Here is a 115,343-nt window from a genome sequence, read left to right as displayed (position 1 = left end):
GAAAAAAGTCAATTGTTTATTTTTTAATACCATTAATACCCGATTTCAACTCATCTTATAAAGATATCCATACAAATAGAAGATTCGATATTTTCTGTTTATATATTGACGCTTATATCTATTTTTAGTTATTATAACTTAATAACGTCTATTTTGCGACAATTCTAAAAATACAAACATACATAATGAGGAGGCAGTTTATGAAAAGAGAAATACCTTTTGGCATAGCAATAATCCCTATTATCATTACAGTTGCAGTTATGATGGTTACAATTGTTGTATTAGAACAAAGCCCTCACGTCCCACTTATTATTGGTACAACCGTTGCTTCGATCGTCGCTTGGCGATACGGTTACAAATGGAATGACATTGAAGAATCGATGTATAAAGGAATTCGCCTTGCATTACCCGCTATCGTTATCATTATTCTTGTAGGTTTAACGATCGGTGCTTGGATTGGCGGCGGAATCGTCGCTACTATGATTTATTACGGCTTAAAACTTTTAACTCCATCACTATTTTTAGTTTCAATTACAATTATTTGTTCTATCGTTGCATTAGCAATCGGTAGCTCTTGGTCTACAATGGGAACAATCGGTGTTGCTGGAATGGGAATTGGCCTAAGTATGGGAATCCCAGCTCCAATGGTTGCCGGTGCTATAATTTCCGGTTCTTATTTTGGCGATAAAATGTCACCGCTTTCAGACACGACAAACTTAGCCGCAGGATTAACAAATACAGATTTATTCACACATATTCGTCACATGTTATTTACTACAATTCCAGGTTTAATTATTACTCTTATCGTTTATGCGTTCTTAGGAAGAAGCTTTGGCGATAACAATATTGATTCAAAAAGCATCGATCAAACGTTACAAGTATTGCAACAAAACTTTGTTATCTCACCTTTTCTATTAATTATACCAGTAGTTGTTATGGTATTGGTCGCTAAAAAAGTCCCTGCTATACCAGCTATTCTCGTAGGTGTTATTTTAGGATTTTTATCACAAGTCTTTATTCAAGGTGGCTCTGTCTCATCAGCTGTCGGTGCACTCCAAAGTGGATTTGTCATAGACACTGGAAACAAGTTAGTAGATGAACTATTTAACCGTGGTGGCTTAAGCTCTATGATGAATACAGTTTCTATGACAATTGTCGCTATGACTTTCGGCGGAGTACTAGAACATACTGGCATTCTTCGCTCAATTGTAAATCAAATTTTAAAATTAGCGACATCATCAAAAGGACTTATCGCTTCTACCATCGCATCTTGCTTTGCAACGAATCTTACTTGCTCTGAACAATATATTTCGATTGTTGTTCCTTCAAGAATGTATGCAAATGCGTACACAGAAAAAGGACTACATTCTAAAAATTTATCCAGAGCATTAGAAGATGGCGGAACATTAACTTCTGTTTTCGTACCTTGGAATACATGTGGTGTATTTATACTCGCAACACTTGGAGTCGGTGCATTCGAATATGCTCCTTATGCTATATTGAATTTCATCGTACCTATTATCTCAATCATTTATGGTATAACTGGCTTCACAATTACGAAGCTATCTGATATTGAAAAAGCAGACCTACTGAAAAAGCAAAAAGCACAACTAGAAGCTTAAAATTTTTGAAACGAATACAACGGTAAATTTAGCTCATATATTGCACGAGGGCGCCCTTGTTGATAGGGCATTTCCTCGCCGCAAATATTGGCATATCTGTAATCAACTAATTTCTTTAACAGCCTTTCCGTCGATCGCCGAGTCACTTGTAAGTACTCAGAAAGATCCGCCGCTGTAAATTTCAATGATGGATGCGATTGACTAAACTGAATAATTTTTGACAAGTTTGCAGGACTAAGCTTCGTTTCCTTCGCTATTTTCATTAATTCAGGATTATCGTTTTTTAAACTTTGTACTCTCTGTTCTTTCGGGAACGGACCAAATAATTCTTTATCACTTGTTAGTATATAAAAGCAGCTTTCTATCGGATTATTCTTTGCGAAACCTCGAGCGATTTTTGCATTTTGTTCCGCTTCATTTACTGTTTTTCCGTAACCAAATCCAATAGATACTGCGCCTTCTATATTCATAAATAAACGGTCTATCGTATTTGTTTTTATACTCAATTCAATATCACCACGAGTTGTATACAAAATAAAAGTCATTTCATCAACTTGTTTAAATGAACCACGTAATTCTTTTGAAATTACATTTAATTGTTCAAGCGAGCTTTCTTGTAACTCTATAAAGGATATAATACAAGCACCAACAGTAGCTGAATGGCTTTTTGCTAACTCAGCTTTTATTTTTGCATCTTTTAACCCATGTATAATTGATTGCGTTGGATCTATCATACGCTCTGAAGGAATCCCTATTTTTTGAAGTTCATCGTAGACAGCGTGAATACTAGTTAAAGCTAAATCAACCTCTCCAGATTGATATTTAGCTAAATGAAAATCAATGATTCTCTTAATTTCATCATTACTCCATAACATATTTTCATAATCCATCACTTGCGGCGTTTCTTGTAGACCGATGTCATGGAACACATTTGTAATAAACGAACGATCTACTAAATCAATTGAAATTTTATGAGGTTGAATACTTTGATGGTATATTATAGAAAGGAGTGAAGATGCGACAGTTGTCTCGTCTTGCTGCAAATATACACTTGGAATTGGTAATTGTTCTCTTATTTCTTTTGCCATATAATAAGGTAGGGCACCCGAGAAAAAGATAGCATCACAAGGTTTTAAACGCTTTAATAGTTCAGAAGATTCTGCCGGATGAAGGTAAATATATGGATCAATCTCTATTTCTTCTAGTTTATGAGCAATAGGTAAAAGATTCTCCATAAACTCTTTTGAACCGACAACTGCAATTTTTATCATCATTTTCTCTAACTCCTTATCATTAATTAACGACTATTTAACGTCAACTATATCAAATGTACAAAACCATTGTAAACAGGAAGGGGTCTTTATTCAATGAAAATTACAGCTATTCATCTTTACGCAATTCGTTTACCACTTCGCGATCCGTTTGTTATTAGTTATGGTTCTTATTCTGATATGCCTTCTATTATCGTCAAAATGGAAACAGATGAAGGCATTATCGGTTACGGTGAAGGCGTTGCTGATGATCACGTTACAGGTGAATCATGGGAAAGTACTTTCCATGTTTTAAAACATACACTAGCTCCTGCTCTAATTGGGAAAAATCCAATGAATATCGAAAAAATACACGATATGATGGACAATACAATTTATGGTATTCCTACTGCGAAAGCTGCGATTGATATCGCTTGTTTTGATATAATGGGCAAAAAATTAAATCAACCTGTATATCAATTAATTGGCGGACGCTATCATGAAGAGTTTCCTGTCACTCACGTCTTAAGTATCGCCGATCCAGAAAATATGGCTGAGGAAGCTGCCTCTATGATTAAGAAAGGTTACCAATCTTTCAAAATGAAAGTCGGCACGAATGTAAAAGAAGATGTAAAACGAATTGAAGCTGTACGTGAACGTGTAGGAAATGATATCGCGATTCGTGTTGATGTAAACCAAGGCTGGAAAAATAGCGCAAACACATTAACAGCACTTCGTTCATTAGGACATTTAAACATTGACTGGATTGAACAACCTGTTGTAGCGGATGATATTGATGCAATGGCTCATATTCGTTCGAAAACAGATCTTCCGCTTATGATTGATGAAGGACTAAAAGGCTCTCGTGAAATGCGCCAAATTATTAAATTAGACGCAGCTGATAAAGTGAATATAAAACTAATGAAATGCGGCGGCATATATCCAGCTGTAAAACTCGCTCATCAAGCTGAAATGGCAGGCATTGAATGCCAAGTTGGATCCATGGTCGAATCATCTGTTGCCTCTTCCGCAGGATTCCATGTCGCTTTCTCAAAAAAAATCATTACTAGCGTCGAGCTAACAGGACCATTAAAATTCACGAAAGACATCGGAAACTTACATTACGACGTACCATTTATTCGCTTAAACGAAAAGCCGGGACTCGGCATTGAAATAAACGAAAATACATTACAAGAATTAACCGTCTTTCAAGACGTTGTACGCTAAAGGAGGACTAACACATGACGATTCTTTACGAAGGAAAATTAAAACAAAACAACGATTCATTTCACGTTACATTACTATCTTTAGAACATATGGAACAAATTTTATCATTACAAAACGTTATAGTTGAAGCGCTAGAAGATAAAGGTCGTTTACAACCACTCTCGCTAGAAGAATTTCAATACATTCTAGAAGGAAACGGCATGATGATCGGGGCGTTTATACAAAACGAGCTCATCGCATTTCGTGCCCTACTAGTCCCTCCTATCGACGATGAACATTTAGGGCTTGATATTGGTCTACCAGAAAGTCAGCTACACCGCGTCATCTATCAAGAAATCTCAAACGTTCATCCAAACTGTCGAGGAAATGGCATGCAAAAAATATTAGCCACAGTCATCATGGATGAATTACAAAAAGAAGACAGCCAGTACGACTATGTTTGTTGCACCGTTGCACCTTTTAACATTCCAAGTTTAAAAGATAAATTTGCGCAAGGGATGGAAATTGCTGCACTGAAGGAGAAGTATGGCGGTAGTATGCGGTATGTTTTTGTGAAGGAATTGCGTAAGGACACAGAAAGAGATTGGACGAATGTTAAAAGTGTTCCGATGAGTGATGTTAGTGAAAAGCAAGCGTTACTTTCAGAGGGGTATCGTGGGTATGCGATGGAGAGAATAGACGATACTTTCACTGTGAAGTTTGGACGATAATCTATGTACAAAGAGAACCCTAATTCATTAGGGTTCTCTTTTATTTCATTCCACAATCTAAAGTAATAACTAAACCGTCATCTTCCAACTAGATAACGCTAACCAGTTTTCCATTTCCTTATAATCAGGCATTATCTTGCCAACAAGACGCCAAAAAGAGCGATCATGATTTAAATGAACCATATGACACATTTCATGAACAACTACATAATCAATTACCCTTTGAGGTGCCATTGCTAGCTTCCAATTAAACGTTAGCTGTAGATTTGAATCACAAGTTCCCCACGTACGACTACTATCTGTAATACGAATAGAACGCGGTTTTGTTTTAAAGTTACTTTGATGCGCTTTAATACTCTTCTCTACTAATGCCTTGCACTGCTTATAGTAAAATCGTTTTAAAGCCTGCTGGATTTTCTCATTCTTAAGCTCATTCACGTAAATGTGTAGCTTATCCCCTTCAAAAACTGCATTGTCTTGCGTAATACTTGCATCTTGAGAAATCTGTATCGGATACGTATTCCCTAAATACAGAAAGCCCTCGCCTTGATCATAATCCTTTTCCTGTGGTCCAAGCGCTCGCTCCTGCATGTCCTTACGTGTTTTCTGAATCCAATCCCATTTCTCCTCTAGCAGCTGGACTAAGTATTCAACAGGTGTTCCCTTTGGAGCCTGCACTTCCACATTTCCGTACGAATCTACAAAAAGACGCACCGACTTTTTCTTCTTATAAGTTATATGAAAATTAATTGTCTCATCTAAATATGTATGTACCATTTCATCACCTAGTGTATTATTTTACAAATAAAAAAGAATAGGACACAAACGCCCTACTCTATCTATTATATCATTTACTGTTTCACCGAACTTATTATCCTCTGTACTTTACACCTAATCCCTTAATGAAATTCCTTGCGTATCTATCGCCGCACTCTTTGTAATGCTTATGGCCTTTCTTTCTTAATAAAGCGCCTAACTCTCCTTTTGTTACGATGACGCCTACACTGTCTAATATATCAAGCACATCTTCACTCGTTAAAGATAGTGCTATTTTCATTTTCTTTAAAAGAAGGTTATTGGCACTCTCCTTGCTCTGTACAGGTGCCGGTTGCCCTGGTTTCGGATCTTGCTTCCCTCTTTTTAAAGTAATAAATCCATTTAAAAATGCCTCTAGCATCATCATGTCGCATGTTAATACGTACTCATCTTCGATTACATCATCATTTTCAGCTTCATGTTGTGGACTTCTCTTTACTTTTGTAAGCATATCAAGTACGTCCTCTTTCGTTACTTCCATCCCGCCAAGTTCAAAGATTTCTACCATATCTATATCTCTTATATCTAAAGCGTACCTTACTCTTTTTAATATATCGTTGTTGCTCATTGCCATTGTATTTCCTCCTGAAATGTTGATTATAGTAATGCTTTTAGCATGTATAAATTAATATCGTTAAGTTACTACTTTAACATTTTAGAGGTAGGTTTTGTAGTCTTAGGTGGATTAATGCTTTTGGGGATGATTTTAAAACAGCAAAAAAGGATGGGATAATCGCGCAAAATTACGGATGGGGATTTACTATTAATTAACACACTTAAAAATGGACTAACCTGATATAGGTTAGTCCATTTCTTTTTATGCAACTCTAATTTAGTGGGCAACTCAAACATGAATGTTACGCAAAATTCAGGTGAAATATATTGATTGTGTTTACTTAGGTTTTCCTTTTTATTTGTGGTACGGTTCACCGTAACTAATCTAAATGAGGTTATTGTTCATTATTTTCATAATTAAATTTAACAAAAAAGGTAGTGCCTTCCGAGCCTGTTTGAATTTCTATTTTCGCATTATGCCGGGTAGCAATAGCATAACATACGCCTAATCCCAATCCAGTTCCATTATCTTTGGTCGTGTAAAATGGAGTACCCAGTTTCTCTAATACTTCAGGCCTGATACCTTTTCCTTGATCCCGCACTGCAAGCACCACACAATTTTGACATTCCTTGTAGGTGCTAATGGTTAGAATTTTCCCTGTGCTCATCGCTTCTAAGCCATTACGGTATAGGTTTATTAATAATTGCCGTATCTCATTACGATTTAAAAGTAATTCTGGAATGTCATTTGTATCGACTTGAATATATTTATTTTGATTATACGTATCAATCTTTATTAAAGGAATAATATCGTGGATAATTGAATTTAAATCTAACATCTGCAAATCCGATTTCTTTGTATTACCCATTGAGAGAAATTCAGTAATAATAGAATTGGCACGGTCAAGTTCTTCAATCATTAATTTAAAGTACTTATTATGTTTCTCATAGGTGTGCTCTTCTTTTAATAACTGCAAAAACCCTCGTACTGTTGTCATTGGATTTCTGATCTCATGGCTGATACCTGCTGCCATTTGTCCTATTAAATCTATGTTGGATAACCTTTTCAATTCCTGCTCATATTGCTTTTTTTCCGTTATGTTTTTAAAAATACAACAAATACCATCATCATACGGGTATGCAATAACTTCGTGCCAATATTCATCAGAGATAGAAAAAAATTCGAAATGAACTGTAACTCGCTCTGACATTGCACGATGAAATTCCTTATACATAACTGCGTCGACGCTACTCGGGAAGACCTCCCATATATTCTTACCTAATACATCTTTTGCTGTTTTTCTTTGTGGAAAATATTGATGCTTATTTACGTACGTGAATTCCCATTTATTATTCAAAGTAAAGAATCCATCCGTAATAATTTCAATCACACTTGTAACTTTTTCATTAGCAGCAGCTAGTTCTCTCGTTCGCTCTTCCACCATGCTTTCAAGTTGATCCATATATAACAAGTTTGAAAACGTAGGAGCTGTGGCATCAACGATAGATTTTGCCAGTTGAATTTGGGAATTATCGTAATTGTGAGCTTTTCCCTCTTTGCCCACGACGATTACCCCTAATACTTCTCCCATTGAAACCAATGGAATCATCAGTAGACCCTTACTATCTATATTTTTTGTTTGAATAACCTCTTGGATCTTGGCTTCATAGCTTTTCTCCATCCAATCCGCTTCTGTCCAATCACAGTCCTTGCTTAACTTCGTTGTTTTAATCGTTGTTTTGTCTAGCGGGTCTAAAAGGTGGGCAGCCATGTTTTTACTCTCTAAAATCTGTCCTAAGTAAAAAAAACATTTATCAAAACTCTCCTGTATCGAGGAACACATTGATAAATCACGGGTAACATCTAGTAACAGCTGCTTCTCGGCAATAAGGTTTTCCTTTTGTGTTAAATTATTTGCGTTTTGAATTGCGACCGCAGCCATATTTACATAAGCTTCAACACTTTGAATCTCTGAATCTGTTAAGTTCATTGGAACTCCATAATCAAATAAAAAAACCAGACCAAATAACTCTTGCCCAAATGAGATAGGTAGGGCTAATAAGGACTTAATTTTGAACGCATCAACTGGTCTCGGATCCGGCCGATGATCCTTTGAGGTATCAGGGATAGAGATGGTTTTTTTGGTTTCAATAACTTCTTTTGCCAGTAAGTCTATTTCAGGATCAATTACCTGAGTATCGAGCGTTACGCCATTTATGGTCTCTGGTTTTCCTGCAAACCCTCTAAATGTTCCATCTTCCTGGGGTAAATAAATTCCAACAGCGTTGCACCTAACAATCTCCTCTGATATCGCCATTGTTACACGCTGCAATACTTCACGTAGTTCTAATTTTGTATTTATTATTTTTGTTATATTCGCGAGCCTAGAATATCTCGTCTGATCACTTAACATTCACATAGCCTCCAAGTTATAGGCATAATAAAATAAACATGATAATATCAGTGAAAATCAAGACCAACCTGCCATTTTCAATTTTCTCCTGTATTCTTTTCTTACCCTTGTTTTACATAGAATACCTCACTTACTTATGATACGGTTCACCTTAATTAAAATGGAACAAACACTCATAAAATCGCTACACCCTATCCCCTCTAACTTTCAAAAGTTACACTGTTTCACTATCTCCATCCTTATCAACACTCGCCTCAAACTTATCAAGCAACGCACGCACTTCATCAGTTGATTTCGTGTTCATCAATTGATTTCTTAGTTCAGCAGCTCCAGGGAATCCTTTTACATAAATTTTGAAGAAGCGATGAAGCCCTGTGATTGAACGTGGTAGTACTTCTGCATATTGATCTTGAAGGTCAAGCTGCAGTCTTAAAAGGTCAAGGTGTTCTTGACTGCTATGCTCTCTCGGTTCTTTTTCAAAGGCAAACGGATTTTTAAAGATTCCTCGTCCAATCATAACGCCATCAATACCGTATTTTTCAGCAAGTTCCATTCCAGCTTGACGATCAGGAATGTCTCCATTGATTGTTATTAGCGTATTTGGTGCGATACGGTCACGTAATTTTTTAATTTCCGGAATTAGTTCCCAGTGCGCATCTACTTGACTCATTTCTTCTCTTGTACGTAAGTGAATAGAAAGGTTCGCAATATCTTGTTTGAAAATGTGCGTTAGCCAATCCTCCCACTCACTTAACTCTTTAAAGCCAAGTCGTGTTTTTACGCTGACAGGTAGTCCGCCCGCTTTTGCTGCTTGAATAAGTTCTGCCGCAACGTCTGGACGTAGAATAAGGCCACTACCTTTTCCTCTTGATGCTACATTCGGTACAGGGCAGCCCATATTAATATCGATACCTTTAAATCCTAGCTCTGCCATACCAATACTCATTTGGCGGAAATATTCAGGAGTATCTCCCCAAATATGCGCGACTATCGGTTGCTCATCTTCTGTAAAAATTAAACGGCCACGTACACTTTTCATACCTTCTGGATGACAATAGCTATCCGAGTTTGTAAACTCTGTGAAAAATACATCTGGGCAACCAGCTTCACTTACTACGTGACGAAAAACAACATCTGTCACATCTTCCATTGGTGCAAGTACAAAAAACGGTCGTGGTAAATCATTCCAAAAATTATCTATCATTTCAAATTCAAATCCTCTCACTATGAATACATCTTCAAACTCTCAATTAAAAAATATAAATCCAAATAACACCAGTACATTTGGGCATTTATAATTTGTGAAAATCAGTAATATTTATTTTAACTAAAATCGTTGCTGAATGGTATTTTTATAAACCAAAAAGCAGATGGTATAGATTTTTTCTATATCAACTGCTTTTTTATTATACCAACTTAAGCCAAGCCACACACTCTACATGAGTCGTATGCGGGAACATATCAACAGGCTGTACTTCCTGCGTTTTATATCCGCCTTCTTCTAGTACTTTTAAGTCGCGTGCTAATGTTGCTGGGTTACACGATACGTATACGACGCGTTTTGGCTTCATGTCGATGATTGTGTTTAGTAATGCTTCGTCACAGCCTTTACGCGGTGGGTCTACGACCATTGTGTCGGCGATTACGCCTTCTTTGTACCATTTTGGAATAACTACTTCTGCTTCTCCTACGCCAAATTCAGCGTTTGTCATGTTGTTTAGTGCTGCGTTTCGGTTTGCGTCTTCGATTGCTTCTGGAACGATTTCAACACCGTACACTTTTTTCGCTTTTTGCGCTAGGAATAAAGAGATTGATCCGATTCCGCAATAGGCATCAATTACTGTTTCGTTACCATTTAATTTTGCGTATTCTAACGTTTTATCATATAGTACTTTCGTTTGTTCTGGGTTTACTTGATAGAATGAACGTGCTGAAATCGCAAATTTAATGTCACCGATAAAGTCATAAATATATTCTGATCCGTACAGTACTGTCGTTTTGTCTCCGAAAATAACGTTTGTACGTTTCGTGTTTACGTTTTGAACGATTGATTTTACTTCTGGGAATTTCGCTGCGATTTCTTCAATGATTGCTTCTTTATTTGGCAATTCAGCTGTACGTGTAATGAAGACAAGCATAATTTCCCCTGTTACTTGTCCGTAGCGAGCCATTACGTGGCGAAGTGTTCCTTTGTTACGCTCTTCATTGTAAGCCGAAATACCGTGCTTTTCACAAATACGTTTTACTTCTTGAATTAATGTATCGTTTTCTTCCGCCTGAATTAAGCATGATTCCATATTAATGATGTCATGCGTTCCTTGACGATAGAAACCAGCTACAAGTCCACCTTCACGTTCTCCAATTGGCACTTGTGCTTTATTGCGGTATACCCACGGGTTTTTCATTCCAAGTACAGGATGAACAGGAACATCACTTAATCCACCGATGCGCTGCATAACGTCACGTACTTGTTTTTCTTTCGCTTTTAATTGTCCTTCATATGTTAAGTGCTGAAGTTGACAACCTCCGCACTCGTTGTACACGGGGCATTCTGCATCTTTACGATATGGACTTTCTTGATGAAGCTTCATTAAACGACCAAACGCGAAGTTTTTCTTCACTTTAATAATTTTAATTTGCGCTTCCTCACCTGGTAATCCGTTTTTTACGAAAATAGGATATCCCTTCACTTTCGCAACACCGGCACCATCATGTGTTAAATCTTCAAACACTACATCTATAAACTCGTTTTTTTCAACTGGTGGTGTCATTTTTATACTCATTTTCCGACCTCTCTTTTTCATAACACTGCGTTACATTTTATCATACTTATATGGTCTATTTCTATTGGAAGAAAAAAAGCTATTGACGATAGTTCTCTAGTAATGTTACGCTACTACTAATTTAATACGGACGATGTTACCTCATATATAGTCGATAATATGGATCGAGAGTTTCTACCCGGCAACCTTAAATTGCTGGACTATGGGGAAAACTAATGAATATTAGCCTATGTATAAAAAAGACTCCTATTGATTAGCTTTCTCTCATAGATGAAAGTAAATCCATAGGGGTCTTTTTTTTATTTTTCAAAAAGGTCAGACATCTTACGTATGACATGAAACTTCCATTACTTTATTTTTAGTAATATAACGAGCGTTTTATGTAAAAACTTTATACGAACTTCTGAAAGGAGCAACTACATGCAATATGTAATGAGCATTATCGGTATTCTTGTCGTTTTAGGTTTATGCTTTGCTTTGTCAAACAACAAAAGTAAAATCAACTTCCGTGCAATTGCTATTATGATTGGTTTCCAAATTTTAATCGGTTGGTTTATGTTTGGCACAAAAATTGGTCAACAAATTATCATCTTCATTAGTAAAGTTTTCAACAAACTAATTAAACTTGGTACGACAGGTGTCGATTTTCTCTTTAATGGAATTCAAAGAGATTTTGTCTTTTTCTTAAATGTATTATTAATTATCGTATTTTTCTCAGCACTACTTTCTATCTTTAGTTATTTAGGTGTTTTACCATTCATCGTTCGCGTTGTCGGCGGTGCAATTTCAAAAATTACTGGTTTACCACGCGTTGAATCATTCCACGCAGTAAACTCTGTATTCTTCGGTTCAAGTGAAGCGTTAATCGTTATTAAAAACGATTTACAGCATTTTAATAAAAACCGTATGTTTATCATTTGTTGTTCTGCGATGAGCTCAGTTTCTGCTTCTGTTACAGCATCATACGTAATGATGTTAGATGCGAAATATGTACTAGCAGCTCTTCCACTAAACTTATTCTCAAGCTTAATCGTTTGTTCGTTATTAACACCAGTTGATACGAAAAAGGAAGATGAAGTGATTCAAAAATTTGATAGAACTCTATTCGGAGACAGCTTTATCGGCGCAATGATTAACGGTGCGCTTGATGGTTTAAAAGTAGCTGGTATCGTTGCCGCATTAATGATCGCCTTTATCGGTGTTATGGAAGTTGTAAACTACGTAATCAGCGCTGCTTCAGGTGCAATGGGATATGCTGTTACTTTACAACAAATCTTCGGTTATATACTTGCTCCATTCGCATTCTTAATGGGTATCCCAACTCATGATATTATCCCAGCTGGTGGTATTATGGGTACGAAGATTGTATTAAACGAGTTTGTAGCAATCCTTGATTTAAAAGGCGCTGCGGCAACATTAGATCCACGTACAGTTGGAATCGTTACTGTATTCTTAATTAGCTTTGCAAGTATTAGCCAAATTGGTGCAATCGTTGGTACAATCCGTGCCCTTTCTGAAAAGCAAGGAAGCATCGTATCAAAATTCGGTTGGAAAATGCTATTTGCATCGACACTTGCTTCTATTTTATCTGCAACAATCGCTGGATTGTTTATTTAATAAAAAATCACCTTACTTGTTTAAGTAAGGTGATTTTTTTGATTCCTTATGAAATAGAACGGAATTCAATTACTTCCTCTTTACTAATAAGTTTTCCTTCGTGTATACCTTTTACTGAAATATCAATAATGGATTTATCCTCTCCTTCAAGCTTACCCAAAGAAAATATATAAATTAAATTTTGTTCTTTTAGCATCCATTGCTTGCCATGCCAGGGCCCCGTTATCTTTTGTTCCAAAGATGTTTTTTCTTCTCCAACATACTGACATTCTCCAAACGAAGTTTTTACTATATTTTTCTCCGTATCAATTACTATATTTCGAAATAGCTCTAAGTTTTTGCTTGAAACAATTTCTATCTCATGGTTACTTTTTTGTTTAAATTGCAGTTTTCCATCACTTGTATTAGATAAACTACTATTCTCAACGGCGTTCCTAAAAAAGTTATATTCTTCTTCTGTAATACCAAAATTAGGATGATATGGCTTCACCTGTTTATCTATATGCCCCGATATGTAGTTTACATACCACTCTTTATCATTTTTCACATGATCACTCATTTTTTTAGTAATAACCTCTACTTTTTTTAAGGTATCACGATCCATTTCAATCGTCATAATATCCGCCGTAACTTCCGCATTCATAAGGCGTGATGGAATATACTCCTCCACACTATTCGCTTTACTCACTTCACTTTGACAACCGACTATGAATAGCGATATGAAAAGGATATATACTAGTTTTTTATATTTCATTTCTGTTCTCCACTCCGTACATCATTCTTACTTACATTTATAGCGGTTCTTATTATAGTCCAAGATCCTGATATTTTAATAGAAACTACTCTACATATGCAAAATTGCATATTAATAAACCTTTCTCTTACTTTAAAATTAACTTAAATCATTTACCAAAATATACAAATTACAAATAAACAATGTTATAATTTGTAAAAAATATATTGGAGGATATTATGAAAGCTCACGCCCTTTTCGACTTCTTACACTTACTAGTTTTAAGCATGAAAAGCTATTATGTATGGGGAATGCCAATCTATGTATTCATTATCCCTCTTATTTTTGTAGTAGGTTATATCATTATCAAATCAAATAAGAAACGCAAGAATACCTCTATTCAAAGTCACTAACCTACCATTCACCTAAAAATGATATGATGAACAAGGGTATATCCCCACCTCTCTTATAGCGGTGGGGATTTTAATGTAAGCATGCAACATAATACACAATAGAAGGTGATTTTATGAGAAAATACGCAGCGATTGCTTTATGTACATCTGCTATTCTAGTAGGCTGTAATACTAGCAATGTAAGCCAAGAACCTAAAAAAGAGAAAAAGGTACAAGAGGTCAAAAAACAAGAAGAGACGGTGCGGGAACAAGGTAAAATTTCTTATAATCCAATTACGCACGAATCTACAAACGCAAATATTCATATTACAGACATAAAAGATTCTTTAACCGAAGTACAATATAAAATTTGGCGCACTGCTGATGGAAAGGAAAGTGCTAAATCCTTTTCTTCTAAAGAGAAAAATCAACAATTTACACTTCCCTTTGATATAAAAGAATTTGAAGGAAAACGCGGTGAATATCAAATTGAAGCTACAGGAACAACAGAGGGCGGAAAAACTATTCCACTTACGAAATCTACTATTACTTTCGAGCAAAAAGTTCCTGTTCTTATGTACCACGCAATTGATGATTATCATGGACAAGGTATTAAAGATTTATTCGTATCACCTGCTAACTTTGAAGCACAAATGAAGTATTTAAAAGAAAATGGTTATACTTTGTTAACGTTTGAACGCTGGGGCGATATAAATAAAGTAAACAAGCCGATTTTCGTTACATTTGATGACGGTATGAAAAATAATATGAATGCATTTCATGTTTTACAAAAACTAAAAGACGATACATTTAAACCAGCGGCAACAGAATATATGATTGTTGATAACGTTGATGTAGAAGGAGCTCTTTCTACATCTGAAATAAAAGAAATGGTTGATTCAGGTATTTTTTCTGTACAATCTCACACAGCAACACACGCAGACTTGCCGAAAATTACAAACTATGATGAAGAGTTAAAAGGATCAAAAGAAAAGCTAGAGAAAATAACAGGTAAGCCTGTTATCGCAATTGCTTATCCATTCGGTCATGTAGATGATAAAGTTGTCGCAGAAACAAAGAAACACTATCAATTTGCAACAACAACGAAGCCTGGACAATTCATTACGAAAGGTGAACCTGATGAATTGTTAAAAATGAAGCGTGTTCGCATACACCATACAACGACTGTAGAACAATTTGCTTCTTCGATTAAATAACTATCAGAGCTCAATACATTTTGAGCTCTCTTTTTACGTTATATTTATATATATTTTTAGAATTTTCTTGTATTATATATAGTAAGAAATCTTTCAAACTAAAGGAGATTATACATATGTCATTTGAACAAACGTTAGAGAAATATGCTGCCCTTGCAGTCAATGTTGGTGTTAATATTCAACCCGGACAAACTTTATCAATCAGTGCACCTCTTGAGGCTGTACAGTTTGTACGCCTCGTTACAGAAAAAGCATATAAATCTGGTGCAAAACACGTATATGTTGATTGGAATGATGAGACGTTAACACGCTTAAAGTTCGATCTAGCTCCTGAAGAAGCTTTCTCTGAATTCCCTTCTTGGAAAGCACATGCTCGTGAAGAATTAGCAAAAGAAGGCGCTGCATTTATGTCCATCTATGCAGAGAATCCTGATTTATTAAAAGGTGTAGAACCAAAGAAAATTGCAACAGCTCATAAAGTAGCTGGAGAAGCGATGAAAGTATACCGTGATTATGTACAAGCAGATAAAGTAAGCTGGTGCGTAATTTCTGTTCCTACGAAAGAATGGGCTGCAAAAGTATTCCCTGACGTAGCGCCAGAAGAACAAGAAACAAAGCTATGGGATGCTATCTTCAAAGCTACTCGTGCTGATTTAGAAAATCCTGTGGAAGCATGGAAAGAACATGATGAAACACTACATACAAAAGTAGATTACTTAAACGAAAAACATTATAAAGCTCTTCACTATACAGGCCCTGGAACAGACTTAACAATCGAACTTCCAGAGAAGCATGTATGGGCTGGTGCTGGTAGCTTAAATGAAAAGAACGTAGCATTTATGGCTAACATTCCAACTGAAGAAGTATTTACAATGCCTCTTAAAACAGGTGTGAACGGCCAAGTATCTAGCACAAAACCGTTAGCATTTGCAGGTAACATTATTGATAACTTCACGTTAACATTTGAAAACGGACGTATCGTAGACTATAAAGCTGAATCTGGTGAAGAGGCTTTAAAACATTTAGTAGAAACAGATGAAGGTTCTCACTTCTTAGGCGAAGTAGCTTTAGTACCTCATGATTCACCAATTTCAAACACAAATATTTTATTCTACAATACGCTATTTGATGAAAATGCATCTTGCCACCTTGCAATCGGAAATGCTTATGCATTTAACTTAGTTGGCGGAAAAACAATGTCTAAAGAAGAACTTGCTGAAAATGGCGCAAACGCTAGTATTACACACGAAGACTTCATGATTGGATCAGCTGAGCTTGATATCGACGGCATTACAGCTGATGGAAGACATGAGCCGATCTTCCGTAAAGGTAACTGGGCGTTTTAATAAAAATAAAAGGCTATCTTCCACGCCGGAAGATAGCCTTTTATGATGCCGATGACACTTTCAGTCCAATTACTCCTAAAACAATAAAGAGAATACAAAATGCTTGGAATAAATTAATATGCTCTTTAAAAAAGTACACACTAATGATTGTAATAAGTAGCGTTCCCACACCAGACCAAATTGCATAAGCAATGCTTAAATTAATCTTTTTAACAACGATAGCAAACACGCTGAAACAAATTCCATAGAATACGAAAATAAGTACACTTGGAACAAGCTTTGTTAAACCGTTCGATAACTTCATCGCAATCGTTCCAGCTACTTCAAAAATAATTGTTACGAGTAATAATAGCCAATATACCATACTAGAATCTCCTTCTCTGTTACCTTATAGAGATTCTAGTATACTACTTATAGTCCTAACGAAATATATTTAATTTCTAAATATTCCTCGATACCGAAATGGCCTCCTTCACGGCCGATACCACTTTCTTTAAAGCCTCCAAATGGTGCTTGTGCAACTGATGGAAGGCCATCGTTTAAGCCGATAATTCCGTACTCTAACGCTTCACTAATTTGGAATGCTTGGCTAATATCTTTTGTGAAAATATAAGCAGCCAAGCCATATGGTGTATTATTTGCTCGTTCGATTACTTCTTCAACTGTTTTAAATTTCGCAACTGGTGCAACCGGTCCAAATGTTTCTTCATTCATACAAAGCATCTTGTCATTTGCCAATCCAATTACTGTTGGCTGAATGAAATAACCATCTAACTCTGCAAATTTATGGCCACCGTATAAAACTTCTCCGCCCTTTTGAATTGCATCTTCAATATGTTCTTGTACTTTCGAAACTGCATTCGCATCAATAAGTGGACCTACAGTTGTTCCTTCGCCGAATCCATCTCCGACTTTAAGCTGCTCTACAGCTGTTGTGAACTTCCCTGCAAATTCTTCATACACTTCTTCTTGAACAAAGATGCGGTTTGTACATATACACGTTTGTCCTGCGTTACGGAATTTCGAACCAATTACCGCTTCTACCGCCTTATCTAAATCAGCATCATTCATAACAATAAATGGAGCGTGACCACCTAATTCAAGCGAAACCTTTTTCATCGTTTGCGCAGCGCTAGCCATTAATTCTTTTCCAATTTCAGTTGATCCTGTAAAGGAAACTTTTCGAACGCGCTCATCTTCCATCCACGTATCAGCAATTGCTTTTGCACTACCTGTTACAATATTTATTACACCTTTTGGAATATCTGCTTCATGTGCTAATTCAACTAACTTCAATGCAGTTAATGGCGTTTGACTCGCTGGTTTCACAACTGCCGTACAGCCTGCTGCAAGTGCTGGAGCTACCTTTCTCGTAATCATAGCAGCCGGGAAATTCCAAGGCGTAATAGCTGCCATAACCCCAACTGGTTGCTTCATAACTAAAATACGCTTATTCGGATGAGAAGCAGGAATCATTTCACCGTATATTCGCTTTCCTTCTTCTGCGTACCATTCAACAAAACTATTTGCATAATTCACTTCACCAAGTGCTTCTGCAAACGGCTTCCCTTGCTCTCTCGTCATGATTGCTGCAATTTCTTCTTTATTTTCATCAATGAGCGTGAACCATTTTTTTAACTTTACTGCGCGATCCGCTGCCGTTAATTTTGACCATAATTTAAAAGCCTCATGTGCAGCATCAACTGCTTGCTTTGCCTCTGTAATCCCGCCCTTTGGTACAGTTGCAAATACTTCCTTTGTCGCTGGATTATTCACTTCGATTTGTTCTTGCAGTGTAATCCACTCACCATTTATATACATCGCTTTTTTATCTAAGTTTACGAACGTCGCTTTTTTATCCAATGTTTTCTTCCTCCTCTATAAACTTCTTAATTTTCCTAGTAGCAGCAGATTGACTTATTTGCAAAAACTCAGCCACTTTATAACTTGATCCATACGTTTTATACGCTTTAAGAATAATATTTCTCTCTACCTCTTCCAGCATTCTATAAAGACTTTGTCCAGATTGTTCAACTGTTGCCTCTTGCATAGATAGTGGCAAATCTTCTACCGTTACAAAATCATCAGCAGTGATAACAATTCGTTCAATTACATTTTCAATCTCTCTATTATTTCCTTCCCAAGGGTACCCTACAAACATTTGTAACGTACTAGGTGCTAACTTCACATCACGTCCGTACTTTTTATTAAAATGCTGTAAATAATGATAGATGAGCGGCAAAATGTCTTCTGTTCTCTCCCGAAGTGGCGGAATTGAAATTGGAATGACATTCAGACGATAGTATAAATCTTTCCGGAATTTTCCTTGTTTCACCATCGTACTTAAATCTCTATTTGTTGCCGCTACAATTCTAACGTCCACCTTTTTTAATTCTCTTCCGCCTATAGGACGAAACGTTTTTTCTTGCAATACTTGCAAAAGCTTCGCTTGAATTTCAAGCGGCATTTCACCAATTTCATCTAAGAAAAGAGTTCCTCTATGCGCTGATTCTAATAGCCCCTTTTTCCCTTCACGATTTGCACCTGTAAAAGACCCACCTGAATATCCAAAAAGCTCAGATTCGATTAAATTCGTCGGCAATGCCGCACAATTAATTTCATAGAAACTTTCATTCTTCCGGTGACTCACTTCATGCAAATGGCGTACTAATCGGCTTTTCCCCACTCCAGTCTCACCTAATACGAGAACAGTACTATCTACTACTGATACTTTTTTTATTGTTTCGATTATTTTTTGCATAGCGATACTTTTAAAAATAAGTCCTTCGTGTTCATATGTTTCTCTTAATTCTTTTTTATATGTTTTTAACTGATTATCCATTTCCTCTACCTTTTGACGTAATTGATAGAGTTCTGTAAGATCACGAGAATAACTAATCACTCTTCTTAAATTTCCCTCATCATCAAAAACAGGCCTTGTACGAACATGCAAATACTCTCCTGATTTCGTTGTTTGAACAAGTTCAACTGGCCTTTTCTTTTCAATTACTTCTAACGTTGCAGACGGATAAAAAATCCCTTCTTTTTGTAGTTCTTTTACATGCTTTCCTACTAATTCCTTAGCAGAGAGCTGGTAATGTCTTTCACACATGCTATTTACACGTACAACGATTCCTTTATCATCCGTAACAAAAATTTCGTCAAATGCATATTCAAATACATCTTGTAAATCCATCAACACTCGTTCCTTTTCTGCAACCATCCTAGCCACCCCTTACTTTAAATCCATCGATTCACTTCACTACCTTTATTATAAAGTGAATTTTCTGCATTTTATATAGAGTAAGCTAGAATGTTTTCAATTTGTTATTTATACAAATCTATTTATATTTTTCAACACATAATTCGCTGCCTTGAAAAATACAGAATGCCATCGCAACCACACCCTCACTTTGTTTTAGCTTGGCATGGGGCAGGAAAAGGGGCTGATCGATTCTATATATGACCAGATGCTCTCTTCCGCCTAAAAAGAAAAGCTTTATGCCCTTTTTTAAGTTATCCCAATTCTTTAAACACGAGCGATATTTGCTTGCTCATAACAAGCTTGCAATGATTCTTCAATTATTGTTAAACCTTCCTCAAGTTGCTCATCTGTAATCACTAATGGCATTAAAACACGAATAACATTTCCATATGTTCCTGCTGATAGTAGAAGTAATCCATGCTTATTTGCTTCTGCACATAAATTAGACGCTAGTGTTTTATCAGGCGCTTTCGTCTTGCGATCTTGAACGAGCTCGAATGCACACATTGCCCCTAAGCCGCGCACATCACCGATGCAATTATATTTGTTTTTCATCTCTTGGAATCGGTTCATTACGACTTTCCCTACTTCTATCGCTCTATCATTTAATTTCTCTTTTTCTATTACATCAAGCACAGCTAATGCAGCCGCACATCCTAGTGGGCTTCCTGCATATGTTCCGCCCAGTTCTCCCGGTGCAGACTCATTCATAATTTCTTTACGCCCAATGACACCACTTATCGGTACACCAGCACCTAATGATTTAGATACCGTAATTAAGTCTGGAACGACATCATAATGATCAATTGCAAAGTATTTTCCGGTACGACTAAAGCCTGTTTGAATTTCATCAGCTACAAATAAAATACCGTGCTCTGAACAAATGCTGCGTACTTCTTGAACGAATTTCTTACTTGGAACGATAAATCCGCCTTCCCCTTGAACAGGTTCCATTACAACTGCTGCAATTGTTTCTGGTGCTACTTCTGATATGAAGAAGTTCTTAAACTCTTCAATGATAAAATCATCATACTGCTCTTCTGTTAACCCTTCTGGGCGACGGTATTCATATGGGAATGGCGCTTTATATACTTCTGGAGCAAATGGGCCAAATCCAAATTTATATGGTTTTACTTTACTTGTCATCGTCATTGTCATTAATGTACGCCCATGAAATCCTTTAGAAAATGCGATAATTCCAGGTCTCTTCGTATATTTACGAGCAATCTTCACTGCATTTTCAACCGCTTCTGCCCCACTATTTAAAAACAGCACTTGTTTATCGAAATTACCTGGCGCTAATGCGGCCAGCTTTTCTGCCAATTCAATATATGGCTCATACATCATCACATTAAATCCAGTATGAATATATTGATCTACTTGTTTATGAAGCGCTTCTTTAACGGCTGGATGACAGTGTCCTACATTAATTGTCCCAATTGCTCCTGCGAAATCAATGTACTGATTTCCATCCACATCTGTTACGAGTGCACCATTTGCAGACTGTACAAATGTTGGAATCCCATTACTTACTCCTTTTGGTACTATATTTTGGCGGCGTTCTAATAAAGACGCTGCTTTCGGTCCTGGAATTTGTTCATTTACTTTAGCAAATTTTTTTGTGTTCACTGTGTACCCCATCCTTTTCTATACAATGTTTTCTCTTTATATTGCAAGATGCATGCCAACTTCCTCTTTCTAGTATTCATCCCATTCTCTTACTATCTCGGCATAAAAAAATAAGTCTATAAAGACTCATATAGAGTCTTTATAGACTTATTCATTTATACATTAGACTTTCCTTGTTCCCAAATAAACTCACCTGAATGAGAAATTAAATCTTCAACAGATTGTAATACTAAATCTGCAAGTGGTTCTAACGTTTGACGATCACCCGTACCAGATAGTACGCCAATCGCATAACAGTCGCCACCATTTTTCGCTAAATGTAAATCCGTCGGTGTATCCCCGATGACTGCTACTTCACATGTCTCTAAATTAAATCTCTCACAAAACGATTCTACAATTTTTTTATCTGGCTTCTGTGCTGGAAATGTATCTGAAGCTATAACACAATCAAAAAAAGCTTCCAATTGATATTGCTTTAAAAATAATTCTGTCGGCGCGAAATCATCAGCTGTAACGACACCTAGAATAAACCCTCTATCCTTTAACGCTTGTAAAACTTTCGGTAAATCTGCCGTCATTCTCATATGTGAACGATGCTCGTACATAAGAGCAAACAACTTTTCACTCACCCATTGATGCATCTCTTCTTCTCTAGATGATGCAATATACTTACAAAGCCCCTTGGCCACATCAAGACTCGTTCCAGCAGCGAGCGCACTACGCGGGTGAACAAATGCTCCATCTACGCCAATCTCTTTTAATAAAGCCTGCTGCATTGACTGTGGGAGTTGATATAATTTTATACATTCAGCGACAAGCTCTTCAGCTACTTTTATCCAAATTGAATGAAAATCCATTAATGTCCCGTCTTTATCAAATAATATTGCTTTTACCTTCTCCATAGCATCCTACCTCTCATTTCTTATCTCTTCCAGTGTATCAATAAAATATGGATATAAAATAAACGGATTGTAAAAATACCATAAAAATCAAACTAACTTACAATTTACAATTCATCTGCACATAGAGAAACTTTAATCAGTGGGGGAATCTTATTACTCGCAAATAGTGAGGTGAAAGCAAAAAAAAGATGCCTTTACAGGGCATCCTCTTGATGTTCAGGAACAAATAGTTCCAGACAATGATATATATTTTCAAATTCCATTGGTGCATCTCCGCCATATTCACCATCTAAGTTGATCATTAATTTATCAGGTGAATGCACTTTAATACGATTCGCTTGTGTATATAGTACTTTCGGATTGTTAATATGTTCCCCACGCTGCGCTTGTGTTGCTGCTTTAATTAAATCAGCGATAGAACCTTTTTTCAGTACTAATAAATCAAATAATCCATCGTTAATAGATGCATATGGTGCTACTTTTTCGAATCCACCAACTGAACGAGTATTCGTAATTAAAAACATCGTAATTTCTTCTTGTAGCAACTTCCCATCATACTCAATTTCAACATATGTTGGATGTAATGATGGTAACATTTCGATTCCTTTTAAATAGTAAGCAAGTTGGCCTAATACCGTTTTTAGCTTGCTTGGTACTTCATATGTTAATTCTGTAATACGGCCGCCACCAGCGATATTAATGAAATATGTATCATTTGCTCTACCAAGATCTAACGGTACCGTTGTTCCTTCACAAATAATATCCGCAGCCTCTTCAATAACACGAGGTACACCGATCGCACGCGCAAAATCATTTGTCGTTCCAACTGGAATAATTCCAAACTTTGGACGATGCTCATGTCCTACTAAACCGTTCACTACTTCATTTAACGTACCATCACCACCAGCTGCGATAACAACATCAAACTTACGATCCGCAGCTTGCCTCGCTGCCACAGTCGCATCTCCAGGACCAGTTGTCGCATGACAAGACGCTTCATATCCAGCTTGTTCTAATTTTTGTAATACTTCTGGTAAGCTCTTCTTAAATAGCTCGCGCCCAGAAGTAGGATTATAAATAATTCTTGCTCGCTTCATCATTTATTAGCACAGGAAATTCCTTATTCATTGAAAAACGAATACACCGAACCCTTATTCAGTATCCCTATGCTTACCTCCTCTCATCTTCCTATCCTTCTTTAATTCCGCTCAAACAGGCAGTAAGAACCCGATTCGTGTAGCCCATCAAAAGTAACTATTCACTCCTGATAGTTTTGCTTTATTTAACCAAGAAATTTATCCCGCTATTTGCAGGCAGTAAAACTCCCACTGATTAAAGTTTCACTTTATGTCTATCCATTCTCTCACATCAATTTACATATAATGAATAATAATTATCTATTATTTCATGAGATGAAAAAACTCTCTATGTCTAGATTTATCATTATTCCCACCTTTTTGCAACTATCATACCATAGTTGCTATACAAACATTTTTTCACTTTTGACAGTTAATCAAACGTTTGTTTAAATTATTTTTCACCATTTAAACAAACGTTTGATTAACTCAGAAAAAACACCCAAATACGGGTGTTTTTTCTGTTTAATCTTTAAGAATCTATACTATTTTAGCGTTCAAAAATAAGAATTCTTCTCTTTTTTTAGCGCTTATTAATCTCTTCAAGTAAGATTTTATTAACAAGCGGTGGATTTGCTTGTCCTTTTGTAGCTTTCATAATTTGACCAACTAAGAAGCCAATTGCACGGTCTTTACCGTTTTTAAAGTCTTCAATAGATTGCTCATTATTATCAAGAATTTCTGTTACAACCTTACGAAGTGTTCCTTCGTCAGAAATTTGAACAAGACCTTTCGCTTTAACGATTTCTTCTGGGTCTCCACCTTTTTCAATTAATTCATTAAATACTTTCTTCGCGATTTTAGAAGAAATTGTACCTTTTTCAATTAATTGAACCATTTTAGCTAAGCCAGCTGGCGTTAATGCAACGTCTTTTAATTCTTTTTGTTGTTTGTTTAAGTATGCAAGTACTTCACCCATTAACCAGTTTGATGTTAATTTCGCATCAGCACCGTCTGCAACTGTTGCTTCAAAGAAATCAGACATCTCTTTCGTTAATGTCAATACATGCGCATCATAAGCTGGTAAGCCAACTTCTTCAACATAGCGAGCTTTACGTGCATCTGGAAGTTCTGGAATAGAAGCACGAATTTCTTCTTTCCACTCATCGTCGATGTAAAGTTCAACTAAGTCTGGCTCTGGGAAGTAACGGTAATCGTCAGATCCTTCTTTTATACGCATTAAGATTGTTTTCTTCGTTGCTTCGTCATAACGACGTGTTTCTTGTTGGATGATACCACCAGATAATAATTCTTTTTCTTGGCGCACTTGCTCATGCTCAAGACCTTTTTGCACGTAAGTGAAAGAGTTTAAGTTTTTCAGTTCTGCTTTTGTACCGAACTTCTCTTGTCCAACTGGACGAAGTGAAATATTCGCATCACAACGAAGAGAACCTTCTTCCATCTTACAATCAGATACACCTGTATATTGAATGATTGATTTTAACTTCTCTAAGTACGCATATGCTTCTTCTGGAGTACGCATATCTGGCTCAGATACGATCTCGATTAAAGGCATCCCTTGACGGTTGTAGTCTACTAATGAACCGTCAGCTGCATGCGTTGATTTACCAGCATCTTCTTCTAAATGAAGACGTGTAATACCGATACGTTTCTTTTTACCGTCTACTTCGATTTCAATCCAACCATTTTCACCAATTGGCTTATCAAATTGAGAGATTTGGTAAGCTTTCGGATTATCTGGGTAGAAATAGTTTTTACGGTCGAACTTCGTTTCCGTTGCGATTTCACAGTTTAATGCCATTGCGGCTTTCATTGCAAAGTTAACTGCTTCCTTATTTAAAGTAGGAAGTACCCCTGGGTATCCTAAGTCAATTACACTTGTTTGTGTATTTGGCTCCGCTCCGAATTCTGTTGGACTCGCAGAGAAAATTTTCGAATTTGTTTTTAACTCAACGTGAACCTCTAAACCAATAATTGTTTCTAAATTCATCTATGCTCGCCTCCTTACAGACTTGCTTTTTTTGTATGATAGTCTGTTGCTTGCTCAAACGCATGTGCAACGCGGTAAATCGTCGTTTCATCGAAGTGTTTACCAATGATTTGTAGACCAAGTGGCATGTTGTTAGCACCGAATCCACATGGAACAGAAATCGCTGGAACACCCGCTAAGTTTACTGGAATTGTTAAAATGTCATTTGCATACATTGTCATTGGATCGTCCACTTTTTCGCCCACTTTAAATGCTGGAGTTGGCGTTGTTGGTCCAATAATAACATCGTAGTTAGCAAATACATTTTCAAAGTCATTTTTAATTAATGTACGTACTTGTTGTGCTTTTTTGTAATATGCATCATAGTAACCAGAGCTAAGAGCAAATGTACCAAGCATAATACGACGTTTTACTTCATCACCGAAACCTTCGCTACGTGTGTTTTTGTAAAGATCTAATAAGTTATTTACATTATCAGAACGAACACCGTAACGTACGCCATCAAAGCGTGAAAGGTTCGCAGATGCTTCAGAAGAAGATAATAAGTAATACGTTGCTAGAGCGTATTTAGAGTGCGGAAGAGATACTTCCTCCCAAGTTGCGCCCATACCTTCTAATACTTTTAAAGCAGCTAGTACTGACTCACGAGCTTCTTCGCCAACACCTTCGCCTAAGTATTCTTTCGGTACAGCAATACGTAAACCTTTAACATCACCTGTTAAACCAGCTAAGTAGTTTCCTACTTCAACGTTTGCAGAAGTTGCATCCATACGGTCAATACCTGAAATAGCTTGTAATAAGTATGCATTGTCTTCTACTGTACGTGTAATCGGTCCGATTTGGTCAAGTGAAGATGCGAATGCTACTAATCCGTAACGAGATACGCGTCCGTAAGTTGGTTTTAAACCTACAACGCCACAATATGCAGCTGGCTGACGGATAGAACCACCCGTATCAGAACCTAGAGAGAATAATACTTCTCCTGCTGCTACTGCTGCTGCAGAACCACCACTAGATCCGCCTGGAACGTAATCTAAGTTCCATGGATTTTTTGTAGCGTAGAAGCCTGAGTTTTCATTTGAAGAACCCATTGCGAACTCGTCCATATTTAATTTACCGATTGTAACTGTGTCAGCAGCTTTTAGCTTTTGTACAACTGTCGCATCGTAAATTGGATCGAAGTTTGCTAATATTTTGCTCGCACAAGTTGTACGAAGACCGTTAGTTACAATGTTATCTTTTACACCAATTGGCATACCGAATAATAAACCATTATCCTCAGCACCAATCTTTGCATCTAATTCTTTCGCTTTCGCGCGTGCATTTTCTTCATCTAATGTAAGAAAAGCTTTTACGTTATCTTCAACATCCGAAATACGTTTGTAAGATTCTTCTACTAAATCCGTAACGGAAATTTCTTTGTTGTTTAACTTCTTATGTAACTCTGATACAGAATGATCAAATAATGACATCGAAATTCCCTCCTCTATTCTAATACTGCTGGAACACGGATTTGATTATCTTTGTGATCCGGTGCATTTTTTAATACTTCTTCTACTGGTAAACCTTTTTCTGGCACATCTTCACGCATAACATTTTTCATAGTTAATACATGAGTTGTTGGTTTTACATCAGTTGTATCTAATTCATTTAACTGTTCTGCAAATGTAACAATTGCATCTAGTTGTTTTTGAAATTTTTCTGCTTCTTGATCAGTAATTGCAAGACGTGCTAAATGTGCTACGTGCTTTACATTCTCAACGGAAATTCTTGACACGGCTAGGCCACCTCCATAATATATCGTTCAATCTACAATACTATTGATGATACCAAATTTTCAGTACTTCAAGCAAGTCAACACACGGCACTTACGGCATTTTTACATAAAAAAAGAAAGGCAAGTGCCTTTCTTTACAATTTACTCTTTATCTAACGATTTATTTTTCGGAAATCTTTCATTATCTTCCTCATTATCACGAATTGTTTTTTGTAATACAAAACAAGACATCGTTAAAAATAATGTTCCGATTAAATAGTACCCTTTTACACTAAGCGTTTCATCTAACGTGTAAATCCCAATTAGCATTCCTGAAAGCGCACAAACAAATGAAGTCCATGCTAAAAACGTGAACGCTTGCGTATTTCGTCTTCTCATCGTTCTCCCCCTCGTTAGCTGTACACCTATTATAGATAAATATATTTATCACAATGGTTTTTTATGTAAAATCATTTTTCTATTTATTAATCTATCACAAAAAATTTCTATTTTGAAGATAATTTTCTTTCTAATCCGAAAAAACAGTTAAAAACATTGACATTTATTTCAACTCCACATAAAATAAAAACAAATATTACGAACCTCGAAATATACGGGAGTGGAAATAATTGTTACAATATGAACATTTTTTAGACTTACTGTTAGATAACGCCAAGAAACTTTTCTATCCTGAAGAATGGGTAAGTCTTGATTTAACACTTTCCAAGACAGAAGTATTTTGTTTACTTTGGATGGAGCGAAATACGGATATTACAATGACAAAAATTGCTGATCTTCTTGATATACCGATGAGTACAACAACGGGCGTTGTAAATCGCCTTGTAAAAAAGGGATATATTGAACGCTACCGGAATGAAAGCGATCGACGCATTGTATTAATTCGTTTAACAGAAAACGGCGTAATGCTCGTTCAAGAAGTAAAACAAAATGCGGCCCATTACTTTAGCCTAGTGACAGATGCATTGTCAGAAGAAGAAAAAGCATTCTTACTACAAATATTCCAAAAGATCATGAATCACATTGCTACGTCACAGCAAAAAACAGAAGAAAAGGTTTCTACACCTAAAATGAAAAACATTCCGATTGAATAAGACCCTAGTTGGGTTTTTATTCAATTAAATATTTCGACACTCGTAATATTCGACATTCGAAACAAAGGGGATATTAATGATGAGAATTATTCTGTATACAGGTAAAGGCGGCGTTGGAAAAACTAGCATTTCAGCAGCAACAGCAATCCAAAGTGCAAAACAAGGATTAAAAACATTAGTAATGAGTACAGATCCTGCTCATAGTTTAGGGGATTCATTTGGCATAAAACTATCTTCTGAGCCACTAGAAATTCGCGAAAACTTGTGGGCACAAGAAATTAACACTATTTATGAAATGGAAAAAGGCTGGGGGAAATTGCAGAAATATATTACACTACTCTTCACTTCCAAAGCAGCTGATGATATTACAACAGAAGAATTAACGATGTTCCCTGGTATGGAAGATTTAATTAGCTTACTTCGAGTACTCGATTACTATAAACACAACACTTACGACGTCATCATTATTGATTGCGCACCGACTGGAGAAACTTTAGCAATGCTTAGCTTTCCAGACATGCTCGGCTGGTGGATGGAAAAACTCTTTCCTATTAAAAGGAAGATTTTAAAAGTTGTTCGTCCTGTAGCTCAACCACTTCTTGGTGTCCCCCTTCCAACTGATGATATTATGGACGAATTAACGAATACGCTTGAACAACTTGGAGAAATGAGAGATATTTTATCAAACCGAGAAGTAACGAGTATTCGCGTTGTTGTAAATCCTGAAAAAATGGTCATTAAAGAAGCTCAGCGTAGTTTTACTTATTTAAACTTATACGATTATAACGTAGATGCCATTATGATTAACCGCGTCATCCCTAACACTGTTACCGACCCTTACTTTCAGGCATGGAAAGATACACAAAAGAAATATAAGGCGTTAATTAAAGATAGTTTTCAGCCACTTCCTATTTACGAAGCTCCCATGTTTGAACAAGAAGTTGTTGGTTTACCTATGTTAGAGCGTGTAGGAAATGCTTTATTTAAATCAGACCCCTCTCCTACTGAAGTGAAATTTAATGGCCGCACACAATATGTAAAAAAAGATGGCGATGAGTATATTTTCGTTCTGTCCATTCCCTTCTCAAACAAAAGTGAACTTTCATTAAATCAAAAAGGTGATGAACTTATTATTCGAGCCGGCTCTATGAAGCGAAATATCACCTTACCAAAAACATTAACACACCTTTCTATTCAAGGAGCTAATTTTGAAGATGATGTACTAAACATTCGGTTTGGAGGTGTAGTACATGCATGATGAATTACTAAGAAAGGTAATTCGTACAAAAATAAAAATCGGTATGCGTATATTAGAAGAGCTACCGAATCCGATTCAGCAATCAGCTAAGCACGCACTAAATATTTTGCAAGAGGAGCTCTCCTCTTATGCTGAAGAACAACCGCAACCTGAGAGTAATTTAAAAAGCATCATAATTGAATAACTATACCCTTGTAGAAAGCCTTTTCTTATAGGCTTTCTATCCCTTTATTGGAGCTGATATAAGTTGATAAAAACATCTTCACCAAGACATTTCACCACTAATACAATCTGGCTAATCCCCCTTCTATTCTTTTTTCATAACCTTGAAGAAGCTTTCCAAATGCCACAATATATCGCTAATCGATTTTCGATCCATTTTATAACTAACAAACAATTTTTCATTGCAATTTCCATATTAACAACCTTCGTCTTACTCATAGTCATTCTATATCAATTAAGCATCATATCTTCTATTTATTTGATCATTTTTATACAGGGCTGTATCTTCTTTAACGCCGTTCAGCATATTATCTTGTATTTCATTTATCGTTCTTATAATCCAGGAGTAATCTCAGCATCTATCATTATCCTATTTTCTCTTTTCTTATTTTCATCAAAGAAACTATTAATCCCTAAAAAGAAATTAGCAAGTACACTCATTTTTAGTTTAATCTCTTACCCAATCATAATTTGGATTTCCTTATTATTAGCCAGCTGCTTTAATTAAAAAAAGACCAGGAAAACTCCTGGTCCATCACTCTACTTAACAAACATTGGATTCTATGTTATACAAAATTAGAAGGTACAGAATTAGGGTTTTGTTTGTTAAGTAGATTATATGTTGAACGAGCTAACAGCGGAGGGGTTCCTACTGTTAGTCGTTAAACTCAATAATTATTTTACGATTTTTTCAAGCTCATCAAGTGAAAGATCTACTGAAATTGAACCATCATTTGTTTCTTTCTTAATTGCATCTGTTACTTCTTTTGAATGGTATAACTCAATTACTTTTTTCAGTGTTGGATCATTTTTATCTTTCGTACGAGCTGCGAAAATATTAATATAGGCCTTTGCATTTTCATTATTTGGATCTTCTAAGAAAATTGGATCCTTCGCTGGGTCTAATCCAGCTTGACCAGCAACACCGTTATTAATAACTGAAGCCGCTACATCTTTTAACACACGAGGTGTTTGCTGTGCGATAACCGGTGTAACTTTTAGCTTCTTTGGATTTTCAGCGATACCACTTGGATCCCCAAATAGACCAAAATCTTTCTTAAGCTTTAATAATCCAGCTGCATCAAGAAGTTTTAATGCACGTGCTTGGTTCGTTGGATCATTCGGAATAGCAATTTCCGAACCATCTGGGATTTCATTTGCTTTCTTATATTTTTCAGAGTATAAGCCCATCGGTGCAATTTGTGTTGTACCAACAGCTGTAATATCTAACTTATGCTCCTTTTTAAATTGCTCTAAGAAAGCAATGTGCTGGAATGAGTTTAGTTCAATATCTCCATCAGCTAACGCTTTGTTGGGTGTTGTGTAATCAGAGAACTCAACCAGTTTAATTTTAATCCCTTCTTTTTCAGCTTTTTTCTTTAAAATTTCCCAAACGTCTCCATCTGTTCCAGTTACACCGACGCGAACTACTTTCTCTTTCGCTCCTGCACCTGTGTCTCCACCTGAGCAGCCGCTTAATGCTGTAATTCCTACGATCGCTGATAATGCAAATGCTAAAATTTTCTTCATTTTCTTTTCCCCTCTTCCTTTTTATGATCTGCGTAAAAAGACTTTCGCAAAGTAGTTCCCTAAATTTTGAGCCACCTGTACAAGAATAATAAGTAAAACGACCGTTACAAACATAACTGACGTATCGAAGCGTTGATAACCATATGTCATTGCTAAGTCACCAAGACCGCCACCACCGACAAGTCCTGCGACTGCAGAAAATTCAATTAAACCGACCGTCATAAACGTGACACCTAGGATCAATGGTGCTAAAGCTTCTGGTACGAGGATTTCAAAAACAATTCTAAGTGGTGAAGCGCCCATTGCTTGTGCTGCTTCAATTACTCCTTTCGGAACAGAAACAAGATTGGTTTCAACCATTCTAGCAATACCAATTGATGCAACTAACGTCATTGGGAAGATTGCTGCAGCCGTTCCAATCGTCGTTCCAATAACACTTCTTGTTAGTGGGCTTAAAGCTACTAAAAAGATAATGAATGGAACCGGACGAATTGTATTAATTATGATATTAAGAATAGAAAAGACCCATTTATTTTCTAAAAAATTTCCTTTTCTCGTTACATACAACAGTAAACCTAGAGGTATACCGAGAATTGTAGCGAATATAAGGGTTACAATTACCATTAAGAGGGTATCCCCCGTCGCATCTAATATGCGAGGCCAAAATATACTCCAATCAACTCGCATGAGCTTCTACCTCCTTCAGCTGCACTTGCAGTCTTAGATGTTGTAATGCTTTTTGAATTTCTTTCTGTTCACCTTGTAGTTCTACAAGAAGATTTCCAAATAGCACATTTTGGAGTTCAATAATATTTCCATAAAGAACATTTACATCGACGTTATAGTTTTTCGCAATATATGATAGTACAGGCTGCCCTGTCTCTTCCCCAGTAAAAGTCAGGCGATAAATCTGACCTCCGTTTTGAATTTTCGCTAGAACACTTTCTGGTAAGTGATCATTAATAACAGAGCGTACAAAATTTTGAGTTGTCTTTGTTTTTGGTTGTGTGAAAACGTCAAACAGTTTTCCTTCTTCAATTACTTTTCCTTTTTCCATAACGGCTACACGGTGACAAATTTCTTTCACAACGTGCATTTCATGTGTAATAAGTAGAATCGTTAAATTGTACTCTCTATTTACTTTCTTTAATAAATTTAAGATTTCTGTTGTTGTTTCCGGATCTAAAGCTGATGTTGCCTCATCACATATGAGAATATCGGGTGATGTCGCAAGTGCTCTTGCAATCCCAACACGCTGCTTTTGCCCACCTGATAACTGTTCTGGATAATAGTTCGCTTTATCTTCTAAACCAACAAATTTTAGTAGTTCATTCACTCTTTCTTTTATCTCATTCTTCGGCAATTTCGCTAACCTTAATGGATAAGCAATGTTCCCAAACACCGTTCTTGAATTAAATAGATTGAAGCTTTGGAAAATCATACCAATTCTTTGTCTTAGTGTCCGTAATTCTTTCGCCGATAATGATGTAATATCTTTATCATCTATTGAAATTGTTCCTGCAGTTGGTCTTTCTAACATATTTACTAAACGTAATAGCGTACTCTTTCCAGCACCACTAAATCCGATAATGCCAAAAATTTCGCCCTTTTCAACTGACAGCGTTACATCCTCAACCGCATGAACAGATTGCCCACCTGATTCATATACTTTACTTACATTGTTAAAAGAAATCATTTTCTTCCCTCCTATATGCTGTAAAACTTGAAGTAGAGCTTTCGAGGTAAAATAAAAAGTGCTCTCCTCCTTATCAGTAATAAAAGATAAGAAGGAGAGCACTTTTATATGTACTCATTCACATCTTCTCATCTTCCAAGCCTTTATAGGCTTGCTGGAGTTAGCACGGTATTAAAAAACCCGTTGCTGAGGTATCGTAGGGCCAGTCCCTCCACCTCTCTGGATAAGAGTGTATCGATTTAATTGTCGTTTAATTAAGTCTTATTATAGAACTCAGAATAATGAGAGTCAATACATTTTTCGGAAAAATATTAATTATTGCTCTATTTAAATTTTCAAATAAGAAGTAACAATACAATAGTGATTTTTAAAGTTATGTAAAAGCCTTCTCACTCATACTTTTAAAAAGGAGAATCTTCTCTATTCATTGAATAACATTATTTGAATATGAAATCGGAGGAAGATAGATATATGAAAACAGCTCTTTTGCTCGTCGACATTCAAAATGATTATTTTCCAAGCGGAATGATGGAATTACGTAATCCAGTAGAAGCAAGTGAATATGCTAGTCAGCTACTACAACATTTTAGAATAAGAAACGAACCTATTTTTCATATCCAACATGTAGCTATAAAAGATAGCGCTACTTTTTTCCTACCCAATACAGAAGGTGTCCATATTCACGAAAATGTCCGTCCACTTAGAGAGGAAACCGTTATCCTTAAACATTATCCAAATAGCTTCCGAGAAACTGATCTTCTAGAACAATTACAACGTTCAGGAATTGAGCACGTCGTAATATGCGGGATGATGACCCATATGTGTATTGATGCTACAGTAAGAGCTGCTTTTGATTTTGGTCTTCACTGTACCGTAATACACGATGCTTGTGCTACAAAAGATCTTTCATTTAAGAATGCTACTATACCAGCTGTTTATATTCATAATACAATTTTGGCGAGTTTAAATGGAGTATACGCAAATATAATGAGTACAGAAGAGTTTTTAGCGACCTAAAAAAAACACTCCTTTCAGTTAGCAAAGCCGAAAGGAGTGTTCTCTTGTCTAACCATAGATTTTCTTTCAAATTGTATTATACAGGAAATCCTCAAAATGAATACTAAAAAATATGACTAATAAGTCAATTTTTCTCGCTGTTTTGTTTCTATTTTCATGTTTATCCCGATATTAACAAGGTTTAACTAATCCAAAAGAAAAAATAGTAATATTTGGAAACCTTTCTTGATTGAAATTAACTAGCTTCTATTATAGAGAGTTTCTCAAAAAGAAAAGATCTTCACAGTCTGTGAAGATCTTTTCTACTATTTCTTATAAAGTTTCAGAAGTAGTTTTTGCTTGCATGTGAAGCGCTAAGTAATCAGGGCCACCAGCTTTAGAGTCTGTACCAGACATGTTAAAGCCACCGAATGGTTGGTAACCTACGATTGCACCAGTACATCCACGGTTGAAGTATAAGTTACCAACGTGGAAGTCTTCACGTGCTTTTTCAATATGGTCACGGTTGTTAGTAACAACTGCTCCTGTTAAACCGTATTCTGTATTGTTTGCAATTGCAAGTGCATGATCAAAGTCTTTTGCTTTACAGAATGCTACTACTGGTCCGAAGATTTCTTCTTTCATTAAGCGAGCATCTTCTGCAACATCAGCAACGATTGTTGGTTGGATGAACCAGCCTTTAGAATCGTCTCCTTCGCCACCTGATACGATTTTACCTTCTTCTTTACCAATTGCAACATAGCTCATTACTTTATCGAATGCAGCTTGGTCATTAACAGGTCCCATGTTAATATCTTTTGCATCTGGGTTACCTACTGTTAATTCTTTTGTTAATTCAACAGCACGATTTAATACATGATCGTATACATCTTCATGGATTACTGCACGAGAACATGCAGAACATTTTTGTCCTGAGAATCCGAATGCTGATGCAACGATAGATTTAGCTGCTAATTCAAGATCTGCCTCTTTATCAACAACGATTGTATCTTTACCGCCCATTTCAGCGATAACACGTTTTAACCAAATTTGTCCTGGGTTTACTTTTGCTGCACGTTCGTAAATACGAATACCTACATCGCGAGATCCAGTGAAGCTAACGAAACGTGTACGAGGGTGATCTACTAAATAGTCACCAACTTCAGAACCATTACCTGGAACGAAGTTTACTACGCCAGCTGGTAAACCAGCTTCTTCTAATACTTCCATAAATTTCGCTGCTACTACAGGAGTTGTACTAGCTGGTTTTAGTAATACTGTGTTACCAGAAACTACGGCAGCTGTTGTCATACCTGCCATAATTGCGAATGGGAAATTCCAAGGAGAAATGATAACACCTACTCCTAATGGAATGTAAGAGAAACGATTATATTCAATTGGACGGCTTTCTACTGGAATACCGTCTTTTAATTTCAACATTTGACGAGCATAATATTCCATAAAATCGATTGCTTCTGCTGTATCAGCATCTGCCTCATTCCATGGTTTACCTGCTTCTTTTACAAGAATAGCAGAGAACTCATGTTTTCTACGACGAACGATTGCTGCAGCACGGAATAAAATATCTGCACGCATTTCTGGTTTTGACTTTCTCCAAGTTTGGAATGTTGCATCCGCTACTTGCATTGCTTTTTCAGCTAATTCACGGCTTGCTTTTGAAACACGACCAACAAGTTCCTCTTTATTTGCAGGGTTTACAGAAACAATTTTGTCTTCTGTAGTGATTTTTTCTCCCCCGATAATTAATGGATAGTCTTGTCCAAGATAAGATTCTACTTTCTTTAAACCCTCTTCAAACGCTAATTTATTAGCCTCTACTGAAAAATCTGTAAATGGCTCATGTTTGTATGCTACTACCATCTTTTTAGCCTCCCCTTAGAAAAACGTTTACATTTTACAACATTATTCTACACGATAATTTAGATTTATTCAAATATTCCTAGACTTATATTTTAAAAATTAATAAATTTTTAAAATATAATAAAAAAAGAGATTCATACATACGTATGAATCTACAAAATATGAGTATATTCCAAAACATTTTTCCCGATTAATAAAATAGTAACTAATAAAAATAAAGTCCTTACATATCCAACACCTTTTTGAACCGCAAACTTCGAACCAAAATAAGCACCTAAAATCATTGATAAGCCCATAATTATACCGTATTCAAAATGAATCACATCTAAAAATAAAAAAGTAATTAAAGATACGATATTACTAACGAAGTTCAAAAGTTTTCCAGATGCTGCCGCTTGAATAAAATCCAAACCAATTAATAAAAATGCAAAAATTAAAAAGGATCCTGTCCCTGGTCCAAAAAATCCATCATAAAATCCTATCATTAAAATAACAAAGAAAAACATTAATGTTTTTCCTTTTGTCATCTTTTTATAGGTAGATGCACTTCCCCAATCTTTTTTCGCAATAATATAAATGGCAATAAAAACCAACATTACGAGCACTAGTGGACGCAAAATATCAGGCGGAATAAACTTTACTACTAAAGCCCCTGCGACTGCTCCAATAATAGTTAACGGGATTAACTTTCCTACAATCCGAAAATTCACCTTACCTGATCGAATAAAATAAATTGTGCTCGTAAGCGTCCCCATCGTTGCAGCTAATTTATTCGTTGCGATTGCCGAAGCTGGTGATAAACCAACAAACATAAGTGCAGGAAGCGAAATTAACCCTCCCCCTCCAACAACCGAATCAATAAAAGCAGCTAAAAATCCGAATGCAATTAATAAAATAATGACTTGAAAGCTTAGTTCTTCCATGAATTTGCCCCTTACCCCTTTATTTGTAACATTTAAAATTATAACAAAATTTTTCAAGAAAAAAAGCTGTTCCTTTATGGAACAGCTCTCATCTTTAATCTAAAATTTTCACAAACGGTTCATCTTGCTTCGCTTCACGTATAATAATTGCTTCTGGGCGTTCTACAGATTTAATTGTTACTTGTACTTTCATATAATTCGGGAAGTATTCCATAACAAGTCCAGCTACATATTGTGTAAAACCAATCACTTCAGCTTTCCCATTGAATTGGACAGGAATATCGAGCTTCATTTCTCTTAATTCATCATCTCTATACATTCCAGTACCGATAACAGCTGTATAATCTCCTTGGAAATACTCACTTAACTTCGCTTTAAAGTTTGACACCCTCGCAAGGTCTTCACGTTTATTATCCGCTTTTGCTTGTTCAGACGGGAATAAATAGTATTTCTCATTGATCGGCTTCCAATCCTCAACCGTTTCACTGCCTTTTTCTACCTTAGCATAAGAAACAAAATTCCCTGGTACAAGCGAAGACTTTGGACCTTGACGATAAATCGCAAATGTAACCGGAATATTTTTTATTTCAGGCTTTTTTTGCTGCATTACTTTCAAGATTTCTTGGGCCATCCTTTTCCCTTCAGCTAACATTTTCACATCTGGAATTGCAGCCTCACGCGGATAACCATGCTCTTCCTCATAATATTGAACAGAATTCATCGCTAATCCAACTACAATGCCATCAGGTTCATTATCGTTCCCACCTTTTTGCACGTAGTAATCATGCTCTAAAATGTTTGAGATATACATTGGATGTTTTTTATTTTTCACTTCTAGTGACTCCGAACCTTCACTTAAGGCTGGATTCAGTCCGATATTTGGAAATTTAACTGCATCTTTTTTCAACTTATCCTCTAGCTCTTTTTGTTCAGCATCTGTACGCTTTCTTTTTACAAGCATTTGTATATCTTGAGCCTCTAGAAACTTTCCGCCTTTAAAGAAATAATCTTTCGTACTAAACGATTCTTTGGCAATGCGCATTAATCCTGTTTCAAATTCATCTACATCTAGACGACTATTTAAACCTTGTACAACTAAACCACGTGCCATACCTGGATCAAATTGAACCGTTGTCTTATAATATTCATCCGAAATGGAGTATTTCGGGATAACTGCTTGTTCTTTCGCTTTCCCCGATTTCTCAACTGCTTTTTCATCCTTATTGGAACCCATACTACACCCACTTACAAGTAGGCTAAGACTTAATACCGCTAACGCTATTTTTTTCATCGTAAGTTTGCACCTCTTACTTATTCAGCTCTTGTAAGAACCTCTCTTCATTCCAAACTTCAACATTGTGCTTCTCTGCTTGCGCTAATTTCGAGCCTGCAGCTTCACCAGCAACAAGTAAATCCGTACTTTTACTAACACTTCCTGTTACTTTTCCACCTAATGCCTCAATTTTCTTCTTCGCTTCACTGCGGCCCATAACTTCTAATTTCCCTGTTAAGACGACAGTTTTTCCTGCGAAGTACGATTCAACATTTTGTAAATCAGCAATTTTTATACCTTTGTATGCCATGTTCACGCCATACTCTTTAAATTGTTGTAATAGCTCTAATACGTCTTCATTATCGAAATACGTTACAACGGATTGAGCCATTTTTTCACCAATCTCATTAATTGTTTTTAATTCTTCTTCCGTCGCTTTCACAAGCTCATCCATCGTTTCGAAATGCTCAGCAAATGTACGTGCCGCTTTCGCACCGACATGACGAATACCAAGACCGAATAATAATCGCTCTAATGAGTTTTCCTTAGAATTCTCAATTGCTTGGACTAAATTTGTTGCTGATTTTTCACCGAAACGTTCTAGTTCTAATAATTGCTCTTTCGTCAATGAATATAAATCAGCAAACGTACGAATATAATCCGCATCAAAGAGTTGTGTAATTACACGTTCTCCAAGTCCATCAATATTCATTGCATTTCTTGAAACGAAATGGATTAATCCTTCACGAATTTGAGCTGGGCAAGTCGGATTTATACATCGAAGTGCTACTTCTTCTTCTAAACGAACAAGTTCACTCTCACATGCTGGACAATGCGTTGGCATATGATATTCTTCTTCCTCACCAGTACGCTTATCAAAAATAACGTTCACAACTTCAGGAATAATATCTCCAGCCTTTTTCACAACAACGTAGTCACCAATTCGAATATCCTTTTCACGAATTAAATCTTCGTTATGTAAAGAAGCACGACGAACGATAGTACCAGCCACTCTAACTGGCTCGAGCTCTGCAGTTGGTGTTACAACTCCTGTGCGGCCGACACTTAATTCAATCCCTGTTAATCTCGTCACAACTTCTTCAGCTGGGAATTTATAAGCTATTGCCCATCTTGGACTCTTTGCTGTAGTTCCTAAGCTTTCTTGAATAGCAACATCGTCTACTTTTATAACGATTCCGTCAATTTCATAATCAAGATGCGGGCGTTTTTCTTGCCACTCTTCTACATAGGCTATTACGTCTTCAATTGTTTCACATGTACGACGATTTGGATTCGTCTTAAATCCAAGCTCACCTAAGAAATCCAGTGATTCACTGTGGGATGGAATTGTTTTTTCTTCTACATTAGCAAGACCATACACAAACATAGATAAGTTACGCTTCGCTGCAATTTTCGGATCAAGTTGGCGTATCGATCCTGCTGCCGCATTACGTGGATTCGCAAATACATCTTCACCATTTTGCTCTTTTTCTTCATTTAATTTAACGAATGAACGCTTCGGCATATAAGCCTCGCCTCGTGCTTCTAACGTTACTTCTTCATTTAAACGCAGCGGGATAGCTTTAATCGTTTTTAAGTTTTGGGTAATATCTTCACCCGTTATACCATCACCACGTGTTGCTCCTTGAATGAAGCGTCCTTTTTCATAATGAAGTGAAACAGCAAGTCCGTCAATTTTTAATTCGCATATATATCTTACATTCGCATCATCAATTCCCTGATGTACTCTTCGATCAAAATCACGCAAATCTCCTTCATTAAACGCGTTTCCTAAACTTAACATTGGTGATTTATGCGTTACCTTTTCAAATATATCAAGAACAGTCCCCCCAACGCGAATGGAGGGAGAGTCTTCACTCATAAACTCTGGGTTCTCTGCTTCTAATTTTATAAGCTCCTGCATATCACGGTCATATTCCGCATCAGAAACAGAAGGATTGTCTAATACGTGATATTGATAGTTAAATGTATTTAACAAATCACGCAGTTCTTCTATACGTTTTTTGGCTATCTCTTTTGACATATCCTCAGTCCTTTCCTATTGTTTCGTCACAGGTGCAAATTTTGCTAATAAACGTTTAATACCAATTGGGCTTGGGAACGCAATATCTAATTCTTTTGAATCTCCTTCACCCTTTACACTTACAACTGTACCGACTCCCCACTTCTGGTGAGCAGCTTTATCGCCTATTCCCCAGCCAATTTGCTCGCCACCTGTCGTCTTAACAGCCGGACGCGCGAAAGCTGAACGAGAGCGTGTTGTAGTTGCGCTTGTCGTTCTTCCTTTTGCACCAAACGAAGTTTCACGCTTCGGTGCTGTTTCGTTTAATGGTTCTACTAATTCTGCCGGAATTTCTGTAATAAATCGAGATGCTGCATTCATACTTGTTCTACCAAATAAAGTACGCATTTGAGCATTAGATAAGTATAGCTCTTCTTCTGCACGAGTAATACCTACATAGGCAAGACGACGCTCTTCTTGCATTTCATCCTCTTCCATAAGAGAACGAGTATGCGGGAATATCCCTTCCTCTAAGCCAACAATAAAGACAACTGGGAACTCTAATCCTTTTGCTGAGTGCATCGTCATTAAAATAACTTCTTCACCAGCAGTTGGATCTTCATCTACACGATCAATATCCGCAACAAGAGCTAAGTCTGTTAAGAATGCAACAAGGCTCTTATCTTCGCTTTGGGATTCAAATGTTTGTGTAACAGATAAAAACTCGTCTAAGTTTTCTAAACGACCTTCTGCTTCTAAAGAACGCTCATTTTTCAACATATCGCGATAGCCTGTCTTCTCAATAACTTCTTCTACTAATTCTGTAACAGATAAATACTCTTGCATATTTACCCAGTTGTGTAATAAACTTGCGAATTCTTTTACTGCTTTTGTTATTTTTGCACTTACACCAACATGCTCAATCTCATCAAATACAGCAGTTAATGAGATTCCGTTTTGCACACCATAATTAATAATTTTATCTATAGAAGTCGCACCAATCCCACGCTTTGGCATGTTTATAATACGTGCAAAACTAATCTCATCATCTGGATTCCCAATTAAACGTAAGTACGCCAAAATGTCTTTAATCTCTTTACGGTCGTAGAACTTAGTACCTCCGACGATTTTGTAAGGGATATTAGATTTCAGGAAAATCTCCTCGACCATACGAGACTGGGCATTTGTACGATATAACACTGCAAAATCAGTATATTTTCGTTTCCCCATTTGAATATCATCACGAATTTTTTTCGCAACAAAATACGCTTCGTCCTTTTCAGTTGCAGCACGATAATACGAGATTTTGCTTCCAATTTGATTGTCTGTCCATAATTTCTTCGGTTTACGGTTTGAATTTTTTTCAATTACAGCATTCGCTGCATTTAAAATATTTTGTGACGAACGATAATTTTGTTCTAACAAGATAACTTGCGCATTCTCATAGTCTTTTTCGAATGACAAAATGTTAGAAATGTCAGCCCCGCGCCAGCGGTAAATAGACTGATCAGAATCACCTACAACGCAAAGATTTTTAAAACGTGCTGCTAAATGTTTAACAAGAAGGTACTGAGCTTTGTTCGTATCTTGATACTCATCAACGTGAATATATTGGAACTTACGCTGATAAAACTCTAGTACTTCTGGAACACGTTCAAATAGCTGAATCGTTGTCATAATTAAATCATCAAAGTCTAATGAGTTATTTTTCAAAAGACGTTTTTGATATTCTGTATATACATCGCTCGTTAATTTTTCATATGGGTCAGCGATTGTAATTTTTTTTGCATATTTATCTGCAGATAACAGTTCATTTTTCGCATTACTAATACCGGCTAAAATAGAGCGCGGCTCAAATTTCTTCGGATCAATATTGCGCTCTTTCATAATTTTTTTGACTACAGTTAACTGATCGCCTGAATCTAAGATTGTAAAGTTACGATTAATACCAATACGATCGATATCACGTCGTAAAATACGTACACACATAGAGTGGAACGTAGAAATCCAAATATCTTCTGCTTCTGGTCCAACAAGTTTATCAATACGCTCACGCATTTCACGAGCAGCTTTATTTGTAAAGGTAATTGCTAGTACATTCCATGGCGCCACACCTTTTTCACCAAGTAAATATGCAATACGGTGTGTTAACACACGTGTTTTCCCACTACCTGCGCCTGCCATTAATAGAAGTGGTCCATTTGTTGTTTGTACTGCTTTTTGTTGCTGCGGATTTAAACCATTTAATAACTTATCTGTCGTACTCATATGCGCCTGCACCTACTCTCCTTTTACTGCTTTAACTGTTTTTAATGCCGATTTTATATCATCATAAATAATATTTCCAACAACTACTGTATCAGCATACTGCGCCATTTCTTTCGCTTGTTCTGCATTAGAAATACCACCGCCATAATATAGCTTAGCTTGTTTCAATTCTGCTTTTACATTTTTAACAAGCTCAATGTCTCCATACGTCCCGCTATATTCTAAATAGAATATCGGTAAATGTAATAGCTTGTCTGCTAAACGCGCATATGCAATAACATCATCTTCTGTTAAATCACATTTTGCATCTGTAAGCTGGGCTACTTTCGCTTCTGGGTTTAAAACACAATACCCTTCCATGTAAATTTCGTCCCAGTCCATAATATCCCCAAATTCTTTCAATGCCTCATGATGAACACCTGTTACCCATTCTACTTTTCGGCTATTTAAAACACTTGGGATGTAATAAAAATCAAATCCTGGTGTAATTGCCTCCACATCAGAAACCTCTAACACACAAGGCACTGCATATCTACGAATGCTAACTAGCATGTGTAATACGTTATCAATTGTCACTCCATCACTTCCGCCTACAATAACAGCATCCGTTCCAGATTCACAAATCATTTCTAAATGTTCGTCACTTAACTCCTTATTTGGATCAAGCTTAAATACATGTTTCCATTTGGAAATATCGTACATGAAAACACCCTTTCTTTTCTCTAGTTATATAATTTCTGTTCAAAATAACAGTTAATTTTTATCAAGATTTTTTACATTCCTTGCTATATCTTTACCAGACTTTTTGAACTTCCTTACTATATTTGTTCAAAAAGGAGGATATAGAGAGCCGAGCAGGTCGAGGCGCATTCGCCAGGAGGAACGGAATGTAGTTTTCCCTACATGAGTACCGGACTGGCGTATGTAACGATGAAATGCGACAGCTATCTTTACCGGACTTTTTGAACTTCCCTACTATATTTGTTCAAAAAGGAGGATATAGAGAGCCGAGCAGGTCGAGGCGCATTCCCTAGGAGGAACGGAATGTAGTTTTCCCTACATGAGTACCGGACTGGCGTATGCAACGATGCAATGCGACAGCTATCTTTACCGGACTTTTTGAACTTCCTTTTACGCATTCTTTCATTATAACAAAAAAAGCTACCTACACACACGCCCAATCCAACATCTTTTTCAACGTCAAATGTTGGATTACATATCAAAAAACTTATACGGAATACTAACAAATGAAATAGTATTTTCTATTTCGAAGTTAATTAAAAAGGAGTGTTTTTCTAATGAAGCAAAACATTGGCACAATTAGTGCTCTAATTCGAATTACACTCGGACTCATCCTCTTCGGTTGTAGTACAGCTAAACTCGTACGTAAACCTTGGTGCACTTGGTCTAAAGTTTTGCTATGGATTGGTGCCATGAAAATTGCGGAGGGAATCGTTCGTTTCTGCCCTATTGTTGAAGCCTGTAAGTTTGGAAAATATATGAATATGAGCGCATTTAAAATGCCTAGCATGAATTTCACTGAAAAAGGACATAATAAAGAAGAAGTTAATTCAGCTTCCAGTCATGACAAGCCAAAGTCAAAGTCAGATGGAAGTTATGACACTTCTGACAAAGAGATTGAGTCAGCGATTGAAGAATTAATCCTGGCAAAACCGCTTTGAATCATTTGTCACGATGCAAGATGCTCTCAAAGGGACTTAGCTGCTGCAGTGGGCAGCTAAGTCTTCTTATTTTACCACGAAACAGAACGTACATTCTTGTTTTCACCCTTAAAACGTACATAAAAGATATCAAACAATAAAATTCAGAAAATTAGGTGTAACCCTCTTGCATGTAATGATATAAAAGTGATATCATTTTTATATCAAGGAGGCGATCATATGAAAGAAAAACAAGTATTTTATGTTAATGGATTTCTCGGCGTTATTGGAATTTTAGTTTTAGCCGCTATCGGTGTATTTTGCCTTGTACAAGAAATGTTTGTAATAGCTATTTTAGCTCTCATATTAGCATCTGTTTTAGCTACAGGTATCGGTATCGTTCAACCGAATCAAGCGAAAGTTATTACGTTCTTCGGTAGTTATTTAGGAACAATTCGTCAAAATGGTTTATTTTTAACAATTCCATTCGCGTTTCGTCAAACTGTATCTTTACGTGTTGAAAACTTTAACAGTAAGAAATTAAAAGTAAACGATGTTGAGGGCAATCCAATTGAAATTGCAGCCGTTATCGTATATAAAGTTGTTGATTCAGCAAAAGCAATGTTTGGTGTTGAGCATTACGATCGATTCGTAGAAATTCAAAGCGAAACAGCAATCCGCCACGTTGCTACAAAATATCCTTATGATAATTTCCAAGATGAAACTTGTATCACGTTACGAGGAAATACTGAAGAAATCTCTGAAGAATTAAAGCGTGAGTTAGAAGCACGCCTTGAAATCGCTGGCGTAGAAGTATTAGAAACTCGTTTAACGCATTTAGCTTACGCAACAGAAATTGCCCATGCAATGCTCCAACGTCAACAAGCAAAAGCAGTATTAGCTGCTAGAAAAGAGATTGTTGAAGGTGCTGTGAAGATGGCGAAAGATTCAATCCATATGTTAGATGAAGAAGGCGTACTGGAACTCGATGACGAGCGTAAAGCAAATATGGTGAACAATTTATTAGTTGCCATCGTTTCAGATAAAGGTGCGCAACCAGTTATTAATACAGGAAGCCTATACTAAAGGTTGTAAGTGATTATGGCCAAAAAGAAAAGCTTTCCATTACGTATTGATCCTGAATTACACGCAGTCATCGAAAAATGGGCGAATGATGAGTTTCGTAGCGTCAATGCACACATCGAGTATTTACTTCGAGAAATGGCAAAGCAAAAAGGAAAATTAAAAAAAAATAAAGATGCATAAAAATCCCGCTGAGAAATCAGCGGGATTTTTATATATTAGCTTTTCGTCATCTCATGCCCAATTGCACGATATCCTATATCACTTCGGTAAAATAAACCATCACTCTCAATTTTACCGATTTCTTTATAGACCTTATCTTTCGCTTCTTGTAAACTATTCGCCTTACAAGCAACAAATAATACACGGCCACCGTTTGTTACAAAGTCACCATGTTTCATCGCTGTACCCGCATGGAAAACTATTACATCTTGCAGTGCATCTAATCCGTTAATAATTTCACCTTTTTTATATGCTTCTGGATATCCTTTCGAAGCAAGTACGACACCAATAACTGCTTCCTTTGACCATTGTAACGTTAATTCACTTTCATCTAATACAGCGTTACATACATCAACTAAATCATTTTCTAAGCGTGGTAATACAACTTCCGTTTCAGGATCGCCAAAGCGTGCATTGAACTCAATTACCTTTGGACCATCATTCGTTAAAATAAGCCCCGCATATAAAATTCCTGTAAACGAACGATTTTCTTGGATCATCGCTTTAGCAGTTGGATGTAATACTGTTTGAATCGCTTCTTGAACCGCTGATTCCGGAATTTGTGGTACTGGGGAATATGCACCCATTCCGCCTGTATTAGGACCTTTATCACCATCAAAAGCTCGTTTATGATCTTGAGCAATTACCATTGGATACACAGTTGTTCCATTTACAAATGCCATTAATGAAAATTCTTGTCCATCTAAAAACTCTTCAATAACGACCTTCTTGCTTGCTGCGCCGAATTTCACATCTTGTAGCATTTCTTTCACAGCTTGTAATGCCTCTTCAAGCGTCATTGCTACCGTTACACCTTTACCAGCAGCTAACCCATCTGCCTTAATTACGATCGGTGCACCAACTTTCTGAATGTACTTTACTGCCTCTTCATAGTCTGTAAAAGTTTCATATGCCGCAGTTGGAATATCATACTTTTTCATCAATTCTTTCGTAAAAGCTTTACTACCTTCAATAACAGCAGCCGCTTTATTAGGTCCAAATACACGAAGTCCCTCTTCCTTAAAGCGATCAACGATTCCATTCATAAGTGGAATTTCTGGTCCAACGAAAGTTAAGCCTACATTGTTTTCTTTTGCGAATAAGACTAATGCATCAAAATCATTCTCATCAATATCAACTGGTGTTGCAACGTCTCGCATACCTTCATTACCTGGCGCTACATATATTTTTTCTACCTTTTCAGATTGTGCAAACTTCCAAGCTAAAGCATGCTCACGTCCACCACGGCCAATTACTAAAACATTCATATTTCATCCCCCAATAATTAAATAAGTACAAACTAGAAGCTATGCTCCTAGTTTGTTTTCATATCAATAAAAGTTTAAAAAGGAGGATCAAGAGAACCGAGCAGGTCGAGGCGCATTTGCCAGGAGGACACGGAGTGTAGCTTTCCTACATGAGTACCGCACTGGCTATGCAACGACGACATGCGACAGTTATCTTGACCGGACTTTTTTAACAACCGTATCAATAGAAAGTTAAAAAGGAGGATCAAGAGAACCGAGCAGGTCGAGGCGCATTTGCCAGGAGGACACGGAGTGTAGCTTTCCTACATGAGTACCGCACTGGCTATGCAACGACGACATGCGACAGTTATCTTGACCGGACTTTTTTAACATCCTCTATTAGTGTTTGAAATGACGTACGCCAGTGAACACCATAGTAATCCCATACGCATCTGCCATTTTAATAGAATCTTCATCACGAATCGATCCGCCTGGTTGGATGATTGCTGTAATTCCAGCTTTTGCTGCTTCTTCTACTGTATCTGGCATTGGGAAGAAAGCATCAGATGCAAGTGCGCTACCTTGTGCTTTTTCGCCAGCTTGTGTAATTGCGATTTTTGCAGAACCTACACGGTTCATCTGTCCCGCGCCTACACCAACTGTCATGTTATCATTCGCTAAAACAATTGCATTTGATTTCACATGCTTTACAACTTTCCAAGCTAGTTTTAAATCTTTCCATTCTTGCTCTGATGGTTCACGTTTCGTTGGAATTGAAATTGCGTCCTCATCTAATGATAACGTATCTTCTTCTTGAATAAGAAGACCACCTTGTACAGAAGTTAGTTTTTTGCTTGCACTTGTCGCTTTTTCAATATTTACAGTTAGTAAGCGTAAGTTCTTCTTACTTTGCAACACTTCTAAAGCTTCTTGCGAGAACGAAGGAGCGATAACAATTTCTAAGAAAATTTCGTGTAACTTTTCTGCTGTAGCTTTATCAATTTCACGATTTGCTGCAATAATACCGCCGAAGATTGATACTGGATCCGCTTCATAAGCACGAGTATATGCTTCGTGAATATCAGTTCCTACTCCAACACCACATGGATTCATATGTTTTACCGCTACTACTGCTGGTTCTGTAAATTCTTTCACGATGCTAAGTGCCGCATCCGCATCGTTGATATTGTTATAAGATAATTCTTTACCATGTAATTGTTCTGCGTATGCAACAGAAGACGTTGCTGCGAATGGCGCTTTATAGAATGTCGCTTTTTGATGTGGATTTTCGCCATAGCGTAAATCTTGTTTTTTCTCAAATGTCACCGTTACTGTTTCAGGGCTTTCTTCGCCCATTTGCTTTGTTAAGTAGTTAGAAATTAATGCATCATATGCCGCTGTATGACGGAATACTTTCGCTGCTAATTTACGTTTCGTTTCCTCTGTTACTTCACCGTTCTCTTTCAGTTCTGCTAATACAACATCATAATCTACTGGATCTACAATTACCGACACAAATTTATGATTTTTCGCAGCAGAGCGAATCATTGTTGGGCCACCGATATCAATATTTTCAATTGCATCAGCAAATGTTACATCAGGCTTAGCGATTGTTTCTTTAAATGGGTATAAGTTAACAACAACAAAGTCAATTGGTTGAATACCTAATTCATTCATTTGCGCTACATGCATTTCATTATCACGAACTGCTAATAGACCACCATGAATATTTGGATGTAATGTTTTTACACGACCATCCATAATTTCTGGGAAACCAGTTACTTCAGAAATACCAATTACTTGCAAGCCGTTTTCTTCTAATAATTTTTTCGTACCACCTGTTGAAATAACTTCAATCCCTTGTTCAAGTAAACCTTTAACAAATTCTACTACTCCTGTTTTATCTGAAACACTTACTAATGCACGCTTTTTCATTTATCCTTCACCCCTGGTTGTATGTTAGTTAACAGTTGGTTTTTTCACAGACTGAACAATTTGATTCACTGTATTTACGTATAATTTATGTTCAACTTGTTGAATTTTCTTTTGTAAGCTTTCTCTCGTATCCCCTTCAGAAACAACTACTGCTTCTTGCGCAATAATTGGACCTGTATCCATACCTGCATCTACATAGTGAATCGTTACTCCGGTTACTTTCACACCCGCTTCTAACGCTTGACCAACAGCATCTTTCCCTGGAAAACTCGGTAGTAGTGATGGATGAATATTAATAATTTTCCCGCCGTACGCTTCTAGTAAAGTCGTTCCAATTAAACGCATATATCCAGCTAAAATAACATAATCAATTTCATACTCTTCTAGCTTTTTTAATATCTCTTTTTCAAATGCTTCTTTTGACTCATATGCTTTCGCTGAAAAGGAAAAACACGGAATATGGTGATAGTGTGCCCGTCCAATAGCGCGTGCCTCTGGTTTATCACATACTAATAAACTAATATCTGCATCCAATATTTTGTCTTCTACCGCATTAATGAGAGATTGAAAGTTAGAGCCGCTCCCAGAAGCAAAAACTGCTAATCTACTCATACTTCTGTTCCCTCAATAAAGGTAACACCAGACCCTTGTACAGTGTGTCCAATAATATGAGCTTTCTCGCCTTGTTCCTCAAGAAGACGAACAATATCTTTTGCCTCTTCTTCCTTTACTGCTACTACCATACCAATACCCATGTTAAAAATATTGAACATTTCTTTCTCTTCTAGTTTTCCGACTTCTTGAAGTAAACTGAAGATCGGTTGAACTTGCCAAGATCCTAATTCAATTTCCGCACCGATTCCTTCTGGCAACATACGTGGAATATTTTCAATGAACCCGCCACCTGTAATATGCGCCATACCGTATACTTCATGTTTCTTCAATAGTTCTAAAATAGGTTTGACATAAATTTTCGTTGGTTTTAATAATTCTTCACCAAGAGGTAGTTCTAGGCGGCCGTAAATACGGTCTAAAGATAGTTCTCCATCTTCTAGTAATACTTTTCGTACTAAAGAATAACCGTTACTATGAATACCGCTAGATGCTAAGCCAATTAATACGTGACCAGCTTCAATTTTTTCACCTGTTACAATTTTCTTTTTATCAACAATTCCAACTGTAAAACCAGCTAAATCGTATTCTTCCGTAGAATACATTCCTGGCATTTCAGCTGTTTCTCCACCAATTAATGCACAACCAGCTTGGCGACAGCCCTCTGATATACCTTTGACGATGTTTTCAATTTTACTAGGTTCAGCTTTACCACAAGCAATATAATCAAGGAAGAAAAGCGGCTCTGCTCCTTGGACAACAATATCATTTACACACATTGCTACTGCATCAATACCAATTGTGTCATGTTTATCTGCCATAAAAGCGAGCATCAATTTCGTTCCCACGCCATCTGTTCCAGATACTAATACAGGTTCTTCTAATGCAAATTTTGATAGATCAAACATACCTCCAAAACCGCCTAAACCGCCTAGCACTTCTTTTCTCATAGTTGTTTGTACGTGTTTTTTCATGCGAGATACCGCTTCATATCCAGCTTCAATATCTACTCCTGCTTGCTTATATGCATTCGCCATCGTTTTTTACACCTCGTCTTTTAATTTCTCCCCATCCAGGGCGGCCGTTTTAAGAAAGAAGCTAGCTTCTACATCAAAAGAAGTAGAAGCTTTTTTCTTCTTATTTCATACTTTCTAAAAGCTCTTGCTCATAATCATAAAGAGCTGTTGGATAGTCTCCATTGAAGTAAGCCATACATAGACCACCGTATTTCCCTTCATATGGGCGTCCAATTGCATCTACTAATCCATCTTCACTTAAAAATGTTAGTGAATCTGCTCCGATGATTTGACGGATTTCTTCTATTGAATTATTTGCTGCGATTAATTCTTTTCTCGTTTGAATATCAATGCCATAGAAGCATGGATACTTAAGAGGTGGTGAAGCAATTCTTACATGGACTTCTGTCGCTCCAGCCTCGCGAAGCATACGAACAATTCGTTTACTTGTCGTTCCTCTTACGATAGAATCGTCAATCATAACAACTCGTTTTCCTTCAACTACGCCTCTTACTGCTGAAAGCTTCATCTTAACCCCTTGCTCACGCAGTTCTTGAGAAGGTTGAATAAACGTACGTCCAACGTAACGATTTTTAATTAACCCTAACTCATACGGAATTCCTGTCGCCTCCGCATAACCAATTGCTGCTGAAATACTAGAGTCTGGTACACCAGTAACAACATCAGCTTCAATAGGAGCTTCCGCCGCTAAACGTTTCCCCATGTTTTTACGTGCTGCATGAACATTAATACCAGCTATATTAGAATCTGGACGTGCAAAGTAAATGTATTCCATACTGCAAATCGCATGGTCTACTTCATTTGTAAAACGATCTACGTGAATTCCTTCATCATTGATAATAAGCAATTCACCAGGTTCTACATCACGAATGTATGTTGCCCCAACTACATCGAAAGCACATGTTTCCGATGCTACAACGTAAGCATCCCCCATCTTTCCAATTGAAAGAGGACGGAATCCATTTGGATCTAGCGCAACGATCATTTCATTTCCAGTTAGTAAAAGATATGCAAACGCACCTTTCACTTTATTTAGAGCCTCTTTTACACTATCAATTAAAGAATCTTTTGTACTACGCTTAATGAGGTGTAAAAGTACTTCTGTATCTGAACTTGTTTGAAAAATACTTCCCTCTGCCTCTAATTCACGACGAAGCATTTTTGCATTAATTAAATTTCCGTTATGAGCTAACGCCATGCTATGATCGGAAAAACGGAATAATAATGGTTGAACGTTAGCAACTTCACTTCCACCAGCTGTTGCATATCGTACGTGTCCAATTGCTGATTTCCCGTTTAATCCCTCTAGCTCACCTCTTGAAAACACTTCTGATATTAAACCTAACCCCTTGTGACCGATGATTTTTTCCCCATTATTTACAACAATGCCTGCGCCCTCTTGCCCACGGTGCTGCAAACTGTGCAATCCGTAGTACGAAACTTGTGCTGCATTTTCATGCCCCCAAATTCCAAAAACGCCACATTCTTCATTTAACCCCTTTATTTCAGCAAGCATGGGATTGCCCCTTTCCAAGCCTTTCTCATTTCATCTACATTTGCTGTAAGTAATACTTCATTTTCTTCATTATGAATTGTTACTTCATTTGTATTTGTCACTTCTCCAACTTGAATTGCTTCAACCACTTTCTCAAATGCTTCTTTATTTTCACGTTTTACGGTTATAACGAAGCGCGATTGTGATTCTGCAAATAATACTGCTGTTGCTTCTCCGTCTAATTTCACAGTAGCACCTAAACCGTTAGCACCAATTGCACTTTCAGTAATTGCAACTGCTAAACCACCTTCTGCAACATCATGTGCAGATTGAACAAGGCCAGCTTGAATTGCTGCTAGTACTTGCTTTTGGCGTTTTAATTCTACATCTAGATCGATGCTTGGTGATTGACCGAAAATTTTTCCGTAGATCATTTTCTGTAATTCACTTCCACCAAACTCAGCTTTCGTCTCTCCAATTACATAAACTAAATCGCCAGCTTGTTTAAATTCTTGTGTTGTTACGTGTTTTAAATCGTGTACAAGTCCAACCATCCCAACAGTTGGTGTTGGATATACAGCTTCACCACTACGCTCGTTATACATTGATACATTCCCGCCGATAACTGGCGTTTGTAACTTGCGGCAAGCTTCACTCATACCGTCTACTGATTTCTCAATTTGCCAGAAGATCTCTGGTTTTTCTGGGTTACCGAAGTTTAAGCAATCTGTAATTGCAAGTGGCTCCCCGCCAGAACATACGATATTACGTGCTGCCTCTGCTACTGCAATTTTACCGCCCACTTCTGGATCTAAATAAATGTAGCGAGAGTTACAATCTGTCGTCATTGCTAATCCTTTTTCTGTGCCGCGTACGCGTATAACCGCTGCATCTGAACCTGGTGTAACAATTGTGCTAGTGCGCACTTGATAATCATATTGATCATATACCCACTCTTTACTTGCAATCGTTGGTTGTTGTAATAAAGATAATAACGTTTCTTTATAATCTTCTACTTTTGGTGTTTCCATTTTCATCTGCTGGAACTCAGCAAAGTATGCTGCTTCTTTTGACGGTTTATGATAAATTGGTGCTTCTTCTGCAAGAGCATCCGCCGGTACTTCAGCTACCATTTCGTCTTTATGGAATAGGCGAAGCATTTTATCTTCAGTTACTTTCCCCATCGTAACTGCTGCAAGACCATACTTTTCAAATAAATCTACTATTTCTTGCTCTCTACCTTTTTTCACAACGATTAACATACGCTCTTGTGATTCAGATAACATCATTTCATATGGAGTCATTCCAGTTTCACGCTGCGGTACATCATCTAAGTACATTTCAATACCCATACCTGCTTTACTTGCCATTTCTGCAGAAGATGATGTTAAACCAGCAGCTCCCATATCTTGAATTCCAACAAGTGCATCAGACTGAATAAGTTCTAAACATGCTTCAATAAGAAGTTTCTCCATAAATGGATCCCCTACTTGAACTGCCGGACGCTTCGCTTCTGAGCTTTCAGATAACTCTTCAGATGCGAATGTTGCACCGTGAATACCATCACGACCAGTTGATGCTCCTACGTACATTACTGTATTACCAGCACCATGTGCTTGCCCTTTTTTTATATCTTCATGATTAATTAGGCCTACACACATTGCATTTACAAGTGGATTTCCTTCATAACATGGATCAAACTGTACTTCTCCACCAACAGTAGGAATACCGATGCAGTTACCGTATCCTGCGATTCCTGCTACTACTTCTTCGAATAAATATTTCACACGTGGTGATTGTAATTCACCGAAACGAAGTGAGTTTAATAGAGCTACCGGACGTGCGCCCATAGAGAATACATCGCGAATAATACCACCGACACCTGTTGCTGCCCCTTGATATGGCTCAATTGCAGAAGGATGGTTATGACTTTCCATTTTAAATACCACCGCTTGATTATCACCGATATCTACAATTCCAGCGCCTTCTCCAGGTCCTTGTAAGACACGCTCACCTGTCGTTGGAAACTTACGAAGAACTGGCTTTGAATTTTTATAACTACAATGTTCAGACCACATAACAGAGAATAGTCCCGTTTCTGTATAATTCGGCAAACGGCCTAAAATCTTTTCAACCATGGCAAACTCTTCGTCTGTTAGCCCCATTTCCGCATATATACGCTCTTCTTTAATTTGTGTTGGATTTGGCTCAAGCATTAACGACATATGTTTCCCTCCACTGTTTTAAGATAGATTGAAAGACTTTTAAACCTTCAGCACCGCCAAGTAATTCATCTACAGCACGCTCTGGGTGTGGCATCATACCAAGAACATTTCCTTTTTCATTTACAATACCCGCAATATCTGAAACGCTTCCATTCGGATTTTCTACGTAACGGAATGCGATTTGATTATTCTCTTCTAATTGTTTAAGAGTCGCTTCATCACAATAGTAATTTCCTTCGCCATGTGCAATTGGAATATTAATTACTTCATCTTTTTCATATTGTGATGTAAACATCGTTTCATTATTTTCAACACGTAACTGAACCGTACGGCACATAAATTTCAAGTTTTCGTTTCTCATTAATGCTCCTGGTAGTAATCCTGATTCAACAAGAATCTGGAATCCATTACATACACCTAAAATTGGCTTTCCTTGCTCAGCAGCTTTTTGCACTGCTTTCATTGCGTTAGCAAAGCGAGAAATAGCACCACAACGTAAATAGTCACCGTAAGAGAATCCACCTGGTAGTAAAATTGCATCATATTCATCTAAATTCTCTCTATCGTGCCAAACGTAATCTACTTCTTCACCAAGCTCATCTTTAATTGCATGGAACATATCGACATCACAGTTCGAACCTGGGAATACTATGACTGCAAATTTCACTGTGCGACAACCTCCTCAACTTCATAACGGAAGTCTTCCATTACAACGTTTGCTAATAATTTTTCACACATTTCTTTTACCTTGCTATCCAGATCAGATACTGATTTATCAATTGTTAATTCCATATATTTTCCGATTCGAACGTCTTGTACTTCTGTAAATGAAAGACTATGAAGTGCTCCCTTTACCGCAGTTCCTTGTGGATCTAATACACTTTCTCTTAACGTTACATATACCTTAACTTTATACATGTGAAGCTCCCCCTAAACGTTTTAAAATTTCTTCATATGCTTCTGTTAAATTCCCAAGATCACGACGGAATACATCTTTATCAAATTTTTCATTGCTCGTTTCATCCCATAAACGGCAAGTATCTGGTGAAATTTCATCTGCTAATATGATTTCCCCTTCTTCTGTTACGCCAAACTCTAATTTAAAATCTACTAATCTTACACGACAGCTTGCGAAATGCTCAATCAACACTTGATTGATTTGTAGAGCTGCATCTCGTAATACGCTTACTTGCTCTGGTGTTGCAACATTTAACAAACGAATATGATCTTCCGTTACAAGTGGATCTCCTAAATCATCATCTTTGTAGTAAAATTCTACGATTGGTGTTGTAAGAGCAGTTCCTTCTTCCATTCCTAGTCTTTTTGAAAGACTGCCTGCAATTACGTTTCTTGTGACAACTTCTAATGGAATAATACTCACCTTTTTGACAAGTTGTTCTGTATCAGATAACTTCTCCACAAAGTGTGTTTTAATTCCAACTTCTTGTAACTTTCTGAACAATAAAGTTGTAATCTCATTGTTCAAACGACCTTTTCCTGTAATTGTCGCTTTTTTCTCCCCATTGAAAGCAGTCGCACTATCTTTGTACTCTACCCAAACCATATCTGCTGCTTCTGTACGATAAATTCTTTTTGCCTTACCTTCATACAGCAATTCTAGCTTTTGCATTTCGCAAGCCCCCTGTAGTTTGAAAAATGTGAATAATATTTTTATAAAGAATGGCACAGAATGACTCTATTCTGTGCCATATGAAATTTTACGCTTCGTTTAATCCAAGGCGTTCAAAGATTGTATCAACGTGTTGCATATGATGTTCATAATTGAAACATTCGTTAATTTCTTCTTGCGTTAACTTACTTGTAATACGCTCGTCAGATTCTACAAGCTCTTTAAATTGTACTTGTGTTTCCCAAGCTTCCATTGCTTTAGGCTGTACGATATCATAAGCTTCTTCACGTACCAGACCTTTGTCAATTAGTGTAAGCATTACGCGTTGAGAGTAAATTAAGCCGTATGTTCTTGTCATATTGCGTTTCATATTCTCTGGGAATACAGTTAAGTTTTTAACGATATTACCAAAGCGATTTAACATGTAATTTAACGCGATTGTAGCATCTGGTAAAATTACGCGTTCTGCAGAAGAGTGAGAGATATCACGCTCATGCCATAACGGAACATTCTCGTAAGCTGTCATCATATAACCGCGGATAACACGAGCTAAACCAGTCATATTTTCAGATCCAATTGGATTACGTTTATGCGGCATTGCAGAAGAACCTTTTTGACCTTTTGCGAAAGCCTCTTCAACTTCACGTGTTTCACTCTTTTGTAAACCACGAATCTCAACTGCCATCTTTTCAACAGATGTTGCGATTAGTGCAAGTGTTGACATGTAATGTGCATGACGATCACGTTGCAATGTTTGTGTTGAAATTGGTGCTGCTTCTAATCCTAAGTTTTCACAAACATACTTTTCTACGAATGGATCAATATTTGCATATGTACCAACCGCACCAGATAACTTACCAACGCGAACTGTATCAGCAGCTTGTTTGAAACGCTCTACGTTACGTTTCATTTCTTCATACCAAAGACCAAGTTTTAAACCAAATGTTGTTGGCTCTGCATGTACACCGTGTGTTCTTCCCATCATAATCGTGTATTTATGCTCTTTCGCTTTATTAGCTAAAATGCTAACAAAGTTTTCTAAGTCTTTTAACAAGATTTCATTTGCTTGTTTTAAGATATAAGATAACGCTGTATCTACTACGTCTGTAGATGTTAAACCGTAATGAACCCATTTACGTTCCTCGCCTAATGTTGGTGTTTCTGATACAGCACGAGTGAAAGCAACTACGTCATGACGTGTTTCTTTTTCAATTTCATAAATACGATCAATATCAAATGTTGCATGTTCACGAATTTTTTTCACATCTTCTTTTGGAATATCGCCAAGCTCAGCCCATGCTTCACACGCTAAAATCTCAACTTCTAACCACGCTTTAAATTTGTTCTCTTCCGTCCAAATCGCACCCATTTCAGGGCGTGTATAACGATTAATCATCTTTTTCCCTCCAACAGTTGTTCTTGATGGTCCCAAATATGCAAACTCTTCGCTTTTTCTAGAGCGACTTCAATATTATCATTTAAAATATTAACATGCCCCATTTTTCGCTGCGCTTTTGCTTCTTCTTTTCCATACAAGTGTAAATAGCACCCGGTTAGTCTATTCACTTGTCCTAGGACCCCTTCTATATGTTCGCCTAAAATGTTTACCATGACAACTGGTTTTAACAAATTTGTTTCTCCAAGAGGTAAATTACAGATTGCTCGAATATGTTGACCAAATTGACTCGTTTCACATGCATCCTGTGTATAGTGTCCTGAATTGTGAGGTCTTGGTGCTAATTCATTAATGTAAATCTCACCGTCAGCTGTAGCAAACATCTCTACCGCTAGTGTTCCCACAAGTTCTAGTTCATCCGCAAGTACCTTTGCGTAAGCAATTGCTTTTTGAGAAAGTTCTTCTGTAATGCGGGCTGGAACGATAGATTCATGCAAAATATTATTTACATGAATATTTTCCGCTACCGGAAATACTTTAGTTTCACCACTTACACTACGAATTACAATAACTGATACTTCTTTTTCAAAAGGCACCCATTTTTCTAGAATGCACTCTGCTTTATTAGTAAGTTCTTTTGCTCTCACAACATCAGCTTCACTCTTTAAAACCACTTGCCCTTTACCATCGTATCCACCTGTCGTTGTTTTTAAGACAGAAGGGAAAGATAACTCTTTAATTGCTTCTGTAAGTTGATCTTGATTTTGAACCAATCTATACGATGCTACTGGTAACCCAGCTTTTTCAATTGCATTCTTTTCTGTAAAACGATTTTGCGTTTTATTTAACAACTGACTACCTTGTGGTAAGTAAGCATGTTTTTCAAGCCATTGTAAACATCTATAATCAATATTCTCAAATTCATATGTGACAACGTCGCTTATCTCTGCTAAATGCTGAATTGCTTTTAAATCGTCATATGGTGCAACGACTTCAACATCAGCAACTTGTGCACATGGTGAATGCTTTGTAGGATCTAAAACAGCAATTTTATAACCCATTTCCTTAGCTGCCAACGCCATCATTCTTCCAAGCTGGCCGCCTCCAATAATGCCGATTGTTTTTCCAGGTAAAATGATTCTCGTCATACTAGCTCACTACCTTCACGCACAGTTTTCTCAATAGCTTCTCGTCTCAACTCTAATGCATCATGTATATCATCATGAAATGATCCAAGTATTTGTGCAGCAAGTAATCCAGCATTCGTTGAACCAGCCTTACCAATTGCAACAGTTGCAACTGGAACCCCTCCTGGCATTTGGACAATGGATAATAACGAATCTAGGCCGTTTAACGCCTTTGATTGAACTGGAACACCAATTACAGGAAGATTTGTCTTCGCTGCAACCATTCCTGGTAAATGCGCTGCTCCACCGGCTCCAGCAATAATAACTTTTAATCCACGTTCACGAGCTGTTTCTGCATATTCAAACATATAATCCGGAGTCCGATGAGCGGATACAACTTTTTTCTCATACGGTATATTTAATTCATCTAAAATGTCACAAGCATATTTCATTGTTTCCCAGTCTGACGTGCTTCCCATTATGACTCCAACTAGTGATTTCATATTAGAATCCCCCCGATTCAAATAAAAAAAGCCTGAAATAGAACAGTTTCTCTTTTACTATGAGAGAAAGTGCTCTACTCAGGCATACGTATCCCTTGTGAATAGAAAAATACCGAGTGACTTTCCCTCATAGTCTAACGAATAACGGTCGTTAGGTAGAGACTTGCAGGCCATATCCCCGCGATTATATGAGGTCTTATATATTATTGTTTCTATGGCTATATTAACAATATTTCATAAACAATGTCAATAAATAATCGAATGTTTTTTTATTAGTCATCGATAACGTTCGTGTTTTAGTTATATTCAAAAGAAGAATTGCAACTATATGCAAGAAGGAAAGGGAATTAGAATATATATTTCTAGAGATCTATTTTATGTATAACTATTTATATAATACTTCAGTATGTTTTAATCAATATATATACTCTCTTGTGTTCTATACATCGATAGAACCTATATTATAACGATTTAATTTCAAAGGAGGAATAACCGTGAAAAAAATAACTGTGCTATTATCCTATTTATTTTTCTCTATCGCAGTAATTGCTGTAATTATTGAATGCTTATTTATATCATCCCATTTTTTCTACTCTCATTATTATGATAGAAATAATCTTTCCTATTCTTAGGGATTATTTTAGGAGCATTCGAAAAATCCGGAGCACAAAAAATCATTACCATTATTTTAAACTGCCTCTATTTCATTCTTTTTTCGTCTTTAGGGTTATTAAATTTATGGATTTTAACCTTCGTTAAATAAAAATAAACACAAAAAAACCTAAGTCGAAACGACTTAGGTTTTTGCTTGGCGACGTCCTACTCTCACAGGGACAAGGTCCCAACTACCATCGGCGCTAGAGAGCTTAACTTCCGTGTTCGGTATGGGAACGGGTGTGACCTCTCTGCCATCATCACCAAACTGATGAAGGTATATTCCTTCAAAACTAGATAACATTGCTTCATATTATATGGTTAAGTCCTCGATCTATTAGTATTCGTCAGCTCCACATGTCACCATGCTTCCACCTCGAACCTATCAACCTGATCATCTTTCAGGGATCTTACTAGCTTACGCTATGGGAAATCTCATCTTGAGGGGGGCTTCATGCTTAGATGCTTTCAGCACTTATCCCTTCCGCACATAGCTACCCAGCTATGCCCTTGGCAGAACAACTGGTACACCAGCGGTGCGTCCATCCCGGTCCTCTCGTACTAAGGACAGCTCCTCTCAAATTTCCTGCGCCCACGACGGATAGGGACCGAACTGTCTCACGACGTTCTGAACCCAGCTCGCGTACCGCTTTAATGGGCGAACAGCCCAACCCTTGGGACCGACTACAGCCCCAGGATGCGATGAGCCGACATCGAGGTGCCAAACCTCCCCGTCGATGTGGACTCTTGGGGGAGATAAGCCTGTTATCCCCGGGGTAGCTTTTATCCGTTGAGCGATGGCCCTTCCATGCGGAACCACCGGATCACTAAGCCCGACTTTCGTCCCTGCTCGACTTGTAGGTCTCGCAGTCAAGCTCCCTTATGCCTTTGCACTCTACGAATGATTTCCAACCATTCTGAGGGAACCTTTGGGCGCCTCCGTTACACTTTAGGAGGCGACCGCCCCAGTCAAACTGCCCACCTGACACTGTCTCCCGGGTCGATAAGACCCGTAGGTTAGAATTTCAATACAGTCAGGGCGGTATCCCACCAGCGCCTCCACCGAAGCTAGCGCTCCGGTTTCAATGGCTCCCGCCTATCCTGTACAAACTGTACCAAAATTCAATATCAGGCTACAGTAAAGCTCCACGGGGTCTTTCCGTCCTGTCGCGGGTAACCTGCATCTTCACAGGTACTATAATTTCACCGAGTCTCTGGTTGAGACAGTGCCCAAATCGTTACACCTTTCGTGCGGGTCGGAACTTACCCGACAAGGAATTTCGCTACCTTAGGACCGTTATAGTTACGGCCGCCGTTTACTGGGGCTTCAGTTCAGAGCTTCGCTTACGCTAACCCCTCTCCTTAACCTTCCAGCACCGGGCAGGTGTCAGCCCCTATACTTCGCCTTACGGCTTCGCAGAGACCTGTGTTTTTGCTAAACAGTCGCTTGGGCCTATTCACTGCGGCTTTCCGTTAAGAAAGCACCCCTTCTCCCGAAGTTACGGGGTCATTTTGCCGAGTTCCTTAACCAGAGTTCTCTCGCACACCTTAGGATTCTCTCCTCGCCTACCTGTGTCGGTTTGCGGTACAGGCACCTTTTATCTCGCTAGAAGCTTTTCTTGGCAGCGGGGAATCAAAGACTTCGCTCCATAAGGAGCTTCCCCATCACAGCTCAGCCTTCACGATAAGCGGATTTGCCTACTTATCAGCCTAACTGCTTGGACGTGCACAACCAATCGCACGCTTCTTCTATCCTTCTGCGTCCCTCCATTGCTCAAACGATAAAGAGGTGGTACAGGAATATCAACCTGTTGTCCATCGCCTACGCCTGTCGGCCTCGGCTTAGGTCCTGACTAACCCTGAGCGGACGAGCCTTCCTCAGGAAACCTTAGGCATTCGGTGGACGGGATTCTCACCCGTCTTTCGCTACTCATACCGGCATTCTCACTTCTAAGCGCTCCACCAGTCCTTCCGGTCTGACTTCACTGCACTTAGAACGCTCCCCTACCACTGATACCATTGGTATCAATTCGCAGCTTCGGTGGTGTATTTAGCCCCGGTACATTTTCGGCGCAGAGTCACTCGACTAGTGAGCTATTACGCACTCTTTAAATGGTGGCTGCTTCTGAGCCAACATCCTAGTTGTCTAAGCAACTCCACATCCTTTTCCACTTAATACACACTTTGGGACCTTAGCTGGCGATCTGGGCTGTTTCCCTCTTGACTACGGATCTTATCACTCGCAGTCTGACTCCTAAGGATAAGTCATTGGCATTCGGAGTTTGACTGAATTCGGTAATCCGATGAGGACCCCTAGTTCAATCAGTGCTCTACCTCCAAGACTCTTACACTTAAGGCTAGCCCTAAAGCTATTTCGGGGAGAACCAGCTATCTCCAGGTTCGATTGGAATTTCTCCGCTACCCACACCTCATCCCCGCACTTTTCAACGTGCGTGGGTTCGGGCCTCCATTCAGTGTTACCTGAACTTCACCCTGGACATGGGTAGATCACCTGGTTTCGGGTCTACGACCACGTACTAAACGCCCTATTCAGACTCGCTTTCGCTGCGGCTCCGCCTCTTCAGCTTAACCTTGCACGGGATCGTAACTCGCCGGTTCATTCTACAAAAGGCACGCCATCACCCATTAACGGGCTCTGACTATTTGTAGGCACACGGTTTCAGGATCTCTTTCACTCCCCTTCCGGGGTGCTTTTCACCTTTCCCTCACGGTACTGGTTCACTATCGATCACTAGGGAGTATTTAGCCTTGGGAGATGGTCCTCCCAGATTCCGACGGAATTTCACGTGTTCCGCCGTACTCAGGATACATTCAAGAGAGAACGAAGTTTCGACTACGGGGTTATTACCCTCTGTGACGGACCTTTCCAGGTCGCTTCGTCTACCTCGTTCCTTTGTAACTCCGTATAGAATGTCCTACAACCCCAAGAGGCAAGCCTCTTGGTTTGGGCTAGATTCCGTTTCGCTCGCCGCTACTCAGGAAATCGCATTTGCTTTCTCTTCCTCCAGGTACTTAGATGTTTCAGTTCCCTGGGTCTGTCTTCCATACCCTATGTATTCAGGTAAGGATACCATACCATTACGTATAGTGGGTTTCCCCATTCGGAAATCTTCGGATCAAAGCTTACTTACAGCTCCCCGAAGCATATCGGCGTTAGTCCCGTCCTTCATCGACTCCTAGTGTCAAGGCATCCACCGTGCGCCCTTTCTAACTTAACCAAACTAAAATTAAAAAAATATGAGCTACACTGTTATCTAGTTTTCAAAGAACATACATTTAAACTTGAGAGATAGTTCTCTCAAAACTGAACGAAACAAAACAAGTCAACGTTTATTGATGAACTGCGTTCATCAATTCTCCATAGAAAGGAGGTGATCCAGCCGCACCTTCCGATACGGCTACCTTGTTACGACTTCACCCCAATCATCTGTCCCACCTTAGGCGGCTGGCTCCATAAAGGTTACCCCACCGACTTCGGGTGTTACAAACTCTCGTGGTGTGACGGGCGGTGTGTACAAGGCCCGGGAACGTATTCACCGCGGCATGCTGATCCGCGATTACTAGCGATTCCAGCTTCATGTAGGCGAGTTGCAGCCTACAATCCGAACTGAGAACGGTTTTATGAGATTAGCTCCACCTCGCGGTCTTGCAGCTCTTTGTACCGTCCATTGTAGCACGTGTGTAGCCCAGGTCATAAGGGGCATGATGATTTGACGTCATCCCCACCTTCCTCCGGTTTGTCACCGGCAGTCACCTTAGAGTGCCCAACTTAATGATGGCAACTAAGATCAAGGGTTGCGCTCGTTGCGGGACTTAACCCAACATCTCACGACACGAGCTGACGACAACCATGCACCACCTGTCACTCTGCTCCCGAAGGAGAAGCTCTATCTCTAGAGTTTTCAGAGGATGTCAAGACCTGGTAAGGTTCTTCGCGTTGCTTCGAATTAAACCACATGCTCCACCGCTTGTGCGGGCCCCCGTCAATTCCTTTGAGTTTCAGCCTTGCGGCCGTACTCCCCAGGCGGAGTGCTTAATGCGTTAACTTCAGCACTAAAGGGCGGAAACCCTCTAACACTTAGCACTCATCGTTTACGGCGTGGACTACCAGGGTATCTAATCCTGTTTGCTCCCCACGCTTTCGCGCCTCAGTGTCAGTTACAGACCAGAAAGTCGCCTTCGCCACTGGTGTTCCTCCATATCTCTACGCATTTCACCGCTACACATGGAATTCCACTTTCCTCTTCTGCACTCAAGTCTCCCAGTTTCCAATGACCCTCCACGGTTGAGCCGTGGGCTTTCACATCAGACTTAAGAAACCACCTGCGCGCGCTTTACGCCCAATAATTCCGGATAACGCTTGCCACCTACGTATTACCGCGGCTGCTGGCACGTAGTTAGCCGTGGCTTTCTGGTTAGGTACCGTCAAGGTGCCAGCTTATTCAACTAGCACTTGTTCTTCCCTAACAACAGAGTTTTACGACCCGAAAGCCTTCATCACTCACGCGGCGTTGCTCCGTCAGACTTTCGTCCATTGCGGAAGATTCCCTACTGCTGCCTCCCGTAGGAGTCTGGGCCGTGTCTCAGTCCCAGTGTGGCCGATCACCCTCTCAGGTCGGCTACGCATCGTCGCCTTGGTGAGCCGTTACCTCACCAACTAGCTAATGCGACGCGGGTCCATCCATAAGTGACAGCCGAAGCCGCCTTTCAATTTCGAACTATGCAGTTCAAAATATTATCCGGTATTAGCCCCGGTTTCCCGGAGTTATCCCAGTCTTATGGGTAGGTTACCCACGTGTTACTCACCCGTCCGCCGCTAACTTCATAAGAGCAAGCTCTTAATCCATTCGCTCGACTTGCATGTATTAGGCACGCCGCCAGCGTTCATCCTGAGCCAGGATCAAACTCTCCAATAAAGTTAGTTTGTCTAGCATCTAAAAATAAAAATTGACGTTCACGTTGTTTGTTTCGTTCAGTTTTCAAAGAACTTGTCTGTCGCTCATTTGCGACTCCCTTATGTTAACATTTTCATATTTCAATGTCAACCAAGTTTTTTTATTTCTTTTGTCGCTTTCTGCGTTGTTGCTATCGGCGACTTGTCTTATATTACACCCCTATATAATAATAGTCAACATTTCTTTTTCATTTTCTACAAAAAAAATTCCACACACTCATACCTCATCTTTATTTTACATATGTATATATAATCAAGATACATGAAAGGAGTGCATCAATTGTTGGATCCTTCCTTATTACACATCATTAGTACTAATGCAAGAAGCCCACACTATCATAGAAACTTTCCTCTCATTCTATTTTGGAGTCAAAAAAGTGGTTGTACTTCCCTTGCTAAGTGGTTTTTTTACCAGATTGATTTATTACAAACAGCTTTAAACTATCACCCCTTCATCCATAATTTCGAATATGAAATATACAAAAGTACACCGGCCTATAATATACGGCTGAGTGTAGCACTACGAGATAAACAAAAGGAAACTTTCAAACTGGTTCGCAATCCGTTTAGAAGAGCAGTCAGTTCTTTCGTGTCCTTAATTGCACCTCCTTATGTAGAAAATGAAGAATGGAAACCCATTCGAAAGTTTTTATATCAAAATGAAAATTCTCCTAAAGGAATCTCATTCAAACAATTTTTATACTACCTATTTACTAAAGGTGCTCATGCAAATGATATTAACGCTCACTTTACACAACAATATATAGCAGGTGAAGAAGAGTATGTAACCAATTATATATACTTAGAAAATTTCGATCAGGAAATGAAAGAATTAGAAAAACGTTTCGAATTAAAACCTGCACCGATAAATGAGTTTTCAACATCATGGCATCATCAAACCCCTGCCATGATTTATAAAGGGAATTTCAGCGATGCCGATATTACTGATCCTTTATTCCCTCGTCACCCGACTTTTGAAAGCTTTTATGATGATGAATGTATACAGCTCGTCAAAACAATATTTCAAAAAGATTTCGATACATATAGATATAACAAAGAATATCCCTACTAATTTAAGTCCATTATCTTCGCTAAATATAAAAAGATACCTTATACATATATATGAGGTATCTTTTTAACATTTAAACTATATAAAACATACAATTTAACAGTCCCTACTATCCATTTTATTACCCTTTAATAGATTACGTAACTTTTGCTTATCCGCCCATCCTACTCCAATTAAAACTAGACTCCCTCCCATTATTATCTTCCATGTCAGAGATTCATTTAATAGGATAATTGAAGTAATGATACTTATTAACGGCAATCCATTTAAGTACAGTCCACTTATTGATGCTGAGACCGCCTCTAGCGCTTTATTCCAGAACCAATATGCTAAAATTGTTGCCCCAATAACAAGGTATACTACACTAAATCCAATCTTCCCTGTTTCGATTTTTGGGAAACCGTAGTAAAAAATTTCTATCATTGCAAATGGCAACACAATAGCTGCACCTATCATTAGTGTTACTGTAGTGAAAACTTTATTAGATAAACGTCGTTCTTGTTTTGGCCGTTTTAACAAAACTGTGTAGAACGCAAATAAAAAGGTACTTAATAAAATAAGTATATCTCCTATTAAAGACACCTCTTGATTAGTATCGCTAGATGGAATTGTAATAAAGAGCACTCCTATAGCGCCCAACATAATTCCGATCCAATAATCCATCTGAATTTTCTCTTTCAGAAAGAACGCTGAAAAAAGAATTGTAACTAATGGCAATGCAGCATCAATAATACTAACATGTAATCCACTTGTTAAAGAAATACCATAGGATGTGAACATAAAGTACCCAGCTACACCAGTAAAAGACAGTAAACTCATTCTTTTCCACGGAATATGTTTATGTATAACTACTTTTTGTAGTTCGTTAAATGAGAAAAGCATACAAATCCCACCCGCAAAGAAAAGACGAATAAATAACAAAGTAAACGGTTGAATGGATTCTAATGCCCATTTCGTTGGTGCAATGGCTGTTCCCCATAATATAACAGCCACTAATAACATGCATATTTCTTTCATAATCCCCCACACCCATCAAAAAATATATGTTAACTACCTTAATTATAGATTTTTTCTTAGGTAAAATCCTTTAAAACCACAAAAAGGTTATGCGAAAAATAGCCATCCAGCTCTTTTTTACATAACCTTTTCATATTAAATCAAAACATTATTGTTCATTCGACAACTAAATTAACATAAAAAGGCAATCCTTACCTTCAATTTATATTTAAACGTATTACTTTATCATCCGAATTTTATTTTATACCGTTTCTATTTCATTCTTTTTTTCATCTTCAGGGTTATTAAATTTATGGATTTTAACCTTCGGTAAATAAAAATAAACACAAAAAAACCTAAGTCGAAACGACTTAGGTTTTTGCTTGGCGACGTCCTACTCTCACAGGGACAAGGTCCCAACTACCATCGGCGCTAGAGAGCTTAACTTCCGTGTTCGGTATGGGAACGGGTGTGACCTCTCTGCCATCATCACCAAACTGATGAAGGTATATTCCTTCAAAACTAGATAACATTGCTTCATATTATATGGTTAAGTCCTCGATCTATTAGTATTCGTCAGCTCCACATGTCACCATGCTTCCACCTCGAACCTATCAACCTGATCATCTTTCAGGGATCTTACTAGCTTACGCTATGGGAAATCTCATCTTGAGGGGGGCTTCATGCTTAGATGCTTTCAGCACTTATCCCTTCCGCACATAGCTACCCAGCTATGCCCTTGGCAGAACAACTGGTACACCAGCGGTGCGTCCATCCCGGTCCTCTCGTACTAAGGACAGCTCCTCTCAAATTTCCTGCGCCCACGACGGATAGGGACCGAACTGTCTCACGACGTTCTGAACCCAGCTCGCGTACCGCTTTAATGGGCGAACAGCCCAACCCTTGGGACCGACTACAGCCCCAGGATGCGATGAGCCGACATCGAGGTGCCAAACCTCCCCGTCGATGTGGACTCTTGGGGGAGATAAGCCTGTTATCCCCGGGGTAGCTTTTATCCGTTGAGCGATGGCCCTTCCATGCGGAACCACCGGATCACTAAGCCCGACTTTCGTCCCTGCTCGACTTGTAGGTCTCGCAGTCAAGCTCCCTTATGCCTTTGCACTCTACGAATGATTTCCAACCATTCTGAGGGAACCTTTGGGCGCCTCCGTTACACTTTAGGAGGCGACCGCCCCAGTCAAACTGCCCACCTGACACTGTCTCCCGGGTCGATGAGACCCGTAGGTTAGAATTTCAATACAGTCAGGGCGGTATCCCACCAGCGCCTCCACCGAAGCTAGCGCTCCGGTTTCAATGGCTCCCGCCTATCCTGTACAAACTGTACCAAAATTCAATATCAGGCTACAGTAAAGCTCCACGGGGTCTTTCCGTCCTGTCGCGGGTAACCTGCATCTTCACAGGTACTATAATTTCACCGAGTCTCTGGTTGAGACAGTGCCCAAATCGTTACACCTTTCGTGCGGGTCGGAACTTACCCGACAAGGAATTTCGCTACCTTAGGACCGTTATAGTTACGGCCGCCGTTTACTGGGGCTTCAGTTCAGAGCTTCGCTTACGCTAACCCCTCTCCTTAACCTTCCAGCACCGGGCAGGTGTCAGCCCCTATACTTCGCCTTACGGCTTCGCAGAGACCTGTGTTTTTGCTAAACAGTCGCTTGGGCCTATTCACTGCGGCTTTCCGTTAAGAAAGCACCCCTTCTCCCGAAGTTACGGGGTCATTTTGCCGAGTTCCTTAACCAGAGTTCTCTCGCACACCTTAGGATTCTCTCCTCGCCTACCTGTGTCGGTTTGCGGTACAGGCACCTTTTATCTCGCTAGAAGCTTTTCTTGGCAGCGGGGAATCAAAGACTTCGCTCCATAAGGAGCTTCCCCATCACAGCTCAGCCTTCACGATAAGCGGATTTGCCTACTTATCAGCCTAACTGCTTGGACGTGCACAACCAATCGCACGCTTCTTCTATCCTTCTGCGTCCCTCCATTGCTCAAACGATAAAGAGGTGGTACAGGAATATCAACCTGTTGTCCATCGCCTACGCCTGTCGGCCTCGGCTTAGGTCCTGACTAACCCTGAGCGGACGAGCCTTCCTCAGGAAACCTTAGGCATTCGGTGGACGGGATTCTCACCCGTCTTTCGCTACTCATACCGGCATTCTCACTTCTAAGCGCTCCACCAGTCCTTCCGGTCTGACTTCACTGCACTTAGAACGCTCCCCTACCACTGATACCATTGGTATCAATTCGCAGCTTCGGTGGTGTATTTAGCCCCGGTACATTTTCGGCGCAGAGTCACTCGACTAGTGAGCTATTACGCACTCTTTAAATGGTGGCTGCTTCTGAGCCAACATCCTAGTTGTCTAAGCAACTCCACATCCTTTTCCACTTAATACACACTTTGGGACCTTAGCTGGCGATCTGGGCTGTTTCCCTCTTGACTACGGATCTTATCACTCGCAGTCTGACTCCTAAGGATAAGTCATTGGCATTCGGAGTTTGACTGAATTCGGTAATCCGATGAGGACCCCTAGTTCAATCAGTGCTCTACCTCCAAGACTCTTACACTTAAGGCTAGCCCTAAAGCTATTTCGGGGAGAACCAGCTATCTCCAGGTTCGATTGGAATTTCTCCGCTACCCACACCTCATCCCCGCACTTTTCAACGTGCGTGGGTTCGGGCCTCCATTCAGTGTTACCTGAACTTCACCCTGGACATGGGTAGATCACCTGGTTTCGGGTCTACGACCACGTACTAAACGCCCTATTCAGACTCGCTTTCGCTGCGGCTCCGCCTCTTCAGCTTAACCTTGCACGGGATCGTAACTCGCCGGTTCATTCTACAAAAGGCACGCCATCACCCATTAACGGGCTCTGACTATTTGTAGGCACACGGTTTCAGGATCTCTTTCACTCCCCTTCCGGGGTGCTTTTCACCTTTCCCTCACGGTACTGGTTCACTATCGATCACTAGGGAGTATTTAGCCTTGGGAGATGGTCCTCCCAGATTCCGACGGAATTTCACGTGTTCCGCCGTACTCAGGATACATTCAAGAGAGAACGAAGTTTCGACTACGGGGTTATTACCCTCTGTGACGGACCTTTCCAGGTCGCTTCGTCTACCTCGTTCCTTTGTAACTCCGTATAGAATGTCCTACAACCCCAAGAGGCAAGCCTCTTGGTTTGGGCTAGATTCCGTTTCGCTCGCCGCTACTCAGGAAATCGCATTTGCTTTCTCTTCCTCCAGGTACTTAGATGTTTCAGTTCCCTGGGTCTGTCTTCCATACCCTATGTATTCAGGTAAGGATACCATACCATTACGTATAGTGGGTTTCCCCATTCGGAAATCTTCGGATCAAAGCTTACTTACAGCTCCCCGAAGCATATCGGCGTTAGTCCCGTCCTTCATCGACTCCTAGTGTCAAGGCATCCACCGTGCGCCCTTTCTAACTTAACCAAACTAAAATTAAAAAAATATGAGCTACACTGTTATCTAGTTTTCAAAGAACATACATTTAAACTTGAGAGATAGTTCTCTCAAAACTGAACGAAACAAAACAAGTCAACGTTTATTGATGAACTGCGTTCATCAATTCTCCATAGAAAGGAGGTGATCCAGCCGCACCTTCCGATACGGCTACCTTGTTACGACTTCACCCCAATCATCTGTCCCACCTTAGGCGGCTGGCTCCATAAAGGTTACCCCACCGACTTCGGGTGTTACAAACTCTCGTGGTGTGACGGGCGGTGTGTACAAGGCCCGGGAACGTATTCACCGCGGCATGCTGATCCGCGATTACTAGCGATTCCAGCTTCATGTAGGCGAGTTGCAGCCTACAATCCGAACTGAGAACGGTTTTATGAGATTAGCTCCACCTCGCGGTCTTGCAGCTCTTTGTACCGTCCATTGTAGCACGTGTGTAGCCCAGGTCATAAGGGGCATGATGATTTGACGTCATCCCCACCTTCCTCCGGTTTGTCACCGGCAGTCACCTTAGAGTGCCCAACTTAATGATGGCAACTAAGATCAAGGGTTGCGCTCGTTGCGGGACTTAACCCAACATCTCACGACACGAGCTGACGACAACCATGCACCACCTGTCACTCTGCTCCCGAAGGAGAAGCTCTATCTCTAGAGTTTTCAGAGGATGTCAAGACCTGGTAAGGTTCTTCGCGTTGCTTCGAATTAAACCACATGCTCCACCGCTTGTGCGGGCCCCCGTCAATTCCTTTGAGTTTCAGCCTTGCGGCCGTACTCCCCAGGCGGAGTGCTTAATGCGTTAACTTCAGCACTAAAGGGCGGAAACCCTCTAACACTTAGCACTCATCGTTTACGGCGTGGACTACCAGGGTATCTAATCCTGTTTGCTCCCCACGCTTTCGCGCCTCAGTGTCAGTTACAGACCAGAAAGTCGCCTTCGCCACTGGTGTTCCTCCATATCTCTACGCATTTCACCGCTACACATGGAATTCCACTTTCCTCTTCTGCACTCAAGTCTCCCAGTTTCCAATGACCCTCCACGGTTGAGCCGTGGGCTTTCACATCAGACTTAAGAAACCACCTGCGCGCGCTTTACGCCCAATAATTCCGGATAACGCTTGCCACCTACGTATTACCGCGGCTGCTGGCACGTAGTTAGCCGTGGCTTTCTGGTTAGGTACCGTCAAGGTGCCAGCTTATTCAACTAGCACTTGTTCTTCCCTAACAACAGAGTTTTACGACCCGAAAGCCTTCATCACTCACGCGGCGTTGCTCCGTCAGACTTTCGTCCATTGCGGAAGATTCCCTACTGCTGCCTCCCGTAGGAGTCTGGGCCGTGTCTCAGTCCCAGTGTGGCCGATCACCCTCTCAGGTCGGCTACGCATCGTCGCCTTGGTGAGCCGTTACCTCACCAACTAGCTAATGCGACGCGGGTCCATCCATAAGTGACAGCCGAAGCCGCCTTTCAATTTCGAACTATGCAGTTCAAAATATTATCCGGTATTAGCCCCGGTTTCCCGGAGTTATCCCAGTCTTATGGGTAGGTTACCCACGTGTTACTCACCCGTCCGCCGCTAACTTCATAAGAGCAAGCTCTTAATCCATTCGCTCGACTTGCATGTATTAGGCACGCCGCCAGCGTTCATCCTGAGCCAGGATCAAACTCTCCAATAAAGTTAGTTTGTCTAGCATCTAAAAATAAAAATTGACGTTCACGTTGTTTGTTTCGTTCAGTTTTCAAAGAACTTGTTTGCCGCTCATTTGCGACTCCCTTATGTTAACATTTTCATATTTCAATGTCAACCAAGTTTTTTTATTTCTTTTGTCGCTTTCTGCGTTGTTGCTATCGGCGACTTGTCCTATACTACACCTCTATATACTAATCGTCAATACCTTTTTACAAAGAAATTTAATTTAGTACCTTTGCACTCTTTTAACTCTAGATAAGGACCTACAAAGATCTCATTAAAATAGAAACCATCGTCTACTTTTCTTTACCAATCTATTCTTCTAAATACTATTCAATTTAGGCACTTCTCTATTTCAAAGGACTCGCTTCCCCCTTCTTACCGAACTCATACAATTGATTCTTTTCAGCTAAACTAGCAACCTTATTTTAACAATTAATAGTATATAATTAGAAAGTTGCTTTATTTTTTATTACCGCTCCCTATTCCCCTTTGTTTATCAAGTTGTAATATCAATAACATTCTATTAGAAACAGGTGACGATATGAAAGATATACGTATTCTTATAGCAGATGACGATAAAGAAATTCGAGACTTATTAAAAAGATATTTAGAACGAGAATTATATATGGTAGATACTGCAATTAATGGCGAAGAAGCGTTGTGCTTATTTAACAAAAATAACTACAACCTCGTTATATTAGATCTTATGATGCCGAAAGTAGATGGTATCGAAGTGTGTAGAAAACTTAGAGATACAACCAACATTCCTATATTAATGCTAACTGCTAAAGATCACGAAGTTGATAAAATTTTGGGCTTAAGCATAGGTGCTGATGATTATATTACGAAACCTTTCAGTATTCACGAAGTGGTTGCAAGAGTAAAAGCTCTTATGCGACGTTTTTTAGTTCTTGGAAGTAACACTAACGTACAAGAGAAAACAGCTTTAACATTTAAAGGACTAACTATCGATTTTAAAAAATACACAGTCCATACGAACGGAAAAGAAATCAACTTAACCGGAAAAGAACTTGAACTATTAAAATTCTTCGCTTCAAACCCAGAGCAAGTATTTACGAAAACACAACTCTTTCGGAATGTATGGGACGATAATTATATAGAAGATGATAATACAGTTATGGTGCATATTAGAAAGCTTAGAAAGAAAATAGAAATCGATTCTTCCAATCCAAAATTCATTCAGACTGTATGGGGAATCGGTTATAAGTTTGTAGGTGAAAAGGTTGAAAAATGATAAGATCCTCATTCTTATTTCATTACAACTTATCATTTGCGGACTTTTAAATATAGATATGGGATACCATGTAAAAATATCTTTATTTATTGCTCTTATCATAATCACAATATATCTTTTCTTTTCAAGAGTTCACTTTATTCAAAGCAACGAATCGATGGTTACTAAATTAAGCCGTGCACTTAAAGGGAATTTACAAACGAGGCTATTCACAAATAACGACCGTTCACTAAATAGTATCGTGTTTTCAATAAACGACTTAATAACTGCATTAGAAAAGGGTCAGATCGAAGCAAGGAAATCCCAAGAAGCTAGAAAACAACTTTTATCTAATATCTCACATGATATCCGAACACCACTTACTTCTATTATTGGATATATTGATGCTTTAAAAGATGATGTCGCTGCTTCTGAAGTAGAAAAGCAAGAATATCTTGAAATACTTTATAAGAAATCGAATGACTTAAAACATCTGGTCGATGAAATCTTTAATATGGCCAAGCTAGATGCTGATGAATTTCCATTAAAAGAAGAAGAACTCGATTTTTCTGAAGTTACTAGAGAAGTATTAATCGAATTTTTACCCGAGCTATCAAAACATAACATTGAACTACAAGTTCTCATACCAGAATCTACTTCCCCTATTATTGCAGATCACCTTAGCCTTATACGAATTATAGGTAATCTAATAAAAAACGCTATCCATCACGGAAAAGCTGGGAAAATAGTAGGAGTCGAACTACTAGAAACCAATACAGAATATGAGCTTCTTATTTGGGACAAGGGACCCGGTATTCCAAAACATGATTTACAAAACGTATTTAAGCGGATGTACCGCAGCGAACAATCAAGAAATCCTTCTTACGGTGGTAGTGGCCTCGGACTTTCTATTTCTAAAGCCCTCGTTGAAAAAAATGGTGGGCGCATATGGGTTGACAGTATTCCCTGGGAACGAACTACTTTTGGTTTTTCCGTCCCAAAACACACTACTTTTAAGAAATAGTTAAGAAATGATTAATATGCAGTTAAACCTTCCTTTTTATTATGTAATTAAGAACTTATAGAAAGTAGGTGCCCCCTATAAATACAATTATAAAAACGACAAACCTTACTAAAGTTTATGGGAACCAAAAGTCAGTAGATAATCTAAATATAAATGTACAGCAAGGAGAGATTTATGGATTCATAGGGCGTAACGGTGCTGGTAAAACAACTACAATCCGTATGCTGCTTAGTCTTATAAAACCTACAAGTGGAAATATAGAAATATTCGGTGAGGATTTACTTCGGAATCCAAAAGAAATTTTAAGAAGAATTGGTTCTATCGTTGAAGTCCCAGGATTTTATGAAAACTTAACTGCAAGAGAGAACTTATTAATTAATGCAAAGATAATTGGAGTTCACAAAAGGAATGCAATTGAAGAAGCATTAGAAATTGTAGGCTTGCAGCACGAAACAAAAAAATTAGTAGGAAAATACTCTTTAGGAATGAAGCAACGCTTAGGAATTGCACGTGCTCTTCTCCATTATCCTGAACTACTCATACTAGATGAACCAACTAACGGACTAGATCCAATCGGTATTAAAGAAATGCGAAAACTCATTAAATCTTTAGCTCAAGACAGAAATATAACGATACTCATTTCTAGTCATATATTAGCTGAGGTGGAACAACTAGTCGATCGTATGGGAATTATTCATGAAGGAAGGTTATTAGAAGAAGTTTCTCTTGATACACTGCGTAAAGCCAATCGTAAGTACATAGAATTCCAGGTAAATAATGATAATAAAGCTGCGATGCTATTAGAAAAGCATTTTCAAATTTTTGATTATGAGGTACATGATGAAGGAAATATTCGCGTTTATTCTCACTTTGGACAGCAAGGACACATTAATAGAACGTTAGTTCGTAATGATGTTGAAGTATTAAAAATTGTGATGAGCGAAGATAGACTAGAAGATTATTTCACCAAACTAGTTGGGGGTGGCGCAATTGGTTAATCTTCTTTATACAGAACTATTAAAATTGAAACGATCCAATATGTTTTTGATTAGTATTATCGGAGCAGGTGTCGCGCCATTTTTAGTGGTTGTAGCTTCTTATATACACATGAAGACAAAGCAACCTACTCCAACTATTTTATTTGGTCAACTGTTCACTGAAGTTAACCTATACACTACTTTAATTATAGGATTCCCCTTATATGGAGTTGTGATTGCTTATCTATTTACCCGTGAATACACGGAAGATACATTAAAAAATTTGCTAACTATCCCAGTATCACGTATTAGCTTTATTATAAGTAAGTTTATCCTTCTATTCCTTTGGATCATGATGCTAACTTTAGTTGCTTGGACGCTAACTTTATTATTAGGGCTAATAGGTAGCTTCCCTGGGTTTAGTATCACCTTACTTTTAGGCTCTCTCATAAAATTTTTAATATGTGGTGGACTTCTCTTTCTTTTGTCTTCACCTATTGTACTACTAACTCTTGTAATGAAGACCTATGTACCGCCTATTATATTAACAATCATTATTACAATGACTAACCTTATGATCGTAAATTCAAAACATAAAGACCTATTCCCATGGACCGCTACTCTAGATATAGCAAATAACGAATTACAACCGACTTATCCATCAGAGTATTCTTATATCATCATTGCAGTAACAGCGATTTTCGGATTTATTACAACACTATTCTATTTTAAAAGGGTGGATATTCATTAATTTATAGGAGTGAAACTATGAGCGATCTTATCATTGCCTTCATACTTGGTATTGTAGAAGGGTTAGCTGAATTTTTACCCATCTCTTCTACTGGCCATCTTATATTAGTCGGACATTTATTAGGTTTTGAAGGAGAAAGGGCAAAAACGTTTGAAATTGTCATACAGTTAGGGGCAATTTTAGCTATCGCGATTTTATATCATAAACGCCTTGTTTCTTTATGTAATATTAAACCCCTTCTACGGAAAGAGAAAAAATTCAATGCATTACATGTTTTTCTCGGTGTATTCCCAGCAGTAGTTGTTGGCCTATTATTACATGATGTTATTAAAACATACTTATTTCAGCCGTATACTGTCGTAATCGGACTTGTAGCAGGAGCAATTCTTATGATTTTTGCAGAAGCAAAAAAAGCAGAGGCAACCGCCTTTTCACTAGATGATTTAACATACCGTCAAGCATTAACAATTGGATTATTTCAATGCTTAGCAGTATACCCTGGCTTCTCTAGAGCGGGCTCTACTATTTCTGGAGGGCTATTAGCAAAAGTAAATTATAAGGCTGCATCTGAGTTCTCTTTTCTCATTGCCATTCCTGTAATGGCCGGAGCTACAGGGTTAGACTTATTAAAAAGTTGGAAGTATTTAAGTGTAGATGATATTCCTATGTTTGCGGTAGGATTCATTACCTCTTTTCTTGTAGCAATGCTAGCGGTAGTAACCTTCCTGAAGCTTTTAGAAAAGATAGGTTTAAAACCTTTTGCATATTATCGTATTTTGTTAGCCATTGTATTTACACTTTTCGTATTGCTATAGCTTCATATAAGTCACATATTATTAAACCGATATTCAAGGAATATCGGTTTTTATCTATTTCACCTCTAGTATTACTCACTTCAATATGGCATAGTGGATAATAGATCAATATTAATAACCAGAATATTCTTTACCTTTAAACAACACTTCATTAAAATATGTAACGTTAAAAGCTATATTTGAAATCCGAACCTAGTAATAGCATTTCTTCTTTATACACATATGCTGAAGTAAAAATAAGCACCTCAATTGATTGAGTCTACCCATTACACCATGATAGAACTAATGTTCTCACTCCTTTGCTATACATCACTTCTTCCTTGTTTCTATATTTATGGAAGCGAAGTACGTGTAGGTGATCGGGCATTGACCCTAACTTTATTGCAGCCCAAATCACAAATAGACTACATAACAACTATATCCATTACCATACGAAACAATTCGAAAATTGAACATCCCGTCTATTAATATGGGCGTCTACGGGGAAAATGGTCATAAATGGACAGAACAAGTTTATAAACCATATTCCTTCAGCGTATTACTTGTATTAATCCGTAATACAACAACCCAGATTTTATATGACTACAAAACTATTACAAATAAGCAAGTTGCTCAAGGCTTATAAAAAAATGAATTTTAACTAAAGTGAGGTAAATATACAAATGAATCCATTAGCACAATCATACTGGGATACTTATTGGGGAAACAATGAAAAACCAGAATCTGTTACAGCTTGGCAATTTGGTGATTCTCCTGATTATCTCGCTCAATTAGTCATTGATGGTGTGAAAACCGCAACATGCTCGGGCCATATTTTTTACGAATTAGAAAATGAACCACTACCAACAACTAACGATTATAGTATTGTACTCAATAGTCAGGATGAACCTGTAGCTATTATTAAGACAATAGAAGTAACTATAATGCCAATGAATGAAGTGACTGAAGAATTTGCTGTAGCTGAGGGTGAAGGCGATCTTACTTATAATTACTGGAGAGACACCCATATACAGTTCTTTACAAAGGAACTAAGCGAACTTGGTCTTAGTTTTTCTGAAGATATGCTGCTCGTTTGCGAACGTTTTAAGCTTATCGATGTAAAAAACAAAGTGAAGCTATGATAAATAACGATTTTACCGGAAGTCCATACTAGATAAATACATTTATTTTTAAACAAATAAGCTGGTTATCAATGGATTTCTTGAGCCATTAATAACCAGCTTATTTCATTAAACACAAAAAAGACGAGTCATTCTGACTCGTCTTAAAGTTGCTTGGCGACGTCCTACTCTCACAGGGACAAGGTCCCAACTACCATCGGCGCTAGAGAGCTTAACTTCCGTGTTCGGTATGGGAACGGGTGTGACCTCTCTGCCATCATCACCAAACTATGAAGGTATATTCCTTCAAAACTAGATAACATTTGCTTCATATTATATGGTTAAGTCCTCGATCTATTAGTATTCGTCAGCTCCACATGTCACCATGCTTCCACCTCGAACCTATCAACCTGATCATCTTTCAGGGATCTTACTAGCTTACGCTATGGGAAATCTCATCTTGAGGGGGGCTTCATGCTTAGATGCTTTCAGCACTTATCCCTTCCGCACATAGCTACCCAGCTATGCCCTTGGCAGAACAACTGGTACACCAGCGGTGCGTCCATCCCGGTCCTCTCGTACTAAGGACAGCTCCTCTCAAATTTCCTGCGCCCACGACGGATAGGGACCGAACTGTCTCACGACGTTCTGAACCCAGCTCGCGTACCGCTTTAATGGGCGAACAGCCCAACCCTTGGGACCGACTACAGCCCCAGGATGCGATGAGCCGACATCGAGGTGCCAAACCTCCCCGTCGATGTGGACTCTTGGGGGAGATAAGCCTGTTATCCCCGGGGTAGCTTTTATCCGTTGAGCGATGGCCCTTCCATGCGGAACCACCGGATCACTAAGCCCGACTTTCGTCCCTGCTCGACTTGTAGGTCTCGCAGTCAAGCTCCCTTATGCCTTTGCACTCTACGAATGATTTCCAACCATTCTGAGGGAACCTTTGGGCGCCTCCGTTACACTTTAGGAGGCGACCGCCCCAGTCAAACTGCCCACCTGACACTGTCTCCCGGGTCGATGAGACCCGTAGGTTAGAATTTCAATACAGTCAGGGCGGTATCCCACCAGCGCCTCCACCGAAGCTAGCGCTCCGGTTTCAATGGCTCCCGCCTATCCTGTACAAACTGTACCAAAATTCAATATCAGGCTACAGTAAAGCTCCACGGGGTCTTTCCGTCCTGTCGCGGGTAACCTGCATCTTCACAGGTACTATAATTTCACCGAGTCTCTGGTTGAGACAGTGCCCAAATCGTTACACCTTTCGTGCGGGTCGGAACTTACCCGACAAGGAATTTCGCTACCTTAGGACCGTTATAGTTACGGCCGCCGTTTACTGGGGCTTCAGTTCAGAGCTTCGCTTACGCTAACCCCTCTCCTTAACCTTCCAGCACCGGGCAGGTGTCAGCCCCTATACTTCGCCTTACGGCTTCGCAGAGACCTGTGTTTTTGCTAAACAGTCGCTTGGGCCTATTCACTGCGGCTTTCCGTTAAGAAAGCACCCCTTCTCCCGAAGTTACGGGGTCATTTTGCCGAGTTCCTTAACCAGAGTTCTCTCGCACACCTTAGGATTCTCTCCTCGCCTACCTGTGTCGGTTTGCGGTACAGGCACCTTTTATCTCGCTAGAAGCTTTTCTTGGCAGCGGGGAATCAAAGACTTCGCTCCATAAGGAGCTTCCCCATCACAGCTCAGCCTTCACGATAAGCGGATTTGCCTACTTATCAGCCTAACTGCTTGGACGTGCACAACCAATCGCACGCTTCTTCTATCCTTCTGCGTCCCTCCATTGCTCAAACGATAAAGAGGTGGTACAGGAATATCAACCTGTTGTCCATCGCCTACGCCTGTCGGCCTCGGCTTAGGTCCTGACTAACCCTGAGCGGACGAGCCTTCCTCAGGAAACCTTAGGCATTCGGTGGACGGGATTCTCACCCGTCTTTCGCTACTCATACCGGCATTCTCACTTCTAAGCGCTCCACCAGTCCTTCCGGTCTGACTTCACTGCACTTAGAACGCTCCCCTACCACTGATACCATTGGTATCAATTCGCAGCTTCGGTGGTGTATTTAGCCCCGGTACATTTTCGGCGCAGAGTCACTCGACTAGTGAGCTATTACGCACTCTTTAAATGGTGGCTGCTTCTGAGCCAACATCCTAGTTGTCTAAGCAACTCCACATCCTTTTCCACTTAATACACACTTTGGGACCTTAGCTGGCGATCTGGGCTGTTTCCCTCTTGACTACGGATCTTATCACTCGCAGTCTGACTCCTAAGGATAAGTCATTGGCATTCGGAGTTTGACTGAATTCGGTAATCCGATGAGGACCCCTAGTTCAATCAGTGCTCTACCTCCAAGACTCTTACACTTAAGGCTAGCCCTAAAGCTATTTCGGGGAGAACCAGCTATCTCCAGGTTCGATTGGAATTTCTCCGCTACCCACACCTCATCCCCGCACTTTTCAACGTGCGTGGGTTCGGGCCTCCATTCAGTGTTACCTGAACTTCACCCTGGACATGGGTAGATCACCTGGTTTCGGGTCTACGACCACGTACTAAACGCCCTATTCAGACTCGCTTTCGCTGCGGCTCCGCCTCTTCAGCTTAACCTCGCACGGGATCGTAACTCGCCGGTTCATTCTACAAAAGGCACGCCATCACCCATTAACGGGCTCTGACTATTTGTAGGCACACGGTTTCAGGATCTCTTTCACTCCCCTTCCGGGGTGCTTTTCACCTTTCCCTCACGGTACTGGTTCACTATCGATCACTAGGGAGTATTTAGCCTTGGGAGATGGTCCTCCCAGATTCCGACGGAATTTCACGTGTTCCGCCGTACTCAGGATACATTCAAGAGAGAACGAAGTTTCGACTACGGGGTTATTACCCTCTGTGACGGACCTTTCCAGGTCGCTTCGTCTACCTCGTTCCTTTGTAACTCCGTATAGAATGTCCTACAACCCCAAGAGGCAAGCCTCTTGGTTTGGGCTAGATTCCGTTTCGCTCGCCGCTACTCAGGAAATCGCATTTGCTTTCTCTTCCTCCAGGTACTTAGATGTTTCAGTTCCCTGGGTCTGTCTTCCATACCCTATGTATTCAGGTAAGGATACCATACCATTACGTATAGTGGGTTTCCCCATTCGGAAATCTTCGGATCAAAGCTTACTTACAGCTCCCCGAAGCATATCGGCGTTAGTCCCGTCCTTCATCGACTCCTAGTGTCAAGGCATCCACCGTGCGCCCTTTCTAACTTAACCAAACTAAAATTAAAAAAATATGAGCTACACTGTTATCTAGTTTTCAAAGAACATACATTTAAACTTGAGAGATAGTTCTCTCAAAACTGAACGAAACAAAACAAGTCAACGTTTATTGATGAACTGCGTTCATCAATTCTCCATAGAAAGGAGGTGATCCAGCCGCACCTTCCGATACGGCTACCTTGTTACGACTTCACCCCAATCATCTGTCCCACCTTAGGCGGCTGGCTCCATAAAGGTTACCCCACCGACTTCGGGTGTTACAAACTCTCGTGGTGTGACGGGCGGTGTGTACAAGGCCCGGGAACGTATTCACCGCGGCATGCTGATCCGCGATTACTAGCGATTCCAGCTTCATGTAGGCGAGTTGCAGCCTACAATCCGAACTGAGAACGGTTTTATGAGATTAGCTCCACCTCGCGGTCTTGCAGCTCTTTGTACCGTCCATTGTAGCACGTGTGTAGCCCAGGTCATAAGGGGCATGATGATTTGACGTCATCCCCACCTTCCTCCGGTTTGTCACCGGCAGTCACCTTAGAGTGCCCAACTTAATGATGGCAACTAAGATCAAGGGTTGCGCTCGTTGCGGGACTTAACCCAACATCTCACGACACGAGCTGACGACAACCATGCACCACCTGTCACTCTGCTCCCGAAGGAGAAGCTCTATCTCTAGAGTTTTCAGAGGATGTCAAGACCTGGTAAGGTTCTTCGCGTTGCTTCGAATTAAACCACATGCTCCACCGCTTGTGCGGGCCCCCGTCAATTCCTTTGAGTTTCAGCCTTGCGGCCGTACTCCCCAGGCGGAGTGCTTAATGCGTTAACTTCAGCACTAAAGGGCGGAAACCCTCTAACACTTAGCACTCATCGTTTACGGCGTGGACTACCAGGGTATCTAATCCTGTTTGCTCCCCACGCTTTCGCGCCTCAGTGTCAGTTACAGACCAGAAAGTCGCCTTCGCCACTGGTGTTCCTCCATATCTCTACGCATTTCACCGCTACACATGGAATTCCACTTTCCTCTTCTGCACTCAAGTCTCCCAGTTTCCAATGACCCTCCACGGTTGAGCCGTGGGCTTTCACATCAGACTTAAGAAACCACCTGCGCGCGCTTTACGCCCAATAATTCCGGATAACGCTTGCCACCTACGTATTACCGCGGCTGCTGGCACGTAGTTAGCCGTGGCTTTCTGGTTAGGTACCGTCAAGGTGCCAGCTTATTCAACTAGCACTTGTTCTTCCCTAACAACAGAGTTTTACGACCCGAAAGCCTTCATCACTCACGCGGCGTTGCTCCGTCAGACTTTCGTCCATTGCGGAAGATTCCCTACTGCTGCCTCCCGTAGGAGTCTGGGCCGTGTCTCAGTCCCAGTGTGGCCGATCACCCTCTCAGGTCGGCTACGCATCGTCGCCTTGGTGAGCCGTTACCTCACCAACTAGCTAATGCGACGCGGGTCCATCCATAAGTGACAGCCGAAGCCGCCTTTCAATTTCGAACTATGCAGTTCAAAATATTATCCGGTATTAGCCCCGGTTTCCCGGAGTTATCCCAGTCTTATGGGTAGGTTACCCACGTGTTACTCACCCGTCCGCCGCTAACTTCATAAGAGCAAGCTCTTAATCCATTCGCTCGACTTGCATGTATTAGGCACGCCGCCAGCGTTCATCCTGAGCCAGGATCAAACTCTCCAATAAAGTTAGTTTGTCTAGCATCTAAAAATAAAAATTGACGTTCACGTTGTTTGTTTCGTTCAGTTTTCAAAGAACTTGTTTGCCGCTCATTTGCGACTCCCTTATGTTAACATTTTCATATTTCAATGTCAACCAAGTTTTTTTATTTCTTTTGTCGCTTTCTGCGTTGTTGCTATCGGCGACTTGTTCTATATTACACCTCTATAAGCTAATCGTCAACACCTTTTTATAAAGATATTTAATTTAATATGTTCACACCATTTTATCCTGCTATTTGCAGACAGTAAGACTCCCACCTCAAAGTTCGGCTGAAGCAAGGAAGTTAGTAGTGAGCCTGACGATCATAAATTCCCGATTAGTAAAGGTTACATAAAAATCCACAAAGATTTTACTAAATAGCAATCATTGTCTACCTCTATCTACTAATCTCCCCTAACAAACCTCTCTATTTCAAGAGGATTATCCCCCGTACATTACTGGGTTCCACAAGAAATTCTTTTCTAGCAACTTCATTTACTCTCCTTATCTTAATTACAATATCTCTTTCTAACAGTACACTCACTCTCCTGAACCACTCATAATAGAATGAACCGAATATAGACTAGATTCAATTAATATTAAAAATTATGATGAGTAAAGGACCATTCGTAGATTATTTCATAAAACCAGTTGGAGATAGAATAATTGGTTCGTTTACAGATTTCACGATACCTTCATAGAAAAACACTTATTGTTTTGATACACGTCAACTATAGACAAGAAAAAGACGCTAAAACATATGAACATGCAGCTGTCATAGCACCGTAGCTCGCGAACCTATACGGTCTATAGTGAGAGTGGTGATGGCACACTACAATCTTGCACGTCAGCGATACCAAAAATGGACTTCGCCTTTGGTAGCAAGAATCACACTGATGTTAATCAGGTTGCCCCTTTAGCAGTGGGAGTGTCAATAAATCCAATATTAATAATTGAAATATACTTTACTGAAGAACCACTTCACTAAAGCATGTAAAGTTACAAGCTATACTGGAAATCCGAACCTAGTATGGCAGCTCTTCTTTAAACACATATGTCCAATAGAAAATAAGCGCCTCAATTGATTGAGTATGTCCATTACACCATTCGAGAACGAATGTTCTATTCTCTTGTTATACACCACTACTTCCTTGCATTTAAGTAATCACACTATAATTTTTCACTTATACTTATCTTCTATATAAAAGCTACAAAATTATAAAATTTAAAGAGTTGTATCCTATATCTATAAGTTTTTCCGTTAGAAGAGCATATAGTTTCATTATTTCCAACCAAATTACAAATAGAGTATATAACTACCTACATTTATTCCCGATGAACCCATTCTTCCTCCAACTTATTTATATCAACGTGATAATAAAGACAAATATGCTGTTCAAATAGCAACCAGTGGCCAACTATACTTTAGTTATCTTATTTATAAGGCTACAAAAAAGGATTCTTATCCAACTACTGGAGGAAACAAGTAGAACTTATAAAGAAGCTGAACACTATGTACAAGAGCAGTTCCAATATTACTACTCATAACTGATCTTCCCGCTCGAAAATTTTCTTGGGAATTTCGTGTAACAAACTATCCAAACTATAAAAAAGATTATAGAGTCTAAACATTAATCCACACATCTTTATCCAAAATGTTATATGCGAAAGTAATACATAAGATTTTCAAGAACTATATTTTGAAATTATCGCCGCTCTTCAAAAGCCAGATTCAGAAAAAAGAACACGCGCTATTATCTTTTTAACTCCACCACTTTCACCATATAACTACTTAAAACAAATAAAGTGAAACTTTAATCAGTGGGGGGATTGTTGATCCCCCACTGATTATTAGCCTTCACCAATCAGGCGTTTACGGGCAACAGGGCTCCCACCTAACTTCTTTGCTCCAGCTGAATTTTGAGATGGGAGTTTTACTGCCCGCAAATAGCGGGATAAATGAAACAAATAGCCTGTTACAATGAACTTTTTTCATGTACCACTATTCGGGTTCACTTCAATTTAACATGTGGTAGCTTCTTTGCTATTCACGAATTAAAGTCATTATCATACAGTATCATCTCATTTCTATAATTATTCAGTTAATTAGTTCAATTATATATCAATAGAGTGTAGGAGACTGATAAAATCATAGTTAAGAGCGTCTCATAAGACTTGTCTCAAAAATGAGGTGATATTTTGCGAAAAATCGGTTATATACGCGTCAGTTCAACTAGCCAGAATCCTTCAAGGCAATTTCAGCAACTGAACGAAATCGGAATGGATATTATTTTTGAAGAAAAGGTTTCCGGAGCAACAAAAGATCGTGAACAACTTCAAAAAATGTTAGAGGATATACAAGAAGGTGACATCATTTATGTTACGGACTTAACTCGGATTACTCGTAGTACACAAGATTTATTTGAATTAATCGATAACATACGGAGTAAAAAGGCAAATTTAAAATCCTTAAAAGATACATGGCTAGATTTATCAGAAGATAATCCCTACAGCCAATTCTTAATTACGGTTATGGTGGGTGTAAACCAATTAGAACGTGATCTTATCCGTATGCGGCAGCGTGAAGGAATTGAACTGGCTAAGAAAGAAGGAAAGTTTAAAGGTCGGTTAAAGAAGTACCATAAAAATCATGCAGGAATGAATTATGCAGTAAAGCTTTATAAAGAGGGAGATATGACTGTAAATCAAATTTGTGAAATTACAAATGTATCTAGGGCCTCATTTATATAAATACGCTTACCTTTAAACAAATAAGCTTGTTATCAATGGATTTCTTGAGCCATTAATAACAAGCTTATTTCATTAAACACAAAAAAGACGAGTCATTCTGACTCGTCTTAAAGTTGCTTGGCGACGTCCTACTCTCACAGGGACAAGGTCCCAACTACCATCGGCGCTAGAGAGCTTAACTTCCGTGTTCGGTATGGGAACGGGTGTGACCTCTCTGCCATCATCACCAAACTGATGAAGGTATATTCCTTCAAAACTAGATAACATTGCTTCATATTATATGGTTAAGTCCTCGATCTATTAGTATTCGTCAGCTCCACATGTCACCATGCTTCCACCTCGAACCTATCAACCTGATCATCTTTCAGGGATCTTACTAGCTTACGCTATGGGAAATCTCATCTTGAGGGGGGCTTCATGCTTAGATGCTTTCAGCACTTATCCCTTCCGCACATAGCTACCCAGCTATGCCCTTGGCAGAACAACTGGTACACCAGCGGTGCGTCCATCCCGGTCCTCTCGTACTAAGGACAGCTCCTCTCAAATTTCCTGCGCCCACGACGGATAGGGACCGAACTGTCTCACGACGTTCTGAACCCAGCTCGCGTACCGCTTTAATGGGCGAACAGCCCAACCCTTGGGACCGACTACAGCCCCAGGATGCGATGAGCCGACATCGAGGTGCCAAACCTCCCCGTCGATGTGGACTCTTGGGGGAGATAAGCCTGTTATCCCCGGGGTAGCTTTTATCCGTTGAGCGATGGCCCTTCCATGCGGAACCACCGGATCACTAAGCCCGACTTTCGTCCCTGCTCGACTTGTAGGTCTCGCAGTCAAGCTCCCTTATGCCTTTGCACTCTACGAATGATTTCCAACCATTCTGAGGGAACCTTTGGGCGCCTCCGTTACACTTTAGGAGGCGACCGCCCCAGTCAAACTGCCCACCTGACACTGTCTCCCGGGTCGATGAGACCCGTAGGTTAGAATTTCAATACAGTCAGGGCGGTATCCCACCAGCGCCTCCACCGAAGCTAGCGCTCCGGTTTCAATGGCTCCCGCCTATCCTGTACAAACTGTACCAAAATTCAATATCAGGCTACAGTAAAGCTCCACGGGGTCTTTCCGTCCTGTCGCGGGTAACCTGCATCTTCACAGGTACTATAATTTCACCGAGTCTCTGGTTGAGACAGTGCCCAAATCGTTACACCTTTCGTGCGGGTCGGAACTTACCCGACAAGGAATTTCGCTACCTTAGGACCGTTATAGTTACGGCCGCCGTTTACTGGGGCTTCAGTTCAGAGCTTCGCTTACGCTAACCCCTCTCCTTAACCTTCCAGCACCGGGCAGGTGTCAGCCCCTATACTTCGCCTTACGGCTTCGCAGAGACCTGTGTTTTTGCTAAACAGTCGCTTGGGCCTATTCACTGCGGCTTTCCGTTAAGAAAGCACCCCTTCTCCCGAAGTTACGGGGTCATTTTGCCGAGTTCCTTAACCAGAGTTCTCTCGCACACCTTAGGATTCTCTCCTCGCCTACCTGTGTCGGTTTGCGGTACAGGCACCTTTTATCTCGCTAGAAGCTTTTCTTGGCAGCGGGGAATCAAAGACTTCGCTCCATAAGGAGCTTCCCCATCACAGCTCAGCCTTCACGATAAGCGGATTTGCCTACTTATCAGCCTAACTGCTTGGACGTGCACAACCAATCGCACGCTTCTTCTATCCTTCTGCGTCCCTCCATTGCTCAAACGATAAAGAGGTGGTACAGGAATATCAACCTGTTGTCCATCGCCTACGCCTGTCGGCCTCGGCTTAGGTCCTGACTAACCCTGAGCGGACGAGCCTTCCTCAGGAAACCTTAGGCATTCGGTGGACGGGATTCTCACCCGTCTTTCGCTACTCATACCGGCATTCTCACTTCTAAGCGCTCCACCAGTCCTTCCGGTCTGACTTCACTGCACTTAGAACGCTCCCCTACCACTGATACCATTGGTATCAATTCGCAGCTTCGGTGGTGTATTTAGCCCCGGTACATTTTCGGCGCAGAGTCACTCGACTAGTGAGCTATTACGCACTCTTTAAATGGTGGCTGCTTCTGAGCCAACATCCTAGTTGTCTAAGCAACTCCACATCCTTTTCCACTTAATACACACTTTGGGACCTTAGCTGGCGATCTGGGCTGTTTCCCTCTTGACTACGGATCTTATCACTCGCAGTCTGACTCCTAAGGATAAGTCATTGGCATTCGGAGTTTGACTGAATTCGGTAATCCGATGAGGACCCCTAGTTCAATCAGTGCTCTACCTCCAAGACTCTTACACTTAAGGCTAGCCCTAAAGCTATTTCGGGGAGAACCAGCTATCTCCAGGTTCGATTGGAATTTCTCCGCTACCCACACCTCATCCCCGCACTTTTCAACGTGCGTGGGTTCGGGCCTCCATTCAGTGTTACCTGAACTTCACCCTGGACATGGGTAGATCACCTGGTTTCGGGTCTACGACCACGTACTAAACGCCCTATTCAGACTCGCTTTCGCTGCGGCTCCGCCTCTTCAGCTTAACCTCGCACGGGATCGTAACTCGCCGGTTCATTCTACAAAAGGCACGCCATCACCCATTAACGGGCTCTGACTATTTGTAGGCACACGGTTTCAGGATCTCTTTCACTCCCCTTCCGGGGTGCTTTTCACCTTTCCCTCACGGTACTGGTTCACTATCGATCACTAGGGAGTATTTAGCCTTGGGAGATGGTCCTCCCAGATTCCGACGGAATTTCACGTGTTCCGCCGTACTCAGGATACATTCAAGAGAGAACGAAGTTTCGACTACGGGGTTATTACCCTCTGTGACGGACCTTTCCAGGTCGCTTCGTCTACCTCGTTCCTTTGTAACTCCGTATAGAATGTCCTACAACCCCAAGAGGCAAGCCTCTTGGTTTGGGCTAGATTCCGTTTCGCTCGCCGCTACTCAGGAAATCGCATTTGCTTTCTCTTCCTCCAGGTACTTAGATGTTTCAGTTCCCTGGGTCTGTCTTCCATACCCTATGTATTCAGGTAAGGATACCATACCATTACGTATAGTGGGTTTCCCCATTCGGAAATCTTCGGATCAAAGCTTACTTACAGCTCCCCGAAGCATATCGGCGTTAGTCCCGTCCTTCATCGACTCCTAGTGTCAAGGCATCCACCGTGCGCCCTTTCTAACTTAACCAAACTAAAATTAAAAAAATATGAGCTACACTGTTATCTAGTTTTCAAAGAACATACATTTAAACTTGAGAGATAGTTCTCTCAAAACTGAACGAAACAAAACAAGTCAACGTTTATTGATGAACTGCGTTCATCAATTCTCCATAGAAAGGAGGTGATCCAGCCGCACCTTCCGATACGGCTACCTTGTTACGACTTCACCCCAATCATCTGTCCCACCTTAGGCGGCTGGCTCCATAAAGGTTACCCCACCGACTTCGGGTGTTACAAACTCTCGTGGTGTGACGGGCGGTGTGTACAAGGCCCGGGAACGTATTCACCGCGGCATGCTGATCCGCGATTACTAGCGATTCCAGCTTCATGTAGGCGAGTTGCAGCCTACAATCCGAACTGAGAACGGTTTTATGAGATTAGCTCCACCTCGCGGTCTTGCAGCTCTTTGTACCGTCCATTGTAGCACGTGTGTAGCCCAGGTCATAAGGGGCATGATGATTTGACGTCATCCCCACCTTCCTCCGGTTTGTCACCGGCAGTCACCTTAGAGTGCCCAACTTAATGATGGCAACTAAGATCAAGGGTTGCGCTCGTTGCGGGACTTAACCCAACATCTCACGACACGAGCTGACGACAACCATGCACCACCTGTCACTCTGCTCCCGAAGGAGAAGCTCTATCTCTAGAGTTTTCAGAGGATGTCAAGACCTGGTAAGGTTCTTCGCGTTGCTTCGAATTAAACCACATGCTCCACCGCTTGTGCGGGCCCCCGTCAATTCCTTTGAGTTTCAGCCTTGCGGCCGTACTCCCCAGGCGGAGTGCTTAATGCGTTAACTTCAGCACTAAAGGGCGGAAACCCTCTAACACTTAGCACTCATCGTTTACGGCGTGGACTACCAGGGTATCTAATCCTGTTTGCTCCCCACGCTTTCGCGCCTCAGTGTCAGTTACAGACCAGAAAGTCGCCTTCGCCACTGGTGTTCCTCCATATCTCTACGCATTTCACCGCTACACATGGAATTCCACTTTCCTCTTCTGCACTCAAGTCTCCCAGTTTCCAATGACCCTCCACGGTTGAGCCGTGGGCTTTCACATCAGACTTAAGAAACCACCTGCGCGCGCTTTACGCCCAATAATTCCGGATAACGCTTGCCACCTACGTATTACCGCGGCTGCTGGCACGTAGTTAGCCGTGGCTTTCTGGTTAGGTACCGTCAAGGTGCCAGCTTATTCAACTAGCACTTGTTCTTCCCTAACAACAGAGTTTTACGACCCGAAAGCCTTCATCACTCACGCGGCGTTGCTCCGTCAGACTTTCGTCCATTGCGGAAGATTCCCTACTGCTGCCTCCCGTAGGAGTCTGGGCCGTGTCTCAGTCCCAGTGTGGCCGATCACCCTCTCAGGTCGGCTACGCATCGTCGCCTTGGTGAGCCGTTACCTCACCAACTAGCTAATGCGACGCGGGTCCATCCATAAGTGACAGCCGAAGCCGCCTTTCAATTTCGAACTATGCAGTTCAAAATATTATCCGGTATTAGCCCCGGTTTCCCGGAGTTATCCCAGTCTTATGGGTAGGTTACCCACGTGTTACTCACCCGTCCGCCGCTAACTTCATAAGAGCAAGCTCTTAATCCATTCGCTCGACTTGCATGTATTAGGCACGCCGCCAGCGTTCATCCTGAGCCAGGATCAAACTCTCCAATAAAGTTAGTTTGTCTAGCATCTAAAAATAAAAATTGACGTTCACGTTGTTTGTTTCGTTCAGTTTTCAAAGAACTTGTTTGCCGCTCATTTGCGACTCCCTTATGTTAACATTTTCATATTTCAATGTCAACCAAGTTTTTTTATTTCTTTTGTCGCTTTCTGCGTTGTTGCTATCGGCGACTTGTTCTATATTACACCCATGTATATTAATCGTCAATAGTTTTAAATAAGTTTTTTATAAAAATATGAATTAACTATACCAACAAGCCGTTAGCACAATAATAATACCCTTGAATGTAACTCCCCAAAATAAACTAAATACGAATAACCTATAAAAGTCACTGTAGGTTATTCGTATTTAGATGTCATTAATATACATATGACATTTTAAATTTATCCCCTCATTACATTATGCACACCATAATAGAAAGAAAGAATTAAATATTATTCCTTTGAAGGTATCGAGCAGCTACCATCTGCACAATAATCATCTGTTGTACTATTTATTGAAAGATCTTGAAGTTCAGACTTAGGGTTCTCTTCTTCCCACACCTGTTGAAGTGCACCAACAAAGGTTTCAAGTGGTTGTGCACCTGAAATAGCATACTTTTGATTAACAATAAAATAAGGTACCCCTGTAATTTTATATTGTTGAGCAATTGATTCATCAATCCTAACCTCATTGGCATAAGCATTTTTATTATGAATAACATTTAAAGCCTCTTCCCTATCTAGACCGGAAGCTTCAGCAATATTAGCTAGTGTTTCCACATCACTTAAGTTTCTCGATTCAGTGAAATATGCAAAAAGTAGATTTTCTGTAATCTCCTTTTCCTTCCCCTGATCCTTTGCGAATTTCGCCAAACGATGTGCATCAAAAGTATTTGTTGGCTTCATCTCTTCAAAATTGAAACTCAAACCCATACTAGCTGCATGATTGCCTAGTTGTATATTATTACGATCAGCTTCTTCAACACTAATTCCATACTTCGATGCAAGCACTTCATTAATACTCGTTCCAGAGTAGATCGGAGCATTTTGATCTAATTCAAAACTTTTAAACTCAACTTCAACATCTTTCTTATGTGGAAATTGCTCTAAAGCCATTTCTAATCTACGCTTCCCAATATAGCAAAACGGGCATACAAAATCAGACCAAACTTCAATTTTCATATGAACACCTCATTAACATTTATTTTTCAATCATTGTAGCACTGACGTTACGGAATTCAAAAATTTATGCCTCAAGAAGTTACGACTACTAATCAAAGAAGATTTCATACCCACATATACACTTCAATTGTAAATGAGCCCCTTGTTCAACATGCCTATATCTCACTACATATTTAGCCATAATATAGCTGTTCTTATAATAATTGAAAGCACCTGTATCATTTTCATAGATTATGTACTACTTCCCTATACTTAATAACAAAAAACATCCCTCAAAACGCTACTATTATAAGAATAAAAAATTAAACAAGCCCGTCTATATAAAATGCAATTATATAGACGGGCTTGTTTAATAGATTGAGCAAACTGCAAACTCAAAGGAAGCAATTACACAAATCTATATTATTGAAATGATGAACGGATTTATTTTCAAAAGTATATTAATGAAGAAGATTTAGATGTCCAATCATGAAAAAGAAGTATTTACCGGCAGAAACACCTCTAATGTTTATTAGTTAAGGGATACTGTATACAGGATTTTAAGGGGAAATAGCTATATAATTCATAAACCATTAAATCATTTAGAGTATAGAAGCTTCAATTATGCGCCAAGTTTTTTAGAAATTAATTATAAAAGAAGAGAGGTTTCCCTCTTATATTGAAAATATGACCAATAATGATCCTATTACGAAATACATCTAGTTTAATGAGCGCTTAATAAAAATAGCGAAAATACTTCGCCTTTATCATGATTTCATAAATATTTTTCCATCTGGTATGATTTAGCAATATTTCCACCCTTGTTTCTAACGAAACAAATATACAAAAAAACACAAGTCAAAAGACTTGTGTTTTAGCTTGCTTGGCGACGTCCTACTCTCACAGGGACAAGGTCCCAACTACCATCGGCGCTAGAGAGCTTAACTTCCGTGTTCGGTATGGGAACGGGTGTGACCTCTCTGCCATCATCACCAAACTGATGAAGGTATATTCCTTCAAAACTAGATAACATTGCTTCATATTATATGGTTAAGTCCTCGATCTATTAGTATTCGTCAGCTCCACATGTCACCATGCTTCCACCTCGAACCTATCAACCTGATCATCTTTCAGGGATCTTACTAGCTTACGCTATGGGAAATCTCATCTTGAGGGGGGCTTCATGCTTAGATGCTTTCAGCACTTATCCCTTCCGCACATAGCTACCCAGCTATGCCCTTGGCAGAACAACTGGTACACCAGCGGTGCGTCCATCCCGGTCCTCTCGTACTAAGGACAGCTCCTCTCAAATTTCCTGCGCCCACGACGGATAGGGACCGAACTGTCTCACGACGTTCTGAACCCAGCTCGCGTACCGCTTTAATGGGCGAACAGCCCAACCCTTGGGACCGACTACAGCCCCAGGATGCGATGAGCCGACATCGAGGTGCCAAACCTCCCCGTCGATGTGGACTCTTGGGGGAGATAAGCCTGTTATCCCCGGGGTAGCTTTTATCCGTTGAGCGATGGCCCTTCCATGCGGAACCACCGGATCACTAAGCCCGACTTTCGTCCCTGCTCGACTTGTAGGTCTCGCAGTCAAGCTCCCTTATGCCTTTGCACTCTACGAATGATTTCCAACCATTCTGAGGGAACCTTTGGGCGCCTCCGTTACACTTTAGGAGGCGACCGCCCCAGTCAAACTGCCCACCTGACACTGTCTCCCGGGTCGATGAGACCCGTAGGTTAGAATTTCAATACAGTCAGGGCGGTATCCCACCAGCGCCTCCACCGAAGCTAGCGCTCCGGTTTCAATGGCTCCCGCCTATCCTGTACAAACTGTACCAAAATTCAATATCAGGCTACAGTAAAGCTCCACGGGGTCTTTCCGTCCTGTCGCGGGTAACCTGCATCTTCACAGGTACTATAATTTCACCGAGTCTCTGGTTGAGACAGTGCCCAAATCGTTACACCTTTCGTGCGGGTCGGAACTTACCCGACAAGGAATTTCGCTACCTTAGGACCGTTATAGTTACGGCCGCCGTTTACTGGGGCTTCAGTTCAGAGCTTCGCTTACGCTAACCCCTCTCCTTAACCTTCCAGCACCGGGCAGGTGTCAGCCCCTATACTTCGCCTTACGGCTTCGCAGAGACCTGTGTTTTTGCTAAACAGTCGCTTGGGCCTATTCACTGCGGCTTTCCGTTAAGAAAGCACCCCTTCTCCCGAAGTTACGGGGTCATTTTGCCGAGTTCCTTAACCAGAGTTCTCTCGCACACCTTAGGATTCTCTCCTCGCCTACCTGTGTCGGTTTGCGGTACAGGCACCTTTTATCTCGCTAGAAGCTTTTCTTGGCAGCGGGGAATCAAAGACTTCGCTCCATAAGGAGCTTCCCCATCACAGCTCAGCCTTCACGATAAGCGGATTTGCCTACTTATCAGCCTAACTGCTTGGACGTGCACAACCAATCGCACGCTTCTTCTATCCTTCTGCGTCCCTCCATTGCTCAAACGATAAAGAGGTGGTACAGGAATATCAACCTGTTGTCCATCGCCTACGCCTGTCGGCCTCGGCTTAGGTCCTGACTAACCCTGAGCGGACGAGCCTTCCTCAGGAAACCTTAGGCATTCGGTGGACGGGATTCTCACCCGTCTTTCGCTACTCATACCGGCATTCTCACTTCTAAGCGCTCCACCAGTCCTTCCGGTCTGACTTCACTGCACTTAGAACGCTCCCCTACCACTGATACCATTGGTATCAATTCGCAGCTTCGGTGGTGTATTTAGCCCCGGTACATTTTCGGCGCAGAGTCACTCGACTAGTGAGCTATTACGCACTCTTTAAATGGTGGCTGCTTCTGAGCCAACATCCTAGTTGTCTAAGCAACTCCACATCCTTTTCCACTTAATACACACTTTGGGACCTTAGCTGGCGATCTGGGCTGTTTCCCTCTTGACTACGGATCTTATCACTCGCAGTCTGACTCCTAAGGATAAGTCATTGGCATTCGGAGTTTGACTGAATTCGGTAATCCGATGAGGACCCCTAGTTCAATCAGTGCTCTACCTCCAAGACTCTTACACTTAAGGCTAGCCCTAAAGCTATTTCGGGGAGAACCAGCTATCTCCAGGTTCGATTGGAATTTCTCCGCTACCCACACCTCATCCCCGCACTTTTCAACGTGCGTGGGTTCGGGCCTCCATTCAGTGTTACCTGAACTTCACCCTGGACATGGGTAGATCACCTGGTTTCGGGTCTACGACCACGTACTAAACGCCCTATTCAGACTCGCTTTCGCTGCGGCTCCGCCTCTTCAGCTTAACCTCGCACGGGATCGTAACTCGCCGGTTCATTCTACAAAAGGCACGCCATCACCCATTAACGGGCTCTGACTATTTGTAGGCACACGGTTTCAGGATCTCTTTCACTCCCCTTCCGGGGTGCTTTTCACCTTTCCCTCACGGTACTGGTTCACTATCGATCACTAGGGAGTATTTAGCCTTGGGAGATGGTCCTCCCAGATTCCGACGGAATTTCACGTGTTCCGCCGTACTCAGGATACATTCAAGAGAGAACGAAGTTTCGACTACGGGGTTATTACCCTCTGTGACGGACCTTTCCAGGTCGCTTCGTCTACCTCGTTCCTTTGTAACTCCGTATAGAATGTCCTACAACCCCAAGAGGCAAGCCTCTTGGTTTGGGCTAGATTCCGTTTCGCTCGCCGCTACTCAGGAAATCGCATTTGCTTTCTCTTCCTCCAGGTACTTAGATGTTTCAGTTCCCTGGGTCTGTCTTCCATACCCTATGTATTCAGGTAAGGATACCATACCATTACGTATAGTGGGTTTCCCCATTCGGAAATCTTCGGATCAAAGCTTACTTACAGCTCCCCGAAGCATATCGGCGTTAGTCCCGTCCTTCATCGACTCCTAGTGTCAAGGCATCCACCGTGCGCCCTTTCTAACTTAACCAAACTAAAATTAAAAAAATATGAGCTACACTGTTATCTAGTTTTCAAAGAACATACATTTAAACTTGAGAGATAGTTCTCTCAAAACTGAACGAAACAAAACAAGTCAACGTTTATTGATGAACTGCGTTCATCAATTCTCCATAGAAAGGAGGTGATCCAGCCGCACCTTCCGATACGGCTACCTTGTTACGACTTCACCCCAATCATCTGTCCCACCTTAGGCGGCTGGCTCCATAAAGGTTACCCCACCGACTTCGGGTGTTACAAACTCTCGTGGTGTGACGGGCGGTGTGTACAAGGCCCGGGAACGTATTCACCGCGGCATGCTGATCCGCGATTACTAGCGATTCCAGCTTCATGTAGGCGAGTTGCAGCCTACAATCCGAACTGAGAACGGTTTTATGAGATTAGCTCCACCTCGCGGTCTTGCAGCTCTTTGTACCGTCCATTGTAGCACGTGTGTAGCCCAGGTCATAAGGGGCATGATGATTTGACGTCATCCCCACCTTCCTCCGGTTTGTCACCGGCAGTCACCTTAGAGTGCCCAACTTAATGATGGCAACTAAGATCAAGGGTTGCGCTCGTTGCGGGACTTAACCCAACATCTCACGACACGAGCTGACGACAACCATGCACCACCTGTCACTCTGCTCCCGAAGGAGAAGCTCTATCTCTAGAGTTTTCAGAGGATGTCAAGACCTGGTAAGGTTCTTCGCGTTGCTTCGAATTAAACCACATGCTCCACCGCTTGTGCGGGCCCCCGTCAATTCCTTTGAGTTTCAGCCTTGCGGCCGTACTCCCCAGGCGGAGTGCTTAATGCGTTAACTTCAGCACTAAAGGGCGGAAACCCTCTAACACTTAGCACTCATCGTTTACGGCGTGGACTACCAGGGTATCTAATCCTGTTTGCTCCCCACGCTTTCGCGCCTCAGTGTCAGTTACAGACCAGAAAGTCGCCTTCGCCACTGGTGTTCCTCCATATCTCTACGCATTTCACCGCTACACATGGAATTCCACTTTCCTCTTCTGCACTCAAGTCTCCCAGTTTCCAATGACCCTCCACGGTTGAGCCGTGGGCTTTCACATCAGACTTAAGAAACCACCTGCGCGCGCTTTACGCCCAATAATTCCGGATAACGCTTGCCACCTACGTATTACCGCGGCTGCTGGCACGTAGTTAGCCGTGGCTTTCTGGTTAGGTACCGTCAAGGTGCCAGCTTATTCAACTAGCACTTGTTCTTCCCTAACAACAGAGTTTTACGACCCGAAAGCCTTCATCACTCACGCGGCGTTGCTCCGTCAGACTTTCGTCCATTGCGGAAGATTCCCTACTGCTGCCTCCCGTAGGAGTCTGGGCCGTGTCTCAGTCCCAGTGTGGCCGATCACCCTCTCAGGTCGGCTACGCATCGTCGCCTTGGTGAGCCGTTACCTCACCAACTAGCTAATGCGACGCGGGTCCATCCATAAGTGACAGCCGAAGCCGCCTTTCAATTTCGAACTATGCAGTTCAAAATATTATCCGGTATTAGCCCCGGTTTCCCGGAGTTATCCCAGTCTTATGGGTAGGTTACCCACGTGTTACTCACCCGTCCGCCGCTAACTTCATAAGAGCAAGCTCTTAATCCATTCGCTCGACTTGCATGTATTAGGCACGCCGCCAGCGTTCATCCTGAGCCAGGATCAAACTCTCCAATAAAGTTAGTTTGTCTAGCATCTAAAAATAAAAATTGACGTTCACGTTGTTTGTTTCGTTCAGTTTTCAAAGAACTTGTTTGCCGCTCATTTGCGACTCCCTTATGTTAACATTTTCATATTTCAATGTCAACCAAGTTTTTTTATTTCTTTTGTCGCTTTCTGCGTTGTCGCTATCGGCGACTTGTTCTATATTACACCTCTAAACTCTAATCGTCAATATGTTTTTCTAAAAAAATATAAAAAGGCTTATCCCTTTTAAAATAAGCCTTTTTATCCTATAACATTCTATTCATTTATTATTTTTCTATAATTGGTAATGAAACGATGAACTGAACGATCCCGTCCTCATACTCAGCTCGAATACTACCACCTTGCAACTCAACAATACTTTTCGCAATAGCTAATCCGAGCCCCGAACCTTCTGTTACTCTACTTCTAGATTGATCTTTCTTATAAAACCGTTCAAACAAGTTCCCTAACTCTTCTCTCGTAAACTCTTCACTATGATTCGCAATAACAATTTGTATATTCCTGCGCTGCCTTTGAAGAGAAACTTTTATCTCTCCGTCATCTTTACTATACTTAATTGCATTCATTAGTAAGTTGTCGAATACACGGACCATCTTTTCCGAATCAATCATCGCATATGCACGTTCCTCAGGAAACTTCTTAACAAACATAAGGCCATGCTCTTCCGCTTGTGGTACTAACTCTTCTATTAATTGATCAAGTAACTCATTTACACACACTTCCTGTTTTTCTAATACAACTTGTTCATTCGTTAACTTCGTATACTCAAATAAATCTTCTATTAAATTCTTTAACTGCTCCGACTTTGCAAAAGCAATTCTCGTATACTCATCATGTTGTTCTTTATTTTCATATTTAGAATCTCGAAGTAATCGCAAGTAACCCATTATAGAAGTCAGTGGTGTACGTAAATCGTGTGATACATTCGTAATAAGCTCATTCTTTTGCTTCTCTAATTTACGTTCCTTTTCTATATTATTCATAAGCTCTTCCGCCATATTATTAATATTCTCAGTTAAAGACGCAATCTCATCTTCACCTTTTTTCTCAATACGGTACGCTAAGTTTCCTTTTTCTATTTCCTTTACACCTTGTGCCATCGCTTCAATTTGCTTCATCTTTCTCTTTGTTATATAGAAGAAAGAGAAAATAAATACAAGTACACCTATGAAAAACGGAAACGGTCCTTCTTGCGTATCATATATTACTTCACCTTCTGGAATCCCACTAACAAACATGTATAAATTCTTATCTTCTATTGTAATAGGTGCAAAAGCTATAAATTCTTTTCTCGTACTTTCAAATTCTTTTCTACCATTCATATAATTAATCGCAAACGATGATGCATTACGAATTGTATTATGCAAATCAATTTGCTCTTCTTGCGCCTGCTTCGTTTTATATAAAACTTTACCGCTCTCGTCAGTGACCAATACTTTTAAAGCTCTAGAGTTTTGTTCTAAATTTTGATTCTCTATTTCAATCATAGTTGATATAGCTTCTAATTTATTTTCATGAACTGAACTACTTGCCACGCTTTGAGCTTGTTGATTAATTTGTTCCATACCAACCCGATAATCGATCGTCGCCTCTCGATTCGCATTCTCAAAAAACGGTGCTGCTGCCTTCGCTGACAAAATCCCTAACAACGCACAAGCAGTAAACGCAGTAATAAGTTGAATTCGTATACTCCGTTTCACACTCTTCACTATCTTTCCAATTAATTCTCGAATTTTCCTAACATAAGTAAATGGATTAAATATCTTTTTCAATCTTATACCCCACTCCCCATACTGTTTTTATATATATTGGCTTCCTTGGATTCTCCTCAATCTTTTCACGCACTTTCCGAATATGAACCATTACCGTGTTATCCGACTGGAAAGATCTTTCGTTCCAAACCTTTTCATAAATTTGTTCCGCACTAAAGACCACCCCCGGATTACGGACTAGTAATTCTAAAATTGAAAATTCCCTCGGGGTCAGTTTCACTTCTTCTCTATCCACAATGACTGTATGAGTGGAGATGTTTATTTTCATCTCTCCAATTTCTAACTCGTCCTCATTTTGAATAGCAAAGCCATTCATTTTCATATAACGACGTAGTTGCGATTTAATTCTTGCGATTAACTCTAACGGATTAAACGGTTTTGCTACATAATCATCTGCACCTGTTGTTAATCCTAAAATTTTATCCATATCTTGCGTTTTTGCCGAAAGCATAATAATCGGCATTTCCTTCGCTTCCCTTACTTTCATACACATATGAATACCATCTACTTTCGGCATCATAATATCTAATACGACTAAGTGCACTTCATTTTCTTCTAATATACGTAACCCTTCTTCTCCGTCCCCTGCTTGCAGTACTTTATATCCTTCGTTCTTTAAATAAATTGTAATAAGGTTCCTAATTTCTTTTTCATCATCTACGACAAGTATTGTTTCCCCGGCCATACTATCTCCCCCATCACTTTTTTAATCCCTAACTTCTATTATAAGAAAACTTCTGAAGAAAAACGCTCGGAAATCCTTAAGATTTTCTGAAGACGCAAAAAAGGTCTAGACTCCCCTCAAGTCTAGACCTTTCAAAAAACCCCTTTTATTTACGAACGTAGATGAAATATAGTACGAATAAAACTCCCATAACATACATAATTGGATGAATCTCTTTACGACGACCACTCACAACCATTGTAATTGGATAGAAGATAAACCCGATTGCAATTCCTGTTGCGATACTATACGTAAGTGGCATTGAAATGATAGTAAAGAACGCTGGCACTGCAATCTCAAATTTCTTCCAATCAATTTCTCCTAAAGATGAAACCATCAAGATTCCTACAATAATTAATGCTGGCGCTGTTACAGCTGGTGTCACAACACTTAATAGCGGCGAGAAGAATAGTGCCAGTAAGAAGAACCCTGCTGTTACAACCGCTGTAAATCCAGAACGTCCTCCTGCTGCTACCCCCGCAGACGATTCAATGTAAGACGTTGTTGTTGATGTACCTAAAATCGCACCAATTACAGTTGCAATCGCATCTGCAAATAACGCTTTACCTGCACGTGGTAATTTATTGTTCTTCATTAATCCCGCTTGATTCGCAACCGCTACAAGCGTACCTGCTGTATCAAAGAAATCGATAAAGAAGAACGTTATAATAACAATCGCCATTTCAACAGTGAAAATGTCTCCAAAGTGAGTTAATGCTACCCCGAACGTTGGTTCTAGACTCGGTATTGCTCCCACTACAGCTTTTGGTGTATCAATTAATCCAGTCGCTACTCCTAAGATCGCCGTAAGGATCATACCGTAGAAAACTGCACCATTTATTTTTTTAATCATGAAAATGATTGTAGTAACAACTCCGAAGATTGCTAGTAACGTTGTGCCCTTTGTTAAGTCCCCCAACCCAACAAGAACAGCATCATTCTTTACGATAATTCCAGCGTTTTGGAATCCAAGGAAGGCAATGAATAATCCAATACCCGCCGCTACTGCAAACTTTAACTCTACTGGAATTGCATTAATGATTTTTTCACGAATACCTGAAGCAGTAAGAATAATAAAGATAATACCTGACATTAATGTTCCAGCAATTGCCGTTTGCCACGGAATTCCCATCGTTAACACTGCTGTATAAGCAAAGAACGCGTTTATTCCCATACCTGGCGCTAAAGCAATCGGATACTTCGCAAATATCCCCATAATTAACGAACCAATCGCCGCTGCTAATGCTGTAGCAACGAATACTGCACCTGGATCCATTCCTGTACCTGCCGGTAATCCTTTAACATTTCCAAGCGACAGCGTAGCAGGATTGACAAATAGTACGTAAGCCATAGATAGAAATGTCGTTAAACCTGCTATGAACTCTGTTTTATAATTTGTGCCGAGTTCATCAAACTGAAAATAGCGTTTCATCTTACGTTTCCCCCGTTATATGATTACTCGCCGTATTTCCCCTAGCCCTCTTTTATCTATAAAAATAAAAAAGGCTTCCATTGCATATACATGGAAGCGTTCTATGAATAAAGACAAGTTTCCCCTCATCTTTATCAAAACGCCTCGTAGTCAAGCCATTTACGGTAGCTAGGTAGAAACTTTCGGGCCATATCCCCGATATTATACGACGGCATAATATTCACTTTTCGTTTGAATTACATACTCATATTAACTCGATGAGGTGGTTTTGTCAATTTAAAAACGAACATTTTTATAATTTTTTATATTTTCGTTCGTATTAAGGGTGAAAACAAAAAGATCCATCTATACATGAACGATAGATGGATCTTTTTTATTACAATACTATTCCCACTCAATAGTTGCTGGTGGCTTACTCGTTATATCATACACGATACGGTTAACGTGTTTTACTTCGTTTACGATACGTACAGAGATTTTCTCTAATACGTCCCAAGGGATACGTGCCCAGTCAGCTGTCATACCATCGATAGATGTTACTGCACGGATACCTACTGTGTAATCGTAAGTACGCTCGTCACCCATAACACCTACGCTACGCATACCAGGAAGCGCAGTGAAGTATTGCCAAACTTCGCGGTCTAATCCTGCTTTTATAATTTCTTCACGTAAAATTGCATCAGATTCACGAACGATTTCTAATTTCTCTTCTGTAATTTCACCTAATACACGAATACCAAGACCAGGGCCTGGGAATGGTTGACGCCATACGATTTCATCAGGAATTCCTAGTTCTGATCCTAATACACGTACTTCGTCTTTAAATAAAGTATTTAAAGGCTCAATTAATTTGAACTGCATGTCTTCTGGAAGTCCACCAACGTTATGGTGAGATTTAATTGTTTGTGCAGTTGCTGTACCACTTTCAACGATATCCGTGTAAAGTGTACCTTGCGCTAGGAAGTCCATTCCTTGTAATTTAGAAGCTTCATCATCAAATACGTAAATGAATTCATTACCAATGATTTTACGTTTTTGCTCTGGATCTTCTACACCTTTTAACTTGTTCATGAAGCGCTCTTGTGCATCCACTTTAATAACGTTCATATGGAAGCCTTCGCTAAATGTTTTCATAACACCTTCTGCTTCATCTTTACGAAGTAAACCGTGGTCCACGAAAATACATGTTAATTGGTCACCAATCGCTTTATGAATTAATACTGCTACAACAGAAGAGTCTACACCGCCACTAAGTGCGCATAATACTTTTTTGTCTCCAACAGTTTCACGGATCTTCTCTAATTCTACTTCTATAAAGTTCTCCATGTTCCATCCTTCAGAACAACCACATACGCCGAATACGAAGTTTTTAATTAAATCGTTACCGTGCTCAGAGTGACGTACTTCTGGGTGGAATTGTACACCGTATAAGTTTTCCGCTTCATTGCTCATACCAGCAATTGGACAAGACTCACTTGTTGCATCTACTACGAATCCTTCAGGTAAACCAGTTACTAAGTCACCATGGCTCATCCATACAACTTGCTCTTCTGGAAGGTTCGCATATAATTTTGATTCGTTCTCTACTTTAAGAACAGCTTTTCCATACTCACGGTGGTTGGCACGTTCTACTTTACCACCAAAGTGTTGTGTCATAAGCTGCATACCGTAACAAATACCGAAAATCGGTAATCCTAGTTCAAAGATTTTTTCATCACAATGTAATGCACCTTCACCGTATACACTATTTGGTCCACCAGAGAAGATAATCCCTTTTGGATTCATTGCTTTAATTTCTTCTGCAGTAATTGTATGTGGATGAAGTTCACTGTATACACCGAACTCACGAATTCGACGTGCTATTAACTGATTGTACTGACTCCCAAAATCTAAAACGATAATTGTATCATGCTGCTTCTTCAAAATAATCACCCCAACGTTAGTTCTCGTATATAAATATTTTCACCAATTTGGCGAAAAGCATTACTAATATAATAAAAAAAGCCAGTCCTCCGCCTCTAGTCTCATGACAAAGAAAAGGCAGGGGTCTGGCTTTATAAAGAAAGATAGTCTTCCGCTCTTTATAAATATAAGACGCACTGCCTTCATAGTCAGGTTGTTTACGGTAACCCGGTAGAGACTCTCAAACCATATCATCGAGGATATATGAAGGATTGTTTTATATTATCTTCCTAGATTCTAACAATGAAGTATCAGTATGGTCAAGAGAGAAAGCGACAAAATTCTACAGAAATTATTTTCCTGCGCTCAAAAACATAAAAAAACATCCACTTCTATATAGAAGTGGATGTTTTTCGGGAGAACGGAATTACATCATTCCGCCCATACCGCCCATGCCCATGCCGCCCATGTCAGGCATTGCTGGTGCATTTGGTTCTGGCTTGTCAGCAACTACAGCTTCAGTCGTTAAGAACATAGCTGCAACAGATGCTGCGTTTTGAAGTGCAGAACGAGTTACTTTAGCTGGATCTACGATACCAGACTCAAGCATGTTAACCCATTCGCCAGTAGCTGCGTTGAAACCAACGCCTACTTTTTCGCCTTTTAGACGCTCTACAACTACAGATCCTTCTAGACCAGCGTTGATTGCGATTTGACGAACTGGCTCTTCTAGTGCACGAAGTACGATGTTGATACCTGTTGCTTCGTCGCCTTCAGCTACGATAGAAGCTACTTTTGTGTATACGTTCATAAGTGAAGTACCACCACCTGCAACAATACCTTCTTCTACTGCTGCACGAGTTGAGTTAAGTGCATCTTCAATGCGAAGTTTGCGCTCTTTTAACTCAGTTTCAGTTGCTGCACCTACTTTAATTACTGCTACACCGCCCGCAAGTTTAGCAAGACGCTCTTGTAATTTTTCACGATCGAATTCAGAAGTAGTTTCTTCTAATTGCGCGCGGATTTGACCGATGCGAGCTTCGATTTGTTGTGAATTTCCAATACCTTCAACTACAGTTGTGTTTTCTTTCGTTACAACAATTTTACCAGCACGTCCTAAAGATTCAACTGTAGCAGATTTTAAATCACGTCCTAATTCTTCAGTGATTACTTCGCCACCAGTTAAGATTGCGATATCTTCTAGCATTGCTTTACGACGGTCACCAAATCCAGGAGCTTTAACAGCAACTACATTGAATGTACCACGAAGTTTGTTCACTACTAATGTAGCTAACGCTTCGCCTTCTACATCTTCAGCAATGATAAGAAGTGGTTTACCTTGTTGTACCACTTGCTCTAATACTGGTAAGATTTCTTGGATGTTAGAAATCTTTTTGTCAGTAATTAAAATGTATGGGTTATCAAGAACTGCTTCCATTTTGTCAGAATCAGTAATCATGTAAGGAGATGCATATCCACGATCAAATTGCATACCTTCTACTACGTCTAATTCTGTTGTGAATCCTTTAGATTCTTCTAAAGTAATAACGCCGTCGTTACCAACGCGCTCCATTGCTTCAGCGATTAATTGACCTACTTCTTCGTCAGCCGAAGAAATAGCAGCTACTTGTGCGATAGAAGATTTACCTTCGATTGGTTTAGAAATCGCTTTTAATTCTTCAATTGCAGCAGTAACAGCTTTTTCGATACCTTTACGAAGACCCATTGGGTTTGCACCAGCTGTTACGTTTTTAAGACCTTCACGAATCATAGCTTGCGCTAATACAGTTGCAGTTGTCGTTCCGTCACCAGCTACATCGTTTGTTTTGCTAGCAACTTCTGCTACTAATTTCGCACCCATGTTTTCGAATGCATCTTCTAATTCGATTTCTTTTGCGATTGTTACACCGTCATTTGTAATAAGTGGTGAACCAAATTTTTTCTCAAGTACAACGTTACGACCTTTTGGTCCAAGCGTTACTTTTACTGCGTTTGCAAGAGTGTCGACACCGCGAAGCATCGAACGACGTGCTTCTTCACTAAATTTAATATCTTTTGCCATAATAATTGACCCCCTTGGATTTTTAAAATGTATATAATTAACCGATAATTGCTAAAATGTCACTTTCACGTAAAATCAAGTAGTCTGTACCTTCGTATTTCACTTCAGTACCTGCATATTTTGAGAAGATGATAAGATCACCTGCTGCTACCTCTAAAGCAACACGCTCACCATTTTCAAGCACTCGGCCTGTACCTACTGCAATAACTTTACCCTCTTGTGGTTTTTCTTTTGCAGTTTCTGGTAATACAATACCACTTGCTGTTTTTTCTTCTGCTTGAACAAGTTCAATTACAACGCGATCACCTAATGGCTTTAGCATGAACAATAACCTCCTCATTTTGTTATGTAAATTTTATTTATTAGCACTCAAGTCACACGAGTGCTAACACACTTCTAATAATAAATAATCTCAATTTCTTTTGCAAGTAAAAAAATCATAATTTTTTCGCAAATTACTTTATGCACTTTCCTAGATATCATTACTTCTTCTACTGCCTTTACTATATGAATCGTTGTTCCCACTTCTTGTATGTTACAATATGAAAGACACCCTAAGTTGTTTTCGCTAAACGTACAACTTTTTCCTGTCTCCTATTTTATTTTCAAATACTTATTTACAAAAAAAATATAATTCAAATGAAAGTTTATATCGTAGGTAGCATATTTACATGTTATCCTACCTTATCTCATACACTAGCGTTAGAAAGGATGGTTAAACCATTTGAAAAAACAATATTGGTGGATTATCGTTACATACATTTTAATGCAGTTATCAGGCATTGCCGGGTTACCGCTTCTCCTGAAAACTGGACTATACGATAATAGGGGATTTACTAGAGAGGAAAAACTTCAACTCATAACTGGTCATTGGGCTATCATTAGCTTTTTCATTGCATTATGCGTTGTACTTTGGTTACTCAGAACAGACATTCGTGACAGGCATTTAGATAAAATGCGCTCTACTGTTCCAGCTACAATTGGGTGGATTTTTATTGGTTTCTTCTTAGCGCTGTTCTCACAAAGCATTGCCGGTATGATCGAAATGCGTTTATTAGGGATTACACCGGGATCTGAAAATACAGCAAGACTTATGGACATCGCAAGAACGACACCTTGGTTCCTTATTGTCATATCTATAATAGGACCTATTTTGGAAGAAATCGTATTTAGAAAAATTTTATTCGGTACACTTTATAAGAAGTTTAACTTCTTTATTGCCGCTATTATTAGTTCACTTGTATTCGCGGCGATTCATTTTGATTTTACTCACTTATTGGTATACACTTCTATGGGGCTCGTATTCGCCTTTTTATACGTAAAAACGAAACGAATTATAGTTCCTATTGCAGCTCATGTTGCAATGAATACATTAGTTGCAGTTGCTCAAGTTGTAGTAAGCAATGAGCAAATTCAAGAAATGATTAAAGAAGCTGAAAAAATGCAAGGCTTTATCGGAGGATTTTTAGTATGAGAAACTCACCATTGTTCATGGCTGCATTGTACTTTCTTCTTGGATGTATCTTTACACGCTTCGCCATTACGAACGTAACAGATACAATCTGGAATATGTGGACAATACTATTTGCAGTTATGGCAACAATTGATTTTAATTTGGCACTTCGCCTTATCTTAGTTAAATTCACAAAGAAAAAACAATAATAAAACGCAGAGGTCATCTCCTCTGCGTTTTATTGTGGATAATTCTTCAAAAAGTAAACAAGAGTTTGTAACTCTACAGCTAAATCAATGTGATGAATCCTTATATTCTCTGACACATTTAAGCGTGCTGGTGTGAAATTTAAAATACCATGCACGTTCGTTTCTGCCAATCTATCTGCCACAGATTGCGCTACTGTAGCGGGTACCGTTAATATTGCCACTTGTATATCAGTTGATAAACGTTCTTCTAGTTCATCCAAATGATATACAGGAATGCCTCCGATTTCTGTTCCAACTTTCTCTTCACTAACATCAAACGCCATTTCAATTTTTGTATTATTGTTTTTCGTGAAATTATAATGTAAGAAAGCGGTCCCTAAATTACCTACTCCAATAAGTGCCACGCGTGTTATATCATCTTGGTCGAGTGTTTCACGGAAAAATGATAATAAATAATTTACGTTATATCCATATCCTTTTTTCCCTAACGCTCCAAAATATGAAAAATCTCTTCGAATAGTTGCGGAATCAACCTTTACCGCTTCACTCAATTCGGCTGATGAAACACGTTGCTTACCAGAAAGAGATAAGTTTTGGATAAATCGATAGTATAGAGGCAATCGTTTGGCAGTGGCCTGTGGAATTTTTTGCTGATCCATATAACCTCTCCTCTCTTCCTATCTTTATTCTTATACTTGAATCAAATACAGAAGTTTAGTACTCATGAATTTCCTTGTATAATAAAGAGAAGAAGTATTCTCTCTTTATTTTAAACTATACACTATTTTTAGTATGATTGAGAAATATAAACATGGCAAAGTTAAGAAATTATTTGAGGTGAAAACATTGATATTATTACAAGTGAATGGGCTTTCGAAATTATACGGTGCAGAAACGATTCTTGCAAACATAAAATTGGAAGTACAAACAAAAGATCGTATCGCATTAGTCGGACGAAATGGAGCTGGAAAATCTACATTATTAAAAATAATAGCTGGCGAGTTATCTCATGATGGTGGTGAAATTATAAAACCGAAAGATGTCTCAATGGGGTATTTAGCTCAAAATACCGGATTAGAAACGTCTTTAACAATTTGGGATGAAATGTTAACCGTCTTTACACACTTGCAGCAGATGGAGACAAAACTTCGAAGGCTAGAGCAAGAGATGGGAAAAGAAGAAAACTTTTCAAATGCGGCTATATATGAGAAATTATTAGCTGATTATGACCAATTACAATTAGATTATAAAGATCAAGGCGGCTATCAGTACGAAGCGGATATACGCTCAATTTTAAGCGGTCTTGGCTTCCCAGTTGAAACGCATCAGACGAAAATTTCCACATTAAGTGGTGGACAAAAGACTCGATTAGCTCTTGGGAAATTATTATTAACTAGACCAGACTTACTTATTTTAGACGAACCTACAAACCATTTGGACATCGAGACACTAACATGGCTTGAACAATATTTACAAGGCTATCCTGGCGCGATTTTAATCGTTTCCCATGACCGTTATTTCTTAGATAAACTCGTTACACAAGTATACGAAATTTCTAATAAGGAAAGCCGACGATTTGTTGGTAACTACAGTAAATATTTAGACTCAAAATCAGCTCTATACGAGCAAGAAATGAAGCGTTATGAAAAACAACAAGATGAAATTTCTAAACTGGAAGACTTTGTACAAAAAAATATAGCTCGTGCATCTACGACAAAACGCGCTCAAAGTCGCCGTAAACAATTAGACAGAATGGAAGTATTAACTAGACCATTAGGCGATTCTAAATCAGCTTCCTTCCACTTCGATATTGAAAAACAAAGTGGAAATGATGTTTTACAAGTGAAAGATGCAACTATTGGCTATTATCAGGAACCGATTATTGAACATGTAAATATGCGCTTAACTCGCGGTGACAGTGTTGCCTTAGTTGGGCCAAACGGAATTGGAAAATCTACATTATTAAAATCCATTGTGAATAAGTTACAGCTATTACATGGAAACGTTGCTTTCGGGTCAAACGTATCTGTTGGTTATTATGATCAAGAACAAGCCAACTTAACATCTTCGAAGCGAGTTTTAAATGAATTATGGGATGAATATCCATTGCAGCCCGAAAAAGAAATTCGCACTATACTAGGCAACTTTTTATTCACAGGGGATGATGTACTCAAACCAGTATCTTCTCTTAGTGGTGGACAAAAGGCTCGACTAGCTCTTGCAAAACTTATGATGCAAAAATCCAATTTATTAATTCTCGATGAGCCAACAAACCATCTTGATTTAAATAGTAAAGAGATTTTGGAGAATGCTTTAATTGATTACCCAGGTACTCTTCTATTCGTCTCTCATGACCGCTACTTTATTAATCGCGTAACGACAACCGTTGTTGAGTTATCAACAGAAGGTGCACAAGAATATTTAGGTGATTACGATTATTACGTTGAAAAGAAAAATGAAATGATTGAACGTGCGGAACTAGAGCAAGAAGATGAAGTACCTGTTCAAAAAGTGGTGGCACAAGAAAAATTAAATTATCTCGAAGAAAAAGAACGTAAACAGTTAGAGCGTCAACGTACTCGAAAAATTGAAGAACTGGAACAAAATATCGTAGGCTTAGAAGAAGAAATTGCTACGTTAGAAGACCAACTTTGCTTACCAGAAATATATGCAGATTATGAAAAGGCTAGTGAAATTACAACTAAAAAACAAACACTGCAAGAACAGCTTGAAGCTTGTATGGCAGAATGGGAAGAACTGCATATATAAGAGAATTTAAAAGAGGAGGATGTCTCATAAGTCGGGCTTTTTGACGAGATGACCTCCTTTTTATTTTCTGTTTTGGAATCAATACCATAATAAATGAAATTATACAAACCATTCGACAAGGATTGACAATAGTAGCACCTTATATAATAAGAGGAGGATGTTTCAAAATGTTTTTTGGACATCTCTTTGTTTTTTATTTCCCAAAAAAGAATTTCTTCAAAGGTCAGACTTCCTCTATGTTATCCACAAGGTTATACACATATCCACCTTTATAATATAAACTTTCAAATAACTTTTCCACATTATCCACAACTAGATAAAAAGTTATACACATTTTATGTACACAAAAAAACCCAAATTATCAACAGATAATTTGGGTTTTATCCACAAGCTGTGGTTAATTTTGTGTATAACTATGCTTCAATATCTAATCCTGGATTTGCATTTAAAGCTAATGTAGCGCGTTTTCCTTGTTCGTATGCAATTGTACCTGCAGCCGCAATCATCGCTGCATTATCTGTGCATAAAGATAGAGGAGGAATAATTAGCTCTATATTTTCTTTTTGTGCAAATTCTGCTGCTAAACGTGCACGAAGCCCTTTATTAGCAGCTACTCCACCAGCAAGAAGCACTTGTTTTACATTATAAGCATCTGCTGCACGAGACGCTTTCGTTACAAGTACATCTATTACACTTTCTTGGAAACTTGCTGCTAAATCTTCTGGTGCAATTTCTATACCGCGCTGTTTTGCGTTATGCACAGTGTTGATAACTGCTGATTTCAATCCACTAAAGCTGAAATCATACGAATCAGGTTCTAGCCACGCACGAGGCAAATCAATTGTTGGTTTTCCTTCATGCGCAAGGCGATCAATATGAGGACCACCTGGATAAGGCATTGATAATGTACGAGCTACTTTATCGTAAGCTTCTCCTGCCGCATCATCTCGCGTTTCACCAATCACTTCAAATGAACCATGTTCTTTCATATAAACAAGCTCCGTATGTCCACCGGATACAACAAGCGATAGTAACGGGAATTGTACTTCTTTTACTAAACGATTCGCATAAATATGACCAGCAATATGATGAACACCAACTAGAGGGATATCATGAGCAAAAGCCACAGCTTTCGCTGCATTTACACCTATTAAAAGTGCTCCGACTAAACCTGGTCCTTCTGTTACAGCAATTGCATCAATATCCTCAAAAGTGATATTCGCTTCTTTTAAAGCTTCTTCTAACACAACTGTGATTTCTTCTACATGATGACGGGATGCAATCTCTGGTACAACTCCGCCAAAACGCTTATGACTTTCAATTTGCGATGCAACGACATTCGCAATGATTTCCGTTCCATTTTTAACAACTGCTACAGCTGTTTCATCACAGCTTGTTTCAATACCAAGTATAATCGTATTTTTTTCCATTATATATTCACCCACATTACAAGACCATCTTCCTGATTGTCTGCATAGTATCGTTTACGAATCCCACCATTTTGAAATCCGTATTTTCTGTATAACTGCTTTGCTACTTCATTTGACATGCGTACTTCAAGTGTCATTGTTTTTACTCCTAAACCTTTCGCTTCGGAAATGACTTCTTTTAATAAGGCATCCCCTAGCTTTTGACCTCTGTATTCCGGCAGGATAGCTATATTTGTTACATGTGATTCATCAATAATTATCCACAATCCACAATATCCAATTACGAGACCATCTTTTTCTAGCACGACATAATGTGCATGTTCATTCACCTCTAATTCACGGTGAAAGGCATCTGCAGTCCAAGGGGTTGAAAAAGATGCTTCTTCAATAGCTACAATTTGAGCAATATCATCGAGTGCCATCTTTCTAAATATCATATCCATCTTCTGTAGGCCCCTATTGTTTTTGACTTTCTAACCATTTTGTTTCAGCTTCAGCTAAACGAAGATAGCTAGGAACAAACGTATGCACGTCTTGTTCTTCTTTTTGTAATCCTAAAAATGCTAATTCACTTGGTCTTGGGTTATTCTTAGTGAACGGAGCAAATACAGCTTGATCACCTAAATATTCTACAATTGTTTCTTTATGCATTTTAACATCGTTACCAATAAATAAAACAGGCTGTTCTTTATCTTTTAACATTTGCAACCAGTCAACAATAAGAATAATTCGGTCTTCTTCTATTGAAGTTATACGCTCTCCTTCATATGTATATAACCCCGTGTAAATTTGACCACGTCGGCCATCAAATAAAGGACAAATTAGTCCATTAAAATTAGTACCATTTGCAGCCACCACTTCCAAACTTGATACACCTACAATTGGTATTTGAAGTGACCAAGCTAATGTTTTTGCCGCTGTCACACCTATACGAACACCTGTATATGATCCCGGTCCAGCTGCTACAACAATTTTAGTCAATTCTTTCGGTTTTACACCGCATTCTTTTAACAGTTTCTCTACAGCTGGCATAAGACGTACAGAATGGTTTTTTGTTAAATTTGTAATGATTTCCCCAATCACGTTCCCTTCCTCAATAAGGGATACACCCATTACGTAATTTGAAGTATCAATTGCTAGTACTTTCATCTTGTAATAGCTCCTCACATAATCTAATATAGCGATCTCCAATTGGCTCGAGTACAATTTTTCTTGTATCATCTCCAGCATGGAATAAACTAATTTGCAACTTCTCATTCGGTAAATATGCTTCTATTAAATGAGCCCATTCTACTACTGTAATCCCTTCACCATAGAAATACTCATCAAATCCTAAATCTTCTTCACTTTCCGCTAAACGATACACATCCATATGATATAGCGGTAATCTTCCTTTATATTCTTTAATAATATTGAAGGTAGGACTATTTACGACTCTTTTCACTTCAAGACCTTTTGCTAGTCCTTTTGTAAAAGTCGTCTTGCCAGCTCCAAGATCACCTTCTAAAATAATTACATCTTTTTCCTTTACAAGTCTCCCTAATTTTTCTGATAATCGCTGGGTTTCTTCGGAAGATTTTGTTGTTATTTCATATTTACTCACAGACTTCACCTACTTTACTCACAATGTTCTCTGCTCTTTATTATACAGGTTTTAAATATATAAAAAAGTCCTTAGGAGTTTTCCTAAGGATAGTTTGACTGTCTTTATTAGTTTTTTGTTAAAACAAATAAAAAAATACGAAACAACTTGTTTCGTTCTTTTCTTTATATAAAATGGCGGTCCCGACCGGGGTCGAACCGGCGATCTCCTGCGTGACAGGCAGGCATGTTAACCACTACACCACGGGACCATTTGGTTGCGGGGACAGGATTTGAACCTGCGACCTTCGGGTTATGAGCCCGACGAGCTACCGTACTGCTCCACCCCGCGATGATATAAATAGCCTGGCAACGTCCTACTCTCACAGGGACAAGGTCCCAACTACCATCGGCGCTAGAGAGCTTAACTTCCGTGTTCGGTATGGGAACGGGTGTGACCTCTCTGCCATCATTACCAGACTATATTCATTTAAGACAAGAATCATCATAACTCATTCGACATTTAAAGTCAATAAGTTTTTTATATTCTCTCAAAACTAGATAACATTAGCTTCATATTATATGGTTAAGTCCTCGATCTATTAGTATTCGTCAGCTCCACATGTCACCATGCTTCCACCTCGAACCTATCAACCTGATCATCTTTCAGGGATCTTACTAGCTTACGCTATGGGAAATCTCATCTTGAGGGGGGCTTCATGCTTAGATGCTTTCAGCACTTATCCCTTCCGCACATAGCTACCCAGCTATGCCCTTGGCAGAACAACTGGTACACCAGCGGTGCGTCCATCCCGGTCCTCTCGTACTAAGGACAGCTCCTCTCAAATTTCCTGCGCCCACGACGGATAGGGACCGAACTGTCTCACGACGTTCTGAACCCAGCTCGCGTACCGCTTTAATGGGCGAACAGCCCAACCCTTGGGACCGACTACAGCCCCAGGATGCGATGAGCCGACATCGAGGTGCCAAACCTCCCCGTCGATGTGGACTCTTGGGGGAGATAAGCCTGTTATCCCCGGGGTAGCTTTTATCCGTTGAGCGATGGCCCTTCCATGCGGAACCACCGGATCACTAAGCCCGACTTTCGTCCCTGCTCGACTTGTAGGTCTCGCAGTCAAGCTCCCTTATGCCTTTGCACTCTACGAATGATTTCCAACCATTCTGAGGGAACCTTTGGGCGCCTCCGTTACACTTTAGGAGGCGACCGCCCCAGTCAAACTGCCCACCTGACACTGTCTCCCGGGTCGATAAGACCCGTAGGTTAGAATTTCAATACAGTCAGGGCGGTATCCCACCAGCGCCTCCACCGAAGCTAGCGCTCCGGTTTCAATGGCTCCCGCCTATCCTGTACAAACTGTACCAAAATTCAATATCAGGCTACAGTAAAGCTCCACGGGGTCTTTCCGTCCTGTCGCGGGTAACCTGCATCTTCACAGGTACTATAATTTCACCGAGTCTCTGGTTGAGACAGTGCCCAAATCGTTACACCTTTCGTGCGGGTCGGAACTTACCCGACAAGGAATTTCGCTACCTTAGGACCGTTATAGTTACGGCCGCCGTTTACTGGGGCTTCAGTTCAGAGCTTCGCTTACGCTAACCCCTCTCCTTAACCTTCCAGCACCGGGCAGGTGTCAGCCCCTATACTTCGCCTTACGGCTTCGCAGAGACCTGTGTTTTTGCTAAACAGTCGCTTGGGCCTATTCACTGCGGCTTTCCGTTAAGAAAGCACCCCTTCTCCCGAAGTTACGGGGTCATTTTGCCGAGTTCCTTAACCAGAGTTCTCTCGCACACCTTAGGATTCTCTCCTCGCCTACCTGTGTCGGTTTGCGGTACAGGCACCTTTTATCTCGCTAGAAGCTTTTCTTGGCAGCGGGGAATCAAAGACTTCGCTCCATAAGGAGCTTCCCCATCACAGCTCAGCCTTCACGATAAGCGGATTTGCCTACTTATCAGCCTAACTGCTTGGACGTGCACAACCAATCGCACGCTTCTTCTATCCTTCTGCGTCCCTCCATTGCTCAAACGATAAAGAGGTGGTACAGGAATATCAACCTGTTGTCCATCGCCTACGCCTGTCGGCCTCGGCTTAGGTCCTGACTAACCCTGAGCGGACGAGCCTTCCTCAGGAAACCTTAGGCATTCGGTGGACGGGATTCTCACCCGTCTTTCGCTACTCATACCGGCATTCTCACTTCTAAGCGCTCCACCAGTCCTTCCGGTCTGACTTCACTGCACTTAGAACGCTCCCCTACCACTGATACCATTGGTATCAATTCGCAGCTTCGGTGGTGTATTTAGCCCCGGTACATTTTCGGCGCAGAGTCACTCGACTAGTGAGCTATTACGCACTCTTTAAATGGTGGCTGCTTCTGAGCCAACATCCTAGTTGTCTAAGCAACTCCACATCCTTTTCCACTTAATACACACTTTGGGACCTTAGCTGGCGATCTGGGCTGTTTCCCTCTTGACTACGGATCTTATCACTCGCAGTCTGACTCCTAAGGATAAGTCATTGGCATTCGGAGTTTGACTGAATTCGGTAATCCGATGAGGACCCCTAGTTCAATCAGTGCTCTACCTCCAAGACTCTTACACTTAAGGCTAGCCCTAAAGCTATTTCGGGGAGAACCAGCTATCTCCAGGTTCGATTGGAATTTCTCCGCTACCCACACCTCATCCCCGCACTTTTCAACGTGCGTGGGTTCGGGCCTCCATTCAGTGTTACCTGAACTTCACCCTGGACATGGGTAGATCACCTGGTTTCGGGTCTACGACCACGTACTAAACGCCCTATTCAGACTCGCTTTCGCTGCGGCTCCGCCTCTTCAGCTTAACCTTGCACGGGATCGTAACTCGCCGGTTCATTCTACAAAAGGCACGCCATCACCCATTAACGGGCTCTGACTATTTGTAGGCACACGGTTTCAGGATCTCTTTCACTCCCCTTCCGGGGTGCTTTTCACCTTTCCCTCACGGTACTGGTTCACTATCGATCACTAGGGAGTATTTAGCCTTGGGAGATGGTCCTCCCAGATTCCGACGGAATTTCACGTGTTCCGCCGTAC

76 protein-coding genes, 2 tRNA genes, 17 rRNA genes, 2 pseudogenes and 5 riboswitches (1 of these 102 only partly in view) are annotated in these 115,343 nt (G+C 39.8%); of the genes and pseudogenes, 27 read left to right on the top strand and 70 right to left on the bottom strand.

All coding sequences use genetic code 11. The features are described 5' to 3' along the window. Positions 1-200 precede the first annotated feature (200 nt). Positions 201-1,622, top strand: coding sequence for a Na+/H+ antiporter NhaC (gene nhaC, locus MKX37_RS01955; RefSeq protein ID WP_002151541.1), 1,422 nt, complete (start codon positions 201-203; stop codon positions 1,620-1,622). Here nhaC and MKX37_RS01950 read toward each other — a convergent pair. Beyond that, complete coding sequence (locus MKX37_RS01950; protein WP_002124924.1) at positions 1,619-2,896, bottom strand: hypothetical protein; 1,278 nt, start codon at positions 2,894-2,896, stop codon at positions 1,619-1,621. The genes nhaC and MKX37_RS01950 overlap by 4 nt on opposite strands. A gap of 93 nt (positions 2,897-2,989) precedes the next feature. On the opposite strand from MKX37_RS01950, the gene MKX37_RS01945 reads away from it, so the two are divergent. Both MKX37_RS01945 and MKX37_RS01940 read left to right on the top strand, forming a co-directional pair. Beyond that, positions 2,990-4,099 (top strand): mandelate racemase/muconate lactonizing enzyme family protein, encoded by a 1,110-nt coding sequence (locus MKX37_RS01945; protein ID WP_078422304.1) that lies wholly within the window; start codon positions 2,990-2,992, stop codon positions 4,097-4,099. 14 nt (positions 4,100-4,113) lie between these two features. Further along, positions 4,114-4,809, top strand: coding sequence for a hypothetical protein (locus tag MKX37_RS01940; RefSeq protein WP_002124919.1), 696 nt, complete (start codon positions 4,114-4,116; stop codon positions 4,807-4,809). 69 nt (positions 4,810-4,878) lie between these two features. Here the strand turns inward: MKX37_RS01940 and MKX37_RS01935 are convergent, their stop codons facing one another. The 5 genes from MKX37_RS01935 to rlmD form a co-directional block, all read right to left on the bottom strand. Beyond that, on the bottom strand, positions 4,879-5,586 hold the full coding sequence (locus MKX37_RS01935) for a M48 family metallopeptidase (RefSeq protein ID WP_002124917.1): 708 nt from the start codon (positions 5,584-5,586) through the stop codon (positions 4,879-4,881). A gap of 94 nt (positions 5,587-5,680) precedes the next feature. After that, the gene (locus tag MKX37_RS01930) at positions 5,681-6,199 is read right to left on the bottom strand and encodes a YehS family protein (RefSeq protein WP_002124916.1); all 519 of its coding nucleotides are present in this window, start codon (positions 6,197-6,199) and stop codon (positions 5,681-5,683) included. A 376-nt stretch (positions 6,200-6,575) separates the two neighbouring features. After that, a complete protein-coding gene (locus MKX37_RS01925) occupies positions 6,576-8,594 on the bottom strand; it encodes a GAF domain-containing sensor histidine kinase (protein WP_078422303.1) in 2,019 nt (672 codons plus the stop codon). Positions 8,595-8,808: 214 nt separating this feature from the next. After that, the gene (locus MKX37_RS01920; RefSeq protein WP_002186820.1) at positions 8,809-9,798 is read right to left on the bottom strand and encodes a tRNA dihydrouridine synthase; all 990 of its coding nucleotides are present in this window, start codon (positions 9,796-9,798) and stop codon (positions 8,809-8,811) included. 202 nt (positions 9,799-10,000) lie between these two features. Then, on the bottom strand, positions 10,001-11,377 hold the full coding sequence (gene rlmD, locus MKX37_RS01915) for a 23S rRNA (uracil(1939)-C(5))-methyltransferase RlmD (protein ID WP_002140209.1): 1,377 nt from the start codon (positions 11,375-11,377) through the stop codon (positions 10,001-10,003). 121 nt (positions 11,378-11,498) lie between these two features. Then, positions 11,499-11,600: riboswitch (purine riboswitch) on the top strand. A gap of 197 nt (positions 11,601-11,797) precedes the next feature. Here rlmD and MKX37_RS01910 point away from each other — a divergent pair. Beyond that, the gene (locus MKX37_RS01910; protein WP_002063580.1) at positions 11,798-12,994 is read left to right on the top strand and encodes a NupC/NupG family nucleoside CNT transporter; all 1,197 of its coding nucleotides are present in this window, start codon (positions 11,798-11,800) and stop codon (positions 12,992-12,994) included. A gap of 46 nt (positions 12,995-13,040) precedes the next feature. Here the strand turns inward: MKX37_RS01910 and MKX37_RS01905 are convergent, their stop codons facing one another. Next, entirely contained in the window at positions 13,041-13,748 is a 708-nt protein-coding gene (locus MKX37_RS01905; RefSeq protein ID WP_002186818.1) for a hypothetical protein, read from the bottom strand. A 505-nt stretch (positions 13,749-14,253) separates the two neighbouring features. Between MKX37_RS01905 and MKX37_RS01900 the strand changes: the two genes are divergently transcribed. Beyond that, complete coding sequence (locus MKX37_RS01900) at positions 14,254-15,336, top strand: polysaccharide deacetylase family protein (protein WP_002167040.1); 1,083 nt, start codon at positions 14,254-14,256, stop codon at positions 15,334-15,336. Between the two features lie 116 nt (positions 15,337-15,452). Continuing rightward, positions 15,453-16,682 carry an aminopeptidase gene (locus MKX37_RS01895; protein ID WP_002010058.1) on the top strand — a complete coding sequence of 410 codons (1,230 nt, stop codon included), beginning with the start codon at positions 15,453-15,455 and terminating at the stop codon, positions 16,680-16,682. 40 nt (positions 16,683-16,722) lie between these two features. On the opposite strand, the gene MKX37_RS01890 is transcribed toward MKX37_RS01895, so the two are convergent. From MKX37_RS01890 to MKX37_RS01845, 10 genes are all read right to left on the bottom strand, one after another. Continuing rightward, positions 16,723-17,046: a DMT family transporter gene (locus MKX37_RS01890; protein ID WP_002029495.1), complete on the bottom strand. Its 324-nt coding sequence runs from the start codon at positions 17,044-17,046 to the stop codon at positions 16,723-16,725. 47 nt (positions 17,047-17,093) lie between these two features. After that, complete coding sequence (gabD, locus tag MKX37_RS01885; RefSeq protein WP_002124905.1) at positions 17,094-18,545, bottom strand: NADP-dependent succinate-semialdehyde dehydrogenase; 1,452 nt, start codon at positions 18,543-18,545, stop codon at positions 17,094-17,096. Next, positions 18,538-19,905: a sigma-54 interaction domain-containing protein gene (locus tag MKX37_RS01880; protein ID WP_002124902.1), complete on the bottom strand. Its 1,368-nt coding sequence runs from the start codon at positions 19,903-19,905 to the stop codon at positions 18,538-18,540. Before MKX37_RS01880 ends, gabD begins: the two co-directional genes overlap by 8 nt. 306 nt (positions 19,906-20,211) lie before the next feature. Continuing rightward, positions 20,212-21,576, bottom strand: coding sequence for a 4-aminobutyrate--2-oxoglutarate transaminase (gene gabT / locus MKX37_RS01875; protein WP_002124901.1), 1,365 nt, complete (start codon positions 21,574-21,576; stop codon positions 20,212-20,214). Positions 21,577-21,731: 155 nt separating this feature from the next. Further along, positions 21,732-22,478: an HAD family hydrolase gene (locus MKX37_RS01870; protein WP_002010052.1), complete on the bottom strand. Its 747-nt coding sequence runs from the start codon at positions 22,476-22,478 to the stop codon at positions 21,732-21,734. 194 nt (positions 22,479-22,672) lie between these two features. Next, complete coding sequence (locus tag MKX37_RS01865) at positions 22,673-23,578, bottom strand: diacylglycerol kinase (protein WP_002010051.1); 906 nt, start codon at positions 23,576-23,578, stop codon at positions 22,673-22,675. Positions 23,579-24,137: 559 nt separating this feature from the next. Continuing rightward, positions 24,138-25,565 carry an Asp-tRNA(Asn)/Glu-tRNA(Gln) amidotransferase subunit GatB gene (gatB, locus tag MKX37_RS01860; RefSeq protein WP_002010050.1) on the bottom strand — a complete coding sequence of 476 codons (1,428 nt, stop codon included), beginning with the start codon at positions 25,563-25,565 and terminating at the stop codon, positions 24,138-24,140. A 14-nt stretch (positions 25,566-25,579) separates the two neighbouring features. Further along, positions 25,580-27,037: an Asp-tRNA(Asn)/Glu-tRNA(Gln) amidotransferase subunit GatA gene (gene gatA / locus MKX37_RS01855; protein ID WP_002010048.1), complete on the bottom strand. Its 1,458-nt coding sequence runs from the start codon at positions 27,035-27,037 to the stop codon at positions 25,580-25,582. A 14-nt stretch (positions 27,038-27,051) separates the two neighbouring features. Further along, the gene (gene gatC / locus MKX37_RS01850) at positions 27,052-27,342 is read right to left on the bottom strand and encodes an Asp-tRNA(Asn)/Glu-tRNA(Gln) amidotransferase subunit GatC (RefSeq protein WP_000086999.1); all 291 of its coding nucleotides are present in this window, start codon (positions 27,340-27,342) and stop codon (positions 27,052-27,054) included. Between the two features lie 141 nt (positions 27,343-27,483). Further along, complete coding sequence (locus MKX37_RS01845) at positions 27,484-27,720, bottom strand: YiaA/YiaB family inner membrane protein (protein ID WP_002029490.1); 237 nt, start codon at positions 27,718-27,720, stop codon at positions 27,484-27,486. Positions 27,721-27,950: 230 nt separating this feature from the next. Between MKX37_RS01845 and MKX37_RS01840 the strand changes: the two genes are divergently transcribed. The 4 genes from MKX37_RS01840 (at position 27,951) to MKX37_RS01825 (ending at position 30,421) form a co-directional block, all read left to right on the top strand. Further along, positions 27,951-28,433, top strand: a complete 483-nt coding sequence (locus MKX37_RS01840; RefSeq protein WP_000942491.1) for a MarR family winged helix-turn-helix transcriptional regulator — start codon at positions 27,951-27,953, stop codon at positions 28,431-28,433. A gap of 76 nt (positions 28,434-28,509) precedes the next feature. Next, positions 28,510-29,691: an ArsA family ATPase gene (locus tag MKX37_RS01835; protein ID WP_002186811.1), complete on the top strand. Its 1,182-nt coding sequence runs from the start codon at positions 28,510-28,512 to the stop codon at positions 29,689-29,691. Further along, positions 29,684-29,875, top strand: coding sequence for a DUF3926 domain-containing protein (locus tag MKX37_RS01830; RefSeq protein WP_002091335.1), 192 nt, complete (start codon positions 29,684-29,686; stop codon positions 29,873-29,875). Before MKX37_RS01835 ends, MKX37_RS01830 begins: the two co-directional genes overlap by 8 nt. A gap of 63 nt (positions 29,876-29,938) precedes the next feature. Further along, entirely contained in the window at positions 29,939-30,421 is a 483-nt protein-coding gene (locus tag MKX37_RS01825; protein ID WP_002186809.1) for an HXXEE domain-containing protein, read from the top strand. 167 nt (positions 30,422-30,588) lie between these two features. On the opposite strand, the gene MKX37_RS01820 is transcribed toward MKX37_RS01825, so the two are convergent. The 3 genes from MKX37_RS01820 to MKX37_RS01810 are packed head-to-tail and all read right to left on the bottom strand — an operon-like array spanning position 30,589 to position 33,139. Next, a complete protein-coding gene (locus MKX37_RS01820; RefSeq protein ID WP_002029488.1) occupies positions 30,589-31,443 on the bottom strand; it encodes a MetQ/NlpA family ABC transporter substrate-binding protein in 855 nt (284 codons plus the stop codon). A 21-nt stretch (positions 31,444-31,464) separates the two neighbouring features. After that, complete coding sequence (locus tag MKX37_RS01815) at positions 31,465-32,130, bottom strand: methionine ABC transporter permease (protein ID WP_002091343.1); 666 nt, start codon at positions 32,128-32,130, stop codon at positions 31,465-31,467. After that, positions 32,120-33,139 (bottom strand): methionine ABC transporter ATP-binding protein, encoded by a 1,020-nt coding sequence (locus MKX37_RS01810; protein ID WP_002010037.1) that lies wholly within the window; start codon positions 33,137-33,139, stop codon positions 32,120-32,122. Before MKX37_RS01810 ends, MKX37_RS01815 begins: the two co-directional genes overlap by 11 nt. Positions 33,140-33,264: 125 nt before the next feature. Further along, positions 33,265-33,369: riboswitch (SAM riboswitch) on the bottom strand. Between the two features lie 241 nt (positions 33,370-33,610). Here MKX37_RS01810 and MKX37_RS01805 point away from each other — a divergent pair. Continuing rightward, positions 33,611-34,156 carry a cysteine hydrolase family protein gene (locus MKX37_RS01805; RefSeq protein WP_002091344.1) on the top strand — a complete coding sequence of 182 codons (546 nt, stop codon included), beginning with the start codon at positions 33,611-33,613 and terminating at the stop codon, positions 34,154-34,156. A gap of 312 nt (positions 34,157-34,468) precedes the next feature. On the opposite strand, the gene pruA is transcribed toward MKX37_RS01805, so the two are convergent. From pruA to MKX37_RS01775, 6 genes are all read right to left on the bottom strand, one after another. Next, complete coding sequence (gene pruA, locus MKX37_RS01800; protein WP_002124887.1) at positions 34,469-36,016, bottom strand: L-glutamate gamma-semialdehyde dehydrogenase; 1,548 nt, start codon at positions 36,014-36,016, stop codon at positions 34,469-34,471. A gap of 152 nt (positions 36,017-36,168) precedes the next feature. Beyond that, positions 36,169-36,939, bottom strand: coding sequence for a TSUP family transporter (locus MKX37_RS01795; RefSeq protein WP_002029466.1), 771 nt, complete (start codon positions 36,937-36,939; stop codon positions 36,169-36,171). 94 nt (positions 36,940-37,033) lie between these two features. After that, positions 37,034-38,230, bottom strand: a complete 1,197-nt coding sequence (locus tag MKX37_RS01790; RefSeq protein ID WP_078422302.1) for a CamS family sex pheromone protein — start codon at positions 38,228-38,230, stop codon at positions 37,034-37,036. Positions 38,231-38,246: 16 nt separating this feature from the next. Next, complete coding sequence (gene ligA, locus MKX37_RS01785; protein WP_002010032.1) at positions 38,247-40,256, bottom strand: NAD-dependent DNA ligase LigA; 2,010 nt, start codon at positions 40,254-40,256, stop codon at positions 38,247-38,249. Between the two features lie 15 nt (positions 40,257-40,271). After that, positions 40,272-42,503 (bottom strand): DNA helicase PcrA, encoded by a 2,232-nt coding sequence (gene pcrA, locus MKX37_RS01780; RefSeq protein WP_002169288.1) that lies wholly within the window; start codon positions 42,501-42,503, stop codon positions 40,272-40,274. Positions 42,504-42,515: 12 nt separating this feature from the next. Next, positions 42,516-43,205, bottom strand: coding sequence for a heptaprenylglyceryl phosphate synthase (locus MKX37_RS01775; protein ID WP_002124878.1), 690 nt, complete (start codon positions 43,203-43,205; stop codon positions 42,516-42,518). Between the two features lie 596 nt (positions 43,206-43,801). Here MKX37_RS01775 and MKX37_RS01770 point away from each other — a divergent pair. The 3 genes from MKX37_RS01770 to MKX37_RS01760 all read left to right on the top strand — a co-directional run bounded on the left by MKX37_RS01770 (position 43,802) and on the right by MKX37_RS01760 (position 45,430). Then, positions 43,802-44,185 carry a YgaP family membrane protein gene (locus MKX37_RS01770; protein ID WP_002124877.1) on the top strand — a complete coding sequence of 128 codons (384 nt, stop codon included), beginning with the start codon at positions 43,802-43,804 and terminating at the stop codon, positions 44,183-44,185. Positions 44,186-44,404: 219 nt separating this feature from the next. Beyond that, entirely contained in the window at positions 44,405-45,250 is an 846-nt protein-coding gene (locus tag MKX37_RS01765) for an SPFH domain-containing protein (protein ID WP_002063557.1), read from the top strand. A gap of 15 nt (positions 45,251-45,265) precedes the next feature. Further along, on the top strand, positions 45,266-45,430 hold the full coding sequence (locus MKX37_RS01760) for a toxin-antitoxin system HicB family antitoxin (protein WP_002063556.1): 165 nt from the start codon (positions 45,266-45,268) through the stop codon (positions 45,428-45,430). A gap of 35 nt (positions 45,431-45,465) precedes the next feature. Here the strand turns inward: MKX37_RS01760 and purD are convergent, their stop codons facing one another. From purD to purE, 12 genes are all read right to left on the bottom strand, one after another. After that, entirely contained in the window at positions 45,466-46,737 is a 1,272-nt protein-coding gene (gene purD, locus MKX37_RS01755; RefSeq protein WP_002124874.1) for a phosphoribosylamine--glycine ligase, read from the bottom strand. 378 nt (positions 46,738-47,115) lie between these two features. Next, complete coding sequence (gene purH / locus MKX37_RS01750) at positions 47,116-48,651, bottom strand: bifunctional phosphoribosylaminoimidazolecarboxamide formyltransferase/IMP cyclohydrolase (protein WP_002169290.1); 1,536 nt, start codon at positions 48,649-48,651, stop codon at positions 47,116-47,118. A gap of 24 nt (positions 48,652-48,675) precedes the next feature. Continuing rightward, positions 48,676-49,263 carry a phosphoribosylglycinamide formyltransferase gene (gene purN / locus MKX37_RS01745; RefSeq protein ID WP_002124872.1) on the bottom strand — a complete coding sequence of 196 codons (588 nt, stop codon included), beginning with the start codon at positions 49,261-49,263 and terminating at the stop codon, positions 48,676-48,678. Beyond that, positions 49,260-50,300 carry a phosphoribosylformylglycinamidine cyclo-ligase gene (gene purM, locus MKX37_RS01740; RefSeq protein WP_002010019.1) on the bottom strand — a complete coding sequence of 347 codons (1,041 nt, stop codon included), beginning with the start codon at positions 50,298-50,300 and terminating at the stop codon, positions 49,260-49,262. The genes purN and purM overlap by 4 nt, the downstream gene beginning before the upstream one ends. 100 nt (positions 50,301-50,400) lie before the next feature. Beyond that, on the bottom strand, positions 50,401-51,816 hold the full coding sequence (gene purF / locus MKX37_RS01735) for an amidophosphoribosyltransferase (protein ID WP_002124870.1): 1,416 nt from the start codon (positions 51,814-51,816) through the stop codon (positions 50,401-50,403). Further along, the gene (purL, locus tag MKX37_RS01730) at positions 51,801-54,020 is read right to left on the bottom strand and encodes a phosphoribosylformylglycinamidine synthase II (protein ID WP_002124868.1); all 2,220 of its coding nucleotides are present in this window, start codon (positions 54,018-54,020) and stop codon (positions 51,801-51,803) included. Before purL ends, purF begins: the two co-directional genes overlap by 16 nt. Beyond that, positions 54,004-54,687, bottom strand: a complete 684-nt coding sequence (gene purQ / locus MKX37_RS01725; RefSeq protein WP_000666771.1) for a phosphoribosylformylglycinamidine synthase subunit PurQ — start codon at positions 54,685-54,687, stop codon at positions 54,004-54,006. Before purQ ends, purL begins: the two co-directional genes overlap by 17 nt. Further along, positions 54,684-54,938, bottom strand: coding sequence for a phosphoribosylformylglycinamidine synthase subunit PurS (gene purS / locus MKX37_RS01720; protein ID WP_000278823.1), 255 nt, complete (start codon positions 54,936-54,938; stop codon positions 54,684-54,686). The genes purQ and purS overlap by 4 nt, the downstream gene beginning before the upstream one ends. Continuing rightward, positions 54,931-55,650, bottom strand: coding sequence for a phosphoribosylaminoimidazolesuccinocarboxamide synthase (purC, locus tag MKX37_RS01715; protein WP_002010014.1), 720 nt, complete (start codon positions 55,648-55,650; stop codon positions 54,931-54,933). Before purC ends, purS begins: the two co-directional genes overlap by 8 nt. 88 nt (positions 55,651-55,738) lie before the next feature. Beyond that, positions 55,739-57,046, bottom strand: a complete 1,308-nt coding sequence (gene purB / locus MKX37_RS01710) for an adenylosuccinate lyase (RefSeq protein ID WP_002124866.1) — start codon at positions 57,044-57,046, stop codon at positions 55,739-55,741. Beyond that, positions 57,043-58,194 (bottom strand): 5-(carboxyamino)imidazole ribonucleotide synthase, encoded by a 1,152-nt coding sequence (gene purK, locus MKX37_RS01705; RefSeq protein ID WP_002140188.1) that lies wholly within the window; start codon positions 58,192-58,194, stop codon positions 57,043-57,045. The genes purB and purK overlap by 4 nt, the downstream gene beginning before the upstream one ends. Beyond that, positions 58,191-58,676, bottom strand: a complete 486-nt coding sequence (purE, locus tag MKX37_RS01700) for a 5-(carboxyamino)imidazole ribonucleotide mutase (RefSeq protein ID WP_002010008.1) — start codon at positions 58,674-58,676, stop codon at positions 58,191-58,193. Before purE ends, purK begins: the two co-directional genes overlap by 4 nt. A gap of 110 nt (positions 58,677-58,786) precedes the next feature. Then, a riboswitch (purine riboswitch) is annotated at positions 58,787-58,888 on the bottom strand. 282 nt (positions 58,889-59,170) lie between these two features. On the opposite strand from purE, the pseudogene MKX37_RS01695 reads away from it, so the two are divergent. Then, positions 59,171-59,439 (top strand): annotated as a pseudogene (locus tag MKX37_RS01695) (hypothetical protein). Positions 59,440-59,482: 43 nt separating this feature from the next. Here MKX37_RS01695 and rrf (MKX37_RS01690) read toward each other — a convergent pair. The 3 genes from rrf (MKX37_RS01690) to MKX37_RS01680 form a co-directional block, all read right to left on the bottom strand. Beyond that, positions 59,483-59,598: ribosomal RNA gene (gene rrf, locus MKX37_RS01690) — 5S ribosomal RNA — on the bottom strand. 49 nt (positions 59,599-59,647) lie between these two features. Continuing rightward, positions 59,648-62,569 (bottom strand): 23S ribosomal RNA (locus tag MKX37_RS01685). A gap of 146 nt (positions 62,570-62,715) precedes the next feature. Then, a 16S ribosomal RNA gene (locus MKX37_RS01680) occupies positions 62,716-64,267 on the bottom strand. The 16S, 23S and 5S rRNA genes sit together here, the layout of an rRNA operon. 318 nt (positions 64,268-64,585) lie before the next feature. On the opposite strand from MKX37_RS01680, the gene MKX37_RS01675 reads away from it, so the two are divergent. Further along, positions 64,586-65,377 (top strand): sulfotransferase family 2 domain-containing protein, encoded by a 792-nt coding sequence (locus MKX37_RS01675; RefSeq protein ID WP_002139383.1) that lies wholly within the window; start codon positions 64,586-64,588, stop codon positions 65,375-65,377. Positions 65,378-65,470: 93 nt separating this feature from the next. On the opposite strand, the gene MKX37_RS01670 is transcribed toward MKX37_RS01675, so the two are convergent. From MKX37_RS01670 to MKX37_RS01655, 4 genes are all read right to left on the bottom strand, one after another. Continuing rightward, positions 65,471-66,391 carry a DMT family transporter gene (locus MKX37_RS01670; protein WP_078422575.1) on the bottom strand — a complete coding sequence of 307 codons (921 nt, stop codon included), beginning with the start codon at positions 66,389-66,391 and terminating at the stop codon, positions 65,471-65,473. Positions 66,392-66,751: 360 nt separating this feature from the next. Next, positions 66,752-66,867 (bottom strand): 5S ribosomal RNA (gene rrf, locus MKX37_RS01665). Positions 66,868-66,916: 49 nt separating this feature from the next. Further along, a 23S ribosomal RNA gene (locus MKX37_RS01660) occupies positions 66,917-69,838 on the bottom strand. 146 nt (positions 69,839-69,984) lie between these two features. Further along, positions 69,985-71,536: ribosomal RNA gene (locus MKX37_RS01655) — 16S ribosomal RNA — on the bottom strand. A gap of 558 nt (positions 71,537-72,094) precedes the next feature. Here MKX37_RS01655 and MKX37_RS01650 point away from each other — a divergent pair. From MKX37_RS01650 to MKX37_RS01620, 7 genes and pseudogenes are all read left to right on the top strand, one after another. Next, entirely contained in the window at positions 72,095-72,808 is a 714-nt protein-coding gene (locus tag MKX37_RS01650; RefSeq protein ID WP_002170136.1) for a response regulator transcription factor, read from the top strand. Continuing rightward, positions 72,798-73,811 carry a sensor histidine kinase gene (locus MKX37_RS01645; RefSeq protein WP_016121372.1) on the top strand — a complete coding sequence of 338 codons (1,014 nt, stop codon included), beginning with the start codon at positions 72,798-72,800 and terminating at the stop codon, positions 73,809-73,811. Before MKX37_RS01650 ends, MKX37_RS01645 begins: the two co-directional genes overlap by 11 nt. A gap of 68 nt (positions 73,812-73,879) precedes the next feature. Further along, positions 73,880-74,809: an ABC transporter ATP-binding protein gene (locus MKX37_RS01640; protein WP_002124853.1), complete on the top strand. Its 930-nt coding sequence runs from the start codon at positions 73,880-73,882 to the stop codon at positions 74,807-74,809. Continuing rightward, positions 74,802-75,539: an ABC transporter permease gene (locus MKX37_RS01635; RefSeq protein ID WP_002124852.1), complete on the top strand. Its 738-nt coding sequence runs from the start codon at positions 74,802-74,804 to the stop codon at positions 75,537-75,539. The genes MKX37_RS01640 and MKX37_RS01635 overlap by 8 nt, the downstream gene beginning before the upstream one ends. 17 nt (positions 75,540-75,556) lie before the next feature. After that, positions 75,557-76,354 carry an undecaprenyl-diphosphate phosphatase gene (bacA, locus tag MKX37_RS01630; RefSeq protein WP_002124850.1) on the top strand — a complete coding sequence of 266 codons (798 nt, stop codon included), beginning with the start codon at positions 75,557-75,559 and terminating at the stop codon, positions 76,352-76,354. Positions 76,355-76,778: 424 nt separating this feature from the next. After that, positions 76,779-76,979: pseudogene (locus MKX37_RS01625) on the top strand (peptidase M20); the annotation flags it as partial. Positions 76,980-77,016: 37 nt separating this feature from the next. Beyond that, a complete protein-coding gene (locus tag MKX37_RS01620; protein WP_002010006.1) occupies positions 77,017-77,475 on the top strand; it encodes an ASCH domain-containing protein in 459 nt (152 codons plus the stop codon). Between the two features lie 151 nt (positions 77,476-77,626). Here the strand turns inward: MKX37_RS01620 and rrf (MKX37_RS01615) are convergent. The 3 genes from rrf (MKX37_RS01615) to MKX37_RS01605 all read right to left on the bottom strand — a co-directional run bounded on the left by rrf (MKX37_RS01615) (position 77,627) and on the right by MKX37_RS01605 (position 82,411). Continuing rightward, a 5S ribosomal RNA gene (gene rrf / locus MKX37_RS01615) occupies positions 77,627-77,742 on the bottom strand. 49 nt (positions 77,743-77,791) lie between these two features. Beyond that, positions 77,792-80,713, bottom strand: a 23S ribosomal RNA gene (locus MKX37_RS01610). Positions 80,714-80,859: 146 nt separating this feature from the next. After that, positions 80,860-82,411 (bottom strand): 16S ribosomal RNA (locus MKX37_RS01605). 2,214 nt (positions 82,412-84,625) lie between these two features. On the opposite strand from MKX37_RS01605, the gene MKX37_RS01600 reads away from it, so the two are divergent. After that, a complete protein-coding gene (locus MKX37_RS01600) occupies positions 84,626-85,177 on the top strand; it encodes a recombinase family protein (protein ID WP_002187500.1) in 552 nt (183 codons plus the stop codon). Between the two features lie 115 nt (positions 85,178-85,292). Here MKX37_RS01600 and rrf (MKX37_RS01595) read toward each other — a convergent pair. From rrf (MKX37_RS01595) to groES, 13 genes are all read right to left on the bottom strand, one after another. Beyond that, positions 85,293-85,408: ribosomal RNA gene (gene rrf / locus MKX37_RS01595) — 5S ribosomal RNA — on the bottom strand. Positions 85,409-85,457: 49 nt separating this feature from the next. Next, positions 85,458-88,379, bottom strand: a 23S ribosomal RNA gene (locus MKX37_RS01590). Between the two features lie 146 nt (positions 88,380-88,525). Beyond that, positions 88,526-90,077: ribosomal RNA gene (locus MKX37_RS01585) — 16S ribosomal RNA — on the bottom strand. A 443-nt stretch (positions 90,078-90,520) separates the two neighbouring features. Beyond that, positions 90,521-91,249, bottom strand: coding sequence for a DsbA family oxidoreductase (locus tag MKX37_RS01580; protein WP_002016772.1), 729 nt, complete (start codon positions 91,247-91,249; stop codon positions 90,521-90,523). A gap of 860 nt (positions 91,250-92,109) precedes the next feature. Then, positions 92,110-92,225, bottom strand: a 5S ribosomal RNA gene (gene rrf / locus MKX37_RS01575). 49 nt (positions 92,226-92,274) lie between these two features. Further along, positions 92,275-95,196 (bottom strand): 23S ribosomal RNA (locus MKX37_RS01570). A 146-nt stretch (positions 95,197-95,342) separates the two neighbouring features. Then, positions 95,343-96,894: ribosomal RNA gene (locus tag MKX37_RS01565) — 16S ribosomal RNA — on the bottom strand. 295 nt (positions 96,895-97,189) lie between these two features. Beyond that, positions 97,190-98,695 carry a sensor histidine kinase gene (locus tag MKX37_RS01560; RefSeq protein ID WP_016126477.1) on the bottom strand — a complete coding sequence of 502 codons (1,506 nt, stop codon included), beginning with the start codon at positions 98,693-98,695 and terminating at the stop codon, positions 97,190-97,192. Further along, positions 98,679-99,380: a response regulator transcription factor gene (locus MKX37_RS01555; RefSeq protein ID WP_078422508.1), complete on the bottom strand. Its 702-nt coding sequence runs from the start codon at positions 99,378-99,380 to the stop codon at positions 98,679-98,681. The genes MKX37_RS01560 and MKX37_RS01555 overlap by 17 nt, the downstream gene beginning before the upstream one ends. 145 nt (positions 99,381-99,525) lie before the next feature. Next, entirely contained in the window at positions 99,526-100,851 is a 1,326-nt protein-coding gene (locus tag MKX37_RS01550; protein ID WP_002091603.1) for an NCS2 family permease, read from the bottom strand. Between the two features lie 127 nt (positions 100,852-100,978). Then, positions 100,979-101,080: riboswitch (purine riboswitch) on the bottom strand. Positions 101,081-101,235: 155 nt separating this feature from the next. Beyond that, positions 101,236-102,774: a glutamine-hydrolyzing GMP synthase gene (guaA, locus tag MKX37_RS01545; protein WP_122974556.1), complete on the bottom strand. Its 1,539-nt coding sequence runs from the start codon at positions 102,772-102,774 to the stop codon at positions 101,236-101,238. Between the two features lie 165 nt (positions 102,775-102,939). Further along, a riboswitch (purine riboswitch) is annotated at positions 102,940-103,041 on the bottom strand. Positions 103,042-103,180: 139 nt separating this feature from the next. Then, positions 103,181-104,815 carry a chaperonin GroEL gene (groL, locus tag MKX37_RS01540; protein ID WP_002029451.1) on the bottom strand — a complete coding sequence of 545 codons (1,635 nt, stop codon included), beginning with the start codon at positions 104,813-104,815 and terminating at the stop codon, positions 103,181-103,183. A gap of 37 nt (positions 104,816-104,852) precedes the next feature. After that, a complete protein-coding gene (groES, locus tag MKX37_RS01535; RefSeq protein ID WP_002009985.1) occupies positions 104,853-105,137 on the bottom strand; it encodes a co-chaperone GroES in 285 nt (94 codons plus the stop codon). 402 nt (positions 105,138-105,539) lie between these two features. Between groES and MKX37_RS01530 the strand changes: the two genes are divergently transcribed. Further along, the gene (locus MKX37_RS01530) at positions 105,540-106,289 is read left to right on the top strand and encodes a CPBP family intramembrane glutamic endopeptidase (RefSeq protein WP_002009988.1); all 750 of its coding nucleotides are present in this window, start codon (positions 105,540-105,542) and stop codon (positions 106,287-106,289) included. Continuing rightward, entirely contained in the window at positions 106,286-106,477 is a 192-nt protein-coding gene (locus tag MKX37_RS01525; protein WP_001246201.1) for a YdiK family protein, read from the top strand. Before MKX37_RS01530 ends, MKX37_RS01525 begins: the two co-directional genes overlap by 4 nt. A 29-nt stretch (positions 106,478-106,506) precedes the next feature. Here MKX37_RS01525 and MKX37_RS01520 read toward each other — a convergent pair whose 3' ends face one another. After that, on the bottom strand, positions 106,507-107,136 hold the full coding sequence (locus MKX37_RS01520; protein WP_000372704.1) for a redox-sensing transcriptional repressor Rex: 630 nt from the start codon (positions 107,134-107,136) through the stop codon (positions 106,507-106,509). A 187-nt stretch (positions 107,137-107,323) separates the two neighbouring features. Between MKX37_RS01520 and MKX37_RS01515 the strand changes: the two genes are divergently transcribed. Beyond that, positions 107,324-109,246, top strand: a complete 1,923-nt coding sequence (locus tag MKX37_RS01515) for an ABC-F family ATP-binding cassette domain-containing protein (protein ID WP_090835618.1) — start codon at positions 107,324-107,326, stop codon at positions 109,244-109,246. Positions 109,247-109,659: 413 nt separating this feature from the next. On the opposite strand, the gene tsaD is transcribed toward MKX37_RS01515, so the two are convergent. The 8 genes from tsaD to MKX37_RS01475 form a co-directional block, all read right to left on the bottom strand. Continuing rightward, positions 109,660-110,676: a tRNA (adenosine(37)-N6)-threonylcarbamoyltransferase complex transferase subunit TsaD gene (gene tsaD / locus MKX37_RS01510; protein WP_002009991.1), complete on the bottom strand. Its 1,017-nt coding sequence runs from the start codon at positions 110,674-110,676 to the stop codon at positions 109,660-109,662. Further along, positions 110,676-111,119 carry a ribosomal protein S18-alanine N-acetyltransferase gene (rimI, locus tag MKX37_RS01505; RefSeq protein WP_002063534.1) on the bottom strand — a complete coding sequence of 148 codons (444 nt, stop codon included), beginning with the start codon at positions 111,117-111,119 and terminating at the stop codon, positions 110,676-110,678. Before rimI ends, tsaD begins: the two co-directional genes overlap by 1 nt. A 13-nt stretch (positions 111,120-111,132) precedes the next feature. After that, the gene (gene tsaB / locus MKX37_RS01500; RefSeq protein WP_002187506.1) at positions 111,133-111,825 is read right to left on the bottom strand and encodes a tRNA (adenosine(37)-N6)-threonylcarbamoyltransferase complex dimerization subunit type 1 TsaB; all 693 of its coding nucleotides are present in this window, start codon (positions 111,823-111,825) and stop codon (positions 111,133-111,135) included. Then, positions 111,806-112,279, bottom strand: coding sequence for a tRNA (adenosine(37)-N6)-threonylcarbamoyltransferase complex ATPase subunit type 1 TsaE (tsaE, locus tag MKX37_RS01495; RefSeq protein WP_063226244.1), 474 nt, complete (start codon positions 112,277-112,279; stop codon positions 111,806-111,808). The genes tsaB and tsaE overlap by 20 nt, the downstream gene beginning before the upstream one ends. 174 nt (positions 112,280-112,453) lie before the next feature. Then, positions 112,454-112,529, bottom strand: a tRNA-Asp gene (locus MKX37_RS01490). A gap of 3 nt (positions 112,530-112,532) precedes the next feature. Beyond that, a tRNA-Met gene (locus MKX37_RS01485) sits at positions 112,533-112,609 on the bottom strand. Between the two features lie 12 nt (positions 112,610-112,621). Continuing rightward, positions 112,622-112,737: ribosomal RNA gene (gene rrf / locus MKX37_RS01480) — 5S ribosomal RNA — on the bottom strand. Positions 112,738-112,839: 102 nt separating this feature from the next. Beyond that, positions 112,840-115,343, bottom strand: a 23S ribosomal RNA gene (locus MKX37_RS01475) (it continues 418 nt past the right edge of the window).

This window comes from Bacillus sp. FSL R5-0709 (assembly GCF_038004785.1).
Taxonomy (GTDB): Bacteria; Bacillota; Bacilli; order Bacillales; family Bacillaceae_G; genus Bacillus_A; species Bacillus_A mycoides.
Note: the sequence above shows the minus strand (reverse complement) of the source record. Positions and strands in the feature narration are given on the sequence as shown.

Coding starts and splice junctions, on each gene's coding strand:
- purN (WP_002124872.1), bottom strand. CDS start 49,263: ATGAGTAGATTAGCAGTTTTTGCTTCTGGGAGCGGCTCTAACTTTCAA.
- MKX37_RS01795 (WP_002029466.1), bottom strand. CDS start 36,939: ATGGAAGAACTAAGCTTTCAAGTCATTATTTTATTAATTGCATTCGGA.
- MKX37_RS01945 (WP_078422304.1), top strand. CDS start 2,990: ATGAAAATTACAGCTATTCATCTTTACGCAATTCGTTTACCACTTCGC.
- MKX37_RS01950 (WP_002124924.1), bottom strand. CDS start 2,896: ATGATGATAAAAATTGCAGTTGTCGGTTCAAAAGAGTTTATGGAGAAT.
- MKX37_RS01580 (WP_002016772.1), bottom strand. CDS start 91,249: ATGAAAATTGAAGTTTGGTCTGATTTTGTATGCCCGTTTTGCTATATT.
- purK (WP_002140188.1), bottom strand. CDS start 58,194: ATGACGAGAATCATTTTACCTGGAAAAACAATCGGCATTATTGGAGGC.
- MKX37_RS01550 (WP_002091603.1), bottom strand. CDS start 100,851: ATGAAACGCTATTTTCAGTTTGATGAACTCGGCACAAATTATAAAACA.
- groES (WP_002009985.1), bottom strand. CDS start 105,137: ATGCTAAAGCCATTAGGTGATCGCGTTGTAATTGAACTTGTTCAAGCA.
- MKX37_RS01930 (WP_002124916.1), bottom strand. CDS start 6,199: ATGGCAATGAGCAACAACGATATATTAAAAAGAGTAAGGTACGCTTTA.
- nhaC (WP_002151541.1), top strand. CDS start 201: ATGAAAAGAGAAATACCTTTTGGCATAGCAATAATCCCTATTATCATT.
- MKX37_RS01810 (WP_002010037.1), bottom strand. CDS start 33,139: ATGATTTCTTTTAACAATGTAAGTAAAGTATATGAATCAGGTGGGCAA.
- MKX37_RS01900 (WP_002167040.1), top strand. CDS start 14,254: ATGAGAAAATACGCAGCGATTGCTTTATGTACATCTGCTATTCTAGTA.
- pcrA (WP_002169288.1), bottom strand. CDS start 42,503: ATGAGTACGACAGATAAGTTATTAAATGGTTTAAATCCGCAGCAACAA.
- purB (WP_002124866.1), bottom strand. CDS start 57,046: ATGATTAATCGTTATACACGCCCTGAAATGGGTGCGATTTGGACGGAA.
- purE (WP_002010008.1), bottom strand. CDS start 58,676: ATGAAATCACTAGTTGGAGTCATAATGGGAAGCACGTCAGACTGGGAA.
- MKX37_RS01865 (WP_002010051.1), bottom strand. CDS start 23,578: ATGATGAAGCGAGCAAGAATTATTTATAATCCTACTTCTGGGCGCGAG.
- purF (WP_002124870.1), bottom strand. CDS start 51,816: ATGCTTGCTGAAATAAAGGGGTTAAATGAAGAATGTGGCGTTTTTGGA.
- MKX37_RS01525 (WP_001246201.1), top strand. CDS start 106,286: ATGAGAAACTCACCATTGTTCATGGCTGCATTGTACTTTCTTCTTGGA.
- MKX37_RS01880 (WP_002124902.1), bottom strand. CDS start 19,905: ATGGTTGCAGAAAAGGAACGAGTGTTGATGGATTTACAAGATGTATTT.
- purM (WP_002010019.1), bottom strand. CDS start 50,300: ATGGCGAATGCATATAAGCAAGCAGGAGTAGATATTGAAGCTGGATAT.
- MKX37_RS01650 (WP_002170136.1), top strand. CDS start 72,095: ATGAAAGATATACGTATTCTTATAGCAGATGACGATAAAGAAATTCGA.
- MKX37_RS01555 (WP_078422508.1), bottom strand. CDS start 99,380: ATGGCCGGGGAAACAATACTTGTCGTAGATGATGAAAAAGAAATTAGG.
- MKX37_RS01935 (WP_002124917.1), bottom strand. CDS start 5,586: ATGGTACATACATATTTAGATGAGACAATTAATTTTCATATAACTTAT.
- MKX37_RS01890 (WP_002029495.1), bottom strand. CDS start 17,046: ATGGTATATTGGCTATTATTACTCGTAACAATTATTTTTGAAGTAGCT.
- purS (WP_000278823.1), bottom strand. CDS start 54,938: ATGTATAAAGTTAAGGTATATGTAACGTTAAGAGAAAGTGTATTAGAT.
- tsaD (WP_002009991.1), bottom strand. CDS start 110,676: ATGGAAAAAAATACGATTATACTTGGTATTGAAACAAGCTGTGATGAA.
- rlmD (WP_002140209.1), bottom strand. CDS start 11,377: ATGAGTATAAAAATGACACCACCAGTTGAAAAAAACGAGTTTATAGAT.
- MKX37_RS01870 (WP_002010052.1), bottom strand. CDS start 22,478: ATGGAGAAGGTAAAAGCAATATTATTTGATAAAGACGGGACATTAATG.
- ligA (WP_002010032.1), bottom strand. CDS start 40,256: ATGTCAAAAGAGATAGCCAAAAAACGTATAGAAGAACTGCGTGATTTG.
- MKX37_RS01805 (WP_002091344.1), top strand. CDS start 33,611: ATGAAAACAGCTCTTTTGCTCGTCGACATTCAAAATGATTATTTTCCA.
- MKX37_RS01760 (WP_002063556.1), top strand. CDS start 45,266: ATGGCCAAAAAGAAAAGCTTTCCATTACGTATTGATCCTGAATTACAC.
- gatA (WP_002010048.1), bottom strand. CDS start 27,037: ATGTCATTATTTGATCATTCTGTATCAGAGTTACATAAGAAGTTAAAC.
- gatB (WP_002010050.1), bottom strand. CDS start 25,565: ATGAATTTAGAAACAATTATTGGTTTAGAGGTTCACGTTGAGTTAAAA.
- groL (WP_002029451.1), bottom strand. CDS start 104,815: ATGGCAAAAGATATTAAATTTAGTGAAGAAGCACGTCGTTCGATGCTT.
- purD (WP_002124874.1), bottom strand. CDS start 46,737: ATGAATGTTTTAGTAATTGGCCGTGGTGGACGTGAGCATGCTTTAGCT.
- pruA (WP_002124887.1), bottom strand. CDS start 36,016: ATGGTAGTAGCATACAAACATGAGCCATTTACAGATTTTTCAGTAGAG.
- MKX37_RS01815 (WP_002091343.1), bottom strand. CDS start 32,130: ATGCGAGTTGATTGGAGTATATTTTGGCCTCGCATATTAGATGCGACG.
- MKX37_RS01765 (WP_002063557.1), top strand. CDS start 44,405: ATGAAAGAAAAACAAGTATTTTATGTTAATGGATTTCTCGGCGTTATT.
- MKX37_RS01620 (WP_002010006.1), top strand. CDS start 77,017: ATGAATCCATTAGCACAATCATACTGGGATACTTATTGGGGAAACAAT.
- MKX37_RS01790 (WP_078422302.1), bottom strand. CDS start 38,230: ATGAAAAAAATAGCGTTAGCGGTATTAAGTCTTAGCCTACTTGTAAGT.
- purL (WP_002124868.1), bottom strand. CDS start 54,020: ATGTCGTTAATGCTTGAGCCAAATCCAACACAAATTAAAGAAGAGCGT.
- rimI (WP_002063534.1), bottom strand. CDS start 111,119: ATGGATATGATATTTAGAAAGATGGCACTCGATGATATTGCTCAAATT.
- bacA (WP_002124850.1), top strand. CDS start 75,557: ATGAGCGATCTTATCATTGCCTTCATACTTGGTATTGTAGAAGGGTTA.
- MKX37_RS01820 (WP_002029488.1), bottom strand. CDS start 31,443: ATGAAGAAAATTTTAGCATTTGCATTATCAGCGATCGTAGGAATTACA.
- MKX37_RS01670 (WP_078422575.1), bottom strand. CDS start 66,391: ATGAAAGAAATATGCATGTTATTAGTGGCTGTTATATTATGGGGAACA.
- MKX37_RS01925 (WP_078422303.1), bottom strand. CDS start 8,594: ATGTTAAGTGATCAGACGAGATATTCTAGGCTCGCGAATATAACAAAA.
- purC (WP_002010014.1), bottom strand. CDS start 55,650: ATGCAAAAGCTAGAATTGCTGTATGAAGGTAAGGCAAAAAGAATTTAT.
- MKX37_RS01775 (WP_002124878.1), bottom strand. CDS start 43,205: ATGTACGATATTTCCAAATGGAAACATGTATTTAAGCTTGATCCAAAT.
- MKX37_RS01830 (WP_002091335.1), top strand. CDS start 29,684: ATGCATGATGAATTACTAAGAAAGGTAATTCGTACAAAAATAAAAATC.
- purH (WP_002169290.1), bottom strand. CDS start 48,651: ATGAAAAAGCGTGCATTAGTAAGTGTTTCAGATAAAACAGGAGTAGTA.
- MKX37_RS01845 (WP_002029490.1), bottom strand. CDS start 27,720: ATGAGAAGACGAAATACGCAAGCGTTCACGTTTTTAGCATGGACTTCA.
- tsaB (WP_002187506.1), bottom strand. CDS start 111,825: ATGAAAGTACTAGCAATTGATACTTCAAATTACGTAATGGGTGTATCC.
- MKX37_RS01895 (WP_002010058.1), top strand. CDS start 15,453: ATGTCATTTGAACAAACGTTAGAGAAATATGCTGCCCTTGCAGTCAAT.
- MKX37_RS01905 (WP_002186818.1), bottom strand. CDS start 13,748: ATGAAATATAAAAAACTAGTATATATCCTTTTCATATCGCTATTCATA.
- MKX37_RS01770 (WP_002124877.1), top strand. CDS start 43,802: ATGAAGCAAAACATTGGCACAATTAGTGCTCTAATTCGAATTACACTC.
- MKX37_RS01835 (WP_002186811.1), top strand. CDS start 28,510: ATGATGAGAATTATTCTGTATACAGGTAAAGGCGGCGTTGGAAAAACT.
- MKX37_RS01910 (WP_002063580.1), top strand. CDS start 11,798: ATGCAATATGTAATGAGCATTATCGGTATTCTTGTCGTTTTAGGTTTA.
- MKX37_RS01520 (WP_000372704.1), bottom strand. CDS start 107,136: ATGGATCAGCAAAAAATTCCACAGGCCACTGCCAAACGATTGCCTCTA.
- MKX37_RS01920 (WP_002186820.1), bottom strand. CDS start 9,798: ATGATAGATAATTTTTGGAATGATTTACCACGACCGTTTTTTGTACTT.
- MKX37_RS01940 (WP_002124919.1), top strand. CDS start 4,114: ATGACGATTCTTTACGAAGGAAAATTAAAACAAAACAACGATTCATTT.